This window comes from Mesorhizobium sp. B263B2A (assembly GCF_020165775.1).
GTDB lineage: Bacteria > Pseudomonadota > Alphaproteobacteria > Rhizobiales > Rhizobiaceae > Mesorhizobium > Mesorhizobium opportunistum.
Genome location: NZ_JAIUIU010000021.1, coordinates 1 through 105,440, shown reverse-complemented (window position 1 = coordinate 105,440; position 105,440 = coordinate 1). Strand labels below are relative to the sequence as shown.

93 protein-coding genes are annotated in these 105,440 nt (G+C 63.8%); 45 read left to right on the top strand and 48 right to left on the bottom strand.

The window, feature by feature from the left end; all coding sequences use genetic code 11:
* Nucleotides 1–95 precede the first annotated feature (95 nt).
* The 6 genes from LB568_RS26540 to LB568_RS26515 form a co-directional block, all read right to left on the bottom strand.
* Nucleotides 96–926, bottom strand: coding sequence for a dipeptide ABC transporter ATP-binding protein (locus LB568_RS26540; protein WP_224731672.1), 831 nt, complete (start codon nt 924–926; stop codon nt 96–98).
* Nucleotides 923–1,780: an ABC transporter ATP-binding protein gene (locus tag LB568_RS26535; protein ID WP_013891360.1), complete on the bottom strand. Its 858-nt coding sequence runs from the start codon at nt 1,778–1,780 to the stop codon at nt 923–925. Before LB568_RS26535 ends, LB568_RS26540 begins: the two co-directional genes overlap by 4 nt.
* Nucleotides 1,781–1,782: 2 nt before the next feature.
* Complete coding sequence (locus tag LB568_RS26530; protein WP_174324787.1) at nt 1,783–2,637, bottom strand: ABC transporter permease subunit; 855 nt, start codon at nt 2,635–2,637, stop codon at nt 1,783–1,785.
* A 70-nt stretch (nt 2,638–2,707) separates the two neighbouring features.
* A complete protein-coding gene (locus LB568_RS26525) occupies nt 2,708–3,715 on the bottom strand; it encodes an ABC transporter permease subunit (RefSeq protein WP_013891362.1) in 1,008 nt (335 codons plus the stop codon).
* A 51-nt stretch (nt 3,716–3,766) separates the two neighbouring features.
* Nucleotides 3,767–5,359, bottom strand: coding sequence for an ABC transporter substrate-binding protein (locus tag LB568_RS26520; RefSeq protein WP_013891363.1), 1,593 nt, complete (start codon nt 5,357–5,359; stop codon nt 3,767–3,769).
* A 194-nt stretch (nt 5,360–5,553) separates the two neighbouring features.
* Nucleotides 5,554–6,168 carry a hypothetical protein gene (locus LB568_RS26515; RefSeq protein WP_224731671.1) on the bottom strand — a complete coding sequence of 205 codons (615 nt, stop codon included), beginning with the start codon at nt 6,166–6,168 and terminating at the stop codon, nt 5,554–5,556.
* 37 nt (nt 6,169–6,205) lie between these two features.
* On the opposite strand from LB568_RS26515, the gene LB568_RS26510 reads away from it, so the two are divergent.
* On the top strand, nt 6,206–7,909 hold the full coding sequence (locus LB568_RS26510) for a long-chain fatty acid--CoA ligase (protein ID WP_224731676.1): 1,704 nt from the start codon (nt 6,206–6,208) through the stop codon (nt 7,907–7,909).
* Nucleotides 7,910–7,917: 8 nt separating this feature from the next.
* Nucleotides 7,918–8,643, top strand: a complete 726-nt coding sequence (locus LB568_RS26505) for a class I SAM-dependent methyltransferase (protein WP_412033930.1) — start codon at nt 7,918–7,920, stop codon at nt 8,641–8,643.
* A 64-nt stretch (nt 8,644–8,707) separates the two neighbouring features.
* Here the strand turns inward: LB568_RS26505 and LB568_RS26500 are convergent, their stop codons facing one another.
* Nucleotides 8,708–9,640 carry a LysR family transcriptional regulator gene (locus LB568_RS26500; protein ID WP_013891366.1) on the bottom strand — a complete coding sequence of 311 codons (933 nt, stop codon included), beginning with the start codon at nt 9,638–9,640 and terminating at the stop codon, nt 8,708–8,710.
* Nucleotides 9,641–9,732: 92 nt separating this feature from the next.
* Between LB568_RS26500 and LB568_RS26495 the strand changes: the two genes are divergently transcribed.
* The 4 genes from LB568_RS26495 to LB568_RS26485 all read left to right on the top strand — a co-directional run bounded on the left by LB568_RS26495 (nt 9,733) and on the right by LB568_RS26485 (nt 13,568).
* On the top strand, nt 9,733–10,746 hold the full coding sequence (locus LB568_RS26495) for an NADP-dependent oxidoreductase (RefSeq protein ID WP_224731670.1): 1,014 nt from the start codon (nt 9,733–9,735) through the stop codon (nt 10,744–10,746).
* Between the two features lie 193 nt (nt 10,747–10,939).
* Entirely contained in the window at nt 10,940–11,119 is a 180-nt protein-coding gene (locus tag LB568_RS26490) for a hypothetical protein (RefSeq protein WP_318013302.1), read from the top strand.
* 45 nt (nt 11,120–11,164) lie between these two features.
* Complete coding sequence (locus LB568_RS33590; protein WP_263497246.1) at nt 11,165–11,578, top strand: hypothetical protein; 414 nt, start codon at nt 11,165–11,167, stop codon at nt 11,576–11,578.
* 799 nt (nt 11,579–12,377) lie between these two features.
* Nucleotides 12,378–13,568 (top strand): MFS transporter, encoded by a 1,191-nt coding sequence (locus LB568_RS26485; protein WP_224731669.1) that lies wholly within the window; start codon nt 12,378–12,380, stop codon nt 13,566–13,568.
* Nucleotides 13,569–13,597: 29 nt separating this feature from the next.
* On the opposite strand, the gene LB568_RS26480 is transcribed toward LB568_RS26485, so the two are convergent.
* Together LB568_RS26480 and pgi are read right to left on the bottom strand one after the other, a co-directional pair.
* Nucleotides 13,598–14,320, bottom strand: a complete 723-nt coding sequence (locus LB568_RS26480; RefSeq protein WP_013891370.1) for an HAD family hydrolase — start codon at nt 14,318–14,320, stop codon at nt 13,598–13,600.
* A 5-nt stretch (nt 14,321–14,325) separates the two neighbouring features.
* Nucleotides 14,326–15,969 carry a glucose-6-phosphate isomerase gene (pgi, locus tag LB568_RS26475; protein ID WP_224731668.1) on the bottom strand — a complete coding sequence of 548 codons (1,644 nt, stop codon included), beginning with the start codon at nt 15,967–15,969 and terminating at the stop codon, nt 14,326–14,328.
* Nucleotides 15,970–16,270: 301 nt separating this feature from the next.
* Here pgi and LB568_RS26470 point away from each other — a divergent pair, with 301 nt between their 5' ends.
* Both LB568_RS26470 and LB568_RS26465 read left to right on the top strand, forming a co-directional pair.
* A complete protein-coding gene (locus tag LB568_RS26470; RefSeq protein ID WP_013891372.1) occupies nt 16,271–17,764 on the top strand; it encodes a PLP-dependent aminotransferase family protein in 1,494 nt (497 codons plus the stop codon).
* A 192-nt stretch (nt 17,765–17,956) separates the two neighbouring features.
* The gene (locus LB568_RS26465) at nt 17,957–19,543 is read left to right on the top strand and encodes a trimethylamine methyltransferase family protein (protein WP_224731667.1); all 1,587 of its coding nucleotides are present in this window, start codon (nt 17,957–17,959) and stop codon (nt 19,541–19,543) included.
* Between the two features lie 159 nt (nt 19,544–19,702).
* Here LB568_RS26465 and LB568_RS26460 read toward each other — a convergent pair whose 3' ends face one another.
* The 4 genes from LB568_RS26460 to LB568_RS26445 form a co-directional block, all read right to left on the bottom strand.
* On the bottom strand, nt 19,703–20,101 hold the full coding sequence (locus LB568_RS26460) for a hypothetical protein (RefSeq protein WP_224731666.1): 399 nt from the start codon (nt 20,099–20,101) through the stop codon (nt 19,703–19,705).
* Nucleotides 20,102–20,243: 142 nt separating this feature from the next.
* Nucleotides 20,244–21,635 carry a chromate efflux transporter gene (chrA, locus tag LB568_RS26455; RefSeq protein WP_224731665.1) on the bottom strand — a complete coding sequence of 464 codons (1,392 nt, stop codon included), beginning with the start codon at nt 21,633–21,635 and terminating at the stop codon, nt 20,244–20,246.
* Nucleotides 21,632–22,456: a chromate resistance protein ChrB domain-containing protein gene (locus tag LB568_RS26450; protein WP_224731664.1), complete on the bottom strand. Its 825-nt coding sequence runs from the start codon at nt 22,454–22,456 to the stop codon at nt 21,632–21,634. Before LB568_RS26450 ends, chrA begins: the two co-directional genes overlap by 4 nt.
* Nucleotides 22,457–22,775: 319 nt before the next feature.
* On the bottom strand, nt 22,776–24,581 hold the full coding sequence (locus tag LB568_RS26445) for an IlvD/Edd family dehydratase (protein WP_013891377.1): 1,806 nt from the start codon (nt 24,579–24,581) through the stop codon (nt 22,776–22,778).
* 151 nt (nt 24,582–24,732) lie between these two features.
* Here LB568_RS26445 and LB568_RS26440 point away from each other — a divergent pair, with 151 nt between their 5' ends.
* Nucleotides 24,733–25,182 (top strand): SRPBCC family protein, encoded by a 450-nt coding sequence (locus LB568_RS26440; RefSeq protein ID WP_023766367.1) that lies wholly within the window; start codon nt 24,733–24,735, stop codon nt 25,180–25,182.
* Nucleotides 25,183–25,199: 17 nt separating this feature from the next.
* Here the strand turns inward: LB568_RS26440 and LB568_RS26435 are convergent, their stop codons facing one another.
* Nucleotides 25,200–26,384, bottom strand: coding sequence for an Mrp/NBP35 family ATP-binding protein (locus LB568_RS26435; RefSeq protein ID WP_224731673.1), 1,185 nt, complete (start codon nt 26,382–26,384; stop codon nt 25,200–25,202).
* Nucleotides 26,385–26,571: 187 nt separating this feature from the next.
* Here LB568_RS26435 and LB568_RS26430 point away from each other — a divergent pair, with 187 nt between their 5' ends.
* On the top strand, nt 26,572–26,949 hold the full coding sequence (locus tag LB568_RS26430; protein WP_224731663.1) for a VOC family protein: 378 nt from the start codon (nt 26,572–26,574) through the stop codon (nt 26,947–26,949).
* A gap of 41 nt (nt 26,950–26,990) precedes the next feature.
* On the opposite strand, the gene LB568_RS26425 is transcribed toward LB568_RS26430, so the two are convergent.
* On the bottom strand, nt 26,991–27,995 hold the full coding sequence (locus LB568_RS26425; protein WP_224731662.1) for an inorganic phosphate transporter: 1,005 nt from the start codon (nt 27,993–27,995) through the stop codon (nt 26,991–26,993).
* A 3-nt stretch (nt 27,996–27,998) separates the two neighbouring features.
* Nucleotides 27,999–28,640, bottom strand: a complete 642-nt coding sequence (locus tag LB568_RS26420) for a DUF47 domain-containing protein (RefSeq protein ID WP_023775756.1) — start codon at nt 28,638–28,640, stop codon at nt 27,999–28,001.
* A 167-nt stretch (nt 28,641–28,807) separates the two neighbouring features.
* Between LB568_RS26420 and LB568_RS26415 the strand changes: the two genes are divergently transcribed.
* The 10 genes from LB568_RS26415 to LB568_RS26370 all read left to right on the top strand — a co-directional run bounded on the left by LB568_RS26415 (nt 28,808) and on the right by LB568_RS26370 (nt 39,214).
* Nucleotides 28,808–29,707, top strand: coding sequence for a LysR family transcriptional regulator (locus LB568_RS26415; protein ID WP_013891383.1), 900 nt, complete (start codon nt 28,808–28,810; stop codon nt 29,705–29,707).
* A gap of 193 nt (nt 29,708–29,900) precedes the next feature.
* Complete coding sequence (locus LB568_RS26410) at nt 29,901–30,380, top strand: formate dehydrogenase subunit gamma (RefSeq protein WP_224731661.1); 480 nt, start codon at nt 29,901–29,903, stop codon at nt 30,378–30,380.
* A complete protein-coding gene (locus tag LB568_RS26405) occupies nt 30,377–31,933 on the top strand; it encodes a formate dehydrogenase beta subunit (RefSeq protein WP_224731660.1) in 1,557 nt (518 codons plus the stop codon). Before LB568_RS26410 ends, LB568_RS26405 begins: the two co-directional genes overlap by 4 nt.
* A gap of 10 nt (nt 31,934–31,943) precedes the next feature.
* Entirely contained in the window at nt 31,944–34,856 is a 2,913-nt protein-coding gene (fdhF, locus tag LB568_RS26400; RefSeq protein WP_224731659.1) for a formate dehydrogenase subunit alpha, read from the top strand.
* A 179-nt stretch (nt 34,857–35,035) separates the two neighbouring features.
* Nucleotides 35,036–35,866 (top strand): formate dehydrogenase accessory sulfurtransferase FdhD, encoded by an 831-nt coding sequence (gene fdhD, locus LB568_RS26395; protein ID WP_224731658.1) that lies wholly within the window; start codon nt 35,036–35,038, stop codon nt 35,864–35,866.
* A complete protein-coding gene (locus LB568_RS26390; protein WP_013891388.1) occupies nt 35,856–36,167 on the top strand; it encodes a formate dehydrogenase subunit delta in 312 nt (103 codons plus the stop codon). Before fdhD ends, LB568_RS26390 begins: the two co-directional genes overlap by 11 nt.
* 113 nt (nt 36,168–36,280) lie before the next feature.
* Complete coding sequence (locus LB568_RS26385) at nt 36,281–37,834, top strand: alpha/beta fold hydrolase (protein WP_224731657.1); 1,554 nt, start codon at nt 36,281–36,283, stop codon at nt 37,832–37,834.
* Nucleotides 37,835–37,942: 108 nt separating this feature from the next.
* The gene (locus LB568_RS26380) at nt 37,943–38,422 is read left to right on the top strand and encodes a carboxymuconolactone decarboxylase family protein (RefSeq protein WP_140570337.1); all 480 of its coding nucleotides are present in this window, start codon (nt 37,943–37,945) and stop codon (nt 38,420–38,422) included.
* Nucleotides 38,423–38,505: 83 nt separating this feature from the next.
* Nucleotides 38,506–38,868, top strand: a complete 363-nt coding sequence (locus LB568_RS26375) for a nuclear transport factor 2 family protein (protein WP_023766355.1) — start codon at nt 38,506–38,508, stop codon at nt 38,866–38,868.
* 31 nt (nt 38,869–38,899) lie between these two features.
* Complete coding sequence (locus LB568_RS26370; protein ID WP_013891392.1) at nt 38,900–39,214, top strand: hypothetical protein; 315 nt, start codon at nt 38,900–38,902, stop codon at nt 39,212–39,214.
* A 183-nt stretch (nt 39,215–39,397) separates the two neighbouring features.
* On the opposite strand, the gene LB568_RS26365 is transcribed toward LB568_RS26370, so the two are convergent.
* The 7 genes from LB568_RS26365 to LB568_RS26335 all read right to left on the bottom strand — a co-directional run bounded on the left by LB568_RS26365 (nt 39,398) and on the right by LB568_RS26335 (nt 47,158).
* Complete coding sequence (locus LB568_RS26365; RefSeq protein WP_013891393.1) at nt 39,398–40,825, bottom strand: gamma-aminobutyraldehyde dehydrogenase; 1,428 nt, start codon at nt 40,823–40,825, stop codon at nt 39,398–39,400.
* Between the two features lie 102 nt (nt 40,826–40,927).
* Complete coding sequence (locus LB568_RS26360; RefSeq protein WP_013891394.1) at nt 40,928–41,743, bottom strand: ABC transporter permease; 816 nt, start codon at nt 41,741–41,743, stop codon at nt 40,928–40,930.
* Nucleotides 41,733–42,698, bottom strand: coding sequence for an ABC transporter permease (locus LB568_RS26355; protein WP_224731656.1), 966 nt, complete (start codon nt 42,696–42,698; stop codon nt 41,733–41,735). The genes LB568_RS26360 and LB568_RS26355 overlap by 11 nt, the downstream gene beginning before the upstream one ends.
* Before the next feature lie 223 nt (nt 42,699–42,921).
* Nucleotides 42,922–43,920: an ABC transporter ATP-binding protein gene (locus LB568_RS26350; RefSeq protein WP_224731655.1), complete on the bottom strand. Its 999-nt coding sequence runs from the start codon at nt 43,918–43,920 to the stop codon at nt 42,922–42,924.
* Between the two features lie 179 nt (nt 43,921–44,099).
* Entirely contained in the window at nt 44,100–45,254 is a 1,155-nt protein-coding gene (locus LB568_RS26345; protein WP_013891398.1) for an ABC transporter substrate-binding protein, read from the bottom strand.
* Between the two features lie 138 nt (nt 45,255–45,392).
* Complete coding sequence (locus LB568_RS26340; RefSeq protein WP_013891399.1) at nt 45,393–46,304, bottom strand: LysR family transcriptional regulator; 912 nt, start codon at nt 46,302–46,304, stop codon at nt 45,393–45,395.
* 98 nt (nt 46,305–46,402) lie between these two features.
* Nucleotides 46,403–47,158, bottom strand: a complete 756-nt coding sequence (locus LB568_RS26335) for a DeoR/GlpR family DNA-binding transcription regulator (RefSeq protein WP_224731654.1) — start codon at nt 47,156–47,158, stop codon at nt 46,403–46,405.
* 420 nt (nt 47,159–47,578) lie between these two features.
* On the opposite strand from LB568_RS26335, the gene LB568_RS26330 reads away from it, so the two are divergent.
* Both LB568_RS26330 and LB568_RS26325 read left to right on the top strand, forming a co-directional pair.
* The gene (locus LB568_RS26330) at nt 47,579–48,466 is read left to right on the top strand and encodes a phosphotransferase family protein (RefSeq protein WP_013891401.1); all 888 of its coding nucleotides are present in this window, start codon (nt 47,579–47,581) and stop codon (nt 48,464–48,466) included.
* Nucleotides 48,463–50,916, top strand: coding sequence for a GcvT family protein (locus LB568_RS26325; RefSeq protein ID WP_224731653.1), 2,454 nt, complete (start codon nt 48,463–48,465; stop codon nt 50,914–50,916). Before LB568_RS26330 ends, LB568_RS26325 begins: the two co-directional genes overlap by 4 nt.
* Nucleotides 50,917–50,998: 82 nt before the next feature.
* On the opposite strand, the gene LB568_RS26320 is transcribed toward LB568_RS26325, so the two are convergent.
* Nucleotides 50,999–51,631 (bottom strand): class I SAM-dependent DNA methyltransferase, encoded by a 633-nt coding sequence (locus LB568_RS26320; RefSeq protein ID WP_224731652.1) that lies wholly within the window; start codon nt 51,629–51,631, stop codon nt 50,999–51,001.
* A gap of 98 nt (nt 51,632–51,729) precedes the next feature.
* Here LB568_RS26320 and LB568_RS26315 point away from each other — a divergent pair, with 98 nt between their 5' ends.
* Complete coding sequence (locus LB568_RS26315) at nt 51,730–52,632, top strand: phosphotransferase family protein (RefSeq protein WP_224731651.1); 903 nt, start codon at nt 51,730–51,732, stop codon at nt 52,630–52,632.
* Here LB568_RS26315 and LB568_RS26310 read toward each other — a convergent pair.
* Together LB568_RS26310 and LB568_RS26305 are read right to left on the bottom strand one after the other, a co-directional pair.
* Nucleotides 52,629–53,552, bottom strand: a complete 924-nt coding sequence (locus LB568_RS26310) for a DMT family transporter (protein WP_224731650.1) — start codon at nt 53,550–53,552, stop codon at nt 52,629–52,631. The genes LB568_RS26315 and LB568_RS26310 overlap by 4 nt on opposite strands.
* A 107-nt stretch (nt 53,553–53,659) precedes the next feature.
* Nucleotides 53,660–54,940 carry an amidohydrolase family protein gene (locus LB568_RS26305; protein ID WP_224731649.1) on the bottom strand — a complete coding sequence of 427 codons (1,281 nt, stop codon included), beginning with the start codon at nt 54,938–54,940 and terminating at the stop codon, nt 53,660–53,662.
* A 150-nt stretch (nt 54,941–55,090) separates the two neighbouring features.
* On the opposite strand from LB568_RS26305, the gene LB568_RS26300 reads away from it, so the two are divergent.
* Nucleotides 55,091–56,845 (top strand): ABC transporter ATP-binding protein, encoded by a 1,755-nt coding sequence (locus LB568_RS26300; RefSeq protein ID WP_224731648.1) that lies wholly within the window; start codon nt 55,091–55,093, stop codon nt 56,843–56,845.
* A 168-nt stretch (nt 56,846–57,013) separates the two neighbouring features.
* On the opposite strand, the gene ilvD is transcribed toward LB568_RS26300, so the two are convergent.
* Nucleotides 57,014–58,858 (bottom strand): dihydroxy-acid dehydratase, encoded by a 1,845-nt coding sequence (gene ilvD / locus LB568_RS26295; protein WP_224731647.1) that lies wholly within the window; start codon nt 58,856–58,858, stop codon nt 57,014–57,016.
* Nucleotides 58,859–59,123: 265 nt separating this feature from the next.
* Between ilvD and LB568_RS26290 the strand changes: the two genes are divergently transcribed.
* The gene (locus tag LB568_RS26290; protein ID WP_023775776.1) at nt 59,124–59,591 is read left to right on the top strand and encodes a VOC family protein; all 468 of its coding nucleotides are present in this window, start codon (nt 59,124–59,126) and stop codon (nt 59,589–59,591) included.
* A gap of 182 nt (nt 59,592–59,773) precedes the next feature.
* On the opposite strand, the gene LB568_RS26285 is transcribed toward LB568_RS26290, so the two are convergent.
* Nucleotides 59,774–61,366 (bottom strand): peptide chain release factor 3, encoded by a 1,593-nt coding sequence (locus tag LB568_RS26285; protein WP_023766338.1) that lies wholly within the window; start codon nt 61,364–61,366, stop codon nt 59,774–59,776.
* Nucleotides 61,367–61,507: 141 nt separating this feature from the next.
* Between LB568_RS26285 and LB568_RS26280 the strand changes: the two genes are divergently transcribed.
* Nucleotides 61,508–62,584, top strand: coding sequence for an NAD(P)/FAD-dependent oxidoreductase (locus LB568_RS26280; RefSeq protein WP_224731646.1), 1,077 nt, complete (start codon nt 61,508–61,510; stop codon nt 62,582–62,584).
* Here the strand turns inward: LB568_RS26280 and LB568_RS26275 are convergent.
* The 3 genes from LB568_RS26275 to LB568_RS26265 form a co-directional block, all read right to left on the bottom strand.
* On the bottom strand, nt 62,578–63,951 hold the full coding sequence (locus LB568_RS26275; RefSeq protein WP_224731645.1) for an amidase: 1,374 nt from the start codon (nt 63,949–63,951) through the stop codon (nt 62,578–62,580). The two genes, LB568_RS26280 and LB568_RS26275, sit on opposite strands and share 7 nt — an antisense overlap.
* A 360-nt stretch (nt 63,952–64,311) precedes the next feature.
* Nucleotides 64,312–64,536 carry a hypothetical protein gene (locus LB568_RS26270; protein WP_140570374.1) on the bottom strand — a complete coding sequence of 75 codons (225 nt, stop codon included), beginning with the start codon at nt 64,534–64,536 and terminating at the stop codon, nt 64,312–64,314.
* Nucleotides 64,537–64,658: 122 nt separating this feature from the next.
* Nucleotides 64,659–64,901 carry a hypothetical protein gene (locus tag LB568_RS26265; protein ID WP_224731644.1) on the bottom strand — a complete coding sequence of 81 codons (243 nt, stop codon included), beginning with the start codon at nt 64,899–64,901 and terminating at the stop codon, nt 64,659–64,661.
* A 323-nt stretch (nt 64,902–65,224) separates the two neighbouring features.
* Here LB568_RS26265 and LB568_RS26260 point away from each other — a divergent pair, with 323 nt between their 5' ends.
* The gene (locus tag LB568_RS26260) at nt 65,225–66,169 is read left to right on the top strand and encodes a hypothetical protein (RefSeq protein WP_041163952.1); all 945 of its coding nucleotides are present in this window, start codon (nt 65,225–65,227) and stop codon (nt 66,167–66,169) included.
* Between the two features lie 30 nt (nt 66,170–66,199).
* Here the strand turns inward: LB568_RS26260 and LB568_RS26255 are convergent, their stop codons facing one another.
* The gene (locus LB568_RS26255) at nt 66,200–67,000 is read right to left on the bottom strand and encodes a class II glutamine amidotransferase (protein WP_224731643.1); all 801 of its coding nucleotides are present in this window, start codon (nt 66,998–67,000) and stop codon (nt 66,200–66,202) included.
* 12 nt (nt 67,001–67,012) lie between these two features.
* Entirely contained in the window at nt 67,013–67,261 is a 249-nt protein-coding gene (locus tag LB568_RS26250; RefSeq protein WP_013891417.1) for a DUF6356 family protein, read from the bottom strand.
* A gap of 114 nt (nt 67,262–67,375) precedes the next feature.
* Between LB568_RS26250 and LB568_RS26245 the strand changes: the two genes are divergently transcribed.
* From LB568_RS26245 to LB568_RS26225, 5 genes are all read left to right on the top strand, one after another.
* Nucleotides 67,376–67,846, top strand: coding sequence for an Lrp/AsnC family transcriptional regulator (locus LB568_RS26245; RefSeq protein WP_013891418.1), 471 nt, complete (start codon nt 67,376–67,378; stop codon nt 67,844–67,846).
* A gap of 96 nt (nt 67,847–67,942) precedes the next feature.
* Nucleotides 67,943–68,428, top strand: coding sequence for a dUTP diphosphatase (dut, locus tag LB568_RS26240; RefSeq protein ID WP_013891419.1), 486 nt, complete (start codon nt 67,943–67,945; stop codon nt 68,426–68,428).
* On the top strand, nt 68,428–69,087 hold the full coding sequence (locus LB568_RS26235; protein WP_013891420.1) for an HAD family hydrolase: 660 nt from the start codon (nt 68,428–68,430) through the stop codon (nt 69,085–69,087). Before dut ends, LB568_RS26235 begins: the two co-directional genes overlap by 1 nt.
* A gap of 77 nt (nt 69,088–69,164) precedes the next feature.
* Nucleotides 69,165–70,013, top strand: coding sequence for a hypothetical protein (locus tag LB568_RS26230; RefSeq protein ID WP_224731642.1), 849 nt, complete (start codon nt 69,165–69,167; stop codon nt 70,011–70,013).
* 80 nt (nt 70,014–70,093) lie between these two features.
* Nucleotides 70,094–70,894 (top strand): isocitrate lyase/PEP mutase family protein, encoded by an 801-nt coding sequence (locus LB568_RS26225; protein WP_224731641.1) that lies wholly within the window; start codon nt 70,094–70,096, stop codon nt 70,892–70,894.
* Nucleotides 70,895–71,093: 199 nt separating this feature from the next.
* Here the strand turns inward: LB568_RS26225 and LB568_RS26220 are convergent, their stop codons facing one another.
* Together LB568_RS26220 and LB568_RS26215 are read right to left on the bottom strand one after the other, a co-directional pair.
* Nucleotides 71,094–71,804, bottom strand: coding sequence for a sulfate transporter family protein (locus LB568_RS26220; RefSeq protein WP_224731640.1), 711 nt, complete (start codon nt 71,802–71,804; stop codon nt 71,094–71,096).
* An 88-nt stretch (nt 71,805–71,892) separates the two neighbouring features.
* A complete protein-coding gene (locus LB568_RS26215) occupies nt 71,893–72,795 on the bottom strand; it encodes a DMT family transporter (protein ID WP_224731639.1) in 903 nt (300 codons plus the stop codon).
* Nucleotides 72,796–73,019: 224 nt separating this feature from the next.
* Here LB568_RS26215 and LB568_RS26210 point away from each other — a divergent pair, with 224 nt between their 5' ends.
* Both LB568_RS26210 and LB568_RS26205 read left to right on the top strand, forming a co-directional pair.
* Entirely contained in the window at nt 73,020–74,012 is a 993-nt protein-coding gene (locus LB568_RS26210) for an adenosine kinase (RefSeq protein ID WP_140570392.1), read from the top strand.
* 389 nt (nt 74,013–74,401) lie between these two features.
* On the top strand, nt 74,402–75,088 hold the full coding sequence (locus LB568_RS26205) for an antitoxin Xre/MbcA/ParS toxin-binding domain-containing protein (RefSeq protein ID WP_224731638.1): 687 nt from the start codon (nt 74,402–74,404) through the stop codon (nt 75,086–75,088).
* A gap of 62 nt (nt 75,089–75,150) precedes the next feature.
* Here the strand turns inward: LB568_RS26205 and LB568_RS26200 are convergent, their stop codons facing one another.
* Nucleotides 75,151–77,430: an NADP-dependent malic enzyme gene (locus LB568_RS26200; protein WP_013891427.1), complete on the bottom strand. Its 2,280-nt coding sequence runs from the start codon at nt 77,428–77,430 to the stop codon at nt 75,151–75,153.
* Between the two features lie 211 nt (nt 77,431–77,641).
* Between LB568_RS26200 and mutS the strand changes: the two genes are divergently transcribed.
* Nucleotides 77,642–80,365, top strand: a complete 2,724-nt coding sequence (gene mutS / locus LB568_RS26195) for a DNA mismatch repair protein MutS (RefSeq protein WP_224731637.1) — start codon at nt 77,642–77,644, stop codon at nt 80,363–80,365.
* A 202-nt stretch (nt 80,366–80,567) separates the two neighbouring features.
* Here mutS and LB568_RS26190 read toward each other — a convergent pair whose 3' ends face one another.
* The 3 genes from LB568_RS26190 to LB568_RS26180 all read right to left on the bottom strand — a co-directional run bounded on the left by LB568_RS26190 (nt 80,568) and on the right by LB568_RS26180 (nt 84,439).
* On the bottom strand, nt 80,568–81,413 hold the full coding sequence (locus tag LB568_RS26190; RefSeq protein ID WP_224731636.1) for an aldo/keto reductase: 846 nt from the start codon (nt 81,411–81,413) through the stop codon (nt 80,568–80,570).
* 85 nt (nt 81,414–81,498) lie between these two features.
* Complete coding sequence (locus LB568_RS26185) at nt 81,499–81,891, bottom strand: DUF305 domain-containing protein (RefSeq protein ID WP_224731635.1); 393 nt, start codon at nt 81,889–81,891, stop codon at nt 81,499–81,501.
* A 43-nt stretch (nt 81,892–81,934) separates the two neighbouring features.
* Nucleotides 81,935–84,439: a heavy metal translocating P-type ATPase gene (locus LB568_RS26180; protein ID WP_224731634.1), complete on the bottom strand. Its 2,505-nt coding sequence runs from the start codon at nt 84,437–84,439 to the stop codon at nt 81,935–81,937.
* 189 nt (nt 84,440–84,628) lie between these two features.
* On the opposite strand from LB568_RS26180, the gene LB568_RS26175 reads away from it, so the two are divergent.
* From LB568_RS26175 to murJ, 4 genes are all read left to right on the top strand, one after another.
* Nucleotides 84,629–85,471 (top strand): glycosyltransferase family 25 protein, encoded by an 843-nt coding sequence (locus LB568_RS26175; RefSeq protein ID WP_224731633.1) that lies wholly within the window; start codon nt 84,629–84,631, stop codon nt 85,469–85,471.
* 210 nt (nt 85,472–85,681) lie between these two features.
* Nucleotides 85,682–86,479, top strand: coding sequence for a glycosyltransferase family 25 protein (locus tag LB568_RS26170; RefSeq protein WP_013891433.1), 798 nt, complete (start codon nt 85,682–85,684; stop codon nt 86,477–86,479).
* An 89-nt stretch (nt 86,480–86,568) separates the two neighbouring features.
* Entirely contained in the window at nt 86,569–89,370 is a 2,802-nt protein-coding gene (locus tag LB568_RS26165) for a [protein-PII] uridylyltransferase (protein ID WP_224731632.1), read from the top strand.
* A gap of 148 nt (nt 89,371–89,518) precedes the next feature.
* On the top strand, nt 89,519–91,117 hold the full coding sequence (gene murJ, locus LB568_RS26160; RefSeq protein WP_013891435.1) for a murein biosynthesis integral membrane protein MurJ: 1,599 nt from the start codon (nt 89,519–89,521) through the stop codon (nt 91,115–91,117).
* On the opposite strand, the gene LB568_RS26155 is transcribed toward murJ, so the two are convergent.
* Both LB568_RS26155 and LB568_RS26150 read right to left on the bottom strand, forming a co-directional pair.
* The gene (locus tag LB568_RS26155; protein WP_013891436.1) at nt 91,092–91,496 is read right to left on the bottom strand and encodes a type II toxin-antitoxin system VapC family toxin; all 405 of its coding nucleotides are present in this window, start codon (nt 91,494–91,496) and stop codon (nt 91,092–91,094) included. The genes murJ and LB568_RS26155 overlap by 26 nt on opposite strands.
* Nucleotides 91,496–91,741: a type II toxin-antitoxin system VapB family antitoxin gene (locus LB568_RS26150; RefSeq protein ID WP_013891437.1), complete on the bottom strand. Its 246-nt coding sequence runs from the start codon at nt 91,739–91,741 to the stop codon at nt 91,496–91,498. Before LB568_RS26150 ends, LB568_RS26155 begins: the two co-directional genes overlap by 1 nt.
* A gap of 240 nt (nt 91,742–91,981) precedes the next feature.
* On the opposite strand from LB568_RS26150, the gene trpS reads away from it, so the two are divergent.
* The 3 genes from trpS to LB568_RS26135 all read left to right on the top strand — a co-directional run bounded on the left by trpS (nt 91,982) and on the right by LB568_RS26135 (nt 94,348).
* Nucleotides 91,982–93,049, top strand: coding sequence for a tryptophan--tRNA ligase (gene trpS, locus LB568_RS26145; protein WP_224731631.1), 1,068 nt, complete (start codon nt 91,982–91,984; stop codon nt 93,047–93,049).
* 90 nt (nt 93,050–93,139) lie between these two features.
* Nucleotides 93,140–93,631, top strand: a complete 492-nt coding sequence (locus LB568_RS26140; protein ID WP_224731630.1) for a universal stress protein — start codon at nt 93,140–93,142, stop codon at nt 93,629–93,631.
* 147 nt (nt 93,632–93,778) lie between these two features.
* On the top strand, nt 93,779–94,348 hold the full coding sequence (locus tag LB568_RS26135; RefSeq protein ID WP_013891440.1) for a NifU family protein: 570 nt from the start codon (nt 93,779–93,781) through the stop codon (nt 94,346–94,348).
* A gap of 134 nt (nt 94,349–94,482) precedes the next feature.
* Here LB568_RS26135 and LB568_RS26130 read toward each other — a convergent pair whose 3' ends face one another.
* Nucleotides 94,483–95,100: a L,D-transpeptidase gene (locus tag LB568_RS26130; protein WP_013891441.1), complete on the bottom strand. Its 618-nt coding sequence runs from the start codon at nt 95,098–95,100 to the stop codon at nt 94,483–94,485.
* Nucleotides 95,101–95,326: 226 nt separating this feature from the next.
* Between LB568_RS26130 and cueR the strand changes: the two genes are divergently transcribed.
* Nucleotides 95,327–95,743 carry a Cu(I)-responsive transcriptional regulator gene (gene cueR / locus LB568_RS26125; protein ID WP_224731629.1) on the top strand — a complete coding sequence of 139 codons (417 nt, stop codon included), beginning with the start codon at nt 95,327–95,329 and terminating at the stop codon, nt 95,741–95,743.
* A gap of 820 nt (nt 95,744–96,563) precedes the next feature.
* On the opposite strand, the gene LB568_RS26120 is transcribed toward cueR, so the two are convergent.
* Nucleotides 96,564–96,896 carry a hypothetical protein gene (locus LB568_RS26120; protein ID WP_224731628.1) on the bottom strand — a complete coding sequence of 111 codons (333 nt, stop codon included), beginning with the start codon at nt 96,894–96,896 and terminating at the stop codon, nt 96,564–96,566.
* Here LB568_RS26120 and LB568_RS26115 point away from each other — a divergent pair.
* Nucleotides 96,895–97,395 (top strand): MmcB family DNA repair protein, encoded by a 501-nt coding sequence (locus LB568_RS26115; RefSeq protein ID WP_224731627.1) that lies wholly within the window; start codon nt 96,895–96,897, stop codon nt 97,393–97,395. The genes LB568_RS26120 and LB568_RS26115 overlap by 2 nt on opposite strands.
* 14 nt (nt 97,396–97,409) lie before the next feature.
* Here the strand turns inward: LB568_RS26115 and nhaA are convergent, their stop codons facing one another.
* The 5 genes from nhaA to LB568_RS26090 all read right to left on the bottom strand — a co-directional run bounded on the left by nhaA (nt 97,410) and on the right by LB568_RS26090 (nt 104,589).
* On the bottom strand, nt 97,410–98,600 hold the full coding sequence (gene nhaA, locus LB568_RS26110; protein WP_224731626.1) for a Na+/H+ antiporter NhaA: 1,191 nt from the start codon (nt 98,598–98,600) through the stop codon (nt 97,410–97,412).
* Between the two features lie 297 nt (nt 98,601–98,897).
* A complete protein-coding gene (locus LB568_RS26105; protein WP_013891447.1) occupies nt 98,898–99,461 on the bottom strand; it encodes an ActR/PrrA/RegA family redox response regulator transcription factor in 564 nt (187 codons plus the stop codon).
* A gap of 63 nt (nt 99,462–99,524) precedes the next feature.
* Nucleotides 99,525–100,856, bottom strand: coding sequence for an ActS/PrrB/RegB family redox-sensitive histidine kinase (locus LB568_RS26100; RefSeq protein ID WP_224731625.1), 1,332 nt, complete (start codon nt 100,854–100,856; stop codon nt 99,525–99,527).
* Between the two features lie 332 nt (nt 100,857–101,188).
* Nucleotides 101,189–103,651, bottom strand: a complete 2,463-nt coding sequence (gene hrpB / locus LB568_RS26095; protein ID WP_224731624.1) for an ATP-dependent helicase HrpB — start codon at nt 103,649–103,651, stop codon at nt 101,189–101,191.
* Nucleotides 103,652–103,698: 47 nt separating this feature from the next.
* Nucleotides 103,699–104,589 carry a DMT family transporter gene (locus LB568_RS26090; RefSeq protein ID WP_224731623.1) on the bottom strand — a complete coding sequence of 297 codons (891 nt, stop codon included), beginning with the start codon at nt 104,587–104,589 and terminating at the stop codon, nt 103,699–103,701.
* A 27-nt stretch (nt 104,590–104,616) separates the two neighbouring features.
* Here LB568_RS26090 and LB568_RS26085 point away from each other — a divergent pair, with 27 nt between their 5' ends.
* Nucleotides 104,617–105,306, top strand: coding sequence for a PIG-L deacetylase family protein (locus tag LB568_RS26085; protein ID WP_013891451.1), 690 nt, complete (start codon nt 104,617–104,619; stop codon nt 105,304–105,306).
* Nucleotides 105,307–105,440 lie beyond the last annotated feature (134 nt).

Sequence of the window (105,440 nt, the reverse complement as noted above, 5' to 3'; positions counted from 1 at the left end):
CCGGCAGGACAGAGGGGGGCGCGAAGGATCGCTATCTTCGCGGTATGGCGATCTCCGCGACGGACCACCTTCGCCTGGCACGGTGACGCTCGACCTCAGGCCGCCTTCTTCTTCGCCAGCCTCGCCTTGATCGAGGCGACGTCGGCGCGTGGTGTCGCGGCGAAGAGTGTCCTGGTGTAGCTGTGCTTGGGGTCTGAAAAGACCTCGTCGCGCGAGCCGTATTCGACCGCTTCGCCGAAATACATCACCATCACGTCGTCGGCGATGTAGCGCACGACGGACAAATCGTGGCTGATGAAGACATAGGTCAGCTGGAACTCGTCCTGCAGGTCGGCGAGCAGATTGAGCACCTGCGCCTGCACGGAGAGGTCCAGCGCCGAAACCGGTTCGTCCAGCACCAGAAGACTTGGATTGAGCATCAGAGCGCGCGCAATGGCGATGCGCTGGCGCTGGCCGCCCGAGAACATGTGCGGGTAGCGGTTATAGTGCTCGTGGCCGAGGCCGACCTTCTTCAGCATCTTCATCGCCAGGTCGCGCCGCTCGGCGGCTGGCTTGTCGGTGTTGATCAGCAGCGGTTCGCCCAGCACGTCGCCGATCTTCTGGCGCGGATTGAGCGAGCCGTAGGGATTCTGGAAGACGATCTGCACCTTGCGGCGCATCTCCCCGGTCAATCCGCCCCTGGCGATATCGACCTTGTTGCCGTCGATGAACAGGTCACCCGACGTCGCTGGATCGATCAGCGTGATGATGCGGGCAAGCGTGGACTTGCCGCAGCCGCTTTCACCGACGATGGCAAGCGTCTTGCCCTTGTCGACCGTGAAGGAGACGCCCTTGACCGCATGCACGGTGCGCGGTCCGGTAAACAGGCCGCCGCCGATGTGGTAGTCGCGGACGATGTTCTTGCCTTCGAGGACGGTGGTGCTCATGCCGAGGCTCCCGCGGCCGAAGGGGCCGGCTCGAACAGCATGTCGGAAACGGTCGGCAGCCGGTCGCCGACGGCGTTCTCCGGCAAGGCCGAGAGCAGCGCGCGCGTGTAATTGCTTTTCGGCGATTCGAACAATGACAGCACGTCGGCCTCTTCCATCTTGCGGCCCTTGTACTGGACGATGACGCGGTCGGCGGTCTCGGCCACCACGCCCATATTGTGGGTGATCATGATCAGGCCCATGCCGTATTTGGCCTGCAGCGAAACCAGCAGGTCGAGGATCTGCTTCTGGATGGTGACGTCGAGGGCCGTCGTCGGCTCGTCGGCGATCAGCAGCTTCGGATTGCAGGCAATGGCGATGGCGATCATGACGCGCTGGCACTGGCCGCCCGACATCTGGTGCGGGAACGAACTCAGCCGCTCTTCCGGATCGGCGATGCCGACCAGCTTCATCAGTTCGATGGCGCGCGCGCGCCTCTGGGCGCGGTCCATGCCCATGTGGAAGCGCAGCACCTCCTCGATCTGGAAGCCGACCGTGAAGCATGGATTGAGGCTGGCGATCGGCTCCTGGAAAATCATCGAGATGTCCTTGCCGACGATCTTGCGGCGCTCGGACGGGCTGAGTTTCAGGAGGTCGACGCCGTCGAATGCCATGCGGTCGGCCTTGACCGTCGCGGTGTTGGGCAGCAGCCCCATCACCGCCAGCATCGACACCGACTTGCCGGAGCCGGACTCGCCGACGATCGCCAGCACCTCGCGCGGCTCGATCGACAGATCGATGCCTTGCACGGCCATGAACGGCCCGGCCGCGGTGTCGAAGGAAACGGTAAGGTTCTTGATCTCGAGCAGGGACATGCTCACGACCTCTTCAGCTTGGGGTCGAGCGCATCGCGCAGGCCGTCACCGATCAGGTTGATGGCAAAGACGGTGATCAGGATGGCGAGGCCCGGGAAGGTCACCACCCACCAGGCGCGCAGGATGAACTCGCGCGCTTCGGCCAGCATCGTGCCCCATTCCGGCGTTGGCGGCTGCGCGCCCATGCCTAGGAAGCCGAGTGCGGCCGCCTCGAGAATGGCGTTGGAGAAGGACAGCGTCGCCTGCACGATCAAGGGCGCAATGCAGTTGGGCAGGATGGTGACCAGCATCAGCCTGAGATGGCTGGCGCCGGCGACCTTGGCGGAGATGACATATTCGCGGTTCTTTTCCGCCATCACGGCGGCGCGCGTGAGCCGGGCGAAGTGCGGCTGCAGCACGAAGGCGATGGCGATCATGGCGTTGACGAGGCCAGGGCCAAGCACCGCGACCAGCACCAGCGCCAGGAGCAGCGACGGGAAGGCCAGGATGATGTCCATGATGCGCATGATCAGCGTGTCGACCCAGCCACGGCAGTAGCCGGCGAGCAGGCCGAGGATGACGCCGGAGATCAACGCCGTCGTGACGACGACGAAGCCGATGGCGAGCGAGAAGCGCGAACCATAGATCAGGCGCGACAGCATATCGCGGCCGACGGCGTCGGTGCCGAGCAGGAACTGCGCGTTGCCGCCCGCCTGCCAGGCCGGCGGCGTCAGGAAGAAGTCGCGGAACTGGTCGTCAGGCGAATGCGGGGCAAGCAGCGGCGCGAAGATGGCGATCAGGATCAGCAGCGCGAAGACGAACAGGCCGATCACCGCGCCCTTGTTGACGGAGAAGTAGTGCCAGAACTCGGCGAACATCTGCAGCCGCGCGTCCTGCGGCTTGACGACGGTCGCGGCTTCGATTGTGGCTGGGCCTTCGTTGGTCATGTCAATTCGCCCGTATACGCGGGTTGATGACGGCGTAGAGCACGTCGACGATAAGGTTCACCGACATGACGATGAGGGCGATCAAAAGCAACCCGCCCTGGACGGTGAAATAGTCGCGCTTGGAAATGGCGTCGATCATCCATTTGCCGATGCCGGGCCAGGAGAAGATGCTCTCGGTCAGGATGGCGCCGGTCAACAGCGTGCCGACCTGCAGGCCGATGGTGGTGACGACCGGGATCAGCGCATTGCGGAAGGCATGCAGGCCGATAACGCGGCGCGGCGCCAGGCCCTTGGCGCGCGCGGTGCGCACATAGTCCTCGCCCAGCACCTCGAGCATGGCCGATCGCGTCTGCCTGGCGATGACGGCCAGCGGTATGGTGCCGAGCACGATGGTGGGCAGGACAAGGTGCGACAGTGCCGAGCGGAAGGCGCCCTTCTGCCCCGAGATCAGGGAATCGATGGTCATGAAGCCGGTGACCGGCTTGAAGAAATAGAGAAGGTCGATGCGGCCGGAAACCGGGGTCCAGTGCAGCGTGCCGGAGAACACGATGATCAGCAGCAAGCCCCACCAGAAGATCGGCATGGAATAGCCGGCAAGCGCGGTGCCCATGGTGAGCTGGTCGAACCAGGAGCCACGGCGGATCGCGGCGAAGATGCCGGCGGCGACGCCGAGCACGACGGCAAAGATCATGGCGAAGATGGCGAGCTCGACCGTTGCCGGGAACCGCACCAGGAAATCCTTGAGCACCGGCGTCTTGGTGGAAAACGAGGTGCCGAAATCGCCGCTGAGGATGTTGGTCAGATAGGTCAGGTATTGTTGCCAGATCGGCAGGTCGAAACCGAACTGGTGCATCAGCGCCGTATGGCGTTCGGGTGACAGGCCGCGTTCGCCTGCGAGCACCAGCACCGGATCACCGGGCAGGATGCGCACGAAGCCGAAGGCGAGGATGGTTATCCCGATGAAGGTCGGGATGATGAGGGCGAGCTTACCGAGGATATAACGCAGCATGGCGGGCGAGTGGGGACGGCACCGTGCGGCGCCGCCCCCGTTTCGCGAACCTTATTCGGCGATATCGACGCCGTCGAAGCGGTGGATGCCGAGAGGATCCATCGCAAAGCCGGAAACGGTCTTCTGCATCGGCATGAACACCTTGGAGTGAGCGAGCGTCGCCCACGGTGCCTGCTCCTTGAAGATGACCTGTGCCTGTTCGTAGAGCTTGGTGCGCTCGGCCTGGTCCGAAACCGTCTTGGCCTTGTTGATGAGCGCATCGAAGTCCTTGTTGCACCATTCCGCGCGGTTGTTCGAACCGACGGAAGCGCAGCTCAGGAGCACGCCGAGGAAGTTGTCCGGATCGCCATTGTCGCCGGTCCAGCCGACGATGACGGCGCCGTCGTGATCGACCGCCGAAGCGCGCTTGAGGTATTCACCCCAATCGTAGCTGACGATGTTGACGGTGACGCCGACCTTGGCGAAATCGGCCTGGATCAGCTCGGCCGTGCGGCGCGCGTTCGGCATGTACGGACGCGACACCGGCATGGCCCAGACGTTCATCTTGAGATCCTTGACGCCGGCTTCCTCAAGCAGCTTCTTGGCCGCATCCGGATCGTACGGATCGTCCTTCACGTCCTTGTTGTAGGACCACATGGTCGGCGGGATCGGGTTGACCGCCACCTGGCCGGCACCCTGGAAGACCGCGTCGATGATGGCCTTCTTGTTGATGGCCATGTTGAGCGCCTTGCGGACGCGCACGTCGTCGAACGGCTTCTGCTGGGTGTTGTACATCAGCGCGCCGACATTGAGGCCTTCCTGCTCGTCGACCTTCAGGTTCGCATCGGCCTGGAGGCCGGCGATGTCGGCCGGTGCCGGATACGACATGATGTTGCACTCGCCGGCCTTGAGCTTCTGCGCGCGCACCGCCGGATCGGTGGTGATGGCGAAGACAAGGTCGTCGATCTTCTGCTTGCCGCCCCAATAGTCCGGGTTGGCCTTGTAGCGGATGGCGGCGTCGGTCTGATAGTCGACGAAGATGAACGGGCCGGTGCCGATCGGCTTCTGGTTGAACAGTTCAGGCGTCTTGTCGGCCTGCAGCTTGTCGGCATATTCCTTGGAGACGACCGAGGCGAAATCCATGCCCAGCGTCGGAATGAAGGTGATCGCCGGCTCCTTGAGGGTGAACTTCACCGTCAGGTCGTCGACCTTCTCGACCTTGGTGATGTTGTCGCCGAACTGGTCATTGTAATACTGGTAGGCGATGCCCGGGATGTACTGGAACCAGGGGCCGGTCTTGTCGACCTGGCGCTGGAACGAGAACACCACGTCGTCGGCGTTGAAGTCGCGCGTCGGGGTGAAATAGTCGGTGGCGGCGAACTTGACGCCCTTGCGCAGCTTGAACGTATATTCCTTGCCGTCGTCGGAGATCGTCCAGCTTTCAGCCAGCCCCGGCGAGGTCGTGGTCTTGCCGTGATCGAATTCGACGAGGCGGTTGAAGACGGTGCGCGAGGACGCGTCGAACGTCTGGCCCGCGGTGTACGGCGCCGGGTCGAAACCCTCTGGCGATGCTTCCGCGCAATAAACCAGAGTTTTCGCGTTGGCCACGCCTCCCAGGACGCTTGCAGCCAGCAACGCGGCTGCAAAAGTCAGTTTCTTCTTCATTGAGCACTCCCTGATGTTCTTCCAAGCCCCTCTATCAGGCTCGCGAAGCGCGCATATAAGCACCGTTTTTCCGGCTTTGGAACACCCCGTTTGCTTACCCCGCGGGAAGCAGGAAAAAAATCCGCGATTTTGCTAAATGGCAGAAAAAATTAGCAGTTTTTTCCATTCACGCTATTATTAACGACCGCATTTTTTTATTGATCTGCCATCTGGTGGAATCGATGCCGCGACCGCTTCCAGCCAATCCACGGCTTCGAAAGGTGCCGGGAAAGATGCCGGTTCCAGAGGTCGCCGTCGGGAAAGATTTTCGACGGCAAATCTTTCGGCGCCTTGCCGCTGGGGCAAGACTTGCACCGCCGCCGATAGAGGCAATACATAGATAAACAGGCTGGGATGGACAGGCTGGCGGCAGCGGAGAACGTCTCCATCAATCGGAGGTGGGCGCGGCACCGGCAACCAAGAAACAGTCGAACAGGAATTGCTAGGGAGGAACGGGTGGCAAAAGCATCGAAGACGCCGGTGAAGGCGTCGGCCAAGGCAGTCTCGAAACCAGCCGCCGGCACCGACGGGCAAGGAAAGGCCACGGCCAAAACCGCGGCCGCGAAGACAGCAGCCAAGCCCGCCGAGAAGGCACCCGCGGCAAAAGCGGCCGCTGCCACTAAGAGCGTCACCAATCCGGCGGCGAAAGCCGCCCCGGCAAAGACTTCTCCGACAAAGGCCCCTGCCGCAAAGATTTCTCCAGCAAAGGCCTCTCCAGCAAAAACTGGGGCGAACAAGACCGGGGCGGCGAAGGCCGCATTGCCGGCCAAGGCAGTCCCGGCACCGAAGCCGGCGCCGGCCAAGCGGCTGCCGAAAGCACTCACCGAACTTACCGCCGGTCTGCCGGAAAAACTGTGGCTGAAGAGCTATCCCAAGAACATGCCGGCCGAAATCGGGGCCCTTCCCTACAACTCCATCGGCGACTTCCTCGTTGGCGCCTGCAAGCAGTTTGCCGGCCAGCCGGCCTTCACCTGCATGGGCAAGTCCATCACCTATGCGGAGCTCGAGCGGCTTTCGGCGGCTTTCGGCGCCTATCTGCAGTCGACGGGTTTGCAGAAGGGGTCACGCGTCGCGCTGATGATGCCGAATGTGCTGCAGTATCCGGTGGCGATGATGGCGGTGGTCCGCGCCGGCTACACGGTGGTGAACATCAATCCGCTCTACACGCCGCGCGAACTGGAACATCAGCTCAAGGATTCCGGCGCGCAGGCCATCGTCATCCTGGAAAACTTCGCCAACACCTTGCAGGCGGTCATCGCCAGGACCTCGGTCAAGCACGTCGTCGTCGCTGCCATGGGCGACATGCTCGGCGGCCTGAAGGGCACGATCGTCAATCTGGTCGTGCGCCGCGTCAAGAAAATGGTGCCGGCCTGGTCGTTGCCGGGCCATGTCAAGTTCAACGCCGCCCTGAAGGCTGGCGGCGGGATGAAATTCAAGCCGGCCACGGTGGCCGCCAATGACGTCGCCTTCCTGCAATATACCGGCGGCACCACGGGAATCTCGAAGGGCGCTACCCTGCTGCACAGCAACGTGCTGGCCAACGTCGCGCAGAATTCGCTCTGGGTCGAGGACGCCTATACGATCAAGCCCAAACCCGCGCATCTCAACCTCATCTGCGCACTGCCGCTCTACCATATCTTCGCGCTGACCGTGAATGCGCTGATGGGCATGCAAATGGGCGGCCAGAACATACTGATTCCCAATCCGCGCGACATTCCAGGTTTCGTCAAGGAACTGGGAAAGTACCCGATCCATATATTCCCCGGTCTCAACACACTGTTCAACGCGCTGCTCAACAACGAGGATTTTCGCAAGCTCGACTTCAAGCCGCTGGTCCTGACGCTGGGCGGCGGCATGGCGGTGCAGAAGGGCGTCGCCGAGCGCTGGAAGGCGCTGACCGGCTGCCCGGTCTCGGAAGGCTATGGCCTGTCGGAGACCTCGCCGGTGGCGACAGCCAACAAATTCAGTTCCGGCGACTTCACCGGCACCATCGGCCTGCCGCTGCCCTCGACCGAAATCGCCATCCGCGACGATGACGGCAACAACGTCCCGCTGGGAGAAGTCGGCGAGATCTGCATCAGGGGGCCGCAGGTGATGGCAGGCTACTGGAACCGGCCGGACGAGACCGCCAAGGTGATGACCAAGGACGGCTTCTTCAAATCGGGCGACATGGGCTTCATGGACGAGCGCGGCTACACCAAGATCGTCGACCGCAAGAAGGACATGATCCTCGTCTCGGGTTTCAACGTCTATCCGACGGAACTCGAGGAGGTGGTGGCGATGCATCCGGGCGTGCTCGAGGTAGCGGCGATCGGCGTGCCGGACGAGCACTCGGGCGAGGTGCCGAAGCTGTTCATCGTCAAGAAGGATCCGGCCCTGACCGTGGAGACGATCACCGCCTTTTGCCGCGAGAACCTGACCGGCTACAAGCGGCCGAGATACATCGAGTTCAGGACCGAATTGCCGAAGACGCCGGTCGGCAAGATCCTGCGGCGGGCATTGCGCGAATAGGAACGATCTTGGACAATGATCGTGCCGGCGATAATGGGCCGGATCATGGATTGCGCCTCGACCCGGCTGAATTCATCAAGGCGAATATGCGCCTCGTCCCGGTGCCCGCGCTTCCCGAAATCCGGTTTTACACGGCCCATCCGGGCAGCGGTTTGAGACGGCTCGCCGATCCTGAAAACGAAGGTGATACGGACGACGACGGGCCCGAACCGCAACCGCCCTACTGGGCTTATGCGTGGGCCGGCGGCGCCGTGCTGGCGCGCTACATCCTGGACAATCCGTCGACCGTGACGGGCCGCCGCGTGCTCGACCTCGGGGCCGGATCGGGCATCGTCGGCATCGCCGCCGCGAAGGCCGGCGCGCGCACGGTGATTGCCGCCGAGATCGACCGCAACGGCGTCGCCGCGCTTACACTCAATGCGGCGGCGAACGGCGTCGCCATCACCGTGGTTGGAGAGGATGTCACCAAGGGTGCGCCACCGGCGGTCGACATGGTGCTCGCCGGCGATGTGTTCTACGGGCAGGACGTCGCCCGCCGCGTCATGCCTTTCCTCGACCGCTGCCTCGCCGCCGGCGTCGAGGTGCTGGTCGGCGATCCGGGCCGGGCCTATCTGCCCCGCTCGCGGCTGCGCCTGATCGCCGAATACAAGGTGCCGGATTTTGGCGACGCGAAGGGTGCGGCGACCAGACCGAGCAGCGTCTTTCGTTTCGAGGCGGAAGATCGCTGGCGCTAGGATCACAACCCAATCACTCTGAATGACCGAGTTTGCGGATCGAAAGCGGCCCTTCCGCGCCAGATCAGTCGATGCTTGAAACTGCCATTCGTCGCATGAAAGCGGCGTCGAGCATGGTCAGAAAGGCGCGCACCGCGGGGTTGGCGCGTCGGCTTGCCGGCCAGAGCACGGTGACGTTATTTCGCTCGACGGCGAACGTGGACAGCACTGGGACCAGATCGCCGCGCTTCACATAGGGAGCCGCCATGAAGGAGGCGCCTATGCCTATCCCGCCACCGGCTGCCAGCATGATGAGCACGGCATCGCTGGCATCGGCGACCACACCAGCATTGGGCACGATCTCGATCTCGTGGTCGCCAATCCGGAAGGGCCAGCGAAAGGTCTGGCCTGTGCTTTGATACCGAAGATTGACGGTGTCGTGCCCTACCAGGTCATCGGGATGGGTCGGGGTGCCGCGTTCCTCGAGATAGGCTGGCGAGGCAAAGCAGCAAAGCCGATGGGGTGCGAGCTTGCGTGATAGTAGCCGGGTGTCAGCCAGATCACCGATGCGTATGGCGACATCGATCCCTTCCTCAATCATGTCCACTGTCTGGTCACCCAGCCTGAGATCGACGACCAGGTTCGGGTGGAGCCGACGGAAAGCCGGTAAAGCCGGAGCGATCAGGTGGAGTCCGATCGGCAGCGACGCGGCCACGCGCAACGTGCCCGATGGTTCGGAGCGCGCGGTCATTGCCGCCTGCTCGATTTCCTCCGCCTCGCGTAGCAGACGCAGCGCGCGCTCATGCAGGTCGCGCCCTTCGGGCGTGAAGGTGAGCGAGCGCGTCGTACGGGTAAACAGCGACAATCCTAAATGCCGCTCGAGCCGCTGGATGCTCTTGCTGACCGCCGACGGGGAAATCGACAGCGCGCGCGCCGCTGCCGTGTAGCTGCCCAGCGATCCGGCACGCGCGAAGGCGATGATACCAGTGAGCCGATCCAAAGCGATATGTTCCACCACGGCATTACTTAAGCGCCATCTGCGCCGATTATCAACCGGGGATGATGCCACTAAATCTGCTCCAACGACATGATGAGCGGAGATTTGACCAAATGAGCGATAAGATGAAGGCAGTCCGTCTGCACGCATTCGGTGGTCCCGAGGTGCTGGTGTACGAAGACGCGCCGAGGCCAAATGTGAAGCCCGGCGAGGTGCTTGTCCGCGTCCAGGCGGCGGGGCTTAATCCACCCGACTGGTATCTGCGGGACGGCTATCGCGCACTGCCGCCAGAATGGCGACCCAACGCATCCTTCCCACTGATTCTCGGCACGGACGTGTCGGGCGTCATTGAAGCGGTTGGCGCCGATGCCGGTGAGTTCAGCATCGGCGACGAGGTCTATGCAATGGTTCGCTTTCCCCATGACCTAATGACGGGTAGCAATGCCTACGCGCATTATGTCAGTGTGCCGGCATCGCAGCTTGCGTTGAAACCAGCCGGCATCGACCATATTCATGCGGCCGGCGCACCGATGTCGCTTCTGACGGCATGGCAGTTCTTGATCGAACTTGGCCACGACGAGCCGAATCCGTTCCAGCCCTTCCGGCATGAGCCGGTGCCGCTCGACGGCAAGACGGTGCTAATCAACGGCGCCGGAGGCGGTGTCGGGCATCTGGCTGTCCAGTTGGCGAAATGGCGGGGCGCTCGCGTCATCGCGGTGGCATCGGCCAAGAACGAGGGGCTGATGCGAGATCTCGGCGTGGATCAGTTCGTCGACTACAAGACGGCCGCGACCGAAGAAGTCGTCCGAGACGTCGACCTTGTCCTCGACGCGGTGGGCGGCGCGGACATGGAGCGCTTCTTCCATGTTCTGAAGCCGGGCGGCGCGCTGTTCCTGATCAACCCGCTGGGCTTCACGGGTCACGAGGAGGCAGAGAAGCTGGGAATCACGGTCTCATCCACACAGGTTCGATCCAATGGCGCGCAGTTGGCAAAAATCGCCCGCCTGCTCGAGGACGGCATTGTGCGTGTCGTCATCGACAGCACATTCCCGCTGGCCGAGGCATCGCGCGCGCACCAGCGCGCCGCCGACGGCAGTATTCAAGGCAAGATCGTGCTGGCCGTCTGATTTGTTGCTTTCAGCCGCCCGATCGTCGGAAGTGCAGACGGTCGAGCGGGATCCACCAAGGTAAGCCATGATGCTGATTGTTACCGGTTATATGTACGTCGAGCCCTCGTCGGTTGCCGAGTTTGTCTAGGATCTCCAGAACCTCGCCATAGCTACGCGGCAGCGGGACGGAAATCTTTCCTATGACGCGGCTGTGGACGATCCGCTTGCCGGCCGCCTCCTGGTCGCCGAGCGGTGGAGAGACCAGGCCGCACTCACTGCACATCTCCATGCTACCGACACGATGGCGTTCGTTGGTCGATGGGGCGACACCATTAGGGGTGAAATTCTCAAGTACGACGTCCTGCGCAAACGTGGCTTGATGGACGAGTAGAGCGGCAGTCGGATCGTCTGCATATCTGCGCTCGCAACCGGCGCAGTGGGCGGCAATCGCAGTCACCCATTCGTCAACCAAGCGGGCGTACTGCCTCGTGCTCATGTGGTGGGCGTGATTGATCCGGCTCGGGAACGCATAATCTACGACCGTGCAGCCACGCCGTTCGAGCCAACAGACAAGGCTGGCTCTCACATCGCTCGTGATCTCGAACCGGACGGGACGACCGGTCTTCTGTTGAACGACGCTTGCTCGGGTCCTGATTTCCGGTCCGGCGACCACATCGCGAATCCTGATCTTGACCAGGTCACAGCCGCGAAGCTTGCTGTCGATTGCCCGATCAAACAACGCACGGTCCAGAATACGCCCTTCGCGATCGAGGAAGAAGCGAATAGCCCAGATCCGCTTCTGGGTGAACGGACACTTGGTGCCGACCTTCTTTCCAACATTCCAAGCTGAGCGCTCGCGGTTAGCATCATCGAATTGAGAATGGCCATGTGAGTTCTCCGCGGCCTTGGGCCGTTAACGGCCTGGCAGCTTTCAAGATGACTGGCAAGAAAGCCGATCTTTATGTCGAGCGTAGTGCGCACCGCTTTGCGCCAATAGCGGTCATGGGGTCGGATGCCACGATTGACGTGGGGCAAACAACAGATCAGCCGGTTTCTCCGGCGTCCCGCCCAGCCCGGGACAACTTGCCAACAGGCAATGATCGAGGGACCGAGTTTTCTCTCCCGGCCTGACGATATCCTAACTGGAATCTAACGTTCGGCGCTCGGCGACGCGTTCAACCAAGCGCTGCCGTTACGGCAGTTCACTTATGTTTCGCTGACGAGAGGTCATCGGGTCAGCGCAGGCTTGGCTCGCGGGGGGGAATACGCGTGTCGAGGATTGCCGCGAGAACGGTCGGTTCGTTTTCCAGGGGGATTGACGCATTTGGCGCCTTGTTCCGTCTGGGTGCTCACGCCAGCAATGTTGACGTCGCCAATGGCGAGAAGAATGACGGGCTTGGCGTTGGACTGAGCCGGCATAGGGCGTTCGCCAAGGGTTGTACCCTCAACGCCATCACCCCCCGAACCGAGGACCGTGATCCCGAGCAGCCACTGGCACGCTGTTTTGCCGACAGGCTTATCGGCGGTTCCCACGTCTTCCTGATCAATCCGACGGGGACGAGTCTGTCCATCGGATCGCAAGTCCTGCTGACGACTTGCGACGCCATGCGGCCGAGCAGTGTTGACCAAGTCGATCAGGGAGGCTCGAAATGTCGCCGGTAACTGCCATTCGCCTGATCTTCTTTATGGATGGACTGATCATCGCCAAGTGGTTGCCGCACCTGCCGGACATCCAGGCGCATCTGGGCCTCGACGTCGGCCAGCTCGGGTTGGCGCTTGCCGCTCTGCCGCTCGGCATCATGTCATCGCTACCGCTGATCGGAACCTTCGTCATCTCGCGCTTCTCCGAGCGGGCCGCCATCCGCGTCACCTTCCTCTGGCTGGCATTGACCTCAACCCTTCCCGGCCTCGCCTGGGATTTTCCGAGCTTTGCGATCGCACTGTTCTTCTACGGGTCCGGCATTGCCGGCGTTGAAGTCGCCATGAACGCCACCGCCGATGCCGTCGAGTCCCGCGTCGGCCGGCGGATCATGTCGAGCTGCCACGGCCTGTGGAGCGTCGGCAACCTCATCGGTGCGGCACTAGGCAGCCTGGCACTGTCGCTGCATCTGGACGCCATCGTAGCCCTCACCGTCGCAGCCCCGATTCTGATGGCGCTGGCCTACGCCTCGACCGGCCGGCTCGGCCATAGCCCGATTTCGTCGGAGCCGGGGCCGGCCCTGGCCTTGCCAGATTTCCCGCTGCTGGTCCTGTGCTTGCTGCCGTTCTGCGCCTGCGTGCTGGAAGGCGCCATGGCCGACTGGGCAGCTGTGTACCTGCGGATCGAGCATGGTGCTCAGGCTGCGCTCACCGGTGCCGGCTTCGGCGTCTTCGCCGCCGTCATGGCCGCAACACGGCTGACCGGCGACCGGCTCGTCGATCGTGTCGGACCGGTCTTCATCGCCCACTGCTGCGGCGTCTCGGGCGTCCTGGGCCTGCTGGTGATCTGGGTCGCGCCCGGCGTGTGGCCGGCGTTGGCCGGATTTGCGCTAATGGGCTTTGCCGCCTCACTGATCTTCCCGATATCGGTTACAGCAGCGGCCCGTCAACCCGGCCGCTCCGCCGCCATGAACATCGCGTCGCTATCGCTGATCTGCTTTTCCGGCTACGTCATCGGCCCACCGGTCGTCGGCCTCATTGCCGACCTGGTCGGCCTGCGCAACGCGCTTGCCTGCCTCATTCCCTTCGCGCTCGGCGTCCTGCTGCTCGCTCCACGGCTCCAACCCAGGGCCGCCGTCACCGGCACCGCCACGGCCCAAGGCTCCACCCATCTCGACCATTGGCGGGCAAGCTCAAGTTGATTTGAGTTTTGACCCCCAGGCGCCCGTCGTCAGACCGTCTCCTTGACCCGCGCCGAAAGGAAATCCGGCAGGTCGGCAACCGAATCCAGGATGACGTCGGCGATTTCGGCCAGCGATTCGCGCGTGCCTGTGCCGGAGAGCACGCCCACCGCCAGGCCGCAGCCACCAGCCCGCGCCATTTCGAGATCGTGGCGGTTGTCGCCGACCATGGCGATCGCCGCCGGCTTCAGTCCGGTAAGATCGCAGAAGGCCTGGATCGTGTCGGGTGCAGGCTTGGGATTGGCCACCGCGTCGTAGCCATAGGCGGCATCGAAGAGTTGGGCGACGCCCAGCGTGACCAGCGTCTTTTCAGCGCCGCTGGTCGAATCGTTGGTGGCGACACCGAGCCGGTAGGCTCTTTTATGCAGTGCCGCCAGCGTGTCGACGATACCAGGCAGCGCCACCGCCATCGCCGAGCCCTGCATCGAGGTGATCTCGTTGAAGCGGGCGACGGCCAGCATCTGGTCCTCGTCGGACAGCCGCGGGAACCACAATTCGACGACGTCCATGTTGGTACCCGAGGCAAAGATTGAATCGGGCTTGAAGCGGCGGTTAGCGAAATCGAAGCCGGCCGCGGCAAGCAGCCTGTCGGCCTTCCAGCGATCGCCTTCGGCCGCGTCCATGGCCATGAAGTCGGCGACGCCAAGCCAGGTCGCGTTGAAGTCGACAAGCGTTCCATCCTTGTCGAACAATATTCCCTTGATGTCGGCCAAACGCTTCACTCCGAACCACGCAATTGGTGGATATGTCCGACAAGGCCGGCGGTCGAGGCATCCCGCTTTGCGGCACTTTCCTTGCCTTCCACGACAGGCAGGAGGCCGGTGGCCAGTTCCTTGCCGAGCTCGACGCCCCATTGGTCGAAGGAGTTGATGTTGAAGAGCGTTCCTTCGACGAAGACGCGGTGCTCGTAAAGCGCGATCACCCGACCCAGGGTGCGCGGGTCGAGCTTGCGGTAGAGGATGGTCAGCGAGGGCCGGTTTCCCGAGAAGACGCGATGCGGCGCGATGCGGTCGACGTCGGCGGGCTTCATGCCCTTGGCCAGCATCTGCGCGCGCGCCTCCTCCAGCGTGCGGCCCTTCATGAAGGCTTCAGACTGTGCCAGGCAATTGGCGAGCAGCAGGTCGTGCTGATGCTTGAGATCGGGCTCGTGGCCGACGGCGGCGGCAAGGAATTCGACCGGGATGAAATCGGTGCCCTGGTGCAGCAGCTGGAAGAAGGCGTGCTGGCCGTTGGTGCCGGGCTCGCCCCAGACCAGCGGTCCGGTCGGTGTGGTCACCGCGGTGCCCTCGAGGGTGACGCTCTTGCCGTTCGATTCCATGTCGAGCTGCTGCAGATAGGCCGGCAGCCTGGACAGGCGCTGGTCGTAGGGGATGACGGCGCGGGCCGGGTATTTGCAGATCACCCGATGCCACCAGCCGACCAGCCCCAGCAGCGCCGGCAGGTTCTTGCGCAACGGCGCGGTGCGGAAGTGCTCGTCCATCTCGTGCGCGCCATCGAGGAAGGCGCGGAAATTCCGTGGACCGACCGCGATCATGACAGGCAGGCCGATCGCACCCCAGACCGAATAGCGGCCGCCGACCCAGTCCCAGAAGCCGAAGACGCGATCCGCTTCGATGCCGAATTTCGCCACCAGGTCGAGCGCGGTCGAGACGGCGGCGAAATGCTTGCCGACCGCCTCCTTGCCGAGCGCCTTCTGCACCCAGTCGCGCGCCGTCTGCGCATTGGTCATCGTCTCGACAGTGGTGAAGGTCTTGGAGGCGATGATGAACAGCGTGGTTTCGGCGGACAGGCTCTTCAGCGTGTCATGGATATGGGCGCCGTCGATATTGGAAACATAGTGCGCGCGCGGGCCGTCATGATAGGGGGCGAGCGCCAGGGTCACCATGGCCGGACCGAGATCCGAACCGCCGATGCCGATGTTGACGATGTCGGTGATCTTCTTGCCGGTGGCGCCGGCCGCCTTGCCGGAGCGGATCGCGTCGGCGAAGGCGCCCATCGCGTCGAGCACGGCGATGACGTCCGCCTTGACGTCCTGGCCGTCGACCGTGACGCCCTTGCCGCTCAGGTTGCGCAGCGCCGTGTGCAGCACGGCGCGGTCCTCGGTGATGTTGATCTTCTTGCCGGCGAACATGGCTGCACGGCGACCTTCGAGATCGGCAGCCTTGGCGAGCTCTTCCAGCAAATCCATGGTGGTCGCGTCGACGGCGCATTTCGACCAGTCGAGCAACATGTCACCGTCGGTGGCGGAGAATGTCGCAAACCGCTGCGGATCGGCGGCGAAGGCCTGGCGCATGTCGCCTGGCGCGCTTGCGCGATGGTCGCGCAAGGCGGCAAGCTGTTTCTGGAAGGCTGTCTGATCCACTGGCGGGAAACTCCTGGCGTCTTCGACGCACCATACCAGACCGGATGTTTCCGGCGCGTGTCGTCGCGCCACAACTATTGAGCCGAACTCGGTCCGGTCAATACGCGGTTATGCCGCATCGCATCACGATGCGATGACAGAATGTGTCAGCGGCGCGGTTTGCAGCCGTCGATCTCGGACGAAGGATCACTGGCATAAATCCCAAAGATCAGAAAAATTGATTGGCGCAACCCCTTGTGCCACCGTTACATTCGACTGGTCCAGCCAAACGAAAAAAGCTGGCCATCGAGGAACATTTCCCATGCCACAGCGCAATGACACGGCCATATGGTCCGGCCTGTTCCGGATTTCGGCCGAATCCGGCCAAACCCTCCAGGCACAGATCCGCCAGGCGATCGTGGCCGCCATCCTAGACCGCCAAATCGCCGCTTCGATGCCACTCCCCTCGTGCCGTATCCTGGCCGAGAAACTCGGCGTGGCGCGCGGAACCGTGGTTCTGGCCTTCCAGCAGCTCGTCGACCAGGGGTTCCTGGTGGCGCGCGAGCGTCGCGGCCATTTCGTCAATCCCGACGTGCTGGCAACACCCGCCAAGCCGCACCAGAAAGCGCCCGACCAGGCCAACGAGATCGACTGGAAGGCACGCCGGCAGATCGCGGCAAGCGATATGCCGCCGCCGGCCAAGCACGAGAACTGGATCAAGTCGTCCTACCCGTTCGTCTACGGCCAGTTCGACCCGGCGCTGTTCCCGACCGCCGAGTGGCGCGAGTGCAACCGCATGGCGCTGGCGGTGCTGGAAATCCGCAACTGGGCGTCCGACATGGTCGATCGCGACGATCCGCTCCTGATCGAGCAGATCCAGGCGCGGCTCCTGCCCCGGCGCGGAATCTTCGCCAATCCCGACGAGATCATCGTCACGCTGGGCGCCCAGAACGCGCTCTACATGCTGGCGACACTTTTGATGACCAAGGGCTCCAAGGTGGCGATGGAAGATCCCGGCTACCCCGACGCCCGCTCGATCTTCCGGCTTGCGGGCGCCGACATCCAGCCAGTGCCGGTCGACCAGTCCGGCATCGTAACCTCTTCTATCCCCAATGATTCCGGCTTCGTCTTCGTCACGCCCAGCCATCATTGCCCGACCATGGTGCCGTTGTCGGCCGAGCGGCGGCAGGATCTTCTGGCGCGTGCCAACCGGCACAACCAGATCATCATCGAGGACGGCTATGACAGCCAGCTTCTCGACGAGGCGCCGCAGCAGGCGCTGAAGAGCCTCGATCGCTCCGGCCGCGTCGTCTATGTCGGATCGATGTCGAAGACGCTGGCTCCCGGCTTGCGGCTTGGCTACATCGTGGCGTCGGCTGGACTGATCGCGGAGCTCAGGGCCCTGCGCCGCTTCATGCTGCGTCACCCGCCGGCAAACAACCAGCGCGCCGTGGCACTCTTCCTGTCGCTCGGGCATCACGAAGCGCTGGTGCGGCGGCTGTCGAGCGCCTTCGACGAACGGCGCAAGCGCCTGGTCCATGCGATTTCCGCCTTCCTGCCGGAATGGCGTTCGACCGACTCGGCCGGCGGCACCTCGCTGTGGCTCGAAGGGCCACGCGGCACCGATTCGCGTGGACTGGCCGAGGCCGCAGCCTCGCGCAGTGTCATCATAGAGCCTGGCGACCGGTTCTTCGACCGCACGGAAAAGCCTTCGCGTTTCATGCGCTTGGGCATTTCCTCGATCGCGCTGCAGCACATCGAGCCCGGCATTCGCGAGCTCGCCACCGCGGCCGGACGCAGGCCGGCAGCGGCCTGATCCACTCCCCGATCCCCTTGACCGGAGCCGCACGACAGCGGCTCCGGCTCCTTTAGCTCTGGCATATGCAACCAGACCGGCTGGCTCATAGTCTGTGCCAATGCCGGCGGCATAGTCGTGGCACAAAGGGGAAGAAGCAGCCGATGGTGGACCAACCGCCACCCTGTTTCCGAGAAAAGGTGGAGTGCCTCCATGTCAGTGGTTGTTGAAAAGCAGGAAGCGGCGGACCAGCGTTCGCGCCGCTCCGGCGGGCGCGAAGCGCGCCGCGCCATGCGGGCAGCGCCGTTGGCCGACGACATCAAGCCGGTGCGCGCCGGCCTCGAGGGCGGCAGCTACGGACCGCTGGCGGGCAATGACCAGGAGCGCATCCATGAAGCGGTGCTGACGCTGCTGGAGACGGTCGGCTTTGCCAATGCCATCCCTTCCTGCATCGAGGCGCTGACCAAGGTCGGCGCCACCTATGGCGACGATGGCCGCATTCGTTTTCCACGCGCGCTGGTGCTCGACACGATCAAGAAAGCTGCCCGGAATTTCACCTTGCACGGCCAGGATCCCAAACACGATATGGTGATCCAGGGCAAGCGCGTGCACTACGGCACGGCCGGTGCCGCGGTCCATCTGGTCGATGTCGAAAAGCGCGAATACCGCGAATCGCTGCTGCAGGACATCTATGACGCCGCCCGCATCGTCGAGGGGCTCGACAACATCCATTTCTTCCAGCGGCCGATGGTGCCGCGCGACATTCCCGATCCGCTCGAAATGGACTTCAACACGCTCTACGCCTGCGTGATGGGCACGTCCAAGCATGTCGGCACCTCTTTCACGGTGCGCGAGAACGTGCAGCCGGCGCTCGAAATGCTCTATGCCATCGCCGGCGGCGAGGAGAATTTCCGCGCCAGACCGTTCGTGTCGAACTCGAACTGCTTCGTCGTGCCGCCGATGAAGTTCGCCGAGGACGCCTGCGGCGTGCTCGAAGCCTGCGTCGATGGCGGCATCCCGATCCTGTTGCTGTCGGCCGGACAGGCCGGCGCGACCGCGCCGGCGGCGATTGCCGGCGCCGTCGTGCAAGCCGTGGCCGAAGTGCTGGCTGGCCTCGTCTATGTCAACGCCCTGAAGCCGGGACATCCGGCGATCTTCGGCACCTGGCCGTTCGTTTCCGATCTGCGCACCGGCGCCATGTCCGGCGGCTCGGCCGAACAGGCGGTGCTGACGGCAGCCTGCGCGCAGATGGCACAGTTCTACGATCTGCCGGGTGGTTCGGCCGCCGGCATGACGGATTCGAAACTGCCCGATATCCAGTCCGGCTACGAGAAGGGCATCACCGATGTGATGGCCGGCCTTGCCGGGCTCAACCTGGTCTATGAATCGGCCGGCATGCATGCATCGCTGCTCGGCTTCTGCCTGGAAAGCCTGATCATCGACAATGACATGCTGGGCCACTGCCTGCGCTGCGTGCGCGGCATCGAGGTGACCGACGAGGCGCTGTCGATCGACACTATCGCCGATGTCTGCCTGAGGGGACCGGGCCACTATCTCGGCAACGAGCAGACGCTGCGGCTGATGCAGACGGAATATTTCTATCCCGCCGTCGGCGACCGTTTCTCGCCGAAGGAATGGAACGAGAAGGGCCGGCCCGACATCCTGCAGCGCGCGATCATCGAGAAGAAGCGCGTCCTTGCCGAACGTTTCCCGCGCCACGTGCCGAAGCCGCTCGACGACAAATTGCGCATGCGTTTCGGCGAGATGATCAAGCTGCCGCGCGCCAATATGGGCGGGTAGCGCCGCTTCTCGTCAAAGGGTGTGTTGAGATTCAGGTCAGGCCGAGTCGAAAACGGTGGCTTGCGAGAACCGGAGCGGAGCGTACTTTTGGGTACGTGAGCAACGGAAGCGCAGCAAGCTATCGTTTGCAGACCGGCATCACCTGAATATCGACGCACCCTAGTCCGTGCCGAGCCCGTAGCGTTCTACGACTTCGGCATCGATCAGCTTGGCGTGCAGCGCCATCAGCACGATCTTCGCGTCGAAACTGTCGCCGGCCTCGACCGCGGCTTCGATCCGGTGCTCGGCATCCTGCCGCTGCTGCAGGCCTTGGGACCGCTCGAACGTCTCCGGCCCGGCAATGCAATAGCTGAACAGGCGCGCGACTTGCGGATAGGCCTGTGGCGGCGGCTCGCCGGGCCAGTGATCCTTCATCAGATTGACGATGGTGAGTTTTACGCCCTCGGGCACCAGGGCGGGATGCAGGTCGGCGCCGCGCAAGGCCGTGTCGAGCTGCCTCAGATCGCCCGAGCGGCCGAACATTCCAAGGAAGCCGAGGGAAGAACGCCGTTGCGCCATGATGTTCCAATCCGTTTCCAACCAGTTAGGTGGTTCGCAAGCGGATTACAAAGGCAACGGATCCTAAAGCGCCGCGCGCTTTAGGTCTTTGTTTTGATGCATGTCGTTCTCCCAAAACCGAGTCACTTTTGGGCGACATGCATTAGCCGCTTACCGCCAACAACAGGACGCCGGCCAGAGCCGATCCGGCGAGCGTCGGCAGCATGCCGATCTTCAGCTTCAGGATGGCGATCATGGCGGCCAGGGAAAGCAGCGCCGCGCGCCAGTCGATCGACGAGAGCACCGGCACATTCATGCCTGGACCTATCGTGTGCACCTCACGGAAAACGACGTGCAAGGCAAACCACAAAGCGAGATTCATGATGACGCCGACGACGGCGGCGGTGATCGCGCCCAATGCGGCCGATAGGGCCTTGTTGCCGCGCAGGGCCTCGATATAGGGCGCACCGAGGAATATCCAGAAGAAGCAGGGCGTGAACGTTACCCACAGCGTGAGTAGTGCTCCGAGCGACCCGGCAAACAATGGGTCCAGCCCCCCGGGGTGGCGGAACGCGGCGATGAAGCCGACGAACTGCAGCACCAGGATGAGCGGACCTGGCGTGGGGTCGGCAAGCCCGAGACCATCGACCATTTCACCGGGGGCAAGCCAGCCGAAGGACTGGACGGCCGCCTGCGCGACATAGGCAAGCACCGCATAGGCGCCACCGAAGGTGACGACCGCCATCAGGCTGAAAAATCGGCCTATCTCGGTCCAGACGCTCGCGGAGCCGGTGAACCACCAGATCGCAAGAACGGGTCCGAGCCAGATCGGCAGCCAGATGGCGACAGTGCGCGGCGCATGCCATTTGGTCGGCGTGACATGGGCCAATTCGCCGCGCTCGAACATCAGGTCGACCGCGCCCTTGATATCGGCAATGTCGCCCTTGCCATGGGTGGAGCCGGAAAACAGGCCTGGAACAACGCGGTCTCCCAGCCATCCTGTCAGGCCCGCGAGCAGGACGATGAGCGGGAACGGCACATTCAACGCATAGATGGCAATGAAAGCCGCGACCGCGATCGACACCATGACCGGATTTTTCAGGGCGCGCCGTCCGATCCGGATCACCGCCTGGACGACAATGGCCAGCACCGCCGCCTTCACCCCGAAAAACAGCGCCTCGACGAGCGGCACGTCGCCATAGAGTGCGTAGAGAACGCTCAGGATCAGCATGACGAGCGCGCCCGGCACGACGAACAGCATGCCGGCAACGAGGCCGCCGATTGTCCTGTGCAGCAGCCAGCCGATATAGATGGCGAGCTGCTGCGCTTCCGGGCCGGGCAGCAGCATGCAGTAGTTCAGCGCATGCAGGAAACGCTGTTCACCGATCCAGCGCCGCTCCTCGACCAGTTCCTTGTGCATCAAGGCGATCTGCCCGGCCGGCCCGCCGAAGCTGAGCAGTCCGATTTTCGTCCAGAGCCTCAAGGCTTCGGCAAAGGTCGGTGCGGCCGGCGCCTCGCTGTTTACCGCCGCATCCTGCGGCACAAGAGCGCTCATGCCGTTTTACCCCCAGCTGCTCCTGGCCAATTGTGGGTTTCTTCGGTGGCGTCGCGGCACCAGCGGAAGAACGCATCGTAGAGCAGCATGCCTGCTTCCAACTGCTCCAAATCGTCGCGATACATGCGCGACAGGCCGAGCGATGCAGCCAGAAAGCCGGCGGCCTGGGGCACCAGATCGAGGCTTGCCGTGTCGGCGGCGCGCACGATCAGGGCAAGGCGATCGAGCGCCTCGGATTCCAGCCCGAACTCCTCGATCATCGTGTCGAAGGTGCAGCGATCGCCGCGATGGCTCCAGAACACATTGTCGATGTCGAAAGGCACGGCCTGAAAACGGTCGGCGACAGCAGGCACTTCGGCTGCCTCGACGAACAGGAAGATCGCATGAGGATCGACGAAGCGCCGGATCAGCCAGGGGCAAGCGATGCGGTCGACCTTCGGGCGCGATCGCGTCACCCACACAGTGCGGCCTCTTTCGTCGCGTGGCGGTAAGCTTTCGGTGCGGACCAAAAGCCCCTTCGCGTCACGCCAGGCTTCGAAGCCGCCCTCGAGGGATTCAGCGGAAATTCCCTCATGCCGCAGCCATGCGGCCACGCCTTGCGAGAGTTTTTGACCTTTCTGACAGACGACCGCGACCTGGCTGCCGGCAAATTCGGGAGCCCAGGTCGAAACGGTTTTGAAATTGCGTCGGCATGAAGCCGGCAGCAGGCGCTGATCGGCGTCGAAATCCTCATCGATGCGGACATCGATGATTGCGGGTGCACCCGGCAGACCGACCAGACGGGACAGTTGCGATACGGTGATAGCGGTTGTTGACGGCATGGCGTCCACCTCCTGATAGAGAAGCCTGGACGCGAACGTTGGGCTGACGCCTCACGGGGTCGTCGCGATGCACCCCTTGCCATGACAGTGGATTTGTCGGGCGCGCTTGTCAAGGATCGCTGGTCTCTATCCGCCGTCGGCGCGCCACGCCAAACGAAACACGGCTGGCGACCTGAGTAAGCAGGCCGCCAGCCGTCGATCCAACATCGGTGATTGTCGCCAGGAATAATCTATGACTATCCCTGGGAATAATCGATGATTGTCCCCCGAGCAATCAGTGATTGTCCCCCGGAGCAATCAGTGATTGTCCCCGGAGCAATCAGTGATTGTCTCTGGGCACGCCGCTGGTGTGCGCGACATCCTGGTATTTCACCGCCGGCTTCAGCACCATTCCCTCGGAGAACTGGTCGACCATGCCGCGCTGGATTTCCTGCCACGGCGTCTGGTGTTTGGGATAGTGAAAGCCGCCATTGTTCTGCAGTTCGGCACGGCGCCGCGTGATCTCGTCATCGGTGACCAGGATATCGGCGGTGCCCTTCCTGAGATCGATGCGGACGCGGTCGCCTGTCTTGAGCAGCGCCAGGCCGCCGCCGATCGCGGCTTCGGGCGAGGCATTCAGGATCGACGGAGAGCCTGACGTGCCCGACTGGCGGCCGTCACCGATACAGGCGAGTGCGTGGATGCCCTTCTTGATCAGGTAGGCCGGCGGCTGCATGTTGACCACCTCGGCGCCACCGGGATAGCCGACCGGGCCGGCGCCGCGCATGAACAGGATGGTGTGCTCGTCGATGCCTTGCGCCGGATCGTCGATGCGGGCGTGGTAATCCTCGGGGCCGTCGAAGACCATGGCGTTGCCTTCGAAGGCTTCGGGATCCTTCGGGTTGGACAGATAGCGCTCGCGGAATTCGGGCGAGATGCCGCTGGTCTTCATGATCGCCGAATCGAACAGATTGCCCCTGAGGTTGATGAAGCCGGCATTGGCCTTCAGCGGCTTGTCGACGCTGCGGATGACTTCGGCATTCTCGTTGGCGACCCCCTTGCAATTGTCACCGATCGACTTGCCGTTGACGGTCAGCGCATCGGGATGCGGCAACAGCCCGCCCTTCATCAGTTCGGCCACCACGGCCGGCACGCCGCCGGCATGATGGTAATCCTCGCCGAGATACTCGCCCGTCGGCTGCAGATTGACGATGAGCGGCACCTTGAGGCCGATCTTCTGCCAGTCGTCATTGTCGAGCGGCACGCCGAGATGGCGGGCAATCGCATTGAGGTGGATCGGCGCGTTGGTGGAGCCGCCGATCGCCGAGTTGACGACGATGGCGTTCTCGAAGGCCTTGCGCGTCATGATGTCGGACGGTTTCAGGTCCTCATGCACCATCTCGACGATGCGCTTGCCGGTCTCGTAAGAAATCTGGCCGCGCTCGCGATAGGGCGCCGGGATGGCGGCCGAACCCGGCAGTTGCATGCCGAGCGCCTCGGCCAGCGAATTCATCGTGGTGGCGGTGCCCATGGTGTTGCAATAGCCGGTGGACGGCGCCGAGGAGGCGACGATGTCCATGAACTCGTCATAGCCGATCTCGCCGGCCGACAGGCGCTGGCGCGATTCCCAGACGATGGTGCCGGAGCCGGTGCGCTTGCCCTTGTGCCAGCCATTGAGCATCGGGCCGACCGACAGCGCGATGGCCGGAATGTTGACGGTGGCCGCCGCCATCAACAGCGCTGGCGTCGTCTTGTCGCAGCCGATGGTCAGCACCACGCCGTCGAGCGGATAGCCGTAGAGCACCTCGACGAGGCTGAGATAGGCGAGATTGCGGTCGAGTGCCGCGGTCGGGCGCTTGCCCGTTTCCTGGATCGGATGGCACGGAAACTCGAATGGAATGCCGCCCATCGAGACGATGCCTTCGCGCACACGCTTGGCGAGTTCGATGTGGTGCCGGTTGCAAGGCGAAAGGTCCGAGCCGGTCTGGGCGATGCCGATCAGCGGCTTGCCCGACATCAATTCGGCGCGCGTCAGCCCGTAATTCAGGTAGCGCTCAAGATAGAGCGCGGTCATTCCCGGATTGTCAGGGTTGTCGAACCACTCTTGCGAGCGAAACTTTTTCTTCTTCGTGGGGGCGCCAGCCATCATGGTCTCCGTATTTGTATGACAAATCGATATGACAACGCGCGGATGCAGGCAAGGGGCACGCGTGATCTGAACCCGCACTTTGGTGCGATAGACATGTATCGACCCGCACGCTACGACCAATCCGACATCGGCGATCCGGGAGGTTTTGATGGCTTTGGTGATCGAAGGCGAGGAACGTATCGCCGCACCCATACAGAAAGTATGGGAAGCTTTGAACGATCCGGCGGTGCTCAAGGAGAGCATTCCCGGCTGCCAGAGCCTGGAGATGAAGTCGCCGACCGAGATGGCGGCGACCGTCGTCCTGAAGATCGGACCGATCAAGGCGACCTTCAACGGCGAGGTGACGTTGAAAAACCTCAAGCCGCCGCATGCCTATACCATCCAGGGCGAAGGCAAGGGCGGCATTGCCGGCTTTGCCAAGGGCGGCGCTGACGTGACGCTGACACCGGATGGGCCGGATGCCACCGTCCTGAAATACGCGGCCAAGGCCGATGTCGGCGGCAAGATCGCCCAGCTTGGCAGCCGGCTGATCGAGTCGACCTCGAAGAAGCTGGCCGGACAGTTCTTTTCGACATTCGGCGAGAAGGTGGGCGGCTAGGCCCTCCCCCTTGAGAATCACTCGAAGACGATGTTCGGCACCGCCGCTTCGGCGGCGCCACGCTCCTCGTTGACCCGATCCCAGACCTTCGAAGCAATATCGCGATAAATCTTAGCCTCGGCGCTGTCGGGCTTCGACGCCACGACCGGCGAACCTTCGTCGGAGCTTTCGCGAATGCCCATCTCCAGCGGCACTTCGCCGAGGAAGGTGACGCCGAGGCGCTCGGCCTCGCGGCGTGCGCCGCCATGGCCAAAGATGTCGTAGCGCTTGCCGGTGTCGGGCGCCAGGAAGTAGCTCATGTTCTCGACGATGCCGAGCAGCGGCACGTCAACCTTCCTGAACATGTTCAGCCCCTTGCGGGCATCGATCAGCGCCAGGTCCTGCGGCGTCGACACGATGACGGCGCCGGCCAGCGGCACCTGCTGGGCCATGGTCAGCTGGGCGTCGCCGGTACCGGGGGGCATGTCGACGACAAGCACGTCGAGCCGCCCCCATTCGACCTCGCGCAGCATCTGCGTCAGCGCCGACATCACCATCGGACCGCGCCAGATCATCGGTGTCTCCTCGTCGACGAGGAAACCCATCGACATCACCTTCAGCCCGTAGTTCTCCATCGGCTTCAGGATCTTGCCGTCAACCGTCTGCGGCCGGCCGTGAATGTTGAGCAGCCTGGGCATTGACGGGCCGTAGATGTCGGCATCGAGCACGCCGACGCGCAGGCCGTTGGCGGCAAGGCCAAGCGCGATGTTGACGGCGGTGGTCGACTTGCCGACACCGCCCTTGCCGGAAGCAACGGCGATGATCGCCTCGATGCCGGGCACGCCGCGCTTGCCATGGCTGTGGGAGGCGGGAGCCTGTGGGGCAGCGCGCGGTGCGGCAGCGGCGGGCGGTGCCGATGGTGCCGGCCTGGCAGCGGGACGCGCCGAAACCGGCGCCTCCATGCCGCCGCCCTTCTTTTCGGCCGTCAGCGCGACGACGGCGCCGGCGACACCTGGGATTGCCTTGACGACACGCTCCGCGGCGGCGCGCAACGGCTCCATCTCCTGCGCCCTGACGGCGGGAACCGTGATCGAGAAGAACACTTTTGCGTCGGCGATAAAGATCTCGGAGACCATGCCGAGATCGACGATATTGCTGGTGAAGTCAGGCCCATTGACCGTCTTCAGGCGCTCGGTGACGATTTCCTTGGTAACGGACATGATCTTTTCCTCGGCGTTCGGCCCCTCAGATAGTGTAGTTTTCGGGCAGAACCAAGCAGCCGCCTCGACGCACCCCTTGACGCCTCCTTGGCTGATGCGAACGAGAGCACCGGCGGGCACAAGTCGCCAAGCATGGCGCGCGACCTATTTCAATGAGGATGAGGGAAGACAATCAGGGAAGGATAGGATCATGCTCGAAAACAGCAACGCCACGGCCAACATCGCGGTCAAGGACCTGGCGAGAGCAAAGGCCTTTTATGAGGGGACTCTGGGCCTCAAGCAGGTCGATGACATGGGTGGCGAACTGATCGTCTACAAAAGCGGCGACACGTTCATCAATGTCTATCATTCACAATTTGCCGGGACCAACAAGGCGACGGCGGTGACCTGGACAGTCGGTGATCGGATCGAGACTGTCGTCAAATCGTTGAAATCGAAAGGCGTTGCCTTCGAACACTACGAAATGCCCGGGCTGACGATCGAGGGTGACGTCCATGTCGGCCAGGGCATGAAGGTCGCCTGGTTCAAGGATCCGGACGGCAACATCCTCAATCTTGTGAGCCAGTAGACCGCATCGCGATTGCCGGGGCCGGGCGCCGCGATGTTGCCTCAGCCCGTCAGGTTGACGGCGAGATAGGTGAGAGCCGAAATCGCCGCCGTCGCCGGCAGGGTGACGACCCAGGCGATGACGATGTTGCCGGCAATGCCCCAGCGCACCGCCGAGACGCGGCGGGCGGCGCCGACACCGATGATGGCACCGGTGATCGTATGCGTGGTCGATACGGGAATGCCGAGCCAGGTGGCGGCGAACAGCGTTATGGCACCGCCGGTCTCGGCACAGAAGCCCTGCATCGGATTCAACCGGGTGATCTTCGAGCCCATCGTGTGAACGATGCGCCAGCCGCCGAACAGCGTGCCCAGCGCCAGCGCCGACTGGCAGGTGAGGACGACCCACAGCGGCACGTAGAATTTCTCGCCGAGCATGCCTTGCGAATAGAGCAGCACGGCGATGATGCCCATGGTCTTCTGGGCATCATTGCCGCCATGTCCGAGCGAATAGAGCGAGGCGGAAAAGAACTGCAGCACGCGGAAGGTGCTGTCGACGGCAAACGGCGTCTGGCGCACGAACAGCCACGAAACCACGAGGACGAGGACGAGCGCCAGGACAAAACCCGTTGCCGGCGACAGGACGATCGCGGCGACCGTCTTGCCGAGCCCCGACCAGACGATGGCGCCGACGCCCGCCTTTGCGACGCCGGCGCCGACCAGCCCGCCGATCAGCGCGTGCGAGCTGCTCGATGGGATGCCGGCGATCCAGGTGACGATGTTCCAGACGATGGCGCCCACGAGAGCCGAGAAGATCACCGCCGGCGTGACGACGCTGACGTCGACGATGCCCTTGCCCACGGTTTCAGCGACATGGAGACCGAAGAACATGAAGGCGATGAAATTGAAGAAGGCCGCCCAGAACACCGCATAATGCGGCCGCAGCACGCGCGTGGAGACGATCGTGGCGATGGAGTTGGCCGCGTCGTGCAGGCCGTTGAGAAAATCGAAGAACAGCGCGACGGCGACAAGGCCGGCCAGCAGGGGAAAGGCTATGGTGGCTTCCATTGCCTAGACGTTCTCGATGACGATGCCGCTGATCTCGTTGGCGACGTCCTCGAAACGGTCGACGACCTTCTCGAGCTGGCCATAGATCTCGCTGCCGATCAGATAGGCCATAGGGTCGCTGCTGCCGTGTTTCCTGAACAGGTCTTTCAGCCCCTGCTCATGCAGATCATCGGCCCGGCTTTCGACGCGCATGACTTCTTCGGCGATGGCGTTGAGGCGCACCGTGTGCGTACCGACCTTGGCGAGCAGCGGGATCGCCTCGGCCACCAGCTTGGCGGCAGCGACGATGACGCCGCCCATCTCCTGCATCAGCGGGTCGAATTCCTTCTTTTCGAACAGTCTTACCGTCTTGACGGTCTTGTGCATCATATCGATGGCATCATCCATCGACTGGATCAGGTCCTTGATGTCGCCGCGATCGAAAGGCGTGATGAAGGAGCGCCGCACGGCAAGCAGGACCTCGGCGGTGATGTGGTCGGCCTCGTCCTCGAGATCGACGATCTTCTGGCACCAGCGATCGATATCCTTGCCCTGGAGGAGGAGCTGCAGCGCCTCCGCGCCGCCGACCACCGTGCGGGAATGGCGCTCGAACAGATCAAAGAAGCGATCTTCGCGCGGCAGCAGCTTGCGGAACCAGCCCAGCATGTCAGTCTCCCATCGCGGCCGGTTCACGACCGTTTTACTGACATAGCGCCGCACGGCGCCGCGGGGAACCGTAAGCCGGCTGAAAAGATGTGGATGCGGGGCGTTATGCATATCGCTTGCGGCAAAGGACAAATTGCCCGAGCCTGCATGACGACCGGAAGGATGGCATGATCGACAAACTCGAATTCTTCATCGCGCTGGCCAAGGAAGAGCATTTCGGCCGGGCGGCGGAAGTGTGCGGCGTCACCCAGCCGACGCTTTCGGCCGGGATCAAGCAGCTGGAAGGCCAGCTCGGCGTCATGCTGGTGCTGCGCGGCTCGCGCTTCCAGGGCCTGACGCCGGAAGGCAAGCAGGTGCTGGTTTGGGCGCGGCGCATCGTCGGCGACTCAAGGACCATGCGCGAGGAAATGCGCGCGGCGCGCCACGGCCTTGCCGGCCGCATCCGCATCGCCGCCGTCCCGACGGCGCTGGCCATGGTGGCGCGGCTGACAACGCCGTTCCGCGAAAAGCATCCCGGCGTCACTTTTTCCGTCCTGTCGCGGACGTCGATCGAGGTGCTGACGCTGCTCGGCAATTTCGATGTCGATGCCGGCATCACCTATCTCGACAACGAACCCCTGGGGCGGGTGACCAGCGTGCCGCTCTATGACGAGCGCTACCAGCTGATCACGGCGGTCGGAAACCCCTATTCCGACCGCGACAAAGTGACGTGGGCCGAGATCAGCCATCTGCCGCTCTGCCTGCTGACGCCGGACATGCAGAACCGGCGCATCATCGACCAGCATCTGGCGGAAGCCGGCGTGCAGGTGCGGCCGACGCTGGAATCCAACTCGATGATTGTCTTGTTCTCGCATATCCGGACCGGCAAATGGTCATCGATCATGCCTCTCAACCTCGCGGAAACATTCGGCTTTTCGGAGCCGATCCGGGCCATACCGATCGTCGAGCCGGATGCCAGCCATACCGTCGGGCTGGTGGCGGCACCGCGCGAGCCGCACACGCCGCTCGTGCAGGCGCTGCTGGACGAGGCGATGGCGCTGGCAGACGATTTCCGCACCCATCGCTAGGCTAGAAATGCCTGAGAAGACGCTTGATAGAAATTTTCTATCGAGCGACGAAACCGCTTTATTGATCTCGGGGGTTTCCTCTGATTTCTTAAGCACTTAGCGATATTGCGCCTTATGCATGTCGTTGCCCTAACACCGCTTCGCATTTTTGGGCGACATGCATAGGGAAAGCCACGACCAGGGAGGGCGCTGCATGACGATGCAGCCTGCAAGTACGGAGATTGCATCGCGCACGGCCGCGATCGTCCAGGAGTTGAAAGGCCTCGAAGGCCCGCTGCTGCCGATCCTGCACGGCATTCAGGAGGAATTCGGCCATGTGCCGCATGATGTGCTGCCCGTCATCGCCGACGGGCTGAACCTCTCCAGGGCGGAGGTGCATGGCGTCGTGACCTTCTATCATGATTTTCGTGCCCGGCCGGCCGGCCGCCACGTGCTCAAGCTTTGCCAGGCGGAAGCCTGCCAGTCGATGGGCTCGGATGCTGTCGCCGCCAAGGTCAAGCAGCTGCTCGGCATCGATTTCCATGAGACCACCCGCGACGGATCGGTTACACTCGAGCCCGTCTATTGCCTCGGGCTTTGCGCCTGTTCGCCTTCGGCAATGCTCGACGGCGAGGTGATAGGACGGCTTGACGACGACAGGATCGACGAGATCGTCGCCGAGGTGCGCTCATGATCCCCCGCATCTACATTCCCGGCGATTCCGGCGCGCTGGCGCTGGGCGCCGAAAAGGTCGCCAAGGCGGTTCGCGCGGAACTCGCCGAGCGCGGCATCGAGGCCAAGATCGTGCGAAACGGCTCGCGCGGCGCCTATTTCCTCGAACCGATGGTCGAGGTGGCGACCGCCAACGGCCGGGTCGCCTACGGTCCCGTCAAGGCTTCCGACGTCAAGAGCCTGTTCGACAGCGGCTTCCTCACCGGCGGCCATCACAAACGCTGGCTGGGCGCGCCGGACAAGATCCCCTTCCTGGCCAAGCAGACCAGGCTGACCTTCGCGCGCTGCGGCATCAACGACCCGCTGTCGCTCGACGCCTATAAATCGCTCGGCGGACTGAAGGGCCTGCAGAACGCGGTGGCCATGGCGCCCGCCGACATCGTCAAACAGGTGACGGAGTCCGGTCTGCGCGGCCGCGGCGGCGCCGGCTTCCCGACCGGCATCAAGTGGAAGACGGTGCTGGATACGACGGGTGACCGCAAATACATCGTCTGCAACGCCGACGAGGGCGACAGCGCCACTTTCGCCGATCGCATGATCATGGAAGGCGACCCCTTCGTGCTGATCGAAGGCATGGTGATCGCCGGTATCGCCACAGGCGCGACCAAGGGTTTCGTCTATATCCGCTCGGAATATCCGCATGCGGTGGCTGTCATGAACAAGGCCGTCGAAGTCGCCCGCAAGGCCGGCGTGCTCGGCACCAACGTGCTGGGCTCGCCCAACGCCTTCGACATGGAGATCCGCGTCGGCGCCGGCGCCTATGTCTGCGGCGAGGAAACTTCGCTGCTCAACAGCCTCGAAGGCAAGCGTGGCGTGGTGCGCGCCAAGCCGCCGCTGCCGGCGATCCAAGGGTTGTTCGGCAAGCCGACGGTGATCAACAACGTCATCTCGCTGGCTTCCGTCCCTGTCATCATGGACAAGGGTGCCGCCTTCTACAAGGATTTCGGCATGGGCCGCTCGCGCGGCACGATCCCGATCCAGATTGCCGGCAACGTCAAGCATGGCGGCCTGTTCGAAACCGCCTTCGGCCTGACGCTGGGCGAGATCGTCGATGATATCGGCGGCGGCACGGCCACCGGCCGGCCGGTGAAGGCCGTGCAGGTCGGCGGGCCGCTCGGCGCCTATTTCCCACGTGCGCTGTTCGACACGCCGTTCGACTACGAAGAATTCGCCAAGCGTGACGGGCTGATCGGCCATGCCGGCATCACCGTGTTCGACGACACCGCCGACATGCTGAAGCAGGCGCGCTTTGCCATGGAGTTCTGCGCCATCGAAAGCTGCGGCAAGTGCACCCCTTGCCGCATCGGCTCGACGCGCGGGGTGGAGACCATCGACAGGCTCGCCGCCGGCATCGAACCGGAAAAGAACCTCGCTCTGGTCACCGATCTCTGCAACACGATGAAGTTCGGATCGCTCTGCGCGCTGGGCGGCTTCACGCCCTACCCGGTGATGAGTTCGATCACCCATTTCCCCGAGGATTTCAAGCCTGCGCCCTCGCGCGTGGCTGCTGAATAGGAGCTGGCAGATGAACATCAAGGCCGACTTCCCGACGCTCATCGAAGAACTCGATTACGGAACCCCGGAATCGAAGGCGCAAAAGCAGGTCACGCTGACCGTCGATGGCCGCAGCATCAGCGTGCCGGAAGGCACGTCGATCATGCGAGCGGCGATGGAAGGCGGGGTCGAGATCCCGAAACTCTGCGCCACCGACATGCTGGACTCGTTCGGCTCCTGCCGCGTCTGCCTGGTCGAGATCGAAGGACGCGGCGGCACGCCGGCATCCTGCACGACGCCGGTCGGCGAAGGCATGGTGGTCAAGACGCAGTCCGAGCGGCTCGACGCCATCCGCCGCGGCGTCATGGAACTCTACGTCTCCGACCATCCGACCGGCTGGAACGAGAAGGCCGGAACCGGCGCCAGTGAGTTCGACGCGGTGGCGAAGTCGGTCGGCCTGGCCGAGAACCGCTACGGCGTCGAGGGCCGCAATCACGTCAAGCCGGAAGACGGCGTTGCGCCCGGCCATGGCTCGCTTGCGGTCGACTACATCGCCCGCGATGAATCCAATCCCTATTTCACCTATGATCCGGCGCAATGCATCGTCTGCTCGCGCTGCGTGCGCGCCTGCGAGGAAGTGCAAGGCACCTTCGCGCTGACGATCGAGGGCCGCGGTTTCGAATCGCGCATGGTCGCCGGCATGCATGAGGACTTCATCGCTTCGGAATGCGTGTCTTGCGGCGCCTGCGTGCAGGCTTGCCCGACCGATGCGCTGCGTGAGAAGACCGTGCTCGCCAAGGGCCTGCCGGAGCGCTCGGCCATCACCACCTGCGCCTATTGCGGCGTCGGCTGCTCGTTCAAGGCCGAAGTGAAGGACGACGAAGTCATTCGCATGATGCCCTACAAGGAGGGCAAGGCAAACCATGGCCACTCCTGCGTGAAGGGCCGTTTCGCCTATGGCTATGCCACCCACAAGGACCGCATCCTGTCGCCGATGATCCGCGAGAAGGTCAGCGATCCCTGGCGCGAGGTGAGCTGGGAAGAAGCGATCGCCCATACGGCCAAGGAATTCCGCCGTATCCAGTATCAGTACGGACGCACATCCATCGGCGGCATCACCTCGTCGCGCTGCACCAATGAAGAGACCTATCTCGTGCAGAAGCTGGTGCGCCAGGGCTTCCGCAACAACAATGTCGACACCTGCGCACGCGTCTGCCATTCGCCGACGGGCTATGGGCTCGGCCAGACCTATGGCACCTCGGCCGGCACGCAGGATTTCGATTCCGTCGATTACACCGACGTCGCCGTCATCATCGGCGCCAATCCGGCTTCGGCGCATCCGGTGTTCGCCTCGCGGCTGAAGAAGCGGCTGCGCCAGGGCGCCAAACTGATCGTGCTCGATCCGCGCCGCACCGAGATGGTCAAGTCGGCGCATATCGAAGCGGACTATCACCTGCCGCTGAAGCCCGGCACCAATGTGGCGGTGCTGACGGCGCTGGCGCATGTCATCGTCACCGAAGGCCTGTTCAACGAGGCCTTCATCCGCGAGCGCTGCGACTGGACGGAATTCCAGGACTGGGCGTCCTTCGTCGCCTTGCCGGAAAACAGCCCCGAGACCGTCGGCAAATTGTCCGGCGTCGATCCCGAGCTGATCCGGGGTGCCGCGCGTCTCTATGCCACCGGCGGCAATGGCGCGATCTATTACGGACTGGGCGTGACGGAGCACAGCCAGGGTTCGACCACGGTCATGGCCATCGCCAACCTTGCCATGGCGACCGGTAATATCGGCCGGCCGGGCGTCGGCGTTAACCCGCTGCGCGGCCAGAACAACGTGCAGGGCTCGTGCGACATGGGCTCTTTCCCGCATGAATTGCCGGGCTATCGCCATATTTCGGGCGACGCCGTGCGCGACATCTACGAGAGCCTGTGGGGCGTGAAGCTCGACGACGAGCCGGGCCTGCGCATCCCCAACATGCTGGATGCCGCCGTCGACGGCTCCTTCAAGGGCATCTACATCCAGGGCGAGGACATCCTGCAGTCCGACCCCGACACCAAGCATGTCGCCGCCGGCCTGGCGGCGATGGAATGCGTGGTCGTGCACGACCTTTTCCTCAACGAGACGGCGAACTACGCGCATGTCTTCCTGCCTGGATCGACCTTCCTCGAGAAGGACGGCACCTTCACCAATGCCGAGCGCCGCATCAACATGGTGCGCAAGGTTCTGGAGCCGAAGGCACGCTACGCCGACTGGGAAGCGACACAGGAGCTTGCCCGCGCGATCGGGCTCGACTGGAACTACCAGCATCCCTCTGAGATCATGGACGAGATCGCCCAGACGACGCCGAGCTTCGCCGGCGTCTCGTTCGAGCTGCTCGACCGTGTCGGATCGGTGCAATGGCCCTGCAACGAGAAGGCACCGCTCGGCACGCCGATCATGCATGTCGATGGCTTCGTGCGCGGCAAGGGCAAGTTCATCCGCACCGAATATGTGGCGACCGACGAGCGGACCGGGCCGCGCTTCCCGCTGCTGCTCACCACCGGCCGCATTCTCAGCCAGTACAATGTCGGGGCGCAGACAAGGCGCACCGACAACGTCATGTGGCACTCGGAAGACCGGTTGGAGATCCACCCGCACGATGCCGAGAACCGTGGCCTGCGCGATGGCGACTGGGTGCGGCTGACCAGCCGTTCTGGCGAGACGACGCTGCGCGCGCTGATCACCGATCGGGTGTCGCCAGGCGTGGTCTATACGACGTTCCACCATCCGGACACGCAGGCCAATGTCATCACCACCGACTTCTCCGACTGGGCGACGAACTGTCCGGAGTACAAGGTGACGGCGGTTCAGGTCGGCGCGTCGAACGGCCCGTCGGACTGGCAGCGCGACTATGACGAGCAGGCACGCAACAGCCGCCGTATCGCACCGCTGGAAGCGGCGGAGTAGGGTTTGGTGTCTCGTCGAGGCGCCCCCCTCTGGCCTGCCGGCCATCTCCCCCTCAAGGGGGGAGATTGGATGGCGCACCGCCTTTCGCCAATCGCCAACGTCGAAAAGTGGGTGATATCGGCCAAGCTGCCAATCTCCCCCCTTGAGGGGGAGATGGCCGGCAGGCCAGAGGGGGATGCGTGACCCGCAAACGTCAAGCCATTACGCAAATCTCCCGCCTGGCGCACCGCGCCAGTGGCACTGTCGCGGCCAACCGGATGGTGCCGGAGGAGACGCCGGTGGCATTCTCGTTCGCCGGCACCACCCATGCGGTGATGATGGCGAGCCCGGCCGATTTCGAGGATTTCGCCCTCGGCTTCTCGTTGACCGAAGGCATCATCGCCGTGCCTGGGGAAATCGAGGCGATCGAGGTCGAGGATCATGGCGCCGGCATCGATATCCAGATCCGGCTGAAGGACCAGGCCAACACGCGCTTCGAGGCGCGGCGGCGCAGGCTTGCCGGGCCGGTCGGCTGCGGGCTCTGCGGCATCGAATCCATCGAGGAAGCGATGCGCTCCGTCGATGCGGTTGGTGCGTCAAAACTTACACTTGATGCGAACGATATCGCCCGCTCCGTGAAGCTCCTGTCGAAGGTGCAGCCGCTGCACGCCGAGACCGGCGCCGTGCATGCCGCCGGTTTCTACGTTCCGGGCAAGGGCGTCGTCCTGGCGCGCGAGGATGTCGGCCGCCACAATGCGCTGGACAAGCTGGCCGGCGCCCTGGCCAAGGCCGGCATCGACGGTTCGACGGGCGCGGTCGTGGTGACCAGCCGTGTCTCGGTCGAGATGGTGCAGAAGACGGCGGCGATCGGTTCCGCATTCATCATCGCCGTCTCGGCGCCGACGGCACTTGCCATCCGCACCGCGCAAGAGGCCGGCATGACGCTGGTGGCGCTGGTGCGCGGCGATGATTTCGATGTTTTCACCCACCCTGACCGGGTGGTCTTGGGAGTTGCCCAGCATGTCGCATGACGAAGACCACATCACGAGCACCAGCGAGAAGCTGGTGCGCATGGCCAACCAGATCGCGGCCTTTTTCCATTCCAGGCCGCGCGAAGAGGGCGTCGCGGGCGTCGCCGAGCACATCAACAAGTTCTGGGAACCCAGGATGCGCCGGCAGTTCTTCGAGATGCTGGACAGTGGCGGCGAAGGCTTCGACGAACTCGTCGTGGTCGCTTCCGCCAGGATCAAGCGGCCGATCTCGCCTGCCGAGGCCGATCTCAAGCTGGGATTGAAGGCCTCCCCGGCCGACATCGCCGCCTCACAAAAATAGGCCGCAGGGGCCACGCAGGCTTATATTCCTGCCTGCTAAAGTTTATGCTGCCGCAAGCGGCGCGGCTCTGCTATGGTTGACGATCAGAAATCGTCAGGCCGGGCGGAAAACTCGTGAGGCCGATCGAGACCCGATATGCCCTCAGTGGCGAGGTGCGGATCGCCTATCAGGTGGTCGGCCAGGGATCGTTCGATCTCGTCTTCGTACCAGGCTTCATTTCCAACCTCGACCTGCACTGGGATGACGAGGGCTACAGCCGGTTGCTCAAGCGGCTTTCGGCGTTCTCGCGGCTGATCCTGTTCGACAAGCGCGGCACGGGCCTTTCCGACCGTGTCGATGTCCATAACTTGCCCAGCCTGGAAACCCGCATGGACGATGTGCGCGCGGTGATGGATGCGGCCGGCAGTGGGCGTGCCGCGCTGCTCGGCGCTTCCGAGGGCGCACCGATGGCCATGCTGTTCGCCGCCACCTATCCGGAGCGGACACGGGCATTGGCGCTCTATGGCGGCTATGCGCATTTCCACAAATGGGTGATGCCGCCGGAGCGCCTCGACGCCTTCATCGAGATGGCCGAGACGGCCTGGGGCACCGGCGCCACCTTGCCCCATTTCGCGCCGGGCCGGGTTGACGATGCCCGTTTTTCAACCTGGTGGGCGCGCTTCGAACGCCTGTCGGCAAGCCCGACCGCGGCGGCGGCACTGGCGCGGATGAACGCCGAGATCGATATACGCGGCGTGCTGGCGGCGATCGGCGCGCCGACGCTGCTGATCCATCGCCGCAACGACGTCCGGGTCGATCCCGACGCCAGCCGCTTCCTCGCCAGGAAGATCCCCAATGCGAGGCTGGTCGAAATCCCGGGGCGCGACCATCCGATCTGGACCGGCGATGTCGACCGGGTGGCCGACTTGATCGAGGAGTTCCTGACCGGCGAGCGCGCGGTGGCGGAAGCGGAGCGCGTTCTGGCGGCGCTTCTGGTGACACGGATCTACGATACGGCGCGGCTTGGTGACCGGATGTGGAGCGAACGCAGCCAGCATTTCCACGAAACATGGCGGACGCTTGTCGGACGCCATGGCGGGCGCTGCGTGGATATACACGGCGAGATGATGATTTCACGCTTCGATGGACCTGGGCGTGCACTGCGCTGCGCGGCGGCGTTGCGCGACGCGGCGCAGCAGATCGGCGTGGCAAGCGCACAGGGCGCGCATGTCGGCGAGATCGAGACGCGCGGCCCTCCCATAGGATTGACGGGTCGCGTGACCATTCAGCTCGCCGCTCACGCCGGGCGCGGCGACATACTGGCGTCGCGGCTGGTCGCCGACCTGGCGGTCGGTTCGGGACTTCACTTCGTGGAAGCGGGGCGTGTCAGCATCGATGAGCTGGACGAGCCGCTGGCGCTTGTGCTCGCGATGTCCGAACAGCATCTGGAACCGACCTGCCGTCCCAAGGTCAAGGCGGCCGAGCCGGCCTCGCTGACAGTGCGCGAGAGCGAGGTCGTGAATCTGATTGCCGACGGCAAGAGCAATGCCGCGATCGCCGCCGAACTCAGGCTGAGCGAGCACACGGTCAAGCGCCACGTCGCCAACATATTGCTCAAGCTCGACCTTCCCTCGCGAGCGGCGGCGGCGGCATTTTCCGTCAGGCACGCTGGCCCGGACGGGCCATGAGAGCCATGGCGCTTTCGGGCGAAGCGGCGAGGCCGATGTAAGGGCTATCAATATCCCCATGCAGGCCAGGCGGGTATCGCCAGGAAGGCACTGCGAACGGAGGATGAAATGCTCAAGTCAAAACTGAATGTCAGATCACTTGTGATAGCGGCAGGCATTGGCGCGCTGTTCACGATCTCTCCCGCGAGAGCCGAGGATGCATCGGCGGCGGCCGCCTACAAGGACATCGAGGCAACGCTCGGTTCGGTGCCGGACATGTTCAAGACGCTGCCCGACGTCGCCATTGCCGGCGCCTGGGCCGAGATCAAGGGGGTGCAGCTCAACCCCAACACCGCGCTGGACGGCAAGACCAAGGAACTGATGGGCCTTGCGGTCGCCGCGCAGATCCCCTGCCAGTACTGCATCTATTTCCACACAGAGGCTGCCAAGCTCAACGGTGCGAGCGACGAGGAGATCAAGGAGACGATCGCGATGGCGGCGATCGTGCGCCACTGGTCGACAATCCTCAACGGCAGCCAGGTCGATCTGGCGACCTTCAAGAAGCAGACCGACGACGTGTTCGCAGCCGTGAAGGCGAAGTCGCAGTGAAAAAACACGGCCCGTCGATGACCGACGGGCGTGCTTCCAATCATCAGCCGCCCGATCGGGTAGACGGGCACATGGAGGATAAAATGCTGACCAAGACTCACACAGTGGATGGCGCGGCGATCAAGAAGGCGATCGAAGGCCGTGACGGCAAGATGCTGTCGAGCTTCTATGCCGATGACGCGCTGGTGCGGGTGATCGACCGCAACAACCCGCCGAGCAAGCCACGTGAAATCCGCGGGCGCGCGGCGATCACGACGTTCTGGGACGACATCTGCAGCCGCGCGATGACCCACAAGGTCGACACCACCATCGCCAACGGCGACAGCCTGGCCTTCACCCAGGCCTGCTCCTATCCGGACGGCACCAAGGTGTTCGCCGCGGCGATGCTGGAGCTGAAGAACGGGCAGATCGCACGGCAGACCGTCGTGCAGGCCTGGGACGAGTAGATCAACCGCAAACCACCGAGGGAGAACAAAAATGTTCAGCGCGAGATGGCAGATCGACGCCAAGTTCGGACACAAGCAGACCGTGCTCGAACTGCTCAAGAAATGGGAACGCGAGATCGGGTCGCAGGTCGGCATCGCCGACCTGCAATTCCAGATCATGACGGGATCGATCGGTGCGAGAGAAGCAACGGTCGAGTCGCATCATCAGGTCGAGAGCCTGGCCCAGTTGGAGGCGTTCTTCGCCAAGATCGGCAAAATCGACGCGCATGCCAAATGGGGCAAGGAGATGGAGCCCTTTGTCGTGTCGGGCACCAGCCTGTGGAACATCTATCGCATCGTGGAGTAGCGATTACGCTCGACCTTCCTTCTCCCCTTGCGGGAGAAGGTGGATCGACGCGTCAGCGTCGAGACGGATGAGGGGTGTTCCAGCTTGGCGCCAAGCTACCCCTCACCCGGATTGCCAACCGATTTGCGAAGCGCAAATCGGGGCAATCCCACCTCTCCCACAGGGGGAGAGGTAGAAGCGCTACTACCCATGCGCCACCATCACATGGCGCACCGCGGTATAATCCTCCAGCGCATAAAGCGACATGTCCTTCCCGTAGCCGGACTGCTTCAGCCCGCCATGCGGCATTTCGTTGGTCAGCATGAAGTGGGTGTTGATCCAGGTGCAGCCATATTGCAGGCGTGCGGCCGTCGCCATGGCGCGCGAGACGTCCTTGGTCCACACCGACGACGCCAGGCCATAGTCGCTGTCATTGGCCCAGCCCACCGCCTCGTCGACTTCCGTGAACCGAGTGACCGAGACGACCGGGCCGAAGACTTCGCGGCGTACGATCTCGTCCTCCTGCAGCGCGCCGGCAACGACGGTCGGCTGATAGTAGAAGCCGGTGCCCTCGCCCGGCTTGCCGCCGGTGGTGATCTCGATGTGCTTCAGTTCCGAGGCGCGCTCGACGAAGCTCGACACGCGGTCGCGCTGGCGGCGCGAGATCAGCGGCCCGATCTCGTTCTCGGTATCGTCCGATAGATTGTACTTGATGGTCGACACAGCCGACGAGAGATCGGCGACGAGCTTGTCGTAGATCTTCTTGCCGGCATAGATGCGGCAGGCGGCGGTGCAGTCCTGGCCGGCATTGTAATAGCCGAAGGCGCGCAGGCCTGCGACGACGGAGCCAAGGTCGGCGTCGTCGAAGACGATGACCGGCGCCTTGCCGCCGAGCTCAAGATGCGTGCGCTTGACCGATTTGGCGGCCGCCTGCAGCACCTTCTTGCCGGTAGCGACGTCGCCAGTGATCGAGATCATATTGACCTTGGGGTGGTTGATCAGCGTGTTGCCGACACTGTCGCCACGGCCGAGCACGACGTTGACGACGCCTTCGGGCAGGATCTCGGCCAGGATTTTCGCCAGCTTCAGCGCCGTCAGCGGCGTCTGCTCCGACGGCTTGAAGACGACGGTGTTGCCGCCGGCAATCGCCGGCGCGACCTTCCAGGCCATCATCATCAGCGGATAGTTCCAGGGCGCGATCGAGGCGACGATGCCGATCGGGTCGCGCCGCACCATCGAGGTGTGACCAGGCAGATATTCACCGGCGACGACACCCGGCATCGAGCGGACAGCGCCGGCAAAGAAGCGGTAGCAGTCGACGATCGCCGGGATCTCGTCATTGAGCACTGAATTGATCGGCTTGCCGCAGTTCAGTGCCTCGAGTGCGGCGAATTCCTTCGCTTCCGCCTCGATGCGGTCGGCGATCTTGAGCAGGTAGCCCGAGCGCTGCGCTGGCGTGGTGCGCGACCACAAGACGAACGCCTGTTCGGCGGCCGCTACCGCCGCCTCGATCTGCGCCTGGCTGGCCTCGGGCAGGTTGAGGATGGCCGCCCCGGTCTTCGGATTGAGGATCGGCTCCTCGGCGTCCGTGCCCTTCTCGAATTTCGAGCCGATCAGCATCTGAGTGTCCATTGGGTTCCTCCTTGATCAGGAGCGAGTAGCGAGTAGCGAATAGCGAATAGGGTCAGGTATCGATTTCCCTATTCGCTATTCGCTACTCCCTATTCGCCGTTTTCATTTTCCACCCCCAGCGATCTGGTCTCCGTCGCGGGTCAGGTAATAGGCAAACAGGATGGGCAGCAGCGTCACCAACACGACGACCATGGCCACGACATTGGTGACCGGGCGCTGGCGCGGACGGATCAGCTCCTCCAGCATCCAGATCGGCACGGTCTGCTGCTGGCCGGCGGTGAAGGTGGTGACGATGACTTCGTCGAACGACAGCGCGAAGGCCAACATGCCGCCGGCAAGCAGCGCGGTGGCGATATTGGGCAGCACGACATGCCGGAAGGTCTGGAAGCCGTCGGCGCCGAGATCCATCGAGGCCTCGATCATCGAGCCGGAGGTGCGGCGGAACCGGGCAACCGCGTTGTTGTAGACGACGACCACGCAAAAGGTGGCGTGGCCGAGCACGATCGTCCAGAACGAGAACGGAATGTCGGCGAGCGCGAAAGCCGACCGCAGCGCGATGCCGGTGATGATACCGGGCAAGGCGATCGGCAAGATGACCAGCAGCGAGATGGTCTCGCGGCCGAAGAATTTTGTCCGCGACACCGCGGCGGCGCAGAGCGTGCCGAGGATCAAAGCAATCGCGGTCGAGATGGCGGCGACGCGCACCGAAAGCGACAGCGCTTCCCAGACATCCGGCCGGTTCCAGGTGACGGCGAACCACTGCGTCGTCAGCCCGGGCGGAGGCCAGACGAAGCTCTTCTCTTCCGTCGTGAAGGCGTAGACGAAGATCAGCAGGATCGGCAGATGCAGGAAAAGCAGGCCGCAGGCGGCGGCGATCTTCAGGCCGAGCGGAGCCGATTGACCACGGTCAGAGCGCATCGAAAGCCCCCATGCGCTTGGCGCCCCACAGGTAGAAGCCCATGATGACGATCGGCACCACGGTGAAGGCGGCGGCGAGCGGGATGTTGCCGGCGGTGCCCTGCTGCGAATAGACGGCCTGGCCGATGAACAGGCGCGAGGTGCCGATGATCTGCGGGATGATGTAGTCGCCCAATGTCAGCGAGAAGGTGAAGATCGAGCCGGCGACAATGCCGGGCAGCGCCAGCGGGAACAGCACATTGCGGAAGGTCTGGCCCGGCGAGGCACCGAGATCGGACGAGGCCTCGACCAGATTGGCGGGCACGCGTTCGAGCGCGGCCTGAACCGGCAGGATCATGAAGGGCAGCCAGACATAGACGAAGACGATGAAGGTGCCGGTGAACGATACCGACAGCGAGTTGCCGCCGACCACCGGTAGCGACAGCCAGGCATCGAGCAGCCACAGCAAATGCAGCTTGGCGAGCAGCCAGGTGAGAATGCCTTCCTTGGCCAGGATCAGCTTCCAGGCATAGATCTTGACCAGGTAGCTCGACCACAGCGGCAGCATGACGCCGAGATAGAACAGCGCCTTCCAGCGGCCGCGCGCATAGCGTGCGGCGTAGTAGGCGATCGGAAAGGCGACAATGGCCGAGGCCAGCGTGACCAGTGCCGCCATCGTCACCGTGCGCAGGATGATGTCGAGATTGGCCGCCTGGAACAGGTCGCCATAGGTCTTCAGCGTGAACTCGCGATTGATGAGGCCGGAGAACTCGTCGATGGAGAAAAAGCTTTGCGCCAAAAGGGCGAACAGCGAGCCGATATAGACGATGCCGAGCCACAAAACCGGCGGCAGCAGCATGAGGAGCAGCAGGAGCTGCGGCCGGCGCCAGAACAGGTCCGACAGCGCGCCGCGCAGGCCGCCGCTGCCCGGCAGGATGGCGGGCGCGGGATTGGCGTTGAGCGCGGCGAACGTCATGGGGCGACCGCGGCGATTGGACCAATCGAGGCCAGGCCGCGATCCGTCACACCCCCCTCTGTCCTGCCGGACATCTCCCCCGCAAGGGGGGAGATCAGCAGCTTGTCTGTCCTGCCAGTTCTGCAGCGGAGACGATTGGGGAAGCCGTTGGTGACAGCGAATCTCCCCCCTTGCGGGGGAGATGTCCGGTAGGACAGAGGGGGGTGCTTGGCGCAAACCTTCCTCATGCCGGCTCATCCATCAAATGCAGGCTCTCGCGGTTGAAGGTCAGCACCACGGCCTCGCCTTCCGCCGGGAGGGCCGCGCCGGCCGGCACGATGGCATGCAGCTTCAAGCCGTCGGCATCGAGCGCCAGCCTGGTGGTGGCGCCGAGATAATTGGTCGAGACCAGGCGGGCGGCGACGCCTTCGCCGCTTGCGGCGCGGCCGACACGAATGGATTCGGGACGCAGGCTCCCCCAGCGGTGCTGGCCGGAATAGCGCTGGACGAAATCCGGCGGCAGCACGTTGGATGAACCGACGAAATCGGCGACGAAGCGCGTCTTCGGCCGCTGGTAGATGTCCTCCGGCGTGCCGATCTGCATGATCTTGCCGTCATTGAAGACGGCGACGCGATCGGCCATCGACAGCGCCTCGCCCTGGTCGTGGGTGACGAAGACGAAGGTGATGCCGAGCGCCTTCTGCAGCGACTTCAGCTCTTCCTGCATGTTCTCGCGCAGTTTCAGGTCCAGCGCACCGAGCGGCTCGTCGAGCAGCAGCACCTTGGGCTGGTTGACCAGCGCGCGAGCCAGCGCGACGCGCTGGCGCTGGCCGCCGGAAAGCTGGCCGGGGCGGCGGGCGCCATAGCCAGGCAGGCGCACCAGTGTCAGCGCTTCCTCAGCCGCCTTGTGCCGCCCAGCCTTGCCGACACCCTTGACCATCAGCCCGTAGGCGACATTGTCGAGCACGTTGAGATGCGGGAACAGCGCATAGTCCTGAAACACCGTGTTGACGTTGCGGCGGTAGGGCGGAACGCCCTCGGCGCGTTCGCCGAAAATCGAGATCGAACCCGCCGTCGGCTGCTCGAATCCGGCAATCAGGCGCAGGCATGTGGTCTTGCCCGAGCCCGACGGCCCGAGCATGGCGAAGAACTCGCCCGGCGCAATGTCGAGATCGACCGCATCGACGGCGCGAACGCTGCCGAAATGGCGGGAAACCTTCTGGAAGGAAACGGCTGATGTCATGGGCGTCAGTCTGTTTTTGCCGGATCAAACAAGGACGAATTCACGTGCCGCTTCACCTCCCCCTCGATGGGGGAGGTCGCGGCGAAGCCGCGGGTGGGGGTGATGGCGCGGACCTATCGGACAGTCCCCCACCCCGACACTGCGCGTCGACCCTCCCCGCGAGGGGGAGGTAAGAGAAATCACCGTCCGCCGATGACGCCGATATAGTCCGAGACCCAGCGGTAGTAAGGCACGCACTGGTTGTTCTGGGTGGCGCATTTCGAGACCGGCGTCTTCCAGAACTTGATCTTGTCGAAATTGTCGTAGCCGTTGGTCTTGCAGCCTTCCTCGCCAAGCAATTCGTTGCCCTTGCAGGCGGCGGGCACCACGGGGAGCGATCCGAACCAAGCCGAGACATCGCCTTGCACCTTGGGCGACAGCGAATGTTCGAGCCACATATAGGCGCAGTTCGGATGTGCCGCGTCGGCTTCCATCATGGTGGTGTCGGCCCAGCCGGTGACGCCTTCCTCCGGCACGGTCGAGGCAACCGGCTTCTTGGCGGCGACCAGCGTGTTGACCTGGTACGGCCATGAACCGGAGGCCACGACGCCTTCGTTCTGGAAATCGTCGACCTGGATGGCGGCATCGTGCCAGTAGCGGCCGACCAGCGTGCGCTGCACGCGCAGCAGGTCGAGGGCTGCCTTGTACTGGTCTTCGTTGAGCTCGTAGGGGTCCTTGATGCCGAGTTCCGGCTTGTGGAACATCAGATAGTTGGCGGCGTCGGCGATGTGGATCGGTCCGTCATAGGCCTGGACGCGGCCCTTGTTGGACTTGCCGTCGGGCAGCTTCATCTCCTCGAAGACGACGTTCCAGCTCTTCGGCGCTTCCTTGAAGACCTCGGTGTTGTACATCAGGATGTTCGGTCCCCACTGATAGGGAACGCCGTAGTGGACCTTGTCGACGGTGAACCAGGGCGCGTCTTTCAGCCGGTCGTCGACCGACTTCCAGCTCGGGATGAGATCGGTGTTGATCGGCTGCACGCGCTTGCCGGCGACGAGGCGCAGCGAGGCATCGCCCGAGGCCGTGACGAGGTCGAAACCGCCCTCGTTCATCAGCGAGACCATCTCGTCCGAGGTGTTTGCGGTCTTGACGTTGACCTTGCAGCCGCTCTCCTTCTCGAAGGCGGTGACCCAGTCATAGCCCTTGTCGGTCTCGCCGCGCTCGATATAGCCCGGCCAGGCAACGATATTGACCTCGCCTTCGCCCTTGCCGAGTTCCTTGACCTGGGCGATGGCCTGGCCGGAGAAGGCGAGCGCGACCGTCAGCGCCGTGCATGACTTCAGGAATGAATTCATCGTCGATCTCCCATTTGAGGGGCCGCGCTGCTGTGGCGGCTTTGTTCCCTGGACGGAAAGTGCTTGGAAAACTCCGGTTTCGCAAATTCATTTATCAGAAGGGCGGTATCGGTTTTTCCGATAGCTGACACTGCTGGATCAGAGGCGCTGGCGGACCATCCTTTGCGACTGGGCAAGCCCGATGAAATCGCGCGCCGACTGCGGCAGGCCCGAGCCGCGCCGCCAGACCATGCCGACCTGCACCACCGGCAAGGAGCCGGAGATATCGCGCGATTCGATGCGGTCGCCTTCCAGCGACCATGGGCGGTAGACAAGGTCGGGCAGCAGCGCCACGCCGGCGCCGGTGGCGACCAGGCTGCGCACGGCTTCCACGGACCGGGTGCGGAAGGCGACATGCGGCCTGGCGCCGATCGCCGTCAGCAGCTTGCCGGTGTTCTCCTCGATCTCATCGACGGTGAGCATGATCAGCGGCTCGGAGGCGATGTCGCCGATGCCGATGATGTCGGCGCCGGCGAGCGGATGGCCGAGCGGCAGCCACAGGCGATAGGCCGAGACCTCGAGGATTTCCGATTGCAGGGCGGTGCGGTCGCGCAGATTGGACGTGACCATGACGGCTATGTCGAGCTTGCCGCCGATCAGGAGATGTTCGAGGTAGTCGCCATTGTCCTCGATGGCCGAGACCTCGACGCCCGGATAGGCGCGGCGGTAGCGCGAAAGCAGATCCGACAGCACATAGCCGGCGACCAGCGAGGTGACGCCGAGCTGCAGCCGCCCGCCGGTCGCGGCCTGCTCGCCGGAGAAGGAGCGGCGCGCATCGGAAACGTCGGCGAGGATCTTCGTCGCGTGGCGCAGGAACTGGTGACCCTTGTGGGTGATGTTGAGACCGCGCGGATGGCGTTCGAACAATTCGACGCCGAGATCGCTTTCGAGCTCCTTGATCGCCTCGGTGACGGACGATTGCGAAATGGAGAGGTTCTGTGCCGCGCCCGACACCGTGCCTTGCTCGGCGACGGCAATGAAGAACTGCAACTGGCGGATGGTGAAAGCCATGGCCGGACTAAACACGGCGCAAGCGGCTGTGGGAAGTGCCGGTCGGCCAATCGTCAACAGGCCCAATCGTCAAAAGGCCCGGTCGTCAACAGACTGGATCAGAACCCGGCCCGCGCGCCGGCCTGCGTCAAAGCGGCGGCAATGTCATGCGGCGGTGAGCGATCGGTGGCGAGTTCGGAAAAGCCGTCGAAGCTGCAGACCTGGACCAAACCCTGGCGGCCGAATTTCGTGTGGTCGGTGATGACAAGGGAGCGCTGGCCGCGCGACAGCACCATGCGTGCGAATTCCGCCTCTTCGAGATCATAGTCCATGACGCCCGTCACCGCGTCGACGGCACCGGTGGAGATGACGGCGTGGCTGACCGAGAAACGGCTGACGAACTCGATGGCCGAGGCACCGAAGGCGGCACCGGAATCGCTGCGCAACTCGCCGCCGGCCATGTAGACCTTGTTGCCGTTGATGGTGGCCAGCGTGCGGGCGATGTCGGACGAATTGGTGACGACCGTCAGCCGCCGATGGCCGAGCAGTTCCCGCGCCAGGAACGAGGTCGTGGTGCCGGTGTCGAGCATGATCGATTCGCCGTCGCGGATGGTGGCGGCGACCATGCGGGCAATGACGCGCTTGGCATCGGCATTCTCGCGCATGCGCCGTTCGAATGGCGCTTCGCCGACCATCGAAGGCAGGCCGATGGCACCATGCATCTTCAGGACCGAGCCGTCGCCGGTGAGCGGCTTGACGTCGCGGCGTACGGTTTCGAGCGAAACACCCAGCCGGTCGGCCAGGCTGGCGATGGTGACGGTGCCCTCCTCCTGCAGCAGCCGCAGGATTTCGCCGTGGCGTTTCGAATGGACCATCTGGTTTCCCGGGTTCAGAACTTTGACCGATTCTAAGGTAATTCAAGCGGTTTTAAAGGAACTATCCCTTCATTTCGGGCAAAATACCCAAAAAAGGTCACATCTTTTTGTTGACAGCCGGGCAACCTTGGCGTGAAATCCAATCTCAGAGGGTTCGGAGCTGCAACGGGAGGGCGATGGCAGAGCCGAAACTCACTGGCCAGACAGCTTGGCATGTGGCTGGCGCAAGGAATTTTCAGATCCGCGGGGGCGGATGCCGGGCTCAAAAACCTGGCCACGGGGCTCGTCGGTGCGGTGCGGGATACCGATCCTGGCGTCCCGCACCGACGAGATTATCCGCGTTTCTCCCCGCTGTCGTCGCGCTGCCCGTAGCGCCTCGTCGAAACCCAGCAAACCAGGCCATAAACCAGGGATAACTCCGTGATTGCAGAAGACCGCATCCGTGCCCTGCCCTGCTGGACCGGGGCCATCGAGATCGCCCCACTGCCCGGCGGCCTGAGCAATGCCAACTATGTGGTCAGCGACGCCGCGGGACGGCATGTCGTGCGCTTCGGCCAGGACTATCCCTTCCACCATGTCTTCCGCGAGCGCGAGGTGATGACCGCGCGAGCCGCGCACGCCGCCGGTTTCGCGCCGGCGGTGCACTATGCCGAACCGGGGATCATGGTGACGGCGTATCTTGGCGCCAGGACCTATCTGGCCGACGATGTGCGCGCCAATCTTGGCCGGGTCGCGGCCCTGATGCGCGGCTTCCACCGGGAGATGCCCAACCATATCTCCGGCGCCGGCTTCATGTTCTGGGTGTTCCACGTCATCCGCGATTATGCACGTACGCTGGAGGAAGGCGGCAGCCGCAAGCGCAGCGAACTGCCGCACCTGCTGACACTGGCGGACGAACTGGAGCGCGCTCAGAAACTGCTGCCGATCGTCTTTGGCCACAACGATCTGTTGCCGGCCAACATTCTCGACGACGGCAACAGGCTGTGGCTGATCGATTTCGAATATGCCGGTTTCAACACGGCCATGTTCGACCTTTCAGGCGTTGCCTCGAATGCCGGCATGAGCGATGAGGAATCCTTCGCTTTCCTGACCGCCTATTTCATGAAGGAGCCGGACGAAGCGATCCGCCGCTCGCACGCGGCCATGCAATGCGCCTCGCTGCTGCGCGAGGCAATGTGGAGCATGGTGTCGGAACTCTATCTCGACGCGCCGGGCATCGATTACGTCGCCTATACCGAGGAAAACCTGGTGCGGCTCGACGCGGCGCTGGAAAACTACCGGACAAAATACGGGATCCTGAAATCATGACATTGCCTGGCCATGCCGCGATCGTCGTCATCGGCGGCGGCATCATCGGCTGTTCGACGGCCTATCATCTGGCGCGCGACCACAAGGCCGAGGTGGTGCTGCTCGAGCAAGGCAAGCTGACCTCGGGCTCGACCTGGCACGCCGCCGGCCTGGTCGGGCAATTGCGCTCGTCGGCCTCGATCACCCGCGTACTCAAATACTCGGTCGAACTCTACAAGGGGCTGGAGGCCGAAACCGGCCTTGCCACCGGCTGGAAGATGACCGGCTGCCTGCGGCTCGCCACCAATGCCGACCGCTGGACCGAGTACAAAAGGCTGGCGACGACGGCGAAGAGCTTCGGCATGGACATGCAGCTTTTGTCGCCGGCGGAGGTCAAGGCGATGTGGCCGCTGATGGAAACCGGCGATCTCGTCGGCGCCTCCTGGCTGCCGACCGATGGCCAGGCGAGCCCCTCGGACATCACGCAGTCGCTGGCCAAGGGTGCGCGCATGCATGGCGCCAAGCTTTACGAGGATGTGCGCGTCACCGGTTTCGAGATGAAAGACGGCCGCATCACCGCGGTGAAGACCAACAAGGGCGACATTGCCTGCGACAAGGTGGTGAACTGTGCCGGGCAGTGGGCGCGGCAGGTCGGCGCCATGGCCGGCATTAACGTGCCGCTGCAGCCGGTGAAGCACCAGTACATCATCACCGAGAAGATCGCTGGCCTGGCGACCGACGCGCCGACCATCCGCGACCCCGACCGCCGCACCTATTTCAAGGAGGAGGTCGGCGGCCTGGTGATGGGCGGCTACGAGCCCAATCCGCAGGCCTGGAAGACCGATCTGCCGGGCGGCGACGTGCCCGACGATTGGGAATTCCGGCTGTTCGACGACGATTACGATCATTTCGAGCAGCATATGACACAGGCGATCGCGCGCGTGCCGGCGCTCGAAACCGTCGGCGTCAAGCAGATGATCAACGGGCCGGAGAGCTTTACGCCGGACGGCAATTTCATCCTCGGCACGGCACCGGAATGCGCCAACATGTTCGTCGGCGCCGGCTTCAACGCCTTCGGCATCGCGTCCGGCGGCGGCGCCGGCTGGGTGCTGGCGCAATGGGTGGTCGATGGCGAGGCACCGCTCGACCTGTGGGTGGTCGACATCAGGCGCTTTTCCAACTTGCATCGCGACCGGCAATGGGTGTGCGACCGCACGCTGGAAGCCTATGGCAAGCACTACACGATCGGCTTCCCGCATGAAGAATATGTCAGCGGCCGGCCGCGCATCGTCTCGCCGCTTTATGAGCGGCTGAAGCAGCAGCAGGCCGTGTTCGGCTCGAAGCTCGGCTGGGAACGGCCGAACTGGTTCGCGCCAGAGGGGGTCGAACCGCGGGACATCTATTCCATGGGCCGGCAGAACTGGTTTGCGGCGGTTGGCGACGAACACCGGCATGTGCGTGAAAAGGTCGGCATATTTGACCAGTCGTCGTTCGCCAAATACGAGTTGAGCGGACCTGACGCCGCGAAGGCCCTGGACTGGATCTGCGCCAATGACGTCAGCAAGCCGGCCGGCCGGCTGATCTACACTCAGCTTCTCAACACGCGCGGCGGCATCGAGGCCGACCTGACCGTGGCGCGGCTGGCCGAGGAAACATTCTACATCGTCACCGGCACCGGGTTCCGCACCCACGATGCCTCGTGGATCAGCGACCATATCGGCGAGGGCCTCGATGCCACGCTTGCCGATGTCACCGAGGATTTCGGCACGCTGTCGCTGATGGGCCCCCGGGCGCGCGATGTACTGGCTGATGTGACCGATGCGGACGTGTCGAACGCAGCATTCCCGTTCGGCCATGTCCGTGAAATTGCCATTGCCGGCCACACCGTCCGGGCGTTGCGCGTCACCTATGTCGGCGAACTCGGCTGGGAGCTGCACGTACCGATCGCCGCCACCGGTGAAGTCTTCGACGCGCTGATGGCGGCCGGCAAGAGGCACGGCATCCGCCCTGTCGGCTATCGCGCGCTGGAATCGCTGCGGCTGGAAAAGGGCTATCGCGCCTGGGGCGCCGACATCACGCCCAACGACACGCCGCAGGAAGCCGGGCTCGGTTGGGCGGTCAAGCTACGCAAGAACACCGATTTTGTCGGCCGGCGCGCGCTGGAGAAGGCCAACGGCACGGCATTGAAGAAACGCTTTGCCGGCTTCACGGTCGATGATCCCGACATCGTGCTGCTCGGACGCGAGACCATCCTGCGCAATGGCGAGCCGGTCGGCTATCTGACCAGCGGCGGCTATGGTTACACGCTGGGCAAGAACATCGGCTACGGCTATGTGCGCAACGCCGATGGGGTGAGCGACGATTTTCTCGCCTCGGGCGACTATGAACTGGTCGTGGCCATGGAGCGGGCGCCAGCCAAAATCCATCTCGAGCCGATGTACGATCCGGCAGCGGGGCGAGTGAAGGCCTAGGCTCTGCTGTTTTGACGCAATTCCCAAGGGAAAGCGCTACGCGCTTTTCCCGGGAAACCGCTCACACTTTCCTGGAATTGCTCTAGTTGACGCGCAGGGCAAGACCGCGGCTGGGCACGGTGTCGGCCTCGCCCGGCATGGAGACGTAAGGCCGCGTTTCCTCGACGCGGGTGACGAGGCCTTGCGCCTCGAGTTCGGCGATGCGCGCGGCAAAACCTTGATCCCAGAGCGTGTTCTTGACCGTCAGCACGATGATGCCGCCCGGCCGGCAGATGCGGATCAGTTCGTCCAGCCCTTCGACGCCGACATGGCCCGAGGTGAAGACGCCGGCAGAGACGATACCGGCATAGGCATCATCGGCAAAGGGCAGCTTGCCACCAAGCGCCAGGCAATGCAGCGCCGAATAGACGCCTTTGCGGGCGGCCTGATCCAGCATGCCTTGCGAGATGTCGAGCGCCTCGACCTCAGGATAGCCTGCAATGTTCAACCATTCGCCGATGAGCCCGGTGCCCGCGCCGGCGTCGAGCAGCGGGACTGAGCCGCGCGGCAGATGGCGGGCCAGCAAGGCAAGGCAGATCGTCGGATGGCGGTAGCCGGCGGCCGACATGTCGGCGTCATAGGTTTGCGACCAGCGGTCATACAGTGCCGCCACTTCCTCGGGCCGTGTCGCGGCATAGGCTGCGCTGAGTGCGCCCAGGTGTTTATCGTCCGTCATGCTTTCTCGCCCGATCGAGTTGCCTTCGATCGGATGATAGCCAAACGGCGAAAATTGTGGAACCGTTGCGGCGAGAAATAACCGCGTGGGGCGAAGGCATGGTGACGGACGAGGCGCGGGCGAAACTTGCCGCAATTCCGATGCTGGCTGGCTATACCGGGCCGCTGGATCGGCTCGGCGGCCTCACCAACCTGGTCTTCAAGGCCGGTGAGTTTTGCCTGCGCATTCCCGGCAAGGGCACGGAAGAGTATATCAACCGCGCCAATGAGGCGGTGGCGGCGCGCGAGGCAGCCAAGGCAGGCGTCAGCCCCGAGGTCCTGCATGTCGACCCCGGCACCGGGATGATGGTGACGCGCTTCATTGCCAGCGCCGAGACGATGTCGCCGGAGAAATTCAAGGCCCGGCCGGGCAGTCCGGCGCGTGCCGGCGAGGCCTTCCGCAAGTTGCATGCTTCGGGCGCCGTATTCCCGTTCCGCTTCGAACTGTTTGCAATGATCGACGATTATCTCAAGGTGCTGTCGACCAAGAATGTCGCGCTGCCCGCCGGCTATCACGATGTGGTGCGCGAGGCCGAGACCGTGCGATCGGCGCTTGCCGCGCATCCGCTTCCCGTCGTCGCCTGCCACTGCGATCCGCTGTGCGAGAACTTTCTCGATACGGGAGAGCGGATGTGGATCGTCGACTGGGAATATTCCGGGATGAACGACCCGCTCTGGGATCTCGGCGACCTCAGTGTGGAAGGCAGATTCGACACCGCGCAGGACGAGGAGATGATGCGCGCCTATTTTGGCGGCGAAGCGACGCCGGCGGAGCGCGGCCGCGTCGTCATCTACAAGGCGATGTGCGATCTCTTGTGGACGCTGTGGGGCCTGATCCAGCTCGCCAACGACAACCCGGTCGACGATTTCCGCGCCTATGCCGACGGGCGGTTTGCCCGATGCAAGGCGTTGATGGAGACGCCGGAGTTTTCACGGCACCTGGCGGCCGTGCGTAGGGGTTAGTTCACGCCCTTCGGCACGTTTTCGGGCGGCACCGTGGTCTCGACCACTTTCTGGCGGTGGAAGATGAACAGGCCGGCGAGCACCACGATGCCGGAGCCGATCAGGATGCGCGGGCCGGGAACGTCGCCGAAGAACGCCAGCCCGAAGACCACCGCCCATAACAGCAGCGTGTAGTGCAGCGGCGCCAGCGTCGAGGCCGGCGCCAGCTTGAGCGCCCTGGTGATCATCAGGTGCGCGCCGCAGGAGACGATGCCGAGCAGCAGCATGGCGCCGAAATCGAGCGCCGACGGTGTCTGCCAGGCGCCGATGGTCATGACGCCGCCGACCACCAGCGTGCCGATGGTCTGCCACGTCACCAGATTGGTGTCGCTGGTGCCGCGCAGCCGGCGGTTGAGGATGATGGCAAAGGCAAAGGCGATGCTGCCGACGAGCGCGAAGCCCGACGACAGCGAAAACGCCGCCGAAGAGGGCTTCAGCATGATCAGCACGCCGCAGAAGCCGAGCAGGATCGCCGCCCAGCGGCGCCAGCCGACCTTTTCGCCCAGCAGGAAGTGCGACAGCGCGGCGACATAGATCGGCCCTGCCATGTAGAAGCTCATGACGTCGGCGAGCGGCAGATAGACGACGGCGGCGTAGAACAAGGCTGTGTCCAGCGTCGTCGCCACCACGCGCAGGATCTGCAGCCCGGGCCGCTCCATCTGGAACAGTCTGCCGGCGCCCTGGTTGGCGATCATCGGACCAAGCACGAAGAAGGCGCCGATCGACCGGATCAGCACCACCTGGCCAACGGAGAAGCTGGTGACCAGCCACTTGCCCATGGCGTCGTTCAGCGCAAACAGGAAATCGCCGGCCAGCATCAGCAGAATGCCGGCCAGAAGCACGTTCCTGATCGTGGAATTTTGCGCCACGGGTTGCGTCATGCCGATCCCGATTCCTCCCTTTTCGTAACTGCGTCCTAGACGGAAGCGGCCACTTTGACGAGGAGAATCCGGGAAAGGGCGAGACCAGAACCGGGAATCGACTGGGCCTACCCGGCCTGATGCCTGCGGTTGACCGTTGCCGGCCGGCCGGGGATGGATAGCCTGGTGTCCTGCCTTGTCCTTTCCGCCACCACCTTGCCCCTGGCGATGACGCAAATGCGCTCGGCGCGCAGGCGCAGCGCCTCGATCGGAGAGCCGGCATCGAGAATGACAAGGCTGGCGCGCTTGCCGACCGCCAGGCCGAGATGACCGAGCCCCATGATCGCAGCATTGACGCTGGTGACCATGTCGAAGCAGCGCGCCATGTCGGCCGGGCTCGACATCTGGGCCACATGCAGCCCCATGAAGGCGACGTCGAGCATGTCGGCGGTGCCGAGCGAATACCAGGGGTCGAGCACGCAATCCTGGCCCCAGCCGACGCGAATGCCCAGCGCCTGCATCTCCTTGACCCGGGTCAGGCCGCGGCGCTTCGGGAAGGTGTCGTGGCGGCCCTGCAGCATGATGTTGATCAGCGGGTTGGGAATGGCCGACACACCGGCCTCGGCAATCAGCGGCAGGAGCTTCGAGACATAGTAATTGTCCATCGAATGCATCGAGGTGAGGTGCGAGCCGGCCACCTTGCCCCGCAGGCCCAGGCGCTGCGTCTCATAGGCCAGCTGCTCGATGTGGCGCGACAGCGGGTCGTCGGTCTCGTCGCAATGCAGGTCGACCATCAGGCCGCGTTTTGCCGCGATCTCGCAGAGTTCGGTCACCGAGCGCGTACCATCGGCCATGGTGCGTTCGAAATGCGGAATGCCGCCGACCACGTCGACGCCCATGTCCAGTGCGCGAATGGTGTTTTGGCGCGCCGTCGGCGAGCGATAGAAGCCGTCCTGCGGAAAAGCCACCAATTGCAGGTCTATGTAAGGGGCGATCGCCTTCTTGACGTCGAGCAGCGCCTCGACCGCCAGCAGCCGGTCGTCGCAGACATCGACATGGGTGCGGATGGCGAGCAGGCCCATAGACACCGCCCAGTCGCAATAGGCGAGCGCCCGGTCGCGCACCGCCTCATGTGTCAGCAGCGGCTTCAGTTCGCCCCAGAGCGAAATGCCTTCGAGCAGCGTGCCCGACGCGTTGATGCGCGGAATGCCATAGGAGAGCGTGGCGTCCATGTGGAAATGCGGGTCGACGAAGGGCGGCGACACCAGATTGCCATGGGCATCGATTGCCACACCGGCGGTGACATTCAGTTCGGGCTCGATTGCCGCGATTGTCTCACCGATAATGCCGATATCGGCGATGGTGCCGTCAGGCAACGTTCCGCCGCGCACGATAAGGTCGAAATCCATCGTTCGTCGTCCCCTGAAGAATCACTTTGACATCGTGTCGCAAAAGGCACCATGCCGCAGCCGTTTCTTGCCGACCGTTGCGGACAGTTCCCTCCGGCGGCAACTCCCTCTATAAGCCGCCTTCGTCCTCCCGGCATCAAGGATCAGCCGTTGTTTCGTTTCTTCCGTTCGACGGAAAACCAGCGCCTCGTTGCAAGGCTGCTCAGGGAATCCTTCCGGCAGCACAGGGTCGGCTACGGCGCCGCCATCCTGTCGATGCTGGTGGTGGCCGGCATGACGGCTGCCAGCGCCTGGATCCTGCGCGAAATCACCAATGAATTCGTGATCGACAAACGGGTCGACCGCGTCAACATGATTGCCTTGGCGGTCGCCGGAATCTTCGTCGTCAAGGGCCTCGCCAATTTCGTGCAGGCCTATTTCATGAGCCGGGTCGGCAACGCCATCATCGCCGAGCGGCAGCGCAAGATCTACGACCGCATCCTGGCGCAAGGCATCGAATTCTACCATTCGACCTCTTCGTCCGACCTGATCACCCGCATGACCAACAATGCCCAGGCGGCGCGCAACGTGCTCGACCTCATCGTCACCTCCTATGTGCGCGATCTGGTGACCTTGGCTGCCCTGATTGGGGTCATGGTATGGCAGCAGCCGGCGCTGTCGCTGATCTGCTTCGTCGTCGGGCCAGTAGCCATCTATGGCGTCAACCGCATCCTGAAGAGTGTGCGCAAGTTCGCTGCCATGGAGTTCCGCTCGGTGGGCCAGATCGTACAGGTGATGCAGGAAACCGCGATCGGCGTGCGCGTGGTCAAGTCCTTCAACCTCGAAGGCCTGATGCGCAAGCGCATGTACAAGGCGGTTTCAGACGTCGAGGACAGGGCCAACAACATCGCCGCGCTGGAAGCGGTGACCAGCCCGGTGATGGAGACGCTGGCCGGGCTGGCGATCGCCGGTGCGGTCATGGTGAGCGGCATGCTGGTTCTGCAGGGCGGCCAGATGCCCGGCAACATCATGGCCTTCATCGCGGCGCTGCTGCTGGCCTATGAACCGGCAAAGCGGCTGGCCCGCGTGCGCATATCGCTGGAAAGCGGCATTGTCGGCGTGCGCATGATGTTCCAACTCGCCGACGAGCCGCTGACGCTGGCCGAAAAGCCGGATGCGAGACCGCTTCTGGCCGGACCGGGCGAGATCCGGTTCGATGCCGTCAGCTTCGCCTATCAGAATGGTCCGCCGGTGCTGGACCGGTTCGACCTGACCCTGGCGCCCGGCAAGATGACGGCGCTGGTCGGGCCTTCCGGCAGCGGCAAGTCGACGATCCTGAACCTGATCATGCGCATGTACGACCCGCAGGGCGGCAAGGTGCTGCTCGACGGCCAGGACATCTCCCACGCGACGCTCGCCTCGCTGCGGGAAAAGATCGCCTATGTCAGCCAGGATACGTTCCTGTTTGCCGGCACGATCATGCACAACATCCGGCTCGGGCGGCAGAACGCGACCGACGAAGAGGTGGTCGCCGCCGCCAGGGCGGCCAACGCGCATGACTTCATCATGGCGCAGGCGAAAGGCTATGAGACCGATGTCGGCGAGAATGGCGGCCTCTTGTCCGGCGGCCAGCGCCAGCGCATCTCGATCGCGCGCGCCATGCTGCGCAACGCCGAAATCCTGCTTCTGGACGAGGCGACCAGCGCGCTCGACGCCGAGTCGGAAGCCCTGTTCCGCGACGCGCTGCAGCAACTGACCGAAGGCCGCACGACGATCGTCATCGCCCACCGCCTGTCGACGGTTCACCAGGCCGATACGATCGTGGTGCTGGAAGGGGGCAAGGTGGTAGAGAGCGGCCCACACCGGACCTTGCTCAAGCAGGGCGGGCTGTATCAGAAGCTTTATGAGTATCAGCTGATGCCGTGAGGCGCTTCTTCCTTCTCGCCTTGTGGGAGAAGGTGGCCTCGCGTAGCGAGGTCGGATGAGGGGTGCTCCAGCTTGGCGCCGCTGGCACTCCGTCACCCCACCCCTCAACCGTCTCGGCGCTGCGCGCCGATCCACCTTCTCCCACATGGGGAGAAGGAAGAACCCACGCTACTCCGGCACGTGCCTCACCGCGCCCTTGTCGGCGCTGGTGGCGAAGGCGGCGTAGGCGCGGAGCGCCGTCGTCACCTTGCGCTTGCGCTTTTCCTCGGGCTTCCAGGCCAGGGCGCCTTTTGCCACCATTGCAGCACGCCGGGCATCGAGCTCTTCATCGCTGACCGCCAGGCGGATGGTGCGGTTGGGGATATCGATCTCGATCGTGTCGCCCTCCTGCACCAGCCCGATCGTGCCGCCCTCCGCCGCTTCCGGCGAAGCATGGCCGATCGACAGGCCCGATGTGCCGCCGGAGAAGCGGCCGTCGGTGACCAGCGCGCAGGCCTTGCCGAGGCCTTTCGACTTCAGATAGCTGGTCGGGTAGAGCATTTCCTGCATGCCGGGGCCGCCGCGCGGACCTTCATAGCGGATGACGACGACATCGCCGGCCTTGATCTCGTTGGACAGGATCGCCTTGACCGAGGCATCCTGGCTTTCGAACACGCGGGCCGGGCCGGTGAATTTCAGGATCGATTCATCGACGCCGGCGGTCTTCACGATGCAGCCGTCGAGCGCCAGATTGCCCTTGAGCACGGCAAGGCCGCCATCTTTCGAGAACGGCGTCTTCGCCGAGCGGATGACACCCGTTTCACGATTCGTGTCGAGCTCGTCCCAGCGACGATCCTGGCTGAAGGCGACCTGCGTCGGCACGCCGCCGGGTGCTGCTAGGAAGAAATCGCGGACGTTCTGGCTCGTCGTGCGGGAAATATCCCAATGGTCGAGCGCTTCGCCGAGGCTTGATGTGTGCACCGTCGGCAGGTCGCGGTTGATCAGTCCGGCATTGTCGAGCTGGCCAAGGATCGCCATGATGCCGCCGGCGCGGTGGACGTCTTCCATGTGGACGTCGGACTTGGCCGGCGCCACCTTGCAGAGCACCGGAACCCGCCGCGACAGCCGGTCGATGTCCTCCATCGTAAAGTCGACCTCGCCCTCATGCGCGGCAGCCAATATGTGCAGCACCGTGTTGGTCGAGCCGCCCATGGCGATGTCGAGCGTCATGGCGTTCTCGAAGGCGCCTTTCGAGGCGATGCTGCGCGGCAGTGCGGCTTCATCGTCCTGTTCGTAATAGCGCTGGGCCAGATCGACGATGAGATGGCCGGCCTCGACGAACAGCCGCTTGCGGTCGGCGTGCGTCGCCAGCGTCGAGCCATTGCCGGGCAGCGACAGGCCAAGCGCCTCGGTCAGGCAGTTCATCGAATTGGCGGTGAACATGCCCGAGCAGGAGCCGCAGGTCGGGCAGGCCGAGCGCTCGATGACCTTGACGTCCTCGTCGGAGATCTTGTCGTCGGCGGCCGCGACCATGGCGTCGACCAGGTCGAGCGCCTGCGTCTTGCCGGCCAGCACCACCTTGCCGGCCTCCATCGGCCCGCCGGAGACGAAGACCGTCGGGATGTTGAGGCGCAACGAGGCCATCAGCATGCCGGGGGTGATCTTGTCGCAATTGGAGATGCAGACCATGGCGTCGGCGCAGTGCGCATTGACCATGTATTCGACGGAATCGGCGATCAGCTCGCGCGACGGCAGCGAATAGAGCATGCCGTCATGGCCCATGGCGATGCCATCATCGACGGCGATGGTATTGAATTCCTTGGCGACGCCGCCGGCCTTCTCGATCTCGCGCGCGACCAATTGGCCAAGGTCCTTCAAATGGACATGGCCTGGCACGAACTGGGTGAAGGAGTTGACCACGGCGATGATCGGCTTGCCGAAATCACTGTCCTTCATGCCAGTGGCGCGCCAGAGGCCCCGGGCGCCGGCCATGTTGCGGCCATGGGTGGTGGTGCGGGAGCGATAGGCAGGCATGTTTTTTCCTTGGTGGCTGGCCGCAGCCGAAGAAGGGCGCGGCGGCGCTGAATTCGGATCGCAGGCGTTATAGACGCGCAAGTCCGGTCTGGCCACAATTTTGCTATGCGCCAGATTCCGCGAAAAACCGGATATCGCAAAAAATTTCAGGCCGCTGTCGGATCGCTCGGCGCATGGCCGTCCTTGGGCAGACGGCAGGAATGGCACCATTCTCGGAGTCAGCCGTTTCCCTGTAACAGCAAAAGAGCAAACCGAGGAGCACGACATGCAAAAGATCACCACCTGCCTGTGGTTCGACGGCCAGGCCGAGGAGGCGATGAATTTCTATGTCTCCATCTTCAAGAATTCGAAGGTGCTGAGCGTGATGCGTTGGCCCGAAGGCCACGCCGATGAAGGCAAGGTGCTGGTGACCACGTTCGAACTCGACGGCGTGCCGTTTCAGGCGCTCAATGGCGGGCCGCAATTCAAGTTCAACGAGGCGATGTCACAGTCGATCGACTGCAAGACGCAGGAAGAGGTGGATTATTTCTGGGAGAAGCTCACCGAGGGCGGCGAGCCTGGCCCCTGCAGCTGGCTGAAAGACAAGTTCGGCGTCTCCTGGCAGGTCGTGCCGGAGCAGCTGCCGAAGCTGCTTCTGGACCCGGACAGGGCCAAGGCCGGCCGGGTGATGTCGGCGATGATGAAGATGGGCAAGATCGATATTGCCACGATCGAAGCGGCTGCAAGGGGGTGAGTTGAGGCGCTGATCCTTCCCTTCTCCCCCTTGCGGGAGAAGGTGGATCGGCGCGATAGCGCCGAGCCGGATGAGGGGTGTTCCAGCGGAGTGAGGCGTCGGCGCTCCCTGGAACACCCCTCATCCGACCTCGCTTCGCGAGGCCACCTTCTCCCACAGGGGGAGAAGGAAAAGGCCCCGGCTCAAGCCGCCTTGTCGCGGACCTGGTAGTCCTTGATGGTGGCGAAGCGGATCGCTTTCCAGCGTTCGGCTTCGTAGTTCAGCGAGAAGGCGTGCTGGGCCAAAAACACCGGGTCGTTGTCGAGGTCGCGGGCGATGTCGCCGCGATGCGCTTCGATGAAGCGGAGCGTCTCGGCCTTGTCGTCGGCCGAGATCCAGCGACACACTGAGAAGCGCGACATTTCGAATTCGACCGGCAGCGTGTATTCGAAGTTCAGCCGTTCCTTCAGCACGTCGAGCTGTAGCGCACCGACGACGCCGACGATGGCCGGCGAGCCGTCCTCGGGTGAAAACAGCTGGACGACGCCCTCCTCGGCCATCTGGTGCAACGCTTCCTTGAGTTTCTTGGCCTTCATCGCATCGCCGAGACGCACACGACGCAGGATTTCGGGCGCGAAATTCGGCACGCCGCGAAACAGGATCTCCTCGCCTTCGGTCAACGTGTCGCCGATACGCAGCGTGCCGTGATTGGGAATGCCGACGACATCGCCGGCGAACGCTTCGTCGGCGGTGACGCGCGTGCGGGCAAAGAAGAACTGCGGCGCCGAGAGCGACATCGGTTTGCCGGTGCGCACCAGCTTGGCCTTCATGCCGCGCTCGAGCTTGCCCGAGCAGACGCGCACGAAAGCGATGCGGTCACGGTGGTTGGGGTCCATATTGGCCTGGATCTTGAAGACGAAGGAGGTCATCTTCTCCTCGGTCGCCTCGATCGTGCGGGTATCTGCCTCCTGCGCACGCGGCGGCGGGCCAAAAGCGCCAAGCGCCTCGATCAGGTCGCGAACGCCATAATTGCGCAGCGCCGAGCCGAAATAGACCGGCGTCAGATGGCCCTCGCGAAAGGCTTCTATATCAAGGGGTCGGCACGCTTCGCGCGCCAGTTCCAGTTCCTCGATGAAGGCCTCGCGCTCGTTCTCCGGCAGCAGGCCGGCGACACGGTTGGAATCGGGACCATTGACGGGCGTGCGTTCCTTCTCGTCGTCGCCTCTGCGCACCGCATTCAGCGCCAAATGGTAAGTGCCGGAAAACGTTTTGCCGCGGCCGATCGGCCAGGTGATGGGCGCGGTATCCAGCGCCAGCTTCTGCTCGATCTCGTCAAGGATTTCGAACGGGTCGCGGCTCTCACGGTCCATCTTGTTGACGAAGGTGATGATCGGGATGTCGCGCAGCCGGCAGACCTCGAACAGCTTCAGCGTGCGCGGCTCGATGCCCTTGGCGGCGTCGATGACCATGACGGCCGAGTCGACCGCCGACAGCGTGCGATAGGTGTCGTCGGCGAAATCCTCGTGGCCGGGCGTGTCGAGCAGGTTGAAGACATTGTCCTCATACTCGAAGGTCATCACCGAGGTGACGACCGAAATGCCGCGCTCGCGCTCGATCTTCATCCAGTCGGACCGGGTCTGGATGCGGTCCTTCTTGGCCTTGACCTCGCCGGCAAGCTGGATGGCGCCGCCGAACAGCAGCAGCTTTTCGGTGAGCGTCGTCTTGCCGGCGTCCGGATGCGCGATGATCGCGAAGGTGCGGCGGCGCGATACCGCCTGTTCGATGTCTTCAGCCAATTTTTGGAATCCTGTCTGTGGCGCGGGCTTCTAGCAGCGCATTTCGGGCCTGTCGAACAGATTTGGCCGGATTGGCCTGCCGGCACTTGAGATAGGTTCGATGCGATGGCATCAGAAGACCCTGTTCGACGGAGGTTCCGCATGGGCGCAGCCAAGCAAGTGATCGTCATCGGCGCCGGTATCATCGGTGCTTCCATTGCCTGGCACCTGACCAGGGCCGGGGCGCGGGTGACAGTCATCGCCGCCGACAGCGCCGCAGGTGGGGTCGCCACGCCGAACTCCTTTGCCTGGATCAATGCCACATGGGGCAATCCGGAGCCCTATTTCCGGCTGCGCACCCGCGCCATGGCCGAATGGTCGCGGCTGGCGCGGGACCTGCCCGGCCTGCCGCTCAGCTGGTGCGGCGGCCTGTGCTGGGATTTGTCGGGGACCGACATGGAAACCTATACCGCGCAGCATTCGGCCTGGGGCTATGGCATCGAGCGCGTCGACCGCGCCGGCGCGGCACGTATAGAGCCTAATCTCATCGAACTTCCGGACGTCGCTTTGCATGTCGCCGAAGAGGGCGTTGCCGAGCCGGTCGCGGCAACGAAGGCGCTGTTGGCCGATGCCGAACGACGCGGCGCGCGGATCATCTCCAGCACGGTGACGGCGCTGGTCCAGACAGGCGGCAGGATTTCGGGCGTCGACACATCGCATGGGCTGCTTGCCACCGACGAGGTGGTGATCGCGGCCGGCGTCGGCTCGGCGGATATTGCCGCCACCGCCGGCATAAATCTGCCGCTCGAGACGCCACCCGGCCTGATCGTCCACTCGCGGCCCCACGAGAAGCTGCTGAACGGACTGGTGCTGGCCGAGCGGCTGCATATGCGCCAGACGGCCGAGGGCCGTATCATCGCCGGTTCCGATTTCAGCGGCGCCGACCCCGGCATGGATGCGCAGGTCACCGCCAGCGAACTGTTCGCGGTCCTGAAAGCCAGCCTGCGCGGCGGAGACGGGCTGACGCTCGATTTCCACACGGTCGGCTACCGGCCGACGCCGATCGACGGTTTTCCGATCATCGGCCGCGCCGAGGGCATGGACGGTGTCTATGTCAGCGTCATGCATTCCGGCATCACGCTGGCGCCGGCCGTCGGCCTGTTTGCCGCTCGTGAAATCCTTGATGGCGAGCGCGATTCGCTGCTGGCGCCTTACGGATTGGCTCGCTTCGCTCAATAGCCTGGCGGGCGGCTGAAGCCACCGGTCAACGGCGTCATTGCCCTGGCGATGCCGAGCAGCCGTGATTCCGACCAGCGCCTGCCGACCAGTTGCAGGCCGATCGGCAGGCCGTCGCTGTTCTGTCCGCAGGGCATCGAAAGCGCCGGGTGGCCGCTGTAGTTGAAGACAGCACCATAGGCCGGCAGCATCCAATAGCTTTGGTCCTTGCCGTCGACTTTGATCGGCGTGCCGGGCTCGCAATGTGAAAAGGCCGTGGTCATGGCGACCGGGCAGAGCAGCGCATGATGGTTTTCAAGGAACTGATCCCAGGCGAGAATCGATCTGTCACGGCGGGCGAGCGCCTCGAACCAGCGCGAGACGGGTGCCGGCTCGTCCGGCGGCTCGGGCTGCGCGGCCTCCATCATCATGCCGATCAGCGCGCCGCCTTGCGCGAGATCGTCATGCAAATCCAGTTTTGGAAGGTTCGCTTTCTCGACGGTCGCGCCGGCCGACTGCAACTGCCTTGCTATATTTTCAACAGCAGCACCGATAGCGTCGGTCACCGGGAAGCCGGGAAAGGTCGGTGCAAAAGCGATACGCAATGTCTTGAGTTCGAGCTTCGGCATGTCCTCGACCGGCAGCGGCGCGAGATCGGTGTCGCGCCCGTCCGATCCGGCAATGATGCGATAGATCAAGGACAAATCGTCCACGCTGCGCGCCAGCGGCCCGACGCAAGACATCAGCCGGACGCTGCGCGCGGCATCGCCCGGATTGGGAAAGGCACCGGCCAACGAGACGCGATGCTCCGTTGGTTTCAAGCCGTAGACGCCGCAGAAGGCGGCTGGGAGACGGATCGAATCCTGCATGTCGGTACCGACATCGAACGGCGTCATGCCAGCCGCGATCGCCGCTGCCGCGCCGCCGCTGGAGCCGCCAGAGGTGCGCTCAAGGTTCCAAGGATTGCTTGTGCGGCCGAACAGCGGATTGTTCGACTGCCAATCGGACAGCATACTGGCGACGTTGGTCTTGGCCATCAGCACGCCGCCGGCCGCCTTCAGCCTGCCCGCGACCGGCCCGTCTTCTTTCGCCATATAATCGGCGAAGGGGGGAAAGCCGACCGTTGTTTTCATGCCTGCTGTCTCGTGCATGTCCTTCAGGGTGAAGGGAACGCCATGCAGCGGACCGAGCGCTTCGCCGCGTACCAGCGCTGCGTCCGCCTTTTTGGCGCGTTCGCGCGCGCCTTCCCTGTCGAGCGAGACGACCGCGTTGACCGCCTCGTTATGACTGTCGATCTGCGCCAGATGGGCGTCGAGTGCCTCGACGGCGGAGATTTTGCGCGCGGCGATTGCCATGGCGAGATCGACGGTTGAGGAGAAGGCAATGTCCATGAGGAATGCTCCGGCTTGGCCGCACTCGACTTGAAGATGGCGGATCGAGGCACGGCTTCAAGCGGAGTTGAGCATTCGAGGATCGGCTGTGCTTGATTGGAATTGCGCCGGTCAAGGCCAATCGGATTTAGTCGACGATCTCGCTTCATTTCGGCTGCGAAATGTTCCCGCCGGTCATCGACGGGGCCGTGACCTTCGCTATGGTTCCACCTCGCCAGCCAATCACGATTGGGCATCCGGCCGGCAGCACTCGGGGGGAGCCGCGATCCTCGGGCTCTCCCTAAATAGCTCGAAGCGATATCCCGTTGCGGATCATCGGTCCCCTGCGTCGACAAGCACCCGCGTCGACAAGCAATTGGCTTACTGGAAATTGAAATACAGCGCCGGCGGGTATTGCTGCCCTTCGGTGGCCGTCGCGGTTGCCCCCGCGGCCGACCTGATTCCGCCTGTCGACGTGTCGTCCAGGGGCGGCCGGGTCGCCTGCGCCGTGGCGGCATTGTCTTGCGTCACCGCAACTTTCTTCTTGGCCTCCGCCGCTTGCGACAAGACAAGCAGCACGAGCAGTGCGGACAGAACGAGTTTCATGACAGGTTTTCCTCTCTGGCTACAAAGCGCGCGCATTTCCTGGATAGACTCATGCGTCGCGCCCAAGTTCCTCTTCATGGAGTCATCAACTCCACCTCGCCGCTGTGCGCGGCTTGGCCGCCTCACTGCCTGAATCCGGACTCGTCGAGCAGGGCGACCTGCTTGCCGTCGATATAGAAGCGAATGGCGTGCGCCTCGTTATCGACGTCGATGCGGGTCGGCTTGGCGGCCACCACCGCCGTTGCGCCCTTGAGATATCTCGAGTGAAAGTCGCCAGCCGGCGCGTATCGAAACAGCAGCACCAGTGCGATGCAGCCTGCGGTAAATACGATGAATGTCAGTCTGGAAGAGGCGTTTGCGGTCATCCGGTCATTCCTTCAATTCGAGGTGGCATTACGGTTCGGTTGCTACCGGGCCTTCAGCCTGGTTTCGCCGTTGCTCGATGGGAGCGTGTCACAGCTCTTCGAAGGAAAGGGGAATGACCTCTCCGGCGCACGTTCAGAACGTTCGCTGACAGTATGCCCCTTGCCCTTCGCGAGCTTAGCGCCGGCCCACAAGCCGGGAAGGCGGCACGCGCGGAATGCCGTGGAATTCTCTGGAATTCCTCTTATATTAGCAGATTGAAAAGTAAGGTGTGAGGTTTTGCCACGGCGTGTTATGGCTGAAACAAAACCGCAAAGGCAGCCGCGTGGCACAGCACATTGCTCAGAAATTACGGCTGACTTCGGCGTTGTTGGGAACGGTAACCCGCAAGGATCTGGCGGCGGCTTTCCGGTCCGTCAATCCGAAGACCTCATTCGATCTCGGCCGTGCCGACAAATGGCTGCAGGGCCGCGCCCAGCCGCGCGAGCATAGTGTGTATGACGACTGGGCGAAGCTGCTGGGCTTGGAACAGTCAGGCGCATGGATCGCCGACTGCGACCTGCCAAACTTCACGGCCGCTATCGCGACCCGCCACAACATCGACAGCGCAGATCTCGAACGCCGCGCCGGGTCTCAGTTCGAGACCTCGTCCAACCATGAAGAGCGCAGCCTCGCCTTGGCGCTTGCCGGTACGTATGCATGCTATTCGCGTGCCTGGTCGCCTTACTATCGCGGCCAATTCATCAGGGGCATCCTGTCGATGGAGCCGGGGCCTGGCTCACATGGCCTGACCGCCAGCTATCGCGAAATCTTGCCGACAGGCCAATTGGTGATTGGCGGCCCGGTCACGCCAGCCAAGCGTGCCCTTTACATGCATCTGAAGGAAGTCGGCGGGGATGCGCAGTTCTTCGTCAGCCTGTTCCCGCGGTCGCAGCCGGGGAGTGTTCTTGGCGGCTATATGTGTGGAACGGCTATTATCGGTCCGGAGGCGCAGCCGTCGCTGACAAGGATCCTCATGGTGCGTCTGCGCGATCAGGCGCGGGGCGCCACCCCGTGGGGCGGATACCTGCTGCCCGATGAGTCGATTTCGGCAGATCTGGCATCGGTCGGCATGTCCATCGAGCATCCCGAGCAGGTCGACCGGCAGCTCACGCGGTTCCTCGTTGGAGGTAGCGATGGCGGCGTCCACCAGATCCCCCCAGCCGAGTTCCGCGCCATCCTCGATGTCTTCGACCGCCACTGGCTGAAGCACGCGCGGCAAAGCCCCTGAAGTGCCAACGCCGGGTGTCGCGGCGCCGACCTAGAGGGCCAAGGCCAGCCTGGCGGATGCGGGCGCAAACGGTCGAATGGCGATGCCATCGCGGGTCATGGTGACGAAGCTCGACGGCGGGATGGCCTGCCAATCGCCGCCCTCGCGATCGAAGGGTTCGGACACGATGCAGCGGCCGCCGCCTTTTCGCAGGGCGGAGGTGTAGAGCGTCGGCGCGTGAGCGTCGGTGGCATAGCGCACCGCATGCAGCGCCTGCCCGTCCGAGAAGGCGGCGGTGAGCTTCAGCGCCGGTTCGAGGCCGGCGCGGCGCGAGGCTTCGAGCACGCGGCTGGCGGCGCGCGACACTGCGCCTTGCGGGTCACCGGCCAGTCCCTCATCGATCATCAGCAGGAAGAACAATTCGGAATCGGTGGTGCCTTCGCGCTGGTCGAAGACTGCGTCGCAGAGCGTGTTCTCAAGCGCGCGGCGGATCTTTTCGAAGCCGCCTATCTGGCCATTGTGCATGAACGACCAACGGCCCGAGATGAACGGATGGCAGTTCATGCGGCTGGTGGCACCGCCGGTCGAGGCCCGCACATGGGCAAGGAACAAGCCGGATTTGATCTGCCGGCATAAGCTCTTCAGATTGGGATCGGACCAGGCCGGCAGGATGTCGCGGTAGAGACCGGGCTCCGGCCGGTCGCCATACCAGGCAAGGCCGAAACCATCGCCATTGGTCGGCGACTTCGCTTCCTGGGCGCAATGGCTCTGGGCAATCAGCGAGTGGCAGGGCGCGGTGAGGATGTCTTCGAGAAAGACCGCTTCACCGAGATAGGCCGCCCACCGGCACATCGCTATCGTCCTTTAGGCGCGATCCAGAAGGCCCGTGGGCTCATTGGTCGCGTGTGTGCCTCTGTTATGCGTCCGCTCGTAAAGCTCGCGGACGATTCGGCTGGCGGTAGTCTCAAACAGAAATGGCAAGAAAGCGTGAACGAGCGCGGCACTGGCCGCCATCAGCAGGCGCGAGGAGAACCAGCCGGCAAAGGCCATGTGGCTGAAATAGGTCTCGCCGACCTTGGCCGGATGAGACGTGAAAATCCTTGCGACCGACATGCTGGCTCCCCTTCAGCGCTTCAGGTTCCGATATGAGTATCCTGACACGCTTTGCAGGTTCATTGGTCTCAAAATGTCCTTGTGTTTTGCCATTTTGTGGGACACACATCCCACATGGCGCTGAATATCGATGAAATCGACCGGAAATTGCTGACCGAATTGCAACGCGACGGCACGCTGTCGGTCGACCAGCTGTCGGAACGTGTGGCCTTGTCGCGCAATGCCTGCTGGCGGCGCGTCAAGCGGCTCGAGGAGGATGGCGTCATCACCGGCCGGGTGGCGCTGGTCGATGCCGAGAAGCTCGGACTTGGCCTTTCGGTGTTCATTCTGGTCCGCACGTCCAATCACGATCCCGACTGGCTGCAGAAGTTCCGCGCGGCGGTGACCGGTCTTTCAGAGATCACCGGCGTCTACCGCATGTCCGGCGATCTCGACTATGTCCTGCGCGCCCGCGTCGCCGACGTGAAAGCCTACGACCGGCTGTACCAGCGGCTGATCGCCAAGGTGGCGCTGTCGGATGTCTCCGCCTCTTTCGTGATGGAGGAGATCAAGGAGACGACGGTGGTTCCTATGGAAGTGCGCTAAGGTGTACTCAGGCCATACTGATGCCTGAAAGAAAGCCGTTGATAGGCTTGCGGGCGAATTGACCGAATCGGCAATCGCGCCGATAGGATCGATTTTATGCGCGCAGCCCTCCAAAACTCCTCCGTCATCGGTCCAACTGTCGGCGTCGTCAGGTTGCCGCATGCTGAAGGACTACCGCTTCCCGCTTACGAAAGCGCCGGCGCCGCCGGCATGGACCTGCGCGCGGCGGTGCCTGACGACCGGCCGCTGCTGATCCTGCCGGGAAAGCGCGCTCTTGTGCCGACCGGGCTGATCCTCGAAATCCCCGAAGGCATGGAAGGCCAGGTGCGGCCGCGCTCCGGCCTGGCTTTCAAACATGGTCTTACCGTCCTCAATTCACCGGGCACGGTCGACAGCGACTATCGCGGCGAGGTGAAGGTGCTGCTGATCAATCTCGGCGACGAGGATTTCGCCGTGACGCGCGGCATGCGCATTGCCCAGCTGGTTTTCGCCGCGGTGACGCAGGTGGGCGTCGAAGAGCGCTCACTGGCCGGCGGCACGGCGCGTGGCTCGGGCGGGTTCGGATCGACCGGCACCGCCTGATGCAAATCCCAAAGCTGGTCATCTTCGACTGCGACGGGATCCTGGTCGACACGGAGAATCTCGCCAACCGACGCCTCGCCGAATGGCTCACCGCGGCCGGCTATCCAACGACGTTCGAATATTGCCGCAAGAACTTCTCCGGCCGCAGCATGGTGTCGGTGCAGAAGGAGATCGAGGCGCAGACCGAAGTCCGGCTCGGTGCCGACTTCGTCGATCGCTGGAACGCCGGCCTGCCGGACCTGTTCGCCCACGGCGTCGAGGCAATCCCCTATGTCCGCGAGTTCATCGAGGCGGTTCGCGCGGCCGGCATCGCCTATTGCGTCGCCACGTCGGCCCGGATCTCGAAGATGCACATCACGCTTGGCCAGACCGGGCTGTTGCCGCTGTTCGAACATGCGATGTTCAGCGCCACCATGGTCTCGCGCGGCAAACCGTTCCCCGACCTGTTCCTGCATGCGGCCAAGACGATGGGTTTTCCGCCTGCCGACTGCATCGTCATCGAGGACAGCGTCGCCGGCACGCAGGCCGGCATTGCCGCCGGCATGCGGGTGTTTTCCTACCATGGCGACCCCTATTCCGACCGCGATGGCCTGATCCACGCCGGCGGCATCCTGTTCGACGACATGCGCGAACTGGCGGGACTGGTGCCGATCCACTGATCCGCCGGGCTTGATGGACGGGCTGGACGCCGTAGGGCGCTGTGCTACGGTCCGTGCGCCCGACAGCCGAGGCGTCCATGCCAACGAATCTCTTTCGCTTCATCATCGCCTTGGTGCTGCTGCCGTTCTCGTGGGCTGTAGCCGGAGCGCAAGCCGTCAGCTTTCCGGATCTCGGCAGCGCGCTGCCCGGCCGCGCCGATGTGATCTATCTCGATCTTGCCAGGATGGTCATCCCTGATCTCGCCGCGGACAAGGACGGCTTCTACAAGGGCGGGTCGCCCATCGACATGCGCCACATCGAGGGACCGGACGATGGCGGTTCGCCACCCGAGACCTCGGGCTTTTTCAATGCCGCGGTGCTGGCCATCAAGGCCGGCGGCAAGGACCGGCTGGCGATGCTGTTCGACCTTGGCGATTCTCCCGACAGCGCCGAGGGCTACGCGGTGCTGGCGCTCTACGACATCACGGCCAAGCCGAAATTGCTCGACGCGGCCAATGTCGCGGTCGACCGCAGCACCTATTTCCGCGAGCCGAACAAGCTTTCGATCGGCGACGGAGACGACGCACTCATAACCATGAGCGCGCATTTCAATTCGAACCAGAACTATGTGGCGACGCCGCTGATCATGGTTGCCAAGGACAGGTTCGAACTGGTCGACATGATCTATACGCTCGATGAGAAGCTATGCGCCTACAGCCGCAGGCAGGACATCGGGTTCCAGACCATCGCTGACGGACAGCCTTATGCCGCTATCAAGGCGACAGTCACCGACACCACCGTGCCGAGCCGTGAAAGCTGTGACGAGGCCGCGCCCAAGGCTGCGTCGCACGAGATTTCCGTCACCTACCATTGGGACAAGACGCATTACGTCAAGGATTCCGACGCGTTCGAAAGATTGGCAGCAGAGAACGAGAAACGCTTCTGAACCCCGCGCATTCGTTTGCCCGGGCAAGGCGGGCAAGCTAAAATCCGTGCCATCGCACTGCACACTATGGGGGAATTGCCATGGACAAGGGTAAGATCTTTCGCGACCTGCATGCCTCGACCTTCGTCATGCCCAATCCCTGGGATGTCGGCACGACGAAGCTGCTTGGCTCGTTCGGCTTCAAGGCGCTGGCGACGACCAGCGCCGGCTTTGCCTTTTCGCGCGGCCTGCCGGATGGCGCCGTGACCTTCGACCAGATGATCCATCATTGCCGCGACGTGACGGCGGCGACCAGCCTGCCGGTTTCGGCCGATCTCGAAAAAGGCAAGGGCGACAGCGCCGAGCAGGCCGCCGAGACGATCTTCGCGGCGGAAGCGGCGGGTCTTGCCGGCTGCTCGATCGAGGACCACACCGGCGATCCCGACAAGCCGATCTATGATTTTGCCCACGCGGTCGAGCGCGTCGCGGCGGCGGTGGAGGCGGCGCGGGCGCTGAAGCGCGATTTCGTCTTCACGGCGCGGGCCGAGAACTTCTTGTGGGGCAAGTCCGACCTCGACGACACCATCAAGCGGCTGCAGGCCTTCGAGCAGGCCGGCGCCGACGTGCTCTATGCGCCTGGTATCAGCGATATCGAGATGGTGCGCACGATCTGTTCGGCGGTGAGCAAGCCGGTGAACGTACTGGCTAAACCGGGCTTCACCATCGCCGATCTCGCCATGGCAGGGGTCAAGCGTATCTCACTGGGGTCGTGGCTGACCAATTTCGCCTACGGCATGCTGGAGACGGCGGCGCGCGAGATCCAGCAGGATGGCACGTTCGGCTTCACCCGCGCCGCCATGCCGTTCGGCAAGTTGCAGGCGCTGTTCCGCGAGTCCTCATGAACAGGCCGGGCGCATGATGCTGGCCGTCGTCGACATGCAAAGCGGCGGCGCGCCGCTTAGGATCCCTACTGGTGGATTCCTGCGCCGCTGAGCCGAGTTAGAGCAATTCCAGGAAAAGTGTGACACGGTTTTCCGTCCGGAATTGCGTAAAAACAAAGAGATAGAGCGGTTCGCCGTTTCCGTGAAACGGTGAAATGCTCTAGTCCCGCGAGCGGTGTGCCGCTTCGCGCGCCGAAATCGCCTTGTGCAGGTGCACCATCATGGCGGCGGCGAAAAGCGGCGTCACCAGGTTGAGCAGCGGCACGGCGAGGAAGGCTGCGATGACCAGCCCGGCGAGGAACACCGTTCCGGCATGGTGCCTGCGCAAGGCCCTGGCCTCCTCCTCCGGACGGAAGCGCATGGCGGCGAATTCGAAGAATTCCCGCCCGAGCAGATAGCCGTTGACGATGAAGAAGGCGGCGATGTTGATGCCCGGCACCAGCAGAAGCAACAGGGCGACGATGTTGCCAAGGATGACGACGCCGAAGAACTTTATCGCCAGCACCAGCGAGCGCAGCGCCGGCATGGCGCGGCCGGGCGGATCGGCGGGATAGTCGGTGCGCTCGACCACTTCGGCGACATCGTCGAGGAACAGGCCGGCGATCGCGGCCGTGACCGGCGCGACGAGCAATGCCATGCCGAAAGCGAGCGCAATTGCCGCAATGATGCCGCCCAGCCAGCCGGCCCAGGACGGTATGCCCGGCAACAGCGTCTGCAGCCATGGCAAGGCCAGCCATTCGACAAGGCTGGTCAGGCCGAACCACAGGGCGACCAGCGCCAGCAGGGTCAAGCCCAGCGTCTTGAGGAAGACGGCCCGAAAAGGCGACGAGAGCAGCTCAAGGGCCGCGGTACGGGCAGCGTCGAAAATCACCGTGCTTCAACCCTCGATGAGCAGACACCGCCGAATGGACGGACGCTCCCCGAGATAGGCAGCCCAAGCCATGAGCACAAGCGCGCAGCTATCTTGCAAGCGCCGGTTTGCGAACCGGGATGGTCATGGCCGCGACGCCGGCAACGACACAAGCCATGCCGAGCCATACAGTCGGCCCCAGGGTTTCGCCGAGGAAGACAGCGCCGATGCCAACGCCGATCGGCACGCGCAGATAGGCCTGCGACGTCGTGCCGACCGAGCCCAGCGTGTGGATGAGGCGGAAATAGATGACGAAGGCGAGCGCCGTCGAGAATATCGAGAGGCCGAGCAGCGCCAGGATCGACGCCAGAGATGGCGTGAGCGTCCAGGGCTGGTCCACCACCAGGCTGAGCGGCACCAGCATAACGGCGCCGCAGAGCATGGAACCGGCGGCCGGCAGCATCGGATCGAGGCCCTTGAAGCCACGGCCGAAGATCGCGGCGCCGGCATAGCAGACCGTCGCCACGACGATGGCGACTTGTGCCCAGAGTTCATGACCGAGACCGCCCAGCGCTTCGGTACCGATGATGAGGCAGATGCCGGCAATGCCGGCGCCGACACCGACCAGTTTGCGCAGCGTGACCTGTTCATGGCGGGTGATCAGCGCGGTGAGCAGGAAGGTGAAGATCGGCGACGTCGCGTTCAGGATGGTGGCGAGGCCGGCATCCACCGAGCGCTCGGCGGCGGCGATCAGCGTGAACGGGACGACGCTGTTGAGGCATGCCTGGAAGGCGAAGCGGCGCCAGTTCGCCGCGTCTGTGGGCATGGCAAGCCCACGCCAATGGATGATGGCCAGAAGAATAGTGCCGGCAATCAAGGTGCGGGCGGCAATGAAGGTGATCGGCGGGATCGTCTCGACGCCGATCTTGATGAAGGTGTAGGAGGCGCCCCACAATACGGCCAGCACGCCGAGCAGCGCCAGGTCGGTCGTTGTATCGTTTCGTGTCGGCATCCGCTGGCTCGCCTTCGGGCTGTGATCGAACAGGCCAGAGTTGTAGGCAAGGTCGCGACAAAATGCTTCGGCCACGGTCGAATTGTCGTAGCGCCTCACGTGGATGCGCTGGGATGATCCGCCAAAGTTGAGTGCCGCGCTCTAGGCAAAGCCGTTTCGAATCGCTAGACCCGCGCCCGGCCTGCGTGGCAAGAAGCTGGCTCTGGTTTTTGGCGGAGATATTGATGCCGGATTATGACGTGCTTTGCATCGGCAATGCCATTGTCGACATCATCGCCCAGTGCGAGGAGGAATTCCTCGAAACCAACGGCATCATCAAGGGCGCGATGAACCTCATCGATACCCACCGCGCCGAACTGCTCTACAGCCGCATGGGTCCGGCGATCGAAGCCTCCGGCGGCAGCGCCGGCAACACGGCGGCCGGCGTCGCCTCCTTCGGCGGCCGAGCCGCGTTCTTCGGCAAGGTTTCCAACGATGCGCTGGGCGAAATCTACGCGCACGACATCCATGCCCAGGGCGTCGCCTTCGACACCAAACCACTCAAGGGCGAGCCGCCGACGGCCCGCTCGATGATCTTCGTCACCCCCGATGGCGAGCGCTCGATGAACACCTATCTCGGCGCCTGCGTCGAGCTCGGGCCGGAGGACGTCGAGGCCGACAAGGCGTCTGGCGCCAAGGTCACCTATTTCGAAGGCTATCTGTGGGATCCTCCGCGCGCCAAGGAAGCGATCCGGCAGACGGCCAGACTGGCGCACGCGGCAGGCCGCGAAGTGTCGATGACGCTGTCGGATTCGTTCTGCGTCGATCGCTATCGCGACGAATTCCTCGAGCTGATGCGCTCGGGCACCGTCGATATCGTCTTTGCCAACAGCCACGAGATCAAGTCGCTCTACCAGACATCGTCGTTCGACGAGGCGCTGGCGCAGATCCGCAAGGATTGCCGAATCGCCGCCGTGACGCGGTCCGAGAAAGGCTCCGTCATCGTGCGCGGCGACGAGACCGTGGTCATCAAGGCCACCGCCATCAAGGAGCTGGTCGACACGACCGGCGCCGGCGACCTCTACGCCGCCGGCTTCCTGCATGGCTACACGCAAGGCCGCGACCTCAAGACCTGCGGTGACCTTGGCTCGCTGGCGGCCGGATTGGTGATCCAGCAGATCGGGCCAAGGCCAAGGCAGAATTTGCGCCGCGAGGCCGAGCAGGCGGGGTTGTTGTAGGGGGCACTTTTTCCTTCTCCCCCTGTGGGAGAAGGTGTCGCCGAAGGCGACGGATGAGGGGTGCTCCAGCTTGACAGGACGGCGATCCGTCACGCACCCCTCATCCGTCTCGGCGCTGCGCGCCGATCCACCTTCTCCCACAAGGGGAGGAGGAAAAAGCGCCCCGCTGCTCACCGTCGCGTCACTGTCACATATCGCTCCTACACGAAATCGCGAGCCTCCCGCGACTGACATTTCGGGGCGCCCGCAATCAGATGGGATGTTCAAAAATGCAAGGCAGCAAGCTGTCGGGCGGCGCGGGTCGTTGCCGCCGCGATCTTCGTTTTCAGCACTAGAAATTCAGCAACCGGCCGCAGCTAAGGGAGGAGCGCGGCCCGGAAGACAGATGCATGAACAGATTTCAGACAACCGGTCTCGGGCAGGACGACTTCGCGGAGATGGTCGCGGAGGACGTCGAACGCGCGCTTGCCCACTATGACGAGGCCATAAACCAATCCACCGTGGTCTCCGTCGGCAAGATTGCCGGCAGCATAGCGTCCGCCGTCACCTCGCTATCGCCGAAACACCAGCGCGCCATCGATACCATCCATGCCGACCTTCCCGGCCTTGCCCAGAAATTCGTGCGCGCGCTCGCGGCTGAAGCGGCGCGCCGCAGCGAAGCCGGCACCGCCGGCCTGCCGGTGCCGTTGTCGGCCGGCGAACCACCTTCCCCGCAATCCGACGACCTCGAATCGATGCTGATCGAGGACTGGGCTGGCCGCGTCGCCGGCTCGACCTATCTGGAAGAAAACCTGCGCATCGCCCGCTCGACCCTGCACCGCTGGCAACGACGCGGCGATGTCATCGCCTTGCGCAAGGGCGGCCGCAAACACGTTTTCCCGCTGGCGCAGTTCGTCGACGGCAGGCCGGTGGCAGGCATAATCGACGTGCTCAAGCTGATCGGCAATCCGAGGCTCGCCTGGCTGTGGCTTACACGCCCGGCGGCGCAACTCGACGGCCGCATACCGATCGATCTGCTGCGAGCGGATCAGGTTGACGAGGTGGTCGAGGCCGCGCGGGTTTTCGCGCCGGGCTGAGCTTCGCTGGAAAAGCGTTCACAGGCTCACAATCGGCTCTTGCCTGCTGCCCGGATCGCCGCTCAAGTCCCCGCCGTATAGGCCGCGATCGCCGCCATATTGACGATGTCGCTATCCTTGGCATTGAGCGACACGATCTGCACCGGCTTGTTGAGGCCGACCAGCAGTGGGCCGATCACCGTCGAGCCGCCGAGTTCCTGCAGCATCTTGGTCGAGATCGAGGCCGAGTGGAAGGCCGGCATGACCAGCACATTGGCCGGGCCGGTCAGCCTGATGAACGGGTATTGTGCCATGGCGCGTGCGTTGAGCGCGACGTCGGCGGCCATTTCGCCGTCATACTCGAAGTCGACGCGGCGCTTGTCGAGGATGCGCACGGCCTCCTGGACGCGCTCGGAACGCTCGCCCTGCGGGTGGCCGAAGGTGGAATAGGCGAGCATGGCGAGCCTCGGCTCGTAGCCCATGCGGCGGGCAAAGCCGGCCGCTTCCTCGGCGATGTCGGCGATCTGCTCGGCGTTGGGCATGTCGTGCACGGCGGTGTCGGCGACCAGCACGGTCTTGCCTCGCGCCAGCACGATCGAGACGCCGATGACGCGGTGACCAGGCTTGGCGTCGATGACGCGGCGGATGTCGTCGAGGGCGGTGGAATAGTTGCGGGTGACGCCGGTGACGATGCCGTCGGCATCGCCCAGCGCCACCATGCAGGCGGCGAAGTGGTTGCGGTCGTTGTTGATCAGGCGCTGGCAATCGCGAAACAGGAAGCCTTTGCGCTGCATGCGTTCGTAGAGGTAGTCGGTGTAGATGCCGTTGCGGCGCGACAGCCGGGCATTGATGATCTCGATGCCTTGCTTGTTGAGGTCGATGCCGGCGTGCTTGGCGTTCTCCTTGATGACGTCGTCGCGGCCAAGCAGGATGGCGGTGCCGAGTTTCTGGTTCACATAGGAGACGGCGGCGCGCATCACCTGCTCCTCCTCGCCCTCGGCGAAGACGATGCGCTTGGGCTGGCGGCGCACGCGGTCATAGATGCGCTGCAAGGTGGAGGCGATCGGATCGCGCCGGGCGGACAGTTCCTGCGCGTAGCGGTCGAGGTCGAGGATCGGCTTGCGGGCAACGCCCGAATCCATCGCCGCCTTGGCCACCGCGAGCGGAATGGCCGAGATCAGGCGCGGGTCGAACGGCACCGGGATGATGTAATTGGGTCCGAATCTCGGCCTGTTGCCCTGGTAGGCGGCGGCGACGTCGTCGGGCACGTCCTGGCGCGCCAGTTCGGCGAGGGCGCGCGCGGCGGCGATCTTCATGTCGTCATTGATGGTGGTCGCCCGCACATCCAGCGCACCGCGGAAGATATAGGGGAAGCCGAGCACGTTGTTGACCTGGTTGGGGTAATCGGACCGCCCCGTGGCCATGATCGCGTCGGTGCGGATCTCGGCCACTTCTTCCGGCGTGATCTCGGGATCTGGATTGGCCATGGCGAAGATGATCGGGTTCTTGGCCATCGACTGCACCATGGCGGTCGTCAGCGCGCCCTTGGCGGAGAGGCCGAGGAAGACGTCGGCGCCGTCGAGCGCTTCGGCAAGGCTGCGCCTGTCGGTCTTGACCGCATGCGCCGACTTCCACTGGTTCATGCCTTCGGTGCGGCCCTGGTAGACGACGCCCTTGGTGTCGCACAGGATGATGTTTTCCGGGGCAAAACCCATCGCCTTCATCAGCTCGATGCAGGCGATGCCGGCGGCACCAGCACCGTTACAGACCAGCCTGGTGGTCTTCATGTCGCGACCAGTGACCTCCAGTGCGTTGATCAGGCCGGCGGACGAAATGATGGCGGTGCCGTGCTGGTCGTCGTGGAAGACCGGGATATCCATCAGCTCGCGCAGGCGCTGCTCGATGATGAAGCATTCCGGCGCCTTGATGTCCTCGAGATTGATGCCGCCGAAGGAGGGGCCGAGGTAACGCACGCAGTTGATGAACTCCTCGGCATCCTCGGTGTCGACCTCGAGATCGATCGAATCGACATCGGCGAAGCGCTTGAACAACACCGCCTTGCCTTCCATGACCGGCTTGGAGGCCAGCGCGCCGAGATTTCCCAGACCGAGAATGGCGGTGCCGTTGGAGATGACGGCGACCATGTTGCCGCGCGTCGTGTAGTCGAAGGCGCGGCTCGGATCCTCGGCGATGGCGCGCACCGGCACGGCGACACCCGGCGAATAGGCGAGGCTGAGATCGCGCTGCGTCGTCATCGGCTTGGTGGCGACGATCTCCAGCTTGCCGGGCCGGCCCATCGCGTGGAATTCGAGCGCTTCCTGCGCGCTGACGGACGGACCGCTGTTCTCGGTTTTCCTGGCCATGATGTCTTGATTTCCTCGCCGGTGCAGCACCTCCTTGAAGCGGGTGCCTTGTTTCGGTCCGAATTAAGACCACGCGCCGCCGCGTGTAAACCGCCAGCGCGCGGGAATCGCAGGCCGGCGCGCAAATGCCGGCAAGCGGCCAGCCAGTCGTCCCCTGCTTTTCGAGGCTCCGGCATTAAACCGGGCAATCACATCTGCTAGCGTGCCGCGCATGAATATGCACAGCCCGAACGAGCCAGACGCCCCCGAGGCGATGACGCCGCCGCAGCCTGGTGCGGCCGCCGTCACGCCGATGATGGAGCAGTTCATCGAGATCAAGGCGGCGAACCCGGATTCGCTGCTGTTCTACCGCATGGGCGATTTCTACGAGCTGTTCTTCGACGATGCCGAAAAGGCCAGCCGGGCACTGGGCATCGTCTTGACCAAGCGCGGCAAGCACCAGGGCCACGACATTCCGATGTGCGGCGTGCCGGTGCACGCGGCCGACGACTACCTGCAGAAGCTGATCGGCCAGGGTTTTCGCGTTGCCGTCTGCGAGCAGATCGAGGATCCGGCCGAGGCCAAGAAGCGCGGCGCCAAATCGGTGGTGCGCCGCGACGTGGTGCGCCTGGTGACGCCGGGCACCATCACCGAGGACAAATTGCTGGCGCCGTCGGAATCGAGCTTCCTGATGGCGCTCGGGCGGGTGAAGGGTGGGGCGGACCATTCCTTCGCATTGGCCTGGATCGACATCTCGACCGGCGCCTTCCGCGTCGCCGAGACCACCGCCGAGCGGCTGCTGGCCGACATTTTTCGCGTCGATCCGCGCGAGCTGATCGTCGCCGAGCCGGTGTTCCACGATGCCGAGCTGAAGCCGGTGTTCGACGTGCTTGGCCGGGTCGCCAACCCGCAGCCGCCATCGCTGTTCGATTCGGCCTCCGCCACCGGGCGCATCGCGCGCTTCTTCGACGTGGCGACGCCGGACAGCTTCGGCACGTTTTCGCGCGCCGAACTGTCGGCGATCTCGGGCGCCATTGCCTATGTCGAGAAGACGCAGAAGGCCGAGCGCCCGCCATTGTCGCGGCCCGAGCGCGAGGAACAGGGCTCGACGCTGTTCATCGATCCGGCGACGCGTGGAAATCTGGAGCTGCTCCGCACACTGTCCGGCAGCCGAGAAGGCTCGCTGTTCAAGGCGATCGACCGCACTGTGACCGGTGGCGGCGCCCGGCTGCTCGCCGACCGGCTGATGGCGCCGCTGACCGACCCGGCAGCGATCGGCGCGCGCCTGGATTCGGTGTCGTTCTTCCGCTCCGAAACGCGGCTGTGCCAGGCGGTGCGGACAAGCCTGAAGAGCGTCGCCGACATGCCGCGCGCGCTTTCCAGGCTGGCGCTCAACCGTGGCGGCCCGCGCGACCTCGGCGCATTGCGCGCCGGTTTCGAGGCGGCCGGCGCCATCGCCGAAATCTTTGCCGCGACCGCCCTGCCCCAGGAATTGGCGAGCGCACTCGCCGCCATTCATGCGCTGCCCCAGGCGCTGGCCCGGCATCTGACGCAGGCGCTTGGCGAGGAGTTGCCGTTGCTCAAGCGCGACGGCGGCTTCCTGCGCGGCGGCTATCACGGCGAACTCGACGAGATGCGGGCGTTGCGCGACGAGTCGCGAAAAGTGATCGCCGGGCTGGAGCGCTCGCTGATCGAGGAGACCGGCATCCGCTCGCTGAAGATCCGGCACAACAATGTGCTGGGCTACTACATCGAGGTGACCGCCAACCATCATGCGGTGATGACCGGCAGCGATGGCGCCAAGGCGCGCTTCATCCACCGCCAGACCATGGCCAATGCCATGCGCTTCACCACGACCGAACTCGCCGAACTCGAGACCAAGATCGCCAATGCCGCCGACCGGGCGCTCGGCATCGAGCTCGCCGCCTTCGATGCGCTGACGGCGGAAGCGGTCGGAGAGGCGGAAAAAATCCGCGCCGGCGCCGATGCGCTCGCCGTGCTCGACGTCTCGGCGGCATTAGCGCTTTTGTCGGAAAGCGAGGCCTGGTGCCGGCCGGTGGTGGATTCGAGCCTCGCCTTCGACATTGCAGGTGGCAGGCATCCCGTGGTCGAGCAGGCCCTGCGCCGTTCGGGTGACGGCCCCTTCGTCGCCAATGATTGCGACCTTTCGCCGGAGGGGAACGCCAAAAACGGCGCGATCTGGCTTCTGACCGGCCCCAACATGGGCGGTAAATCGACGTTCCTGCGGCAAAACGCGCTGATCGCCATCCTCGCCCAGACCGGCTCGTTCGTGCCGGCGGCATCGGCCCATATCGGCGTCGTCGACCGACTGTTCTCGCGCGTCGGCGCTTCCGACGACCTGGCACGCGGCCGCTCGACCTTCATGGTCGAGATGGTCGAGACGGCGGCGATCCTCAACCAGGCCGGCGAGCGGGCGCTGGTGATCCTGGACGAGATCGGCCGCGGCACCGCCACGTTCGACGGCCTGTCGATCGCCTGGGCGGCGGTGGAATATCTGCATGAGAAGAACCGCTGCCGGGCGATCTTCGCCACCCATTTCCACGAAATGACCTCGCTCGCCGGCAAGCTGGCGCGGCTCCACAACGTCACCATGCGCGTCAAGGAATGGGAAAACGACGTCGTCTTCCTGCATGAGGTCGGCAAGGGTGCGGCCGACCGCTCCTACGGCGTCCAGGTGGCGCGGCTCGCCGGCCTGCCGGAAGCGGTGGTCGACCGGGCCAAACAGGTGCTGCACCAGCTGGAGGAAGGCGAGGTTTCCGGCAAGACCAACCGGCTGGTCGACGATTTGCCGCTGTTTTCCGTGGCGGTGAAGCGCGAAGCACCGAAGCCGGTCAAGAGCGATGCCCTGGGCGCCGCGCTCGGCGAGATCAATCCCGACGAGATGACGCCGAGGGAAGCGCTGGAGGCGCTGTATCGGCTGAAGGGGTTGATGTAGCCGGTAAGGGCTGGCGGGACAGCACCCCCCTCTGCCCTACCGGGCATCTCCCCCGCAAGGGGGGAGATCGGCAGCTCCCGCGCTCCGCTCACCCTACACTGTTGGTGATTGGCGAAAGCCAAGGTTACGTCCAATCTCCCCCCTTGCGGGGGAGATGGCCGGCAGGCCAGAGGGGGGTGTGAAGGAACGCGACCTGCGCTGTCTAGATCATCTCCAGCCCGCGCTTGCGCGTCGGCGGCGGGAAGGCGCGGTCGAGATCGGCGAGATCCTCGCGCGTAAGCTTGATCTCGAGCGCGGCAAAATTCTGGCGGACGTGCTCCTGGCTGCTGGCCTTGGGAATGGCGATGACGCCGTCCTGCTGCATCACCCAGGCCAAGGCGATTTGTGCCGCGGTGGCGCCATGGCGGGCGGCGACCGCGTCGAGCCTGGCATTGCGCGCCAATGCACCCTGTTCGACCGGCGAATAGGCCATCAGCGGAATGCCGCGCTTGCGGCTCCAGGGCGCCAGATCGAACTCGAGGCCGCGCCGGACCAGATTGTAAAGCACCTGGTTGGTCTGGACATTACCGCCATCGGGCAAGCCGGCGAGGTCTTCCATCTCCTCGATGTCGAAATTGCTGACGCCCCAGTGGCGAATCTTGCCGGCTTTCTTCAACGCCTCGAAGGCTTCGACCGTCTCCGCCAAGGGCACGCTGCCAGGCCAATGCAAGAGATAGAGGTCGATGCGGTCGGTGGCGAGGCGCTTCAGGCTGTTCTCGCAGGCGCGCTGCACGCCCGCGCGCGAAGCGTTCGACGGCAGAACTTTCGAGACCAGGAAAACCTCGGCGCGGCGCCCGGCTATGGCTTCGGCCACGACCTCCTCGGCACCGCCGCTGGCATACATCTCGGCGGTGTCGATCAGCGTGACGCCGAGATCGAGGCCAAGCTTGAGAGCAGCGACCTCGTCGCCACGGCGCCTGATATCCTCGCCCATCTTCCACGTGCCCTGGCCGAGCACGGCAATGGCTTCGCCGGAGGGCAGCGTGGTGGTTCTGACGGTCGATGGCATGGCAGGCTCCGTTCGGGGCCGGATCGCATCACAGGCCGGGCGAGAAATCCAGAGGCGTTCTCGCCCCCGGCGATCTGTCGGACCCCTATTTAACCGGATGGGCAGCAAGCCAGTCCTGCATCTGCTTGATCTCGGCCTCCTGCGCGGCGACGACCGCCTCGGCCAGCTTGCGGATTTCGGGATTCTTGCCATTGGCAAGCTCGACCTTGGCCATGTCGATGGCGCCCTGATGGTGCGGGATCATGCCTCGGACGAAATCGACGTCGGCATTGCCGGTATACTGCGAGGCCATCATGCCGGCGTGCATCTTGTCCATCGCCGCCTTGTAGCCCTCGGTCGACGGGCTTTCCGCGCCCATTGCCATGCCGGTCATGTCGTGTTTCATCTCTTCGCTTTGCGCGGGGACGCTTTCGAGGAAGACGGCAAGCAGCATTCCGGCCGCCATCAGCAAAAGCACGAGTTTCTTAGCCAAGGTCATTCATGGTCTCCTGTTGCAAGGATTCGGTATTTGGGGGCTCGGATCAGAGTTTCAACGTTCTCAGCCGCAATGCGTTGGCGATCACCGACACCGACGACAGGCTCATCGCCGCCGCCGCCAGCATCGGCGACAAAAGCGTGCCGGTGAGCGGATAGAGCACGCCGGCGGCGACCGGTACGCCAAGCACATTGTAGAGGAAGGCGAAGAACAGGTTCTGGCGGATGTTGCGGATGGTGGCCTGGGCCAGCGCGCGGGCCCGCACGATCCCGTTGAGATCGCCCTTGACCAGGGTGATGCCGGCACTTTCGACCGCGACATCGGCGCCGGTACCCATGGCGATGCCGACATCGGCGGCGGCAAGCGCGGGTGCGTCGTTGACGCCGTCACCGGCCATGGCGACGCCGGCGCCCTTGCCGCGCAACTCGTCGACGAGCGCTGCCTTCTGTTCCGGCAAGAGCCCGGCGCGCACCTCATCGATACCGAGGCTGCCGGCGATCGCCTTGGCCGTGCGTTCATTGTCGCCGGTGGCCATGATGATCCTCAAGCCGCTGTCATGCAGGGCCTTGATCGCCTCGGCGGTGGTCGCCTTGACCGGATCGGCAACGGCGACGATGCCGGCCAGCCTGCCGCCGACGGCGACGAACATCGCCGTCTTGCCGTCGCCCTGCAATGCCTCGGCGCTGGCCGCAACGGCGGAAACATCGACGCCGAGGTCGCGCATCATCGCGGCGTTGCCGAGCGCGACCTTCTTGCCCGACACGGTGCCTGAAACGCCCTTGCCGGTGGTCGCCTCGAAATCGCCGACGTCGGCGACGGTCACGCCGCGCGCCGCGGCGCCTTCGACGATGGCCTCGGCCAAGGGGTGTTCAGACCCCTTCTCGAGACTTGCCGCAAGCCCCAGCAAGTCGTCCTCGGCAAAGCCGCTGGCAGTTACGATATCGGTCAGCTTCGGCCGGCCTTCGGTCAGCGTGCCGGTCTTGTCGACGATCAGCGTGTCGACGGAGGCAAAGCGTTCGAGTGCGGCGGCCTCCTTGATCAGCACGCCGGCAAGAGCGCCGCGCCCGGTGGCGGTCATGATCGACATCGGCGTGGCAAGCCCAAGCGCGCAGGGACAGGCGATGATCAGCACCGAGACCGCCGAGACGACGGCGAAGACCAGGCTGGGCTCGGGGCCAAGGACCGCCCAGGCGATGAAGGCCGCGACGGCAACCAGGACGACGGCTGGAACAAAGTAGAAGGAAACGCGGTCCGCCAACCCCTGGATCGGCGCGCGCGAGCGCTGTGCCTTGGCGACGAGTTCGACAATGCGCGCGAGCGTGGTCTCGGAACCGATCCGTTCGGCGCGCATGATCAGCGAGCCTTGCCTGTTGAGCGTGCCGCCGGTCAGCGCGTCGCCTTCGGTCTTTTCGACCGGCAACGGCTCGCCCGTGATCATCGATTCGTCAATGGAAGAGCGGCCTTCGAGCACGGTGCCGTCGACCGGCACGGCTTCGCCCGGCCGGATGCGCAAGCGGTCCCCGGCCTTGACGCCGTCCAGCGGGACGTCGCTCTCGGAGCCGTCTTCGGCGATCCGTCGCGCTGTCTTGGGCGCCAGATCGAGCAAAGCGCGGATTGCCGAGCCGGTCTTTTCTCGGGCGCGCAATTCCAGCACCTGGCCGAGGAAGACCAGCGCGACGATGACGGCGGCGGCCTCAAAATAGACCGGCACCGCACCGCCATGGCCGCGGAACTGATGCGGGAAAATGTCCGGGAACAGCGTGGCGACGACGCTGTAGAGATAGGCGGCACCGACACCGAGCGAAATCAGCGTCCACATGTTGGGGCTGCGGTTGAGGATCGATTCCCAGCCGCGATGGAAGAAGGGAAAGGCGGCCCAAAGCACCACCGGGCTTGCCAGGGCCAGCTCGATCCAGACCTTTGTGCGATCCCCGACCAGTCCCTCGAACGACAGGCCGACCATCGGCGCCATGGCGACGATCAGAAGCGGGATCGACAGGGCCGCGCTGACCCAGAACCGCCTGGTGAAGTCGACCAGCTCCGGATTAGGCCCTTCATCGCCAGTCGGAACGCCCATTGGCTCCAGCGCCATGCCACAAATCGGGCAGGCACCGGGCTTGTCGCGGACGATCTCGGGATGCATGGGGCAGGTGTATTGCGTACCCTTGGGCATCGGCGCCTGCGCCGGCCTGTCGCCGAGATAGGCTTGCGGGGCCGCCTCGAACTTCGCCTTGCAGCCGGCGGAGCAGAAATAGAAGCCCTGGCTTTCATGGCGGACAAAGTGCCTGGCCGTGGCGCGCTCGACGCCCATGCCGCAGACCGGGTCGGTGGCCGTCAGGTATTTCTCCGGCTCCGCCTGGAATTTCGTGCGGCAGCCTTCGCTGCAGAAATGATAGAGCCGGCCGCCATGTTCTGCTGTCGGCTTGCCTGCGGCCGGATCCACGGTCATGCCGCAGACAGGATCGCGCAGGACCGCGCCCACGTCCACGGCCCCGTTTTTCGGCGCGCAGCAGCCGCCATGCGTGTGATGATCGTGATCTGAATGCGCCATTGCGAAGGCCTCTTTCCAACTGCTTCCAGCCGGAGGTAGTGCTTCCAGTAACTGGAAGGTCAAGGGCTGTTTTGATTATTCGTATTTCGAGGCTCAACCCGGCTGTTCGCCCAGAAAAAGTCGACATTCCGTAGCGCTGCGTGTGCTAACGCTCGGCCCTCCGACAATAATTCAAATCCCGGTAGATCAATGAAATGTCTGGTCATCAATCTTGATCGGTCTCCCGACCGGCTCGCCCACATCACGGCGGAGTTTGCCCGCATCGGCATCGCCTTCGAGCGAATCGTCGCGACCGATGCCCGTGACCATCCTGAGTTGGCGCTGCAGCCACAATTTGCGATCTACGCCGTCCGGCACCTGTCCTCCAGCGAGGTCGCCTGCATGCACAGCCATCGCGCCTGCTGGTCGATCATCGCGCAAGACGATGCCCCTTATGGCGCCGTCTTCGAGGACGACGTCGTGTTCTCCGCGAAAGCCGGTGCCATTCTGGCCGATAGTGGCTGGATTCCGGCCGACGCCGATGCCGTCAAACTCGAAACATTCTTCAGCAAGACCATGATCCAGAGGAAAAGGATCGCCGTCGGCAACGGCTTCTCCCTATTCAGGCTTCGCAGGAGCCATATGGGGACCGGCGGCTACATCGTCTCCAGGCAGATGGCGCGCGACCTCCTGGAAGCTACCGCGCAGGCCAGCGCAGCTGCCGACGATCTCCTCTTCAACCCCGCGTTCCCGACGTCGGCAAGCAAGACGATCTACCAGCTTGTTCCTGCACTCTGTGCGCAGGACCAGTTCGTGGGCGACAGATTGCCGAGCCTGCTTTACGAAGAGCGCGAAGCCGAATGGGTCGCAAGCGGGCTGACCATCAAGCGCAGAAAGCCCGTCGCCGAGAAGGTAAGGGTAGAAATCAGGCGGGTCGTCGAGTGGGTCGTCGATCACTGCAAGCTGCGGCATTATACGGTCGTTGCGCTCGATCCTCCGGCGGAAGAGCCGATGTCTTGCCAGGCCGCCGGCGGCAACGAGAACGCGCTTTAGACGCCCAAAGGGCAAGACCGATCCGTATCCGAAAGCCCGGTAGTTTTGGTTCAGGCACTGCTTCGAACTTGCTGTGGCCGGCAAAGTAGAAATTGACCATTTCGGCACTATCATTTCATCACGGCGCAAAATACTCTTAAAAAGTCAACAGACACCGGCTCCGGTGTGCTAGAGAACGCCGCCACTCCCGGAAGACAACGATTTCGTCAAATGAAGCGCCTGGTCATCAATCTCGATCGATCTCCCGACCGACTTGTCCACATGACATCGGAGTTCGCCCGCATCGGCATTGGGTTCGAGCGGGTCGCGGGGATCGATGCCCAGGAACATCCCAATCTGGTGCAGCAGCCGCAGCACGCGATACATGCCATCCGGCCCCTCGCCGGCAGCGAGATCGCCTGCCTGCATAGCCATCGTGCCTGCTGGACGATCATCGCCCAGGACGACGCCCCGTACGGCGCCGTCTTCGAGGACGACATGGTGTTTTCCGGCAGAGCCGGTGCGTTGCTGGGCGATACGAGCTGGGTTCCGGAGGACGCGGACGTCGTGAAGCTCGAGACGTTCTTCTCCAGAACCGTGATCCAGAGGAGAAGGGCCCCTGCCGGACACGGTTTTTCCACGGTCCGGCTCCGCAAGGGCCATCCAGGGGCTGGGGGTTATCTCCTCTCGCGGCAAATGGCGCGCGAGTTTCTGGAGGCAACGGCGCAAGTCAACATAGCTGTCGACGATCTCATCTTTAACCCCGCTATGTCGGCCGGCAGGAATATCTACCAACTTGTTCCCGCCCTCTGCGCGCAAGACCAGTTCGTCGGCTACAGGCTGCCGAGCCTGCTCGACCAGGAACGAGATGCCGCGCGGACCGCGAGTGGGCTTATGACAAGGCAGAGGAAGCCGACGGCGGTGAGAATCAGCCGGGAAGCCGGGCGGACCATGAGGTGGATCGCCGACTTCTGCAGGCTGCGGCGGCAGATTGTCGTGCCCTTCGGCCCCATCGAGGCAATCGACTAAGCCAATTCCGGGCTGTCGGCCGGCCCCATACCCAGCGCCGCGAAAACGCGCTATAGACGCCGCCCAAAAGGCAAGGCCGACCGATACCTATGGCGAAAATCTCCCTGAAGCTCGATGAACTGATCGACGGCGAAACCTTGCGCCGCGAGATGACAGCGCTGACCGCGGCGAGCGCCGGCGATGGTTCCAGCCCTGTCATCCGCGCGGCCGTTCTCCAGCTTCTCAAGGGCCGGCTCGCCGAGGGCCGCAGAAAAGCCGAGGCCATGCTGAGGCAGGATGGCGGCGGCAACGCCTGCGCCGAGCGGCTGTCGCATGTGATGGATGAGCTGATCCGGGCGCTTTACGATTTCGCCGCGACCCATGTCTACCGGGTGAAGAACCCGTCGTCGGCCGAGCGCATGGTCGTGGTTGCGGTCGGCGGCTATGGCCGCGGCACGCTGGCGCCGGGATCCGACATCGACCTTCTGTTCCTGTTGCCCTACAAGCAGACGCCGTGGGGCGAACAGACAGTCGAATACATGCTCTACATGCTGTGGGACCTCGGGCTGAAGGTCGGCCATGCCACCCGCAACATCGACGAGTGCCTGCGGCTGTCGCGCACCGACATCACCATTCGCACCTCGATCCTGGAGGCGCGCTTCCTGTGGGGCGAGCGCAAGCTCTATGACGAGTTGATGCTGCGCTTCGACCATGAGGTGGTGCGCACCACCGGTCCGGAATATGTCCAGGCCAAGCTCGCCGAACGCGACGAGCGCCACGCCAAGGCCGGCGAAAGCCGCTATCTTGTCGAGCCCAATGTCAAGGACGGCAAGGGCGGCTTGCGCGACCTGCAGACGCTGTTCTGGATCGGCAAGTATTTCTACCGGGTGCGCACTGGAGAAGAACTGGTCGAGAAGGGCGTCTTCACCGATGCCGAGTATCGCGAATTCCAGAAGGCCGAGGACTTCCTGTGGGCGGTGCGCTGCCACATGCATTTCCTCACCGGCAAGGCCGAGGAGCGGCTGCATTTCGACATCCAGCGCGAGATCGCCGAACGACTGGGCTACACGACGCATCCCGGCCTGTCGGCGGTCGAACGCTTCATGAAGCACTACTTCCTCGTCGCCAAGGATGTCGGCGACCTCACGCGCATCTTCTGCGCGGCGCTCGAGGAGGAGCAGGCCAAGCATGTGCCTGGCTTCAACCGCATCTTCCTCACCTTCCAGCGCCGCAAGCGCAAGCTTGCCGGCACGTCGGACTTCATTGTCGACAACCACCGCATCAACATCGCCGACGACCAGGTGTTCGAACGCGACCCGGTCAATCTGCTCAGACTGTTCTGGTTCGCCGACAAGCACGGGCTGGAATTCCATCCCGATGCGCTGAAGCTGCTCACCCGCTCGCTCGGCCTGGTCAACAAGTCGCTCAGGCGCGACGAGGAGGCCAACCGGCTATTCCTCGACATCTTGACGTCGGATCGCAATGCCGAGCTCAACCTGCGCCGCATGAACGAGGCCGGGCTGCTGGGCCGGCTGATCCCGGATTTCGGCAAGATCGTCGCCATGATGCAGTTCTCGATGTACCACCACTACACGGTGGACGAGCACCTGATCCGCTGTATCGGCGTGCTGGCCGAGATCGAGCGCGGCGACGGCGAGAAGGTGCATCCGCTGTCGCATTCGCTGATGCCTGGCCTGAAGAAGAGCCGCGAAGCGCTCTACGTCGCGGTGCTGCTGCACGACATCGCCAAGGGCAGGCCAGAGGATCATTCGGAGGCCGGCGCCCGGATAGCACGCCGCATCTGCCCGCATATGGGGCTGTCGCCGGCCGATACCGAAACCGTTGCCTGGCTGGTCGAGAACCATCTCGTGATGTCGATGACGGCGCAGACCCGCGATCTCAACGACCGCAAGACGATCGAGGATTTCGCCGCGATCGTGCAGTCGGTCGAGCGGCTGAAGATGCTTTTGATCCTGACCGTTTGCGACATCCGGGGCGTGGGACCAGGTGTCTGGAACGGCTGGAAGGGCCAGTTGCTGCGCACGCTCTACTATGAAACCGAACTGCTTTTGACCGGCGGCTTCTCGGAAGTGTCACGTGCGCAGCGGACGGCGGCGGCGCGCGAGCGCCTGGCCGAGGCGCTCGCCGACTGGCCCGACAAGGCCCGCAAACGCTATGTCGGCCAGCACTACGAGAATTATCTCCTGACCGTCGACCTGCCGGACCAGCTTCGCCATGCCGAATTCATCCGCGATGCGGATGCGGCGGGCAAAAAGCTTGCCACCATGGTCAAGACGCACCAGTTCGAAGCGGTGACCGAAATCACCGTTCTGGCGCAGGACCATCCGCGTCTTCTCTCCGTCATTGCCGGGGCATGCGCCGGCGCCGGCGGCAACATCGTCGACGCGCAGATCTTCACCACGTCGGACGGCCGCGCCCTCGACACGATCCTGATCTCGAGGGAGTTCGACCGTGACGAGGACGAGCGGCGGCGCGCCGAGCGTGTCGGCCGGCTGATCGAGGACGTGCTGTCCGGCAAGAGTTGGTTGCCGGAGATGATCGAGAAGCGCACCAAGCCACGGCGCGGCTCCAAGGTGTTCAAGATCCCGCCCCGCGCCGAAATCCGCAATGCTCTGTCGAACCGCTTTTCGGTCATCGAGGTCGAGGGGCTCGACCGCCCTGGCTTGCTGTCGGAGATCACCAGAACCCTGTCCGACCTGTCGCTCGACATTGCGTCGGCCCACATCACCACCTTTGGCGAAAAGGTCATCGACACCTTCTACGTCACCGACCTTACCGGCCAGAAAATCGACAGTCCGGCCCGCATTGCCACGATCCGCAACCGGCTGATAGCGACGCTCGAAGGCGCCGCGCCGGAGCGCGGCGGCAGGGCCAAGGCGGCCGCCGAGTGAGAGCCATCATCACTTTGTCCCAATCTCCAGAGCTATTCGCCGTTTCACGGAAACGGCGAATAGCTCCAACTTTTTGTTTCAACACAATTCCGGACGGAAAACCGTTTAACACTTTTCCTGGAATTGCTCACAGGCAGTCTCCGAACGCATGAGCCTCGTCAAGAAATTCGCAACAGTCGCTTCCGGCACGCTGATGAGCCGCGCACTGGGGTTTGGCCGCGAGATGCTGATGGCGGCGGCGCTGGGCACCGGGCCGGTGGCCGACGCGTTCAATGCCGCCTTCCAGTTTCCCAACACCTTTCGCCGGCTGTTCGCCGAGGGCGCCTTCAACGCCGCCTTCGTGCCGCTGTTTGCCAAGGAGATCGAAACGCACGGCACCGATGGCGCCAAGCGCTTCTCCGAGGAAGTGTTCGGCGTGCTGTTCACCGCGCTGCTGGCACTGACCATCGTCATGGAACTGGCGATGCCGCTGATCGTGCGCTACCTGGTGGCGCCGGGCTTTGCGGACACGCCTGGAAAGTTCGAGACGACCGTCGCACTGGCGACGATCATGTTCCCGTACCTCATCTGCATGTCGCTTGCCGCCATGATGGCGGGCATGCTGAATTCGCTGCGCCGCTATTTCGCGGCGGCGATCGCGCCCGCGTTCCTCAACATCATCCTGATCAGCGTGCTTGGCTACGCCTGGTATCATGGGCTGGATGCACGTGCTGTCGGCTTCAGCCTGTCCTGGGGCGTTTTGGCGGCAGGCATCGTGCAGCTCGCCATCGTCTGGGTGGCGGTGCGCAACGCCGGCATCTCTATCGGCTTCCGCCGGCCGAAGATGACGCCGAACGTGAAGCGGCTGTTGATCCTAGCGCTGCCGGCAGCGATCACCGGCGGCATCACCCAGATCAACCAGCTGATCGGCACGGCGATCGCGTCGGCGCAAGACAGCGCCGTGTCCTCGCTCGCCTATGCCGACCGCGTCTATCAGCTGCCGCTCGGCGTCGTCGGCGTGGCAGTGGCGATCGTGCTGTTGCCCGAGCTGTCGCGGGCGTTGAAATCAGGCAATCTGATCGAGGCGGCCAATCTGCAGAACCGCTCCGTCGAGTTCACCCTGTTCATGACCTTGCCGGCGGCGGCGGCACTCTGGGTGATGTCGGAGCCGATCGTGCGGCTGGTCTATGAGCGCGGCGCGTTCGCCGCCAACCATTCGACGCCGACGGTGGCGGCGATCCTGGCGATCTTCGGCCTAGGCTTGCCGGCTTTCGTGCTGATCAAGGCCTTCACCCCTGGGTATTTCGCCCGCGAGGACACGCGCACGCCGATGATCTTCGCCGCCATCTCGGTGGCGGTGAATGTCGCCACCGCGCTGACGCTGTTTCCCAGGATGGGCGCACCCGGCATCGCAGTGGCGTCTGCCGTGGCCGGCTGGGTCAACGCGCTGATGCTGCTTGGCGTGCTTATCCGGCGCGGCCATTGGGGCCGCGACGTGCCGCTCCTGAAGCGCATTCCACGCCTGGTGCTGTCGGCGGCGGTCATGGCGGTGGCGCTGTATTTCGCCGAGCATTGGCTGGCCGTCAGACTCGGCCCCGGCTCGCCGCTGGTGGTCAAAGCGACGACGCTTCTGACGCTCGTCGCCGGTGGAGCGCTGCTCTACTTCGTCACCGCGTTTGCCACGGGTGGCGCCGATTTCGGCATGATCCGGCGCAATGTCGGACGCAAGGAGACACCACAGCCTAAGGAACAGTCTTCAGATCCGTGAGCCGGAATTCGTCGGCTGTCGAAAGCATCGGGACGGCATAGTAGCGCGCGCAAGCATAGTGAAAACAATCCGCCAAATTCAGTCGGATGGCCTTGTTGCGAAACCGCGACGCAGCCTCAACGGACAATGACGTTGCGTCAGCGGCAGGCGGAAGCTCCCGCACGGCAATAGCCCGTTCTTCGAGAAAACGACTGACTATCTTGAGGCTCACTTCGACCGGCACCGCTAGCTTTTCGGATCGCGAAAGGGCCATTGCCGCTTCCCACACCGCGATTGCCGACGTGAACGGAGCCGATGCTTCCAAGACGGCCCGTGCGCAGCGCTGCGCTTCGGCCTCGTGGCTGAGCATCGCGACGATAGCGGCTGCGTCGACAAACATCAGTCTTCGCCGGACAATTCGTCGTAGACCGAGCGCGGCAGCGGTTTGCGCGCCTGCTCGCTGAGCTCGATTCCAAATTCGGCGCGCAGCCTTGCCGCCGTCTCCAACGGCGTCTCGCGATTGCGGCGGCGCTCAAGCGCTTCGCGCATGGCAATCACGATCGCCTCGGTTATGCCAACGCCCTCAATTCTAGCGAAGGTGCGCGTTAAGTCATCCGCTTCTTTGTTGTTGATGTTGATCGTCATAACGTGCCTACTCAATCGAATGTAGCGGAAATAATGTAGCCACCTACATCAAAATGTCAATATCTTGAGGAGCCTTTGGAGGGCCAACCAGCCCCTTGATCCTGCCGCCCCCTTCGTCCATAAGCGCGCCGTCGCAAGACTTTCGCCGCGTGCGGTTTCCAGCCGCATGATTGGCTCCAAAAAGTCTGCAACTTTTTGGAATCATGCTTATACGGCCCTCCACAAGCCATGAGGAAAACCATGTCCGCCTTCAAGCCACTCGTCTTCTCTGGTGTCCAGCCGACCGGCAATCTGCACCTCGGCAACTATCTCGGCGCCATCAAGAAATTCGTCGCCCTGCAGGACACGTCCGACTGCATCTATTGCGTCGTCGACCTGCATTCGCTGACCGCGCAGCTCGTTTACGAAGACCTAGCCGACCAGACGCGGTCGATCACCGCGGCGTTCCTCGCCTCCGGCATCGACCCGAAGAAGCATATCGTCTTCAACCAGTCGCGGGTCATGCAGCATGCCGAGCTTGCCTGGATCTTCAATTGCGTGGCGCGCATCGGCTGGATGAACAAGATGACGCAGTTCAAGGACAAGGCCGGCAAGGATCGCGAAAACGCTTCGCTGGGCCTGCTCGCCTATCCCTCGCTGATGGCCGCCGACATCCTGCTTTACCGCGCCACCCATGTGCCGGTCGGCGAAGACCAGAAGCAGCACCTGGAGCTGACCCGCGACATCGCGCAGAAATTCAACAACGACTTCTCCGATCGCATCGCCAGCCTTGGCGTCGGCGTCGAGATGCAGGTCGGCGAGGAGACGGTGAACGGCTTCTTCCCGATCACCGAACCGGTCATCGGCGGCCCGGCGGCGCGCATCATGAGCCTGCGTGACGGGTCGAAGAAGATGTCGAAGTCGGACCCGTCGGACCTGTCGCGCATCAACCTGACGGATGACGCCGACACCATCTCGAAGAAGATCCGCAAGGCCAAGACCGATCCGGAAGCCTTGCCGAGCGAAGTCGACGGGCTGGAAACCCGGCCGGAAGCCGAAAACCTGGTCGGCATCTATGCCGGTCTCGCCGAGCTTTCCAAAGCCGAGGTGCTGAAGGAATTCGGCGGTCAGCAGTTTTCGGTGTTCAAGCCGGCGCTGGCCGATCTGGCGGTGGAGAAGCTGGCGCCAATCGCCAGCGAGATGCGCCGCATCCAGGGCGATCGCGCCTATGTCGACGCGGTGCTCAGGGATGGCGGCGAACGCGCCGGCGTGCTGGCCGAAACGACGATGAAGACGGTGCGCGACATCGTCGGCCTGCTGCAGGGCTGACCTGTACCAAGACACCGCCGCCAGCCGGCCGCTTGCGGCCAAATGGTGGCGGTGGCAGATTGCGACCGAAAACACATCGAGCAGATAGACATGGTCTCCAAACGCCTCATCCGTGAAGCCGGTCATCGCAGGAAATTCCTGACGATCATCGACGATACGCCGGAATGCGAGCGTGCCGTCGCCTACGCCTCGAGGCGGGCGCAGAGCACCAGCGGCACGCTGGTGCTGCTCTATGTCATCGTCCCTGATGATTTCCAGCATTGGCTGGGCGTCGAGAAGATCATGCGAGAAGAGGCCAACGCCACGGCGCGCGCGGCGCTTGATGGCTATGCCAACAAGGTGCGCCAGAAGCTCGGCATCGAGCCGGAGATGGTGGTGCGCGAAGGCAAGCCGACGGAGGAGATCCACAGGCTGATCGAGGAAGACCAGGACATCGCCATCCTGGTACTGGCGGCCGGCGCCGGCAAGGAAGGCCCAGGGCCGCTGGTCGGCGCCGTGGCCGGCAAGGGTGCTGCCTTCCCGATCCCTGTGACTGTGGTGCCGCAGAATCTTTCCGACGAGGAGATCGACAGTCTCGCCTGAAGCCTGCCAGGAATTTCGATTCCCCAGCTAGCAAAAACATTCCGCCAGCCAGCCGTTCCGGCGACGCGTTCCGCTTGAATGTTCAGCCGATAGAGCTTATTTAGAACTATTCCAAACTATCTGCCCAATACGGGCACGGAGACGTCCATGTTCATCCAGACCGAATCGACGCCGAACCCGGCGACGCTGAAATTCCTGCCCGGCAAGGAAGTGCTTCTGGAAGGCACCGCCGATTTCCGCGATGCCGACAGTGCGGCCGTGGCGTCGCCGCTGGCCGGCCGGCTGTTCGAAATCCCCGGCGTCACCGGCGTGTTCTTCGGCTATGACTTCATTACCGTGACCAAGGACGGCCCCGACTGGCAGCATTTGAAGCCGGCGATCCTCGGCGCCATCATGGAGCATTTCATGTCCGGCGCGCCTGTCATGGCCAAGGCGGGTCCCGCAGCCGAAACCAGCCAGACCGGCGAATTCTACGACAAGGCGGACGAGGAGCTCGTCATCACCATCAAGGAGCTGCTCGACACGCGGGTGCGCCCGGCGGTGGCCCAGGATGGCGGCGACATCACCTTCCGCGGTTTCGAGAACGGCACCGTGTTCCTGCACATGAAGGGCGCCTGCGCCGGTTGCCCGTCATCGACGGCGACGCTGAAGCACGGCATCCAGAACCTGCTTCGCCATTTCGTGCCGGAAGTGCAGCAGGTCGAGCAGGTCGCCTGATCGTTTCGCTCTATTTGCCAACTGTAAAAAACAAAAAACCGGGCCGAATTGCCCGGTTTTCTGTTTTGGGACGTCCATTGTTGCCTAGACGGTCCGCGTACGAACTGCTTTGACCCTGGTCCTTGCGACCACGATCAGAGGACGATGACCTTGGCGCCGACCGAGGCGCGATCATAAAGGTCGATGACGTCCTGATTCATCAGCCGGATGCAGCCCGACGACATCGCCTTGCCGATCGAATTCCATTCCGGGCTGCCGTGCAGGCGGTAACCCATGTCACCGCCCTTGTTGAAGAGATACATGGCGCGAGCGCCGAGCGGGTTCTTCAGGCCCGGCTCCATGCCGCTGGCGAACTTGGCGAGTTCCGGCTGGCGCTTTATCATCTGCGACGGCGGCGTCCAGGTCGGCCACTCACGCTTGATCGCGATATGGGCGGTGCCATGCCACTCGAAGCCCTCGCGGCCGACGCCGATGCCGTAGCGGATCGCCAGGCCATCGCCCTCGACGAAGTAGAGGAACTTGTTCTGCGTATCGACGATGATCGTGCCGGGTTTTTCCTTGGTGTCGTAATTCACTTCCTGGCGGTGATACTTCGACGGCACCTTCTCGATCGGGATGCGCGGCAGCTGGTAACCGGCATCGGTCACCGCGCCATAGTCGTTGGAAAATATCTGCCCGCCAATGGTGCTGCAACCGGCGAGTGCAGTGGACAGCGCCATTGCGGCAACTATTGCAAGCGACTTCATGCGCATGAGATGATCCGGAGCCCCGCCCAAACTTAGAGCGGCACGAGTCGGCCGCCTTCTCGCCATCATTCATGCTGGCATTTGCTTTGCTTGCCAAGCACCCGATGCCTATATCCAAGGCCTTACCTGCTGGTAAGCGTATCACTATGGCATTTCGGCAACAGCCTTCACCAGATTGTGAAGCAAATTCAATGGGCCCGAACCGCGGGCCGGCAAAATCAGGGAAACCGCCATGAATGTCGGCGACGCCGCCAACCGCTCAGGCCTGCCGGCCAAGACCATCCGTTACTATGAGCAGATCGGCCTGATCGCGCCCGCGCGCGCCGCCAACGGCTACCGCGACTATTCCGGCGACGATATCCACCGGCTGGCCTTCCTGCGCCGCGCGCGCAATCTCGGCTTTTCCATCGATGATTGCCGCCAGCTGATGGCGCTCTACCAGGACCGCAGCCGCGCCAGCCACGACGTGCGCGAGATCGCCGCCGCCCATGTCAAGGCGATCGAGGACAAGGTGCGCGAGCTGCAGTCGATGCGTTCGACCCTGCAGACGCTGATCCACGCCTGCCATGGCGACAACAGGCCGGACTGCCCGATCCTGGATGATATGGCGGGAGCGGCCGGCGACGGAGCCGTTTCGGCGAGGCGATAGCGAAAAGAGGTTTGCCGGCCGGCGCGATGACCTCGTGTACCCATCCGTTCAATGTCTGGAACGGACCGGATAGGCGTGCTTCGGCTGACTCGCGCGCGAAAACTGATTTAGGTAAGTCTAATATGCTAGTTGGCTAAAGTACGGAACGTCCAATGGACAAGAACGGAACCAAAGCGGTTACGTCAGACCTTTGCGCTCGCGACGCAAGACTTTAGTCCTGCCGTCTTATAGTTAAGAACGGAAGGTGATCGGCGCGACATGGGGCCGCGCCGGATCAATACCAGACCCCGCTCAGGCAAATTATGGTGCGATCGCGGAAGGCGCTCGGGTTGCCCCGGGGCCCGGTTAGCTGCCTGTGGCCGGTAGCCTCGTCCAGACTCCAACCGGCAAGTCGCATTCTCGCCATGAGCGGAGATGACCAAGATGGATGAGGCCCGCAAACGACAGCTAGGTGTCTTGCATGGTGCCGCTGAACACTCTGGAGGAAGTCACTGCAAAGGAAGTCGAGGCACAGGACATCTCGACCCATGTCGGCATGACGCAGATGCCATCGAGAGAATCCGGTCCTCAGGACTAAAAAGAAATCCCGGCTAGAAACCGAACATCGAAAAAATGGCAGATCGCGCTATATGCTAATTTACTAAAGTAATAGAACATCCAATGGACAAGAACGGAACCAAAGCGGTTACGTCAGACCTTCGTTGGCGAGATGCAAGACTTTAGTCCTGCAATTCTTTATAGTTAAAAATGAAAATTAATCGGCATAGCATGAGGCCGCACCGGATCAATACCAGATTATACTCAGGAAAATATGGTGCGATCACGGAAGGCGGGACTGTACCTGGTGATCTCTCTGTTTTTCGAGGAACAGCTTGGCGTGTTCGCCCCATTCAGGAACCGTGGTCTTGTGCTCCTGAACGTACTTGCCGAAGGCCTCGCGCAAAGCGGCAAGGTCAAATGCCCAAAGATGTTCGCCCTTATCGTCGTTCAACGTCACTTCACCAACCCCATCGAGTCGATGGTATTGCCTCCAAATTAGGCGTTCAAGAGCTGAGGCCTGACTTCTTTTGGGGGCTTTTGGGTTTCTCAAACCGATAATCGTCTCCACAAAAGAGTTCAAACCGTGAACAGAATCTGGCATGGTGTGCGCCATGCCAATCATCTCCCCTATCGCAATCAATCCCCTGATCGACGGACGCCAATCGGAGCGTGCCATGCTGGTGCGGCGTGGCGTGCAGCGGCTGCTCATGGAAATGGGCGCGCATGTGTTGCCTGAGCTGTCGCTGGCGACCGGCCGCCGCGCCGATCTCGTGGCACTGACCCGACAAGGCGACATCTGGATCATCGAGATCAAATCCTCGACCGAGGATTTTCGCGTCGACCGCAAATGGCCCGACTACCGGCTGCATTCCGACCGGTTCTTTTTCGCCACACATCCCGGCGTGCCCTCGGAGATTTTTCCGGAGGAGTGCGGCTTCATCCTCTCCGACGGCTACGGCGCCGAAATCCTGCGCGACGCGCCCGAGCACCGGATGGCGGCGGCAACGCGCAAAGCGCTGATGCTGCGGATCGCACGCGCCGGGGCTTCACGGCTGCTGGCGGCGGAGCTGGCAGGCGTGTCGGTGCCGGCGCTCGACGGGGAGAGCGAGTAGCTTCCGGACGCGCGCTACTCCTCGCCCTCCTCGCCAACCGCCGGTGCCATCAACAGCACGGCGGCGCCGAGGATGGCGGCGATGAAGGAGCCGGCGAGGATACCGACCTTGACGGCGTCCTGCAGCGCAACATCGCTGGCGAAAGCGAGCAGGCCGATGAACAGGCTCATGGTGAAGCCGATGCCGCAGAGCAGCGAGATGCCGATCATATGTCGCCAGCTCGCATGGGCCGGCAAGTCAGCCAGGCCAAGCCCTATGGCGAGTGCGGAGGAGCCGAACACGCCGACCAGCTTGCCGAGCACGAGGCCGGCGGCGACACCCAGCGTCAACGGCTCGATCAACGCGCCAAGGCTCAGGCCGGCGAACGAAACGCCGGCATTGGCAAAGCCGAAGATCGGAATGACGATGAACGGCACGATCTTGTGCAGGCCATGTTCGAGCCGATGCAGCGGCGAATGGTCGAGGTCATGGCCGATCCCGGCGGAGCGTTCGAGCGGAATGGTTAGCGCCAGCGCCACGCCGGCAAGCGTGGCATGGACGCCCGACTTCAGCACCAGCACCCACAATATGGCGCCGAGCACCAGGTAAGGCACCAGCGTCATCACCCGCATGCGGTTGAGCACGACGAGCGCGGCAATGACGGCGAAAGCCGCTCCCAGATACGCCAGCGACAGGCCGCTGGTGTAGAAGATGGCGATGATGATGACGGCGCCGAGGTCGTCGATAATGGCAAGCGCGGTGAGGAAGACCTTCAGCGATGCCGGCACGCGGCTGCCCAGCAGCGACAGCACGCCGAGCGCAAAAGCGATGTCGGTGGCGGTCGGGATGGCCCAGCCGGCGAGCGCGGCCGAATTGCCGCGGTTGATGAAGACGTAGACCAGCGCCGGCACCACCATGCCGCCGGCGGCCGCGACGCCGGGCAGCACGCGCCTTGGCCAGGTGGACAGCTGGCCGTCCAGCATCTCGCGCTTGATCTCGAGGCCGACGAGCAGGAAGAACACCGCCATCAGCCCGTCATTGACCCAGTGCGAGACGCTGAGCGGCCCGAGATAGGCGTGGAGAACGGAGAAATAGGTCTCGGAGAGCGGCGAATTGGCGACGATCAGGGCAAGGGCCGCCGCTGCCATGAGAATGACGCCGCCGGCCGCCTCGCTGTCGAGAAATTCGCGGAAGACGGAAACCGGCCGCTGCTTCAAGTCCTGCATGTCGCCTCCGTCACCTCAGATTCGAATTTGCCCCATCAACCAATTCCGAACGTCAGCTCTGCCCCTCACCTGCCTGCCGGCATCCTCTCCCCGTATAGTGACGGGGAGAGGGGTCTTGTCATCGATGCTTTCGCCAATTGTCAGCGCTGCAGAAGAGATGCCGGCGCGGCGTCAGCCCCTTCTCCCCGTCACTATACGGGGAGAAGTGCCCGGCAGGGCGATGAGGGGCGGCGCCGTCTTCAACAATTGGGTGGTCTCCGCAACGATCCAAGCGATTGCCCCGCGTGTCCTGCGATCCTAACGCGGCGCGCGCTTGGCCAGTATCCGCTGCAGCGTGCGACGATGCATGTTGAGCCGGCGCGCGGTTTCGGAAACGTTGCGCTCGCACATTTCGTAGACCCGCTGGATGTGCTCCCAGCGGACGCGGTCGGCCGACATCGGATTTTCCGGTGGCGCGGCGCGCTCGCCGGCGGTGCGGGTGAGTGCGGCGAAGATGTCGTCGGCATCGGCGGGTTTCGACAGATAATCGACGGCGCCGAGTTTTACCGCGGTCACCGCGGTGGCGATGTTGCCGTAGCCGGTCAGGATGATGGTGCGGGAGTCCTCGCGCTTCTCGCGGATGGCGGCAACAACGTCGAGCCCGTTGCCGTCGCCGAGCCGCATGTCGACCACGGCGTAGGCGGGCGGATTGGCCCGCGCCTTGCCGACCGCCTCCTCAACGCTCTCAGCCGTCTCGACCACGAATCCCCTGGTTTCCATGGCCCGGGCCAGGCGTGTGAGGAACGGCTTGTCGTCATCGACGATCAGAAGGGAGGTGTCCTCGCCTTCAACCATTGCACCGATATTTTCATCGCCAGTCATCGTCTTAAAAATCCTGCTGCCTTAATTTTACGCAGATATAGTTTTGCGTCGCTATTGTCCAATTTACGCAGTGTCAAACATCGTCGCGGGCGCCGATTCCGGGTTCAGGAAGACGTTTCTGGGCCACGAGATCTGCACCACGGCGCCCTCGCCCAGTCCGCTCGAGTTGCGGAAGTCGAGCGTGGCGCCGGAGCGTTCGAGCAGCGTCTTGGCGATGAACAGCCCGAGCCCCAGGCCACCGCCGGCTTCATTGCCCTGGCGCGTCGACATATAGGGCTCGCCGATGCGGTCGATGATCTCGGGCGGAAAGCCGGGCCCGTCGTCGATGATCGAAAAGGTGACGATGGTCTCATCCCAGCTCCAGCGTACGGTGACGCTCTTGCGGGCGAAATCGACGGCGTTCTCGACCAAATTGCCGAGGCCGTAGATGACGCCCGGATTGCGGCGCCCGACCGGTTCCGGCCCGGTTCGCTCGCCGGGGCGAAGCTTGATCGAGATGCCGAAGTCGCGATGCGGCGCGGTGACCTCCTCGACCAGCGAGGTCAGCGGCAGGCGGGAAAGATGCGCTTCGCCCTCGGTCGACAGGCTGGTGAGGCGCTTGAGGATTTCACGGCAGCGTTCGCTCTGTGAGCGAAGCAGTTTTACGTCCTCGCCGTATTTTGGATCGCTGCCGAGTGCTTTTTCCATCTCCTTGACGACAAGCGTGATGGTGGCGAGCGGCGTGCCGAGTTCGTGCGCCGCCGCCGCCGCGAGGCCGTCAAGCGCCGAAAGGTGCTGCTCGCGCTGCAGCACCAGTTCCGTCGCTGCAAGCGCGTTGGCCAGAAGCCGGGCTTCGGCCGCGACCCGGAAGGCATACATCGCCGTGAAGGCGATCGAGGACAGCACCGCCATCCACATGCCGGCGACATAGATGAAGGGCATCTCCAGCGGCGCGCCCTCGTGCCAGGGCAGCGGCAGGTGGATGAACACAAGCAAGGTCGCCGCGATCATCACCAGCCCGCCGAGCAGCGCGGTCAGCCGCAACGGCAGCGACGTCGCCGAGATGACGACGGGCACCGTCATCAGCAGCGAGAACGGATTGGTCAGGCCACCGGTCATGTAAAGCAGGCCGGCAAGCTGCAGGCTGTCGAAGATCAGGATGCCGAAGGCGGCGAACGGGGTGAGCCGGTGGGCCGCCGGAAAGCGGAAGGCGAGATACAGGTTCATCCAGGCCGAGCAGGCGATCAGCGCGAAGCACAGGCTGACCGGCAGCGGGAATTTCAGGCCATAGGCGACGACGAGCACCGTCACGCTCTGGCCGACAATGGCAAGCCAGCGCAGCCGGATCAACGTGTTGAGGCGCAGTCTCTGGCTCTGCTGGAAATCGGGCGAACGTAAAACGTTGATCATGGCCATGGATTACAGCCGCAAGAGGGCAAGCGCTAGTAGCGGTGCGCAGTCGGCATTCGCGATTGGCCGAAGCCCCCCGACGTCGTCATCCCTGGGCGAAGCAGGAGCGAAGCTCCGTCGCGGAGACCCTGGGATCCATGCCGCGACCCTGGACGTGGAGTGCAGCGGCGCAGAATTCTGGACCGTGGTGACGCTTCAGAGTCCCGGCATGGATCCTCGGGTCTGCGCCGCGTCGGTGCGCTCCTTGCTCCGCCCGTGGATGACGAAGTGGTTGATGTTTGCGCCAAATATTCAAGGAACCCCTCCTGATCCAAGCGGTCCGCCCAAGCTTCCCGAGGCTAGGTGCCTCTCGGCTTCGCTCTTGCGGTAGCCGCCGCCAGCAGCGGATTTTCCGGCCAGACATGCTTGGGATAGCGGCCGCGCATGTCGGCGCGCACATCCGCCCAGGAGCCGCGCCAGAAGCCAGGCAGGTCGCGCGTCGTCTGGATCGGCCGGTGCGCCGGAGACAACAGTTCGAGCGTCAGCGATACCGTGCCGTTGGCGATCGAAGGATGGCGATCGAGGCCGAACAGTTCCTGTACCCGCACCGCCAGCACCGGCCATTCGCCGTCATAGCGGATCGGCAAATGGCTGCCTGAAGGCGCGTCGAAATGGGTCGGCGCCAGCGTGTCGATCTTGCGCTGGAGATCGTGCGGCACGAGCGAAGCCAGCCCGGCGGAAATGGCGCCTGAATCAATGGCCGCGAAGGATGCGGCCCCGGACAGGAACGGCAGCAGCCAGTCGTCGAGATGTTCGAGAAGCGCCGCATCCGACATGTCGGGCCAGGGCGGCCCAAGCCCACGGTGCAGCCAGGAGAGCCGCTGGCGCAGCGTCTCGGCCTCCTTGCCCCAGCTCAGCAGCGACAATCCGTGTTCGCGCAAGGCATCGAGGATCGCCCTGTCCGCATCCGCGCCTGAAGGCGCCGGCAGCATGCGCTCGGCGAGCGTGATGGCGCCAATGCGCACGGTTTCGCGCACCCGCACGGCGCGGCGCTCGCGATCGAAGCTCGTTTGCCTGCGCGTTTCGATCCGGTCGGCCAGCGCGGCGCGGATGTCGTCCTCGCCGATTGCCGCCGCTGCCGCGATGCGCGCATTCTGCGCCTTGCCTTGCAGGTCGGCGACGACCAGAAACGGCTCGCCGGCCAGCGGATCGGCGGCATCGAGCATGGCGCCGGAGCCATTGGCCAGCACGAAACGCCCGCGTTCACCGCGCGCCTTGGCGACGCGGTCCGGCCAGGCGTGGATGAGCAGAGGACCGGCTGAAGCAGCTTCGCTTTGTTTTGTACCGCCCACCTGCCTTGCCAGCCTCTCAGCCAGTTGCCGCGCGGCGGTGGCGCGCGGCGATCTCTCCCCACGAAAGCGCATCAGCCGTCGCTCCAGATCAGCGCCGTCGCCGCCAAGCCCGCGTTCGGTGAGCAACACGGCCAGCATGGCCGCCTCCCCGGCATGGCCGCTCTTCGCAGCCTCGGCGACCATATGCGCCAGCCGCACCGGCAGAGCGAGCTTGCGCATCGACGCGCCCGCTTCGGTCAGACGCCCGGCCTCGTCGATGGCATGGAGCGCGCGCAGCAGCACCCTTGCCTCGTTGAGCGCCGGGGCCGGCGGCGGATCGAGGAAGGCGAGCGTCGCGGGATCGGCGACGCCAAAGGCGGCGCAGTCGAGCAGCAGGCCCGAAAGGTCCGCTTCGAGGATTTCCGGCGGCGTGAAGGCTGGCAATGCCGTCGTCTGCTCGGCGCGCCACAGCCGGATGGCGACGCCAGCCTGCGTGCGCCCGGCGCGGCCGGCGCGCTGGTCGGCGGAAGCCTTGCTGACGCGGACCGTCTCCAGCCGGGTGAGACCGCTCGCCGGCTCATAGCGCGGCAGCCGCGACAGGCCGGAATCGATGACGACACGCACGCCGTCGATGGTGATCGAGGTTTCCGCGATCGAGGTCGCCAGCACCACCTTGCGGCGGCCTGATTGCGCCGGCTTGATCGCCGCGTCCTGCGCTTTGCCGTCAAGCTGGCCGTAAAGCGGCACGATGTCGGTATCGGCGCCGACCTTGCCGGACAGCCGCTCGGCGGTGCGCTCGATCTCGCGCTGGCCGGGCAGGAAGGCAAGCACGCTGCCGCTTTCGTCCGCGAGAGCGTTGCGGATCGCCTTGGCCATGGCGTCCTCGATAGGGATGCCGGCAGGCCGTTCGTCGTAGCGGATGTCGACGGGGAAGGCACGGCCCTCGCTTTCGACCACCGGAGCGCCCGACAGGAGCTTTGCGACGCGCGCGCCATCGAGTGTCGCCGACATCACCAGCAGCCGCAGGTCCGGCCGCAGGACGCCTTGCACGTCGAGTGCCAGCGCCAGACCGAAATCGCCGTCGAGCGAACGCTCGTGAAATTCGTCGAAGATCACCGCCGAGACGCCGGGCAATTCGGGATCGTCGAGGATCATGCGCGCCAGCACGCCTTCGGTGACGACCAATATCCTGGTTTTTGCCGAGGTGCGGTTTTCCATGCGCATGGCATAGCCGACGGTGGCGCCGGGTTCCTCACCGAGCAGTTCAGCCATGCGGCGGGCGGCGGCGCGAGCGGCAAGCCGGCGCGGTTCGAGGAGTACGATCTTGCCTCCACCCAGCCACGGCGCATCGAGCAGCGCCAGCGGCACCAGCGTCGTCTTGCCGGCACCGGGCGGCGCCACCAGCACGGCGCTGTTGCCGGAGCCAAGCGCCTCGCTCAGCGCCGGCAACACGGCTGATACCGGAAGTTGCGGCAAGGGTTCTGCGATCATCGCGTCCGCATATCAGCGCTCACGGTCGCCGTGCAACTGGCACCAGCTCAAAGCCGGGTCCGCGAAAACGGGTTCCAGCGCACCGTGCCCAGCCTTACTTCCTCGCGCACCATGGTCAGCAGGCCGGAACCGCCGACGACCGCGAGGCCGACCAGCGACAGCCAGTCGGGATATTCCTGAAAGAACAGCGCGCCGAGGATGACCGCCCAGACGATCTGCGAATAATGTGTCGGCGCAATACGGTTGGCTGGGGCGTATTTGGCGGCGAGCAGCTGCAGCAATTGTCCGCCGGCGGTGAAGGCGCCGGCCAACGCCAGCCAAACCAACTGCATGGCATTCGGCAAGGTAAACGAGGTGGTCGCGGCGCCGAGCCCGTTGAACACCAGGCCATAGCCGACGAGTACGCCGAGCATCGACGTGCGCTTCTCCTGCTGGGCGAGCGAGCGCATCAGGATGACGCTGGTCGCAGCGAGGAAGGCAACCACGAAGGCGGCCAGATGGCCGAGGTTCAATTCACGAAAGCCCGGCCGCACCACCAGCATCACCCCGGCAAAGCCGGCGACCACGGCCAGCCATCGCCAGGGGCCGACCTTTTCCTTCAGGATGACGGTCGACAGGATGGTGACCAGCAAGGGTGCCAGGAAGATCAAGGCGTAGACTTCGGCCAGGGGAATGTGGGTGAAAGCATAGACGCTGAGTACCCCGGACGCGATGCCGGCCCAGGCCCGGGCTTGCACGGCCCATGGCCGCTTCATGCGCCAGAAATCGCGCCAGCGTTCGCCCGCCGGGCGGGTGAAGAACAGGAAACAGCCGGCAAACAAGGTGGCGAAGAAACCGATCTCGAAGACGGTGAACTGTCCGCCCAGGCTCTTGATAACGGCATCGCTGCCCGAATAGCTTGCATAGGCGATTAGCGCGAGCAGGATTCCGTTCGTCACGTTGTTCCATTTCCGGGGAGAGAAGCATTGAAAATACTGGCTCTCGGTGCGCATCCGGACGACATCGAGATCTTCATGTTCGGTACGATGGCCGCCTATGCGGCGCAAGGCGCAGAGCTCACTTTTGCCGTGGCCACGGATGGGGCCAGGGGCGGTAAGAGCGATCCCGTCATTCTCGCCCGTGTCCGGCGCGAGGAAGCCACGGCCGCGGCCGCGCTGCTGGGGGCGACGCCGCGCTTCCTCGACTTTCCCGACGGCGAGCTGGTGGCCGACGCCGCGCTGATCGGCGCGCTGAAAGGGCTCATTCGCGAGATCGGGCCGGACCTGGTGATCACGCACGCACCCAACGACTATCACGCCGATCACCGCGCGCTGTCCGACGGCGTACGAATCGCGGCCTCGTTCAGCGTTCCGGTGCTGCATGCCGACACGATGGGCGGCACCGGATTTTCGCCGACGCACTATATCGATATTTCCAACCACGCCGAGATCAAGGCGCAGGCCATCCGCATGCACCAATCGCAGGACCCGGACCGCTTCGCCGACGCCGCCCGGACGCAGAACCTTTTTCGCTCCGGCCAGTGCAATGGTGAGCAAGCCTCGCAGGCCGAAGCCTTCCGCTTCGAGCCGATATTTCCTTTCGGCGACATTCGCGCGCTGCTGCCGCCGGCACCACCGATCCGGACAGTCATGGTGAGCACCAAGAAGGTCGACTGAGCCGGGAGACGGCCTGCGAGCCTGAACTCCGGCAGCGCTGCACATTGAGTTTTCGTGGGCGACGCCATCGCGTCCGGGCAACGTCGTCCCCCACTCCGTCGCCGCTTCGCGGCGCCCCCCCCCCCCCCCCCCCC

What these genes read in the sequence shown, in the direction of transcription:
- LB568_RS26540 (WP_224731672.1), bottom strand. Translation starts at nt 926, where the DNA reads ATGAGCACCACCGTCCTCGAAGGCAAGAACATCGTCCGCGACTACCAC.
- LB568_RS26535 (WP_013891360.1), bottom strand. Translation starts at nt 1,780, where the DNA reads ATGTCCCTGCTCGAGATCAAGAACCTTACCGTTTCCTTCGACACCGCG.
- LB568_RS26530 (WP_174324787.1), bottom strand. Translation starts at nt 2,637, where the DNA reads ATGTTCGCCGAGTTCTGGCACTACTTCTCCGTCAACAAGGGCGCGGTG.
- LB568_RS26525 (WP_013891362.1), bottom strand. Translation starts at nt 3,715, where the DNA reads ATGCTGCGTTATATCCTCGGTAAGCTCGCCCTCATCATCCCGACCTTC.
- LB568_RS26520 (WP_013891363.1), bottom strand. Translation starts at nt 5,359, where the DNA reads ATGAAGAAGAAACTGACTTTTGCAGCCGCGTTGCTGGCTGCAAGCGTC.
- LB568_RS26495 (WP_224731670.1), top strand. Translation starts at nt 9,733, where the DNA reads ATGAGCGATAAGATGAAGGCAGTCCGTCTGCACGCATTCGGTGGTCCC.
- LB568_RS26485 (WP_224731669.1), top strand. Translation starts at nt 12,378, where the DNA reads ATGTCGCCGGTAACTGCCATTCGCCTGATCTTCTTTATGGATGGACTG.
- LB568_RS26470 (WP_013891372.1), top strand. Translation starts at nt 16,271, where the DNA reads ATGCCACAGCGCAATGACACGGCCATATGGTCCGGCCTGTTCCGGATT.
- LB568_RS26465 (WP_224731667.1), top strand. Translation starts at nt 17,957, where the DNA reads ATGTCAGTGGTTGTTGAAAAGCAGGAAGCGGCGGACCAGCGTTCGCGC.
- LB568_RS26460 (WP_224731666.1), bottom strand. Translation starts at nt 20,101, where the DNA reads ATGGCGCAACGGCGTTCTTCCCTCGGCTTCCTTGGAATGTTCGGCCGC.
- chrA (WP_224731665.1), bottom strand. Translation starts at nt 21,635, where the DNA reads ATGAGCGCTCTTGTGCCGCAGGATGCGGCGGTAAACAGCGAGGCGCCG.
- LB568_RS26450 (WP_224731664.1), bottom strand. Translation starts at nt 22,456, where the DNA reads ATGCCGTCAACAACCGCTATCACCGTATCGCAACTGTCCCGTCTGGTC.
- LB568_RS26445 (WP_013891377.1), bottom strand. Translation starts at nt 24,581, where the DNA reads ATGGCTGGCGCCCCCACGAAGAAGAAAAAGTTTCGCTCGCAAGAGTGG.
- LB568_RS26440 (WP_023766367.1), top strand. Translation starts at nt 24,733, where the DNA reads ATGGCTTTGGTGATCGAAGGCGAGGAACGTATCGCCGCACCCATACAG.
- LB568_RS26430 (WP_224731663.1), top strand. Translation starts at nt 26,572, where the DNA reads ATGCTCGAAAACAGCAACGCCACGGCCAACATCGCGGTCAAGGACCTG.
- LB568_RS26425 (WP_224731662.1), bottom strand. Translation starts at nt 27,995, where the DNA reads ATGGAAGCCACCATAGCCTTTCCCCTGCTGGCCGGCCTTGTCGCCGTC.
- LB568_RS26420 (WP_023775756.1), bottom strand. Translation starts at nt 28,640, where the DNA reads ATGCTGGGCTGGTTCCGCAAGCTGCTGCCGCGCGAAGATCGCTTCTTT.
- LB568_RS26415 (WP_013891383.1), top strand. Translation starts at nt 28,808, where the DNA reads ATGATCGACAAACTCGAATTCTTCATCGCGCTGGCCAAGGAAGAGCAT.
- LB568_RS26410 (WP_224731661.1), top strand. Translation starts at nt 29,901, where the DNA reads ATGACGATGCAGCCTGCAAGTACGGAGATTGCATCGCGCACGGCCGCG.
- LB568_RS26405 (WP_224731660.1), top strand. Translation starts at nt 30,377, where the DNA reads ATGATCCCCCGCATCTACATTCCCGGCGATTCCGGCGCGCTGGCGCTG.
- fdhF (WP_224731659.1), top strand. Translation starts at nt 31,944, where the DNA reads ATGAACATCAAGGCCGACTTCCCGACGCTCATCGAAGAACTCGATTAC.
- LB568_RS26390 (WP_013891388.1), top strand. Translation starts at nt 35,856, where the DNA reads ATGTCGCATGACGAAGACCACATCACGAGCACCAGCGAGAAGCTGGTG.
- LB568_RS26380 (WP_140570337.1), top strand. Translation starts at nt 37,943, where the DNA reads ATGCTCAAGTCAAAACTGAATGTCAGATCACTTGTGATAGCGGCAGGC.
- LB568_RS26375 (WP_023766355.1), top strand. Translation starts at nt 38,506, where the DNA reads ATGCTGACCAAGACTCACACAGTGGATGGCGCGGCGATCAAGAAGGCG.
- LB568_RS26370 (WP_013891392.1), top strand. Translation starts at nt 38,900, where the DNA reads ATGTTCAGCGCGAGATGGCAGATCGACGCCAAGTTCGGACACAAGCAG.
- LB568_RS26365 (WP_013891393.1), bottom strand. Translation starts at nt 40,825, where the DNA reads ATGGACACTCAGATGCTGATCGGCTCGAAATTCGAGAAGGGCACGGAC.
- LB568_RS26360 (WP_013891394.1), bottom strand. Translation starts at nt 41,743, where the DNA reads ATGCGCTCTGACCGTGGTCAATCGGCTCCGCTCGGCCTGAAGATCGCC.
- LB568_RS26355 (WP_224731656.1), bottom strand. Translation starts at nt 42,698, where the DNA reads ATGACGTTCGCCGCGCTCAACGCCAATCCCGCGCCCGCCATCCTGCCG.
- LB568_RS26350 (WP_224731655.1), bottom strand. Translation starts at nt 43,920, where the DNA reads ATGACATCAGCCGTTTCCTTCCAGAAGGTTTCCCGCCATTTCGGCAGC.
- LB568_RS26345 (WP_013891398.1), bottom strand. Translation starts at nt 45,254, where the DNA reads ATGAATTCATTCCTGAAGTCATGCACGGCGCTGACGGTCGCGCTCGCC.
- LB568_RS26340 (WP_013891399.1), bottom strand. Translation starts at nt 46,304, where the DNA reads ATGGCTTTCACCATCCGCCAGTTGCAGTTCTTCATTGCCGTCGCCGAG.
- LB568_RS26335 (WP_224731654.1), bottom strand. Translation starts at nt 47,158, where the DNA reads ATGGTCCATTCGAAACGCCACGGCGAAATCCTGCGGCTGCTGCAGGAG.
- LB568_RS26325 (WP_224731653.1), top strand. Translation starts at nt 48,463, where the DNA reads ATGACATTGCCTGGCCATGCCGCGATCGTCGTCATCGGCGGCGGCATC.
- LB568_RS26320 (WP_224731652.1), bottom strand. Translation starts at nt 51,631, where the DNA reads ATGACGGACGATAAACACCTGGGCGCACTCAGCGCAGCCTATGCCGCG.
- LB568_RS26315 (WP_224731651.1), top strand. Translation starts at nt 51,730, where the DNA reads ATGGTGACGGACGAGGCGCGGGCGAAACTTGCCGCAATTCCGATGCTG.
- LB568_RS26310 (WP_224731650.1), bottom strand. Translation starts at nt 53,552, where the DNA reads ATGACGCAACCCGTGGCGCAAAATTCCACGATCAGGAACGTGCTTCTG.
- LB568_RS26305 (WP_224731649.1), bottom strand. Translation starts at nt 54,940, where the DNA reads ATGGATTTCGACCTTATCGTGCGCGGCGGAACGTTGCCTGACGGCACC.
- ilvD (WP_224731647.1), bottom strand. Translation starts at nt 58,858, where the DNA reads ATGCCTGCCTATCGCTCCCGCACCACCACCCATGGCCGCAACATGGCC.
- LB568_RS26290 (WP_023775776.1), top strand. Translation starts at nt 59,124, where the DNA reads ATGCAAAAGATCACCACCTGCCTGTGGTTCGACGGCCAGGCCGAGGAG.
- LB568_RS26280 (WP_224731646.1), top strand. Translation starts at nt 61,508, where the DNA reads ATGGGCGCAGCCAAGCAAGTGATCGTCATCGGCGCCGGTATCATCGGT.
- LB568_RS26275 (WP_224731645.1), bottom strand. Translation starts at nt 63,951, where the DNA reads ATGGACATTGCCTTCTCCTCAACCGTCGATCTCGCCATGGCAATCGCC.
- LB568_RS26270 (WP_140570374.1), bottom strand. Translation starts at nt 64,536, where the DNA reads ATGAAACTCGTTCTGTCCGCACTGCTCGTGCTGCTTGTCTTGTCGCAA.
- LB568_RS26265 (WP_224731644.1), bottom strand. Translation starts at nt 64,901, where the DNA reads ATGACCGCAAACGCCTCTTCCAGACTGACATTCATCGTATTTACCGCA.
- LB568_RS26255 (WP_224731643.1), bottom strand. Translation starts at nt 67,000, where the DNA reads ATGTGCCGGTGGGCGGCCTATCTCGGTGAAGCGGTCTTTCTCGAAGAC.
- LB568_RS26250 (WP_013891417.1), bottom strand. Translation starts at nt 67,261, where the DNA reads ATGTCGGTCGCAAGGATTTTCACGTCTCATCCGGCCAAGGTCGGCGAG.
- LB568_RS26245 (WP_013891418.1), top strand. Translation starts at nt 67,376, where the DNA reads ATGGCGCTGAATATCGATGAAATCGACCGGAAATTGCTGACCGAATTG.
- dut (WP_013891419.1), top strand. Translation starts at nt 67,943, where the DNA reads ATGCGCGCAGCCCTCCAAAACTCCTCCGTCATCGGTCCAACTGTCGGC.
- LB568_RS26235 (WP_013891420.1), top strand. Translation starts at nt 68,428, where the DNA reads ATGCAAATCCCAAAGCTGGTCATCTTCGACTGCGACGGGATCCTGGTC.
- LB568_RS26230 (WP_224731642.1), top strand. Translation starts at nt 69,165, where the DNA reads ATGCCAACGAATCTCTTTCGCTTCATCATCGCCTTGGTGCTGCTGCCG.
- LB568_RS26225 (WP_224731641.1), top strand. Translation starts at nt 70,094, where the DNA reads ATGGACAAGGGTAAGATCTTTCGCGACCTGCATGCCTCGACCTTCGTC.
- LB568_RS26215 (WP_224731639.1), bottom strand. Translation starts at nt 72,795, where the DNA reads ATGCCGACACGAAACGATACAACGACCGACCTGGCGCTGCTCGGCGTG.
- LB568_RS26210 (WP_140570392.1), top strand. Translation starts at nt 73,020, where the DNA reads ATGCCGGATTATGACGTGCTTTGCATCGGCAATGCCATTGTCGACATC.
- LB568_RS26205 (WP_224731638.1), top strand. Translation starts at nt 74,402, where the DNA reads ATGAACAGATTTCAGACAACCGGTCTCGGGCAGGACGACTTCGCGGAG.
- LB568_RS26200 (WP_013891427.1), bottom strand. Translation starts at nt 77,430, where the DNA reads ATGGCCAGGAAAACCGAGAACAGCGGTCCGTCCGTCAGCGCGCAGGAA.
- mutS (WP_224731637.1), top strand. Translation starts at nt 77,642, where the DNA reads ATGAATATGCACAGCCCGAACGAGCCAGACGCCCCCGAGGCGATGACG.
- LB568_RS26190 (WP_224731636.1), bottom strand. Translation starts at nt 81,413, where the DNA reads ATGCCATCGACCGTCAGAACCACCACGCTGCCCTCCGGCGAAGCCATT.
- LB568_RS26185 (WP_224731635.1), bottom strand. Translation starts at nt 81,891, where the DNA reads ATGACCTTGGCTAAGAAACTCGTGCTTTTGCTGATGGCGGCCGGAATG.
- LB568_RS26180 (WP_224731634.1), bottom strand. Translation starts at nt 84,439, where the DNA reads ATGGCGCATTCAGATCACGATCATCACACGCATGGCGGCTGCTGCGCG.
- LB568_RS26175 (WP_224731633.1), top strand. Translation starts at nt 84,629, where the DNA reads ATGAAATGTCTGGTCATCAATCTTGATCGGTCTCCCGACCGGCTCGCC.
- LB568_RS26170 (WP_013891433.1), top strand. Translation starts at nt 85,682, where the DNA reads ATGAAGCGCCTGGTCATCAATCTCGATCGATCTCCCGACCGACTTGTC.
- LB568_RS26165 (WP_224731632.1), top strand. Translation starts at nt 86,569, where the DNA reads ATGGCGAAAATCTCCCTGAAGCTCGATGAACTGATCGACGGCGAAACC.
- murJ (WP_013891435.1), top strand. Translation starts at nt 89,519, where the DNA reads ATGAGCCTCGTCAAGAAATTCGCAACAGTCGCTTCCGGCACGCTGATG.
- LB568_RS26155 (WP_013891436.1), bottom strand. Translation starts at nt 91,496, where the DNA reads ATGTTTGTCGACGCAGCCGCTATCGTCGCGATGCTCAGCCACGAGGCC.
- LB568_RS26150 (WP_013891437.1), bottom strand. Translation starts at nt 91,741, where the DNA reads ATGACGATCAACATCAACAACAAAGAAGCGGATGACTTAACGCGCACC.
- trpS (WP_224731631.1), top strand. Translation starts at nt 91,982, where the DNA reads ATGTCCGCCTTCAAGCCACTCGTCTTCTCTGGTGTCCAGCCGACCGGC.
- LB568_RS26140 (WP_224731630.1), top strand. Translation starts at nt 93,140, where the DNA reads ATGGTCTCCAAACGCCTCATCCGTGAAGCCGGTCATCGCAGGAAATTC.
- LB568_RS26135 (WP_013891440.1), top strand. Translation starts at nt 93,779, where the DNA reads ATGTTCATCCAGACCGAATCGACGCCGAACCCGGCGACGCTGAAATTC.
- LB568_RS26130 (WP_013891441.1), bottom strand. Translation starts at nt 95,100, where the DNA reads ATGCGCATGAAGTCGCTTGCAATAGTTGCCGCAATGGCGCTGTCCACT.
- cueR (WP_224731629.1), top strand. Translation starts at nt 95,327, where the DNA reads ATGAATGTCGGCGACGCCGCCAACCGCTCAGGCCTGCCGGCCAAGACC.
- LB568_RS26115 (WP_224731627.1), top strand. Translation starts at nt 96,895, where the DNA reads ATGCCAATCATCTCCCCTATCGCAATCAATCCCCTGATCGACGGACGC.
- LB568_RS26120 (WP_224731628.1), bottom strand. Translation starts at nt 96,896, where the DNA reads ATGGCGCACACCATGCCAGATTCTGTTCACGGTTTGAACTCTTTTGTG.
- nhaA (WP_224731626.1), bottom strand. Translation starts at nt 98,600, where the DNA reads ATGCAGGACTTGAAGCAGCGGCCGGTTTCCGTCTTCCGCGAATTTCTC.
- LB568_RS26105 (WP_013891447.1), bottom strand. Translation starts at nt 99,461, where the DNA reads ATGACTGGCGATGAAAATATCGGTGCAATGGTTGAAGGCGAGGACACC.
- LB568_RS26100 (WP_224731625.1), bottom strand. Translation starts at nt 100,856, where the DNA reads ATGGCCATGATCAACGTTTTACGTTCGCCCGATTTCCAGCAGAGCCAG.
- hrpB (WP_224731624.1), bottom strand. Translation starts at nt 103,651, where the DNA reads ATGATCGCAGAACCCTTGCCGCAACTTCCGGTATCAGCCGTGTTGCCG.